The following is a 115,343-nucleotide window of genomic DNA, read 5'->3' on the forward strand; positions in this document are numbered from 1 at the left end:
GTCATGCGGTTGTTGATGGCGCCCTTGCCGGTGATGGTGCCCTTCTTCAGGCCGTTGAAGGCGGTGGCGTCGTCCTTATAGGAGACGATAACCACCTGAGGATCGTTGGTGGCGAATACTTTCTTTGCCTTGCCCTCGTAGAGCTGCTCTTTCTTCTCGTAAGCCATGACGTGACTCTCCTTTATCTTTCTTTTTCTTTATTTACAGTTTATCAGCGATGTGGCGGTCCTTTTCCGCCACTTCTTCCGCCATGCGGGTCTTGAACTGGGCCAGCGTGGCGGACAGCTCCGGGTCGGCCAGGGCCAGCATCTGGGCCGCCAGAATGGCGGCGTTGTCCGCTCCATCCACTGCCACACAGGCTACCGGGATTCCCTTGGGCATCTGCACCATGGACAGCAGGGAATCCAGTCCACCCATCAGGGAGGTTTTGATGGGGACCCCGATGACGGGGAGCGTGGTGTAGGCGGCCAGCACTCCGGCCAGATGGGCGGCCTTGCCCGCGGCGGCGATGATGACGCCAAACCCTTTTTCCGCGGCGTGGGAGGCCAGCTCCTCAGCAGCGGCGGGGGTGCGGTGGGCTGAGATGATCCGTACCTCAGCGGGGATGCCAAAGGATTGCAGACGTTGGATGCAGGGGCGCATGGTCTCCAGATCGGAGTCGGAACCCATAACTACGGCGACCTTCTTGCTCATAAGACCCTCCTGTATACCTAAAAATTTTTCAGGGACGGAAAAAATAAATCAGGGCATCCGGTATACGGATGCCCTGACAGAATCAACCCCTGAGATTGGACAGGTTGGTGCCGTGGATGGACCGCAAGCCAATGCAGAGCCAGTGCAGTGATGACATCCTCGTACCTCCCTGTTTGTATGACCTGTGTAAAATGATATCGGATTTTTTCAAACTTGGCAAGGGTTAAGTAGGAAATTTGTCTGCTTATACAAGTTTGTTGAAAAAAGGCGGGAGTACCTTTGTGGAAGAGGTAGGCCAAACCATCAGCTTCTGCCGTTGACCGCCTGGAAGATCGCCACCGAACGGGGGCCCATGTGCAGTCCGCTGCCGCTGAACAGCGGACTGGCGGCAAAGGGATCTGGATGGGCGGTGTGGAGCACCAGGTTCCAGCGCAGGCCGGAGGGAAGCTCAGGCAGGCCCTGCCAGTGAGACTCCCAGTGGGCATTGACGGCCAGCAGCACCAGGTCGTCGTCGGTGTCGTCCTGATTTCGTCCGGTAAAGAGCACGCCGATCTGCCGGGTCTGTTCATCCATCTTGCCATTCCAGGCCGCGCCGTTGTGGAGGGAGACTGAGGGCCAGCCGCACCGGGCCGGGGCAGTCTCACCCCGGACAATGGGGTGGGCCTTGCGGAAGGCGATCATGCGAGAGACGAAATGAAACAGGTCCTTGTGGCTGTCCAGGCGAGACCAGTCCAGCCAGGAGATCTCGTTATCCTGGCAATAGGAATTATTGTTGCCGAACTGTGTGTTGGCAAATTCGTCTCCCGCCAGAAACATGGGGGTACCCCGGCTGCACAGCAGCACCGCAAAGGCGTTTTTCATCAGCCGGTCCCGGAGGGCCAGGATCTCCGGATCCTCCGTGTCTCCCTCTACGCCGCAGTTCCAGCTGTTGTTGTCATTGGCCCCATCGGTATTGCCCCAGCCGTTGGCCTCATTGTGCTTTTCATCGTAGGAATACAGATCGTATAGGGTAAAGCCGTCGTGACAGGTGAGAAAGTTCACCGAGGCGTTCTGCCGCTGGGAGGGGGGATAGAGATCCGCCGAGCCGGAGATCCTCTGTACCGCCGCCCAGGCCCGGCCGGCGTCCCCCTTCAGGAAACAGCGCAGGTCGTCCCGATATTTTCCGTTCCATTCGGCCCAACGGTTCCAGGAGGGGAAGGAGCCCACCTGATACAGGCCACCGGCATCCCACGCCTCAGCAATCAGCTTGACCCGGCCCAAAATGGGATCGAAGGCCAGACTTTCCAGCAGGGGAGGCTCAGACAGGGGCGCGCCGTCGGTATCCCGGCCCAGAATGGAGGCCAGGTCAAACCGGAACCCATCCACCCGGTACTCCACCACCCAGTACCGCAGACAATCCAGGATAAATTGCCGTACCACCGGATGGTTGCAGTTGAGGGTATTGCCAACACCGGAGAAATTGTAATACTTTCCGTCCGGGGTGAGCATATAGTAGATGTTGTTGTCCAGTCCCTTGAAGGAGAAGAAGGGGCCGTGTTCGTTGCCCTCGGCAGTATGGTTGACCACCACGTCCAGTATAACCTCAATGCCATGTTCGTTCAGCGTGCGGATCAGCCGCTTGAGCTGGGTGCCCTCATGATTGTACTCCGGTGTGGCGGTATAGCTGGTATTTGGGGCAAAGAAGCAAATGGTATTGTATCCCCAATAATTGAGCAGCTGTCGACCGTCTACAATGCGCTCGTCGGCCATCTCATCAAATTCAAAGATGGGCATCAGCTCCACGGTATTGACGCCCAGCTCCAGCAGGTAGGGCAGCTTTTCCAGCATCCCTTCAAAGGTGCCGGGATACTTGACGCCGGAGGAGTCGTGGCGGGTAAAGCCCCGTACGTGGGTCTCGTAGATAATCATATCCCGGAAGGGCAGGTGGGGGTCCCGGAAGGCGCCCCAGTCAAAGATATCCTCTACCACCCGGGCGTGGTAGGAACAGCCGGGGGACTGGTTGCTGCCCCATACGCTCTGACCGGTGACCGCCCGGGCATAGGGGTCCAGCAGGAATTTGGTGCGGTCAAAGATCAGACCCCGGTCAGGGTCGTTGGGGCCGTCCATCCGGTAGGCATATTCAAATTCATAGATATCCAGATCAAAGACGATCATGGAAAAGGTGTTGCCGATGCGGAAGTTGTCCGGAAAGGGAAGCACCGCGAAGGGCTCCTGGTGGGTGCGGTGGAAGAGGCACAGCTCGCAGTAGGTGGCGTTGATGGAGTGAATGGTAAAGCTGACACCGCCAGGTACCACATTGGCGCCGTTGAGCAAAAAGAGACCGGGCCGGACCCGAAATCCGGAGATGATATTGGTGGCGGTCAGCGGCTTGGAAGACAGGGTGGAAGCAGGTTGGGGAACCATGGGAATCGCTCCTTCAGGACGGTGGGCGCTGCAAGAGCTTGCAGCGCCCACCGTTTTTATTTTGCGTAGTAGTTGATCAGGCAGCCAGCCAGCACGATATCCCGCTCTTCACGGGTCATGCCGGGCAGTTTCAGGGTAACGGTGTGCTGTTCGCCATTTTGGAGAAGCACGGCGGGGATCACATCGGCGCCGCTGTCCAAAGCGGTGCGAACGCCGGGGATGTACAGCTGGTCGCCGGGCTGGATGTTCCAGTCCTTCACATCCTCTGCAATGAAGGGAAGCATACCCCAGTTCACTACGTTGGAGCGGTAGCGCTTGGTGGCATACTCGGCGGCCAGGTTGGCCACGCCGCCCAGCACCCGCTGACAGGAAGCGGCTTGCTCCCGTGCGGAGCCGTCGCCGGGCTTGAGGGCCATCACCAGAGAACCCAGTCCGGTGGAGGCGGGATCGTGTCCCATCATGGCCTCCTTTACCTGGGGATCGTCGGGATTGGTGCGGCGCAGCTTCTCCAAGGCCAGCACCGCCTTGGCCCGGGGCACATATTGGGGGTCCTTCCGGCTCAGGGCAAACTCAGACAGCTTGATGGGATTGGAGCGGTAGGAGGAGGTCTCGCCGGAGGGGATCAGCTCGTCGGTAGTAGTCACCGGGTCGTAAATGGCTGAGCACACAGTGAGCAGCAGATTATCGGGCAGAGCCACCTGCTCCGGCCAGTCGGCAATGTTTGGCCCAAAGACCAGTTCCTGGCTGGGGTCGGCTTTGCCTACACCAAAATAGACCCGGGCTTTGTAGGGGGTGTCGTCGTAGGCGAAGGGCTCCACGGCGGGGTCTGCCGGAGGATTGGGCAGTTCGTCTGCGCCGGTGAGCACGCCGCCGTTGAGGGCGGTGGCGGCAATGGACCGGGCATCCATCAGAGCCACATAGGAGACCTGGCCGTCGGAGGGCTTGGACCCCTCCCGGTTGGGGAAGTTGCGGGTGGAATGGCGGATGGAGAAGGCCCCGTTGGCGGGCACGTCTCCCGCGCCGAAGCAGGGACCGCAGAAGCAGGAGCGGATGGAGGTGCCGGCAGCCATAAGGGAGGCGATATACCCTCTGCGGGTGAGCTCCAGATTGACAGGCTGGCTGGTGGGGTAGACCGACAGCCAGAAGGCATCGGAGCCAATGGCGTGACCCTCCAAAACCTGAGCGGCCCGGACGATATTCTGATAGGTGCCGCCGGAACAGCCGGCGATGACCCCCTGGTCCACCACAAACTGGCCGTTATGTACCTTGTCCAGCAGGGAGGCAGGCTTGTTTTTCAGCTTCAGCTGGTGTACGGTGTCCTCATCCACCTGATGGAGCAGATCAGCCATATTCTCCTTGAACTCCTGAATGGTATAGGCGTTGGAGGGGTGGAAGGGCAGGGCGATCATGGGACGGATCTTGTCCAGCTCCACCTGGATAAGTCCGTCATAATAAGCGCCGTCAGCGGGGGCCTGGGGCTTGAACGCATCGCCGCGGCCCAGCACCGCCAGATGATCCTTTAAGGTGTCGTCAGCCACCCATACAGAGGAGAGACAGGTGGTCTCGGTGGTCATGACGTCGATGCCGGAGCGGTAGTCCATAGACAGGTTCTGTACACCGGGGCCAAAGAATTCCATCACAGCATTTTTGACGGTGCCGTCCTTGAAGGTGGAGCGGATGAGCTCCAGAGCCACGTCCTGGGGACCCACGCCGGGGATGGGAGCGCCGGTGAGATAGATGGCAATCACCTTGGGATAGGAGATGTTATAGGTTTTTTTCAGCAGCTGCCGGGCCAGCTCGGGTCCGCCCTCGCCGATGGCCATGGTGCCGTAGGCGCCGTAGCGGGTGTGGGAGTCGGAGCCCAGAATCATCTTGCCGGGGGCGGCATACCGCTCCCGCATATAGGAGTGGATGACGCTCTGGTGGGCGGGGACAAACTCACCGCCGTACTTCTTGGCCGCAGACAGACCGAATACATGGTCGTCCTCGTTGATGGTGCCGCCCACAGCGCACAGGGAGTTGTGGCAGTTGGTGAGCACGTAGGGCAGCGGAAACTCCTTCATGCCGGAGGCCCGGGCGGTCTGAATGATGCCCACATAGGTGATATCGTGAGAAGCCATGGCGTCAAACTGGATGGCCAGACTGTCCATGGAGTCGCCGGTGTTATGGGCCTTCAGAATGGAATAGGCCATGGTGCCCTTCTTTGCTTCCTCCGGACTGGGCAGACCGGCGGCAGGACCGTCCTGCGCGGGCAGGAAGGCGTTATTCTTATAGTACACGCCCTGACGGGTGATGTTCAGCATACGATTCCCTCCGATGCTCTTGAATTATGTTTCATCATACCAATTTTTTCACCGGAGCGCAAGAGATTTGTCCTTCTTTTGGCAAGGGGAGGAAAAAAGAGGAATAAAATTATGTTAACTATTATGGGGGAGAATCCTTGACGGAATGGTAGGAAATAGGGTAGAATATGATAAAAAAGCATAAGATGAGACGAGGGAAATACATGAAAAAACAAATCATGTCGGCCTTGCTGTTGCTGGCGCTGCTGATTGGGGCGTTACCTGGGACGGCAGCGGCCGGAATGGAGCGGATCACAGTCCGATTTTATGATGAGGCAAGCGGCAGCTATGGACAGCCTGTCGTAACCGACCGGGTCAATCTGACACTGGATGGCGCTCCGTTGGTGCCGGAGGATGTGCCGGCTCTGATCCAATATCCGGCAGGCAGCCAAAATGGCCGCACGCTGGTTCCGGTCCGGCTGATCTCCGAGGCGTTGGATGCTACGGTGACCTGGGTGCCTGAAACCAGACAGGTTATCATCCTGCGGGAGGGGAGCACCATTGTGCTGACGTTGGGCTCCGCCACCGCGCTGGTGGATGGCCGGAAGATACAGCTGCCCGACGGTGTACCCGCAGGAGTGGTGAAATGGGAGGGGAAGGAGAGTACCATGGTACCTCTGCGTTTCGTCTCCGAACAACTGGGCGCTGATGTGGAGTGGCTGGGGGAGACCGGTACGGTAGCCATCACCACTCCGGTTCAGCAGCCTGACCCTGTGCAAACCCCCACACCAACTCCAACTCCTACGCCTACGCCAACCCCTACACCAGAGCCAACTCCTGTTCAGCCTTCGGTTGGAGACCTGGGACAAGTAACAGGGTTGTCCTTTGACCAGACCGCCCAGATCCTTACCATTTCTGCGGACCATGCGCCGAATTACCGGATCACAGATCTGGGGGACCGGCTGGTGATCGACCTGCTGGGGGCGGTGTATGCGCCTGCTGTAGGAAATGAGCTGACCATTCCGGTGGAGAGTACAGCCATTGAGACGATACGCTGCTACCAGCATGAGGATAGCTTGGGGTATGGCTATCCCCATACGCTGCGGATTGTGCTGGATCTGGCCGCCGGTGTCAGCTATGCCCAGAACCTCTCGGTGACAGCCGGAGGCAATCAGGTGCGGATCGGTGTGACCCAACAGCCAGAGCAGCCTGATCTGCCTGTGGTGGACCCAGAGAAGATCACCATTGCCATTGATCCCGGTCATGGCGGCAATCAGCCCGGCGCGGTTTATCCAGATGCCTATGGAAATGATGTAAAGGAAAAAGACCTGACGCTTCCCATGTCCCTGATGCTGGCGGATATTTTGGAAGCCCGGGGCTACCATGTGGTGCTTACCCGGACCGGGGACGACTCGATCGGTTTGTCCGAGCGGGCTCAGATCGCCAATGCGGCCCAGGCGGAGCTTTTTGTCAGTATCCATTGCAATGCCCTGGACCGGAACGACTATGAGGGTATTTTCACCTATTATTATCCCAACAGCACCCGAGGCGAGGCCTTGGCCAAGCAGGTACAGGCGGGTGTGGTGACAGCCACCGGTGGAATCGGGCGGGGAACACCCTCTGCCAACTTTCAGGTATTGCGGGAGACCACTATGCCAGCCATTTTGGTGGAGACCGGATTCATGTCCTGTCCGGCAGAGTTGGCGCGGCTGTGTGATGCGAATTACCAACAAAAGCTGGCAATGGGCATTGCAAACGGGATAGATGCCTATTTGAATACCCAGTCATAAATATGAAAATGCGGAGTATGCAGTGAGAGACGCATACTCCGCGTTTTTTGCGGCGAAAAGAGAATTCAGGCGTGATAACCCAGTTCGGCCAGCATACGGGCCAATACCTGCATCCGCTCTCCCAGCAGGTCTCCGTCACGGGCCAGCGCATCCCGAAACAGGGCGATATCCTCATCAATATGGTCGTTTCCGGTGCATACCTCCACCGTCATTGCGTCGCCCTGAAGGCCCACCCGGTCGATCTGCGGGTGGGTAGGATCGTACAGAGTGGGGAAACGGTAGCTCTCCTCCCGGATATAGTGGACGGCCCGACAGGTGAGAATGGCCAGATCCAGCACACGGTGGAGGGGGAGCTCTTCCGACTGGCGGGACCACTTCTCGCCGGTGTGCCGCCATACCTTGGCGGAGATATCCACCCGGCCCCGGTCATTCCACTGAGCAAGCCCCAGACTGAGGCCCTGGGCATCGGTCTGGTAGGCGTTTCGACCGTCAATGTTGCCATAATCCTCCGCCACAAAGACCGGCTTGTGCTTTAGATTGGTTGGAATCTGCATAGGAATACTCCTCTCATTATAAAACTACTAGATTACTAAATTACTAAATGAGTAATGGGAGTATAGCATACAGAAAGACAGACGTCAAGTTGGGTTACTTGCCCGGAAAAGGATATAAAAGGGGTGCCGCAATATGCAGCACCCCTTTTATAGATATGGGTTAATCCTTGTGGTCCTCTACAATCTCGCCGCTGCGGAAGGCCTGGAGCAGATCCATCAGGTCGTCGATCTGTTCCTGGAGCTGGTGGCCCACATCAGTGCCGGCGATCTTCAGACGGGATTCCAACCGTTCAAACACCACCGAGGAGGAGGCGATATCCTGATTTTCTCGGATGGCGTTGGCCCGGCCCACAAAGGGCTCGTGGGACACCAGCCGGAAGCAGGCGGAATTATAGATGAGCGTATAGCCGGCAATGCCGGTGGTCTTTTGGTAGGCTTTGCAGAAGCCGCCGTCAATGACCAGCAGTTTGCCCCCGGCCTTCATGGGGCTTTCGCCCTTTTTGGATTTCACTGGAATATGGCCGTTGATGATGTGACAGTGGGGACCTTCCAGCCCGAACTGCTTGAGCAGGAATTCACATACCGCCGGGTCGTTGTAGAGCTGATAGTAGGCGTTTTTGGGCTCGGTCCAGGTGGACTCGTCCAGGATGAGCCGCCGCTCAAAGGTGGTCATCCGGTCCCGGCCGAAGATGGGGCTGTTGCGGCCTGCCCACAAAAACCACAGAAAGTCCATGCCGAACTCCCGTTCCTCAGTACCTGGCTTGCTGTAGTAGGCCCGGCGGGCGTTGGTGTCGGCGTAGTCCAGGAAAGCCTTGCCCGACAGGGTCTTGCCTCCGATGGTAAAGACCTGGAGCTTGCCATCCTCGGTCATGGGGATGCAGCCGTGGAAGAGCAGGTTGCCATTATAAACCTTGTACAGACTGCCCTTGGAGTAGAGGAACCGGATATGGCGCTGGAGCTTTTCACTATGGAGGAAGGAACTGGTGAGCTGGTTGATGAGTTGATCCTCCTCAGTGGTGAGGGCATAGGGGTCTTTTCGGTCCACGGTGGGGAAGTCCACGTCTTCCAGAGGATAGGTGGTGCCGTTGATGGTGATGCACTTATTCTCATAATCGATCTTGTCCAGCAGAAGCCGGTCAGACATGCCGAAGCATGGGTTGCGCAGGACCTTTTGTCCCTCCAGCTTGAACAGAATAATGGTGATGGCCTTGTGCATCCGGGCGGCCAGCAGCTTGTCCTTTTCCGTATAGTGGGCGGCGTCTTCGTTGGTGAGCTTGACCTCAAAGCGGTGGATATCGCAGTCCTTGTACACCTCGTTGGCAAACACTGACAGGGGGCGCAGGGAGATACCGTAGCCGGTTTCGATGACCTCCAGGTTGTTGTAGCGCAGAGAGTTTGCCAGAACAGTGGCCACCAGGGTACGGGAGCCGGAGGCCGCCCCCATCCACAGTACGTCGTGGTTGCCCCACTGAATGTCCACGCTGTGGTACTCCATCAGGGAGTCCAGAATGATGTCCGCCCGGGGTCCGCGGTCAAAGATATCGCCTACCAGGTGCAGGTGGTCCACAGCCAGACGCTTGATGAGTTCGCACAGCTGTACCAGGAAGTTGGAAGCGCGGTCGATGTCGATGATGGTGGAGATGATATTCTCATAGTAATCCCGCTTATCCGTGTCCTCGTAGTGGGTGTGGATCATTTCATCAATGATATAGGCATACTCCGGAGGCATGGCCTTACGCACCTTAGAACGGGTATACTTGGAGCTTACCAACCGGCACATCTCAATCAGACGGTGGAAGGTGATGCGGTACCACTCCCGCATATCGGGGGTCTCCCGCTCGATCTCCTCCAGCTTCTCTTGAGGATAGTAGATGAGAGTGGCCAGCTGGTCCAGATCGGCTTTGGAAACAGTGGTAGCAAAGAGCGTGTCCAGCTTTTCCCGCACCACGCCGGAGGCCGAATTCAAAATATGCAGGAAGGCCTCATACTCCCCGTGAACGTCAGAGATAAAGTGTTCCGTGCCCTTGGGCAGGTTTTGGATGGCGTGCAGGTTGATGATCTCGGTGCTGGCTGCCTGGACGTTGGGGTATTGCCGGGCCAACATCTTCAGGTAGTGGAGATTTTCCGGACGGTATGCTTTTTTGGTTGTCATGGAGGAGCCTCCTTTTGAATTTGCGAAATGGGAAGTTTACCTTATTATCCCACGTTGAGACTCAGGTTGCAAGTGGAAAACCTGTGAGTAAGGAAGACTTGACGGGAAAATGGGGCGGATTATAATGAGGGTACCAAGCTGTTACTTTGATGACAGAAAGATAGAGAGGAGGAAAGAGCTGTGAGAGAACTAAGACGTTTATTGGCCTATCTGGGTCCCTACCGTTGGGACCTGTTGATGGGCGGCCTGCTGGTGCTGATTGAGACAGCCTTTGAGCTTGTGATTCCGGTGCTGATGGCCGACCTGATTGATGTGGGTGTGGAGAACCAGGACCTGCATTATATTGTAGGGAAGGGAATTCAAATGGGGGTGTGTGCGCTGCTGGCTCTGGTGACCGGTCTGCTGTATGCCCGTTTTGCAGCCCGGGCGGCCTACGGCTGGGGGGCTAATATCCGAGAAGCCCAATACGAGCGGGTCCAGAGCTATGGGTTTTCCAATCTGGATAAATTTGAAAGTTCCTCTCTGGTTACCCGTATGACCACCGATGTGACGGTGCTTCAGAACGCCATCAACGGCGGCTTGCGGCCTTTGGTGCGCAGCCCGGTGATGCTGGTAATGGGCCTTGGTCTGTCCTTCTGGATGAATGCCAGGCTGGCTTTGATTTTTGTGGTGTGCGCTCCCATTCTGGGACTGATCCTCTTTTTTGTGGTGCGTAAGGTGGCCCCCATGTATGGGCGGCTTCAGAAGGCTATGGACCAGCTCAACAATGTGGTGCAGGAGGGTCTCACCGCCATCCGGGCGGTAAAGGCTTTTGTCCGGGGGGAGTACGAGGAGGAGAAGTTCCGCAGCGTCAATGAAGAGCTGATGGAAACCAGCCAGCGTACCTTCCATTTTGCGGTGCTCAATCTACCTGCCTTCCAGTTTACCATGTATACTGCCATTGTCCTGATCCTGTGGTTTGGCGGCGGTATGATTTTAAAGGGGAGTCTTCAGGTGGGAGAGCTCACCGGCTTTCTCAGCTATGTGCTTCAGGTGATGAACTCCTTTATGATGATCTCAAATGTATTTCTGCTGCTTACCCGCTCTCTGGCCAGCGCCCACCGTGTTGCAGAGGTGCTGGATGAGGACCCGGCCCTGACCGACCCGGCGGAGCCGGTGGGGGAGGTGCCAGACGGCAGTGTGGACTTCGAGAAGGTCTCCTTTAAGTACCGTGCCGATGCCAGAGAATATGCCCTGTACGGGGTGGACCTGCACATCAAAGCAGGCCAGACTGTTGGTATTCTTGGGGGTACCGGGTCCGCCAAGACCACCCTGGTCCAGCTTATTCCACGGCTGTACGACGCCACCGATGGGACTGTGAAGGTGGGTGGACATGATGTAAAGGAATATGATCTGGCGACTTTACGAGATGCGGTGGGTATCGTGCTCCAGAAAAATGTTCTTTTCTCCGGCACTGTCCGGGAAAATTTGCAATGGGGAGATTCAAACGCGGATGACGAAACGCTGTGGGCAGCCTGTCGGGCGGCCTGTGCCGATGAGTTTTTGCGGCGGATGCCTGATGGTCTGGATACTGATTTGGGACAGGGGGGCGTCAATGTCTCCGGCGGACAGAAGCAGCGGCTTTGTATTGCACGGGCTCTGCTGAAGCGGCCGAAAATTTTGATCTTTGACGACTCCACCAGTGCGGTGGATACCGCCACCGAGGGTAAGATCCGGGCCGCTCTGGCCAGACTTACTAGGGTGACCAAAATCATCATTGCCCAACGGGTGACCTCGGTGATGTATGCCGATCTTATCGTTATTCTGGAGGACGGAAGGGTTCATGCTGCCGGTACCCATCAGGAGCTGTTGGATCATGATCCTATCTACCAGGAGATCTACGCATCCCAGATGAAAGGAGGGGAGGACCATGGCCAGACAGCTCAGTGCTAAAAAGCCCAGGCATCTGGGCTATACCATCCGCACCCTTATGTCCTATTTGGGACGGCATAAGTTTTTGCTGCTGGTGGTAGCGGTACTGGTGACCATCAGCGCCCTGGCTAACCTGCTGGGTACCTACATGATCCGGCCGGTGGTAAACAATCTGGCTGGTGGCGGAATGGAGGCTTTGCTCCAAGGGGTAGTTCTTACCGCGCTCATCTATCTGGCGGGGGCGCTGGCGGCCTGGGGGTATACCCAGACTATGGTAAAGGCGGCCCAGAAGGTACTCTTTGATATCCGACGGGATCTGTTTGCCCACCTTCAGAAACTGCCCCTGCGCTTTTTCGATACCCGCCGTCATGGCGATGTGATGAGTTACTTTACCAATGATGTGGATACCATTTCCGATGCATTGAATAACAGCTTCGCTATGGTGATCCAGAGCTTTATCCAGGTAGCGGGTACCTTGACCATGCTGTTTATTCTCAATTGGCGGCTGACTTTGGTGGTAACCGTGTGCTATGCGGTCATGTTCCTCTATATTCGCTTCAGCGGGAAGCGGAGCAAGGCCTATTACCGAACGCAGCAGGGTGCGCTGGGCGATTTGGACGGCTATATTGAAGAGATGGTAGCTGGACAGAAGGTGGTCAAGGTATTCAATCATGAGGAGGAGAATCTGCGCCGCTTCCGGGAGAAAAATGAGACTCTCCGTAAGGCGGGGACTGGGGCCCAGGGTTATGCCGCTACCATGGTCCCGGCGGTGGTGAGTATTTCCTATATCAACTATGCCATTGTGGCCGCCCTGGGAGGCTATATGGCTATGGCTGGGATGACCGATGTGGGCAGTCTGGCCAGTTATCTGGTATTTGTCCGACAGGCGGCCATGCCCATCAATCAGTTCACCCAACAGAGTAATTTTTTATTAGCTGCCTTGGCAGGCGCCGAGCGGGTTTTTGAGGCTATGGACCAAACCCCGGAGGTAGACGAGGGTCAGGTAAAACTGGAAAAGCAGGGGGATGGCTGGGTCTGGCGGAAGCCGGATGGTTCAACAGTCCCTCTGCGGGGAGATGTGCGCTTTGAGGGAGTGACCTTTGGATATGATGCAGGTCACCCCATCTTGAAAGAGATCAGTCTCTTTGCCAAACCAGGCCAAAAAATTGCCTTCGTTGGCTCAACCGGTGCGGGCAAAACCACGATTACCAATCTGATCAACCGGTTTTATGATGTTCAAAAGGGTGCGGTGACCTACGATGGCATCGATGTAAAGGAGATTCAAAAGGATGATCTGCGCCGCTCTTTGGGTATGGTGCTTCAGGATACCCACCTCTTCACCGGAACGATCGCGGATAATATCCGTTTTGGAAAACTGGATGCCACCATGGAGGAAGTGGAGTGGGCGGCAAGAATCGCCAACGCCGACTCTTTTATTCGTCGTCTGCCCCAAGGATATGATACGATGGTGACAGCAGATGGGGCCAATCTGTCCCAGGGACAGCGGCAGCTGCTGGCTATTGCCCGGGCGGCGGTGGCCGACCCGCCGGTGCTCATTCTGGATGAAGCTACCTCCTCCATTGATACCCGTACAGAAGCCCTCATTGAAAAAGGCATGGACCAGCTGATGGAGGGGCGGACCGTGTTTGTCATCGCCCACCGGCTGTCCACCGTCCGCAATGCCAACGCCATTATGGTGCTGGAGCATGGGCAAATTGTGGAGCGGGGCAGCAATGAGGATCTGCTGGCCCAGCAGGGGGAATATTATCAGCTTTACCACGGGATATTTGAGCTGAGCTAAAGGGGCATATAAAAAGGACGCCGTACGGCGTCCTTTTTATATGCTATATCAGAACAGATGAATAGTGGTAATCAGGCCGGAGAACACGATGGAAACAGTGGAGCACAGCTTGATCAGAATGTTCAGCGAGGGACCGGAAGTGTCCTTGAAGGGATCGCCTACGGTGTCGCCGATGACGGCGGCCTTGTGGCAGTCGGAGCCCTTGCCGCCGTGGTGACCGGCCTCAATGTACTTCTTGGCGTTGTCCCAGGCACCGCCGGCGTTGGACATGAATACAGCTACCACAAAACCGGTGACAGTGACGCCGCCCAGCAGACCAACAACAGCCTCAGCGCCCAGAATCAGGCCCACTACAACGGGAACCACGATGGCCAGCAGGGAGGGGAGAACCATCTCATGCAGAGCGCCCTTGGTACACAGATCCACACAGGAGGCATAGTCGGGATCGGCCTTGCCCTCCATAATACCGGAGATCTCCCGGAACTGACGGCGGACCTCCACCACGATGGACTGGGCGGCCCGCTGCACGCCGCTCATGGTGAGGGCAGCAAAGATAAAGGTGAGCATGGCGCCCACAAACAGGCCTACCAGTACAGCGGGATTGGTGAGGGACAGGTCCATGGCATGGTCCAGCTTGCCTTTGACCACGTCCACATAGGAAACCAGCAGGGCCAGGGCGGTGAGGGCGGCGGAGCCGATGGCAAAGCCCTTACCGGTGGCGGCGGTGGTATTGCCGAGAGAGTCCAGAGCGTCGGTACGGTTACGAACCTCCTCGCCCAGGCCGCTCATTTCAGCGATGCCGCCGGCGTTGTCAGCCACGGGACCGTAAGCGTCGGTAGCCAGGGTGATGCCCAGGGTGGACAGCATGCCGACAGCGGCGATGCCGATACCATACAGGCCCTTGGAGAACAGCAGGTCATAGTTTTCGCCGCCGGTGGTCAGGGAACCGCCCGCAGCCAGGAAGGAGACGATGATGGCGATGCCGATGATGATGATGGGGGCGGCAGTAGACAGCATACCTAGAGAGATACCGCCGATGATGGTGGTGGCAGCGCCGGTCTCGGTGGAGTCGGCCAGCTTCTGGGTGGGCTTATAGGTGTCAGAGGTGTAGTACTCGGTAAAATAGCCGATGGCACAGCCCGCTACCAGACCGGCCAGAATGGCAATGTAGGGACCCCAGGAGCCCATGATAAAGTAAGTGATGGGAGCGGCGGCAATAGCGGCCAGAATAGCGGCGGTGTAGGTACCCTTCCGCAGGGTAGCCAGCAGGGATTTTTGGGTGGCGTTCTCCTTGGTACGCACCAGGAAGCTGCCCAGCACAGAGCAGATCACGCCCACTACGGCGATGACCAGAGGGAGCAGCATGGCGTTCCAGGTCAGATTGTCGGAGGCATAGGCGGCAGCACCCAGAGCGAAGGTGGCCAGGATGGAGCCCACATAGGACTCGTACAGGTCAGCGCCCATACCGGCCACATCTCCCACGTTGTCGCCTACGTTATCAGCGATGGTGGCGGGGTTGCGGGGATCATCCTCAGGGATACCGGCCTCCACTTTGCCCACTAGGTCAGCGCCTACGTCGGCGGCCTTGGTAAAAATGCCGCCGCCGACACGGCCAAATAGAGCCATGAAGGAGGCGCCCATGCCGAACATGACCATGGTCTGGGCGATCTTGGCGGCCTCAAAATGGGCGATGTACTTGAGCACATGGAACCAGATGGACACGTCCAGCAGGCCCAGGCCGACCACGGTAAAGCCCATCACGGCGCCGGAGGAGAAGGCCACGTTCAAGCCACGGTTCAGACTTTCATGGGCGGCGTTGGCAGTACGGGCGTTGGCAGAGGTGGCGATCTTCATGCCGACAAAACCGGCCAGGCCGGAGTAAATACCACCGGTCAGGAATGCAAAGGGAATAAACCAGTTATCCAGCATATTTCTCCAGGCCAGCAGAAGCAAAATAACGAAGACAATAATAAAGATCTTTGCGACTGTGGTATACTGACGCTTAAGATAGGCGTTAGCGCCTTTGCGAATGGATGCAGCGAGCTTTTGCATCAATTCAGTGCCCTCTGAAAACTTTAGTACCTTTCTTGCTTGTGCTACGGCGAAGATTAGGGCGATAATTGCACCCACTAGACCGAGCCAAAAGAGGTTTTCAATCATCTTATCCAACTCCTTTAGTTCGGAAAGCCATTGCAGCGCAAGGCTTTCCGGTTTTTCAGACATCTTTATAATACCCCAAAACGCATCTGCTTGGCAAGAGTATTCAAAAAAAGAAAGCGTCAAATCCTAGGATTTGACGCTTTGGCTAAAATAGAATGGAGAGTTTAAGAACGCTTCCATGCATTTCCGCTAAAGAGAACCAAAATAGGCAAAATTTCAAGACGGCCAATGATCATACACAAAGAGAGCAGCAGCTTGGAGAAGGGGGAGAAGAAGGCGTAATTGCCCATGGGACCCACCAGCTCCAGGCCGGGGCCAATGTTGCCGATACAGGAGACCACTGCGGTAAAGGTAGTACCGAAGGAGTTATTGTCTACCGATATCAGAAGGGTGGCCCCTAAGGTGATAAATATATAGGCGGCAAAAAATATATGGACGGAACGCAAAGCCGGCTCATCCACTACCCGGCCATCCAGCTTGACCACATTGACCACTCTGGGATGGATCACTTGCTTGATCTCACGCCGGATGCACCGACCCAGCAGAAGGACCCGGGAGCACTTGATGGCGCCGCCAGTGGACCCGGCGCAGGCGCCAACGAACATCAGTAGGACCAGCAATACTCTGGAAAACTCCGGCCACTGGTTAAAGTCCGTGCTGGCAAAGCCGGTGGTAGAAATAATGGAGCCGACTTGGAATGCGGCGTGACGAATGGATTCACCAACGGTTGGATATAGATTCCAGATGTTGAAGGTGATCAGTACAATGCTAGCAAAGACCACAATGAGGAAAAAACGCAGCTCGTCACTCTTCAGGACCTGCTTCACCTTGCCGCACAGCAGTAAGAAATAGAGGGAAAAATTCACAGAGAACAACAACATAAAAATGGTGATGATGATCTCAATGGCCGGGCTATTGTAGGCGGCAATGGAAAGATTGCGGGTGGAGAAGCCGCCGGTACCGGCAGTGGCGAAAGAGTGTACAATGCTGTCATACCAGGGCATTCCGGCGATACGGAGCGCGATAATCTCAATAGCCGTCATACCGCAGTAGATTCCATAAAGGATCTTGGAGGACTGGCTGCTTTTCGGAACCAGCTTACTGACCACCGGACCGGGGCTTTCGGCCTTCATTAAGTGAAGGGTGCGGGAACCCAAACTGGGCAGCAGGGCGATGGTGAGGATCAGTACGCCCATGCCTCCCAACCAGTGAATAAAGGAGCGCCAGAACAGAATGCCCCTGGACAGGGGCTCTACCGCTGTCAGAATGGAGGCGCCGGTTGTGGTAAAGCCGGAGACCGCCTCAAAAAAGCAGTCGATATAAGAGGGAAAGAAGCCGCTGAAGTAAAAGGGAAGCGCGCCGAAAGCGCCCATCAGCAGCCAGATCAGGGCTACAGAGAAAAAACCTTCCCGGGGGAAAAAGTGGTCGTTGCTGTGTAGAAGGGAGAGGGCAAAGCCGATTATCATGACCAAGGGAATGGTAAAGAGGAAGGGTGTAGGGTCCTCCTGGTAGAAAAGGCACACCATAAGGGTAATCAGCATGGATACGGCCTCTACCATCAGGGCCTTACCTGTTACTTTAAAGACCAGTCTGAAATTCATTGCGCCGCCCCCAGATCCAGCAGGGAGTCCTCATAGATATCGTTGAGGTCCAGAATACCGTGGTTGCGGGAGATCAGAATCACCGTATCGCCGGAAGAAATAGAGGAGGAGCCGTCCGGGATAATGATCTGGCCCTTGTGAACCAACACGGCAATCAAAATGCCCTTTTTCAGGCGCAGATCCTTCAAAGGAATCCCCTGATTGCGGGTGGTGTCGTTGGCGATAAATTCCAACGCCTCAGCGTGACCATCGCAAATCTTATACAGCGCGTTCATCACACTGCCTTTGGAGTTCTGCATCCCACGGACCACCTGAAGGATTTGGCTGGCCGTGATGAGCTTGGGAGAGATGATGCTGTCCAATCCGGCGGCGTGAGCGATACCGGTATAGTTTTGCCGGTTGGCCTTGGCTACCACTTTCTTGACACCCTGCTGCATGGCGTAGAGGGAGATAAGGATATTGTCCTCGTCCCGGTCAGTCAGAGCAATGAACGCATCAGACGCGCTGGCGTTTTCCTCCTCCAGCAGCTCCTGGTCGGTGCCGTCTCCTTGAATCACCATGGCGTGGGGGAGAACATTGCTGAGATGGCGGCATCGCTCCGGTTTGCGCTCTACGATTTTCACTCGCATACCCAGTTTAAGTAAAATAGAGGTAAGATAATGGGCGATGCGGCCGCCGCCAATGATAAAGGCAGAGTGCAGCTTTGGTGTGTGTCGCCCCAGAAGACCGAAGAAAGCGGTAAGTCCGGCGGGCTGTCCCACCAGATAGAGCCGGTCACCTACCCTGGGAATAAACGTGCCGTCAGGAATAATGACCTCGCCGTCCTCCCGCTCTGCCGCACACAGGAGCATGGGCAAGTCCCGAATCTTGCTGGTCTGCGCGGACAAAGGCTGATCGGCGATGAAATCGCCCTCCCGGACCCGGAAACCGATCAGTTCCACCCGGCCCCGGCAGAAGGTCTCGATATTGGCGGCGCTTGGGAACCGCAGCAGCCGGGAGATCTCCACGGCGGTGGCGTTTTCCGGATTGATGGCCAAATCAATGCCAAGCTCCTGTTTCATCTGGGCAAGTTCCATGGCGTATTCCACATTGCGCACCCGAGCGATGGTGAACTTGGCGCCAAGCTGCTTGGCCGTCAGGCAGCATACCATGTTGACCTCATCCAAGCCGGTGACTGCGATCAAAACATCCGCAGATGCCACACCAGATTCCCTTAGAGCGGAAATGGACGCGCCGTTGCCCTTGACACACATCACGTCCAGAGACTCCGAAGCCCGGCGCAACGCGTCGTCATTGGTATCAATAATGGTAACATTATGCTCCTCCTGGGAGAGGTGTTCCGCCAGAGTGAAGCCAACATTTCCGTCTCCCACGATGATGATTTTCAAACTGCACTCATCCTTTCGGGATACTACAGTATCCACGTACGATAATGTCTGCCGGTCTTTCAAAGAACAGGTTGTATGATGATACACCCGGCCCCCGAGAAACCAGTTCCTGCATAGGCATTCCAATTGTAACGTTCATCTTAACGCAATCTTTCAGCAGATGCAAGTCCTCTTTCATAAATCTCAGTGTCTTGACAAAAAAGATAGAAGAAACGCCAACAATCCTGCCGGGTCAAATCCGGCAGGATTGTTGGCAAACCAGCAGATTATACGGTCCACTCACCATGGATGATGCCGACTAGATACCAATCGTTTTCCCATACTTCAAAGACCAGTTTGAGGGAACACCAGTCAAACCCCTCCAGTTCGGGATCAATGCCGGGAAAGTGGTATTCCACAAAGCGGCCGTTCGGATAGGCTGCCGCCGCGTTTTCCAACGCGTTGCCGCTGATGAGCACCGTATCAATACCCACTTGAGGGGCCTCGGTATAATCCACATTAAACACATAACGATCAAAATATTCTGTTCCGGTACAGCGGATTGGATTCCCAGAGCCGTCATAAAGTCCCCAGAGATAGACCTGATCATCCGTAGCCAGCTTGGCCACGCTGGCCTGGGTCAGCACGTTGTCGCAGGAAGGGTCTACGGTAGAATAAGGGGTCAGTGTCACACCCCGTTGGGGATGCACCAGTTCAGATAGCGCGGCATAGTCCTCTGCTTTCAGCGCTTCCAGAACCTGACCGGCTCGCTCCAACAAATGGGAATTATCCTCAATATCCAGTGAAGGTTGTAAAGATGCTGTAGCGGCGGCTCGGTTACTTTGTCCGGGTTGAGAGCCGGTGGGGGAGAGGACTGCTTTGCTGGTCTGTGACGAAACAGCGCTATGTCCTACCAGACAGCCCAGTACCAACCCGCATACCAGCGCCAGGGAGGACATCAGAATGGCTTTTTTAATCAGATGTTCCTCCTTTCTATGTGGGTTTGGAAGACAAAAGAAGACGATTGCCTATCACACAACCGGCCTGTGATCTCCTCAACGAAGACCATTGTAAAATAAGAGAATTAAAAAAGCAACAACAAAACGTTACAATTTCATGCTGGATTTGTGCATCTTGTAAACGACAAGAAGAACTGGTATAATGGCACCTGTCAAAAGAACAATGATGGCTTGATTTTAAAAGACCTGGCCTCACGATCCATGTGGTTTTGATGTCTGAGGAGGTAATGACAAATGCATGAACATGAACTGCAATTTCATATTAAATGTAAGGCGGGGGATGTGGGCCGCTACTGCTTTTTGCCCGGAGACCCAGGCCGGTGTGAGAAGATTGCCGCCTACTTTGATAATCCTGTCAAAATCGGGAGCAACCGGGAATATACGATCTATACCGGTACTCTGCTTGGGGAGAAGGTGAGTGTCTGCTCCACCGGTATTGGAGGCCCCTCCGCTGTTATCGCTATGGAAGAGCTTCATAACATCGGAACGGATACCTTTATCCGGGTGGGCACCTGCGGCGGCATTGCCCTGCCTGTGAAGAGCGACGATGTAGTCATCGCTACCGGTGCGGTGCGCCACGAGGGAACCAGCCGGGAGTATGCGCCTATTGAGTTTCCCGCTGTGTCAGATTATGAGGTACAGACCGCCTTGGTCCAGGCGGCCAAAAATCTGGGAAAACCCTGGCATGCCGGTGTGGTCCAGTGCAAGGATTCCTTCTATGGCCAGCACAGCCCCGCACGGATGCCGGTGGCCCAGGAGCTGCTGTACAAATGGGAGGCTTGGAAACGCTTGGGTGTGTTGGCTTCCGAGATGGAATCGGCGGCACTCTTTTGCTGCGCCGCGGCCCTTGGGGTGCGGTGCGGTTCCTGTTTCCATGTGATTTGGAATCAAGAACGGGAAGCCGCCGGGCTGGACCAGACCGAGAGCCATGACCTCTCCGCTGCCCTTGAGGTGGGCATTGAGGCGGTAAAGCTGCTTATTACCGCAGACCGAGAAAAGAACTGAACCAAAAAGCACCGTGAGGCCCGCCGCAAATTGCGGCGGGCCTTGTGCTGTATAAGATACTATTTTAATCTATATAAGACAATGAAGATAAAATAAGCTGTATTTTCTGAACTTGGAAGAGCGTCACAGAATTCCGGTTTTTCTTCAGCCGGGGTTTTGTGAAGGTTGTGCATTGACAACAGTTAGCAGACAAACTAAACTAAATATAGTACAACAAAAGGAGATGACAGAATGCGGCAGGAGCGCCACGTGGGCTATGAGATCAAGGCTCTGTCCAATCTGCTGCGGCGCAAGGTGCTGGAGATGACCGGCTCGACTGACGGAGATGACTTTACCGAAATGCAGGTGAAGTTATTGGGCTTTTTGTGCCACAATCGGGACCAGGAGGTGTGCCAGAAGGATATTGAAGAGGCCTTCTATATCCGGCGGTCCACCGCGTCCCGGCTGCTCAAGCGGCTGGAATCCCAGGGTTTTGTCATCCGGCAGACGGTGGAGCGGGACGCCCGGCTCAAGCGTGTGACCACCACGCCCAAGGCGGATGCACTCTACCAGGACATTATGGAACGGATCAGCAGCGTGGAGAGTCTGCTGACCCGGGGCCTCAGTCAAGCGGAGGTGGAGCAATTTCTCAATACCGTGGAAAAACTGAAGCAAAATCTGATGTAAGCCGCCCGAAGGACGGCTTACAAACATGTCGGGACGGCGAAAGCAGTCTCTGACACAGCAAATCCAAAGGAGGGAACCCTATGAAGAAAAAACGCGGCTTAGTCAGCTGCATTCAGGAGTTCAAGCTGGACACCATCCTTACCCCCATCTTCGTGATCGGTGAAGTGGCCTTTGACGTGCTGATTCCCATGATGACGGGCAAGCTGCTGGATGAGGGTGTCAAGGCGGGCAATATGACCCGCATTTTCCAGTATGGCGTTCTGATTGTGCTCATGGCGCTGATGGCCCTGCTGCTGGGCGCATTGTCCGGCCGCTTTGCCGCCCGGGCGGCCACCGGCTTTTCCCGCAATCTGCGGCGGGAAATGTACCACAGTGTACAGAAGTTTTCTTTTTCCAACATTGATAAATTTTCCACCGGCGGTATCATCACCCGTCTGACCACCGATGTGACCAACGTGCAGATGGCCTTTATGATGATTATCCGCATCGCGGTGCGCTGCCCCATCATGCTGATCTGTGCCTGGGTGCTTACCTTTACCATTAACCCCAAGCTGGCACTGATTTTCCTCATTGTGATTCCGATTCTGGCAGTTGGTCTGCTGCTGATTATGAAGTCGGCCCATCCGCTTTTTGAGCGGGTGTTCAAGAAGTACGACTGGCTGAACAATGTGGTGCAGGAGAATCTGCTGGGTATCCGGGCGGTCAAGTCCTTTGTCCGGGAGGACCATGAGCGGGAGAAGTTTGGCAAGGTGTCCAACGAGATCTACATGGACTTCTCAAAAGCAGAGAAAATCATTGCCTTCAATATGCCTCTGATGCAGATTTGTGTCTACGCCTGTATGCTCACGGTATCCTGGCTGGGTGCAAACCTGGTGGTAGGCGGCGAATTGACCACCGGCCAGCTCACCAGTATGTTCAGCTACATCATGATGATCCTTATGAGCCTGATGATGCTGTCTATGGTGCTGGTCATGATTATTCTGGCCCGAGCTTCCGCCGAGCGTATTGTGGAGCTGCTCAATGAGGAGAGCGATCTGAAAAATGGTCCCAATCCCATTGAGGAAGTGAAGGACGGCTCCGTCGTCTTTGAGAATGTCAGCTTCAGTTACGCGAAGGACCCGACGAAGGAATGTTTGAAGGAAGTCAATCTTACCATCCATTCTGGTGAGACGGTAGGTATCCTGGGTGGTACCGGTACCTCCAAAACCACTCTGGTACAGCTCATTCCCCGTCTATATGACGCCACTGAAGGCCGTGTACTGGTAGGCGGCGTGGATGTGCGGGACTATGATATGGAGGCCCTGCGTGAGCAGGTGGCCATGGTGCTCCAGAAGAACATGCTTTTCTCCGGTACGATTAAGGAGAACCTGCGTTGGGGCAACAAGGATGCCACCGATGAAGAGATGATCCGGGTATGCAAGCTGGCCCAGGCAGATCCCTTTGTCCAGGAGTTCCCAGACAAGTACGATACCCACATTGAGCAGGGAGGCTCCAATGTGTCCGGCGGCCAGAAGCAGCGGTTGTGTATTGCCCGGGCTCTGCTGAAAAAGCCCAAGATCCTGATCCTGGATGACTCCACCTCTGCCGTGGATACCAAGACTGACGCGATGATCCGCAAGGCCTTCCGGGAAGAGATCCCTGATACCACCAAGTTCATCATTGCCCAGCGCATTTCCTCCATTGAGGATGCCGACAAAATCCTGGTAATGGACGGCGGCAGAATCGCTGCCATGGGCACCCATGACGAACTGCTTCAGAGCTGCGAGATCTACCGTGAGATTTATGAGTCCCAGACGAAAGGAGGCGGCGAGGATGAAGCATAATGCGCATCAGAAATCGCCCGTGAAAAGGTCCCATACCGTGCGCCGCCTGATGGGCTATGTACAAAAGGAGTACGGTTTCCGGTTTGTGCTGGTCTTGCTGTGCATTCTGGTCAGCGCCATCGCCTCAGTGGCTGGCTCCCTGTTCCTGGGCTCCCTGATTGACGACTATATCACGCCTCTGCTGGTCATGGACAACCCAGTATTTGACGGATTGCTCCATGCCCTGATCCTGATGGCCTGCCTGTATCTGACCGGCGCGGTGTGCGCCCTGGCCTATAACCGGCTGATGGTCACGATCTCTCAGGGCGTGCAGAAAAAGATCCGTGACGATCTGTTCAGCCACATGCAGTCCCTGCCCATCAAGTATTTTGATACCCATGCCCACGGCGACGTGATGAGCGTGTATACCAACGACGTGGATACCCTGCGCCAGATGTTCTCCCAGAGCATCCCTCAGGTCATCAACTCTCTGATGATGATCGTGGTGGCCTTTGTGGGTATGATCGCCACCAACCTGATGCTTACCGGCGTGGTCATCCTGTGCATCATTGGTATGCTGCTGGTGACCCGCTTCCTGGCTGGCCGCAGCGGCCGCTACTTTATCAGCCAGCAGATCAAACTGGGCGATCTGAACGGCTATATTGAAGAGATGATCAATGGTCAGAAGGTGGTCAAAGTCTTCTGCCATGAGGAGGAGGCCCAGGAGGGCTTTGATAAGGTAAACGACGCTCTCTTTGAGCGTGCGGATAAGGCTAACAAGTATGCCAATATTCTGATGCCTATCCTCATCAACATCGGCAATATCCAGTATGTCATCATCGCCATGGCTGGCGGCGCCCTTGCCCTCAGCGGCATCGGCTCTGGGATCACTCTGGGCATTATCGCCACCTTCTTACAGCTGTCCAAGAGCCTGTCTAACCCCATCAGCCAGATTTCTCAGCAGCTCAACTCAGTGGTCATGGCTCTGGCCGGTGCCCAGCGGATCTTTGATCTGATGGACGAACCCCCCGAGGAGGATCATGGTACCGTTACTCTGGTGAATGTAGCCTACAACAAGGACGGGGAGATGACCGAGACCAACCAGCACACCAACCTGTGGGCCTGGAAGGTTCCCCAGGCAGACGGCAGCTTTACCTATACCAAGCTGACCGGCGATGTGCGCTTTGACCATGTGGACTTTGCCTATGAGGAGGGCAAGACTATCCTCCACGACATCAGCCTCTTTGCCAAGCCCGGCCAGAAGCTGGCTTTCGTGGGCGCTACCGGCGCGGGCAAGACCACCATTACAAACCTGATTAACCGCTTCTACGATATTGCTGACGGTAAGATTCACTACGATGGCATCTCCATCAACGATATTAAGAAGACCGACTTGCGGCGCTCCCTGGGCATTGTGCTTCAGGATACCAACCTGTTTACCGGCACTGTCCGGGAGAATATCCGCTACGGCAATCTGGATGCTACGGATGAGGAAGTGGAGGCCGCCGCCGTGCTGGCTAACGCTGACGACTTCATCCGCCGTCTGCCTCAGGGGTATGACACCATGCTCACCGGTAACGGCGCTAACCTGTCCCAGGGTCAGCGGCAGCTCATCGCGATTGCACGGGCTGCTGTGGCGGATCCCCCGGTGATGATCCTGGATGAGGCCACCTCTTCCATTGATACCCGTACCGAGGCCATTGTCCAGCGGGGCATGGATGCCCTGATGTGTGGGCGTACCGTGTTTGTCATTGCCCACCGGCTGTCCACCGTCCGCAACTCCGACGCCATCATGGTGCTGGATCACGGGCGCATTGTGGAGCGGGGCGACCACCAGGACCTGATCGCCCAGCATGGTCTGTACTATCAACTGTATACCGGCGCATTCGAGCTGGAGTAAGCAAAACGACAGCCGCCTGAGTTCTTGCAAGGACCCAGGCGGCTGTTTTTTCAGTTGAGCAGGAAAATCCCGCACCATCCCGGCAGCGGGGCATAGTATGGAGTGAGACCGGGCCGGACAGCGGGAAGCTCCGCCGCCAGCTCCAGGTTTCTATCTTAAACCGGGAGGTACTTCTCATGATGGGGTGCAATAATGGTTGTGGCTTTGGCTTTGGCGGCGGGAGCTGCTTATGGATCATTCTGATCATCATCCTGCTGTGCTGCTGCTGTGGCGGCGATAACAACGGCTGCGGGAATGGCTGCGGCTGCGGCAATAGCTGCTGCTGAGACTCCATACACAGCATAGAGCCGGGTGGGCGCCTTATTGGCGCCCACCCGGCTGCTCTTTATCTAGCGATGTGATGAGGGACGCAAAACCTCCCAGGTCCAGCGGGTACCCTCCGCCTCTGGAACAGTTGAGTCATCCCACTCGTGGCCGGTCTGCCGCAGAAAGTCGCTGGTCACATTGAAATAACGGTGATGTTCCGGCTCGTCAGTGGCAGGAACATCTACAAAGGAGCCCAGGGGGTCGTCCCAGGTTACATCCACCCCATACCACTCGCCATCCAGCTGGACCAGATTCCAGGCGTGGGTGGTGCTGGTGACGGTGACACAGGGGATATCCAGCAGGTCCATAAAAAGTTGAAAGGTATTGGCGTAGCCCATGCATACCACCTGCCCCTCGATCAACAGACCGTAGGGATGATTTCGGTTGGGCAGGGCCTGGCTTTCGTCATAGGCAGTGTGGTCGATCATCCAGTCATGAATGGCCAGTTCTTGTTCTGCCGGACTCATGTCATCGGTGATGGTCTGGTCCAGCACCTGTTTGCAGGCATCCAGAATGGCGGCATCCTGTTCTGATAAGGAGGATGTATCCCCGGTGCGGTAAGCCTCCACCACCGGGCCGGTGTCGTACCGGGGCAGCTCCAGCGGGGGAGGGGAGTCATCCATTTCCGCCGTCACTGACTGAGAGACGGACTGGACATCCCCCTGGAAGCGGGCCTCAAAGGCGGCCTTGGCTGCCGGTGGGTCAGGGCAGACTGCCAGCAGTAACCAGTGACCCTGCCGAAGCAGAAGAGCATCGTCCAGCATAGCGGCCTCCTCAGGGGCATAGCCGGTAAACTCGGCCTTCCGCCGCTCTACATAGGCACTCAGTCCCTGCTCTGCTGACTGGATGTCAGCCTGGTCTGACAGTTGGATCACCGCCAGTTCGTTGGCCTGAAATCCTTCGGAGTAGGCCACCGACGCATCTATCCAGTCTGAACGCTCCAATCCGTAGGCGGCCAGCAGATAGTCCTCCAGCTCCTTTGAGGTGTCCAGAGCTTCGTCTGCGGACAGGGGGCGCATCCCATCGATAAAATCTTCAGGCTGAGATTCGGCCACAGCATTGCCTAGATCGACGGCGGAAGCGTCGGTAGTAGGCTCCTGGAACGCGCAGCCGACCAGTAGCACGAGGGGGAGGACCAGCAAAAAAAGAAACCGTCTCATGGCGCTACCTCCGGTTCCGGGCGTGCATCGGTCAGAGAGACGGTGACCGAGGCGGTAAACAGGTCGGCCTGGGTCCGAATGGCGAAGCTGCCGCCGCAGGATTCAGTAAAGGTCCGGGCGATGGACAGGCCCAGCCCGCTGCCTCCGTCGGTACGGCTCTGGTCCCCCCGAACAAAGCGTTCAGTGAAATCCACGCCGGGGGGGAGCTCGTCCCGGGAGGTATTCTGTACGGTGGCTACTGCCTTGCCTTGGTCCACGGTCAGGGTCAGATAGACCCGTGAGCCCTCCAATGAATACTTGAGGGCATTGCCGATGAGATTTTGGAACACCCGGTACAGCCGGTCACCATCGGCCAGAATCCACACCGGCCCATCTGGCAGGGTGGGGCGGAGGGTCAGGCTGGAAGCTTGGATATCCTCTTCCAGGTCGGCCAGGGTCTGCCGCAGCAGCTTGGAAAAGTCCAGCGGCCTTACTGTGACGATCAGGTTTCCGGTAGCCGCTTTGCTCACATCGAACACATCCAGTACCATGCTCTGGAGCCGCTGGGCCTTCTGATAGAGTACCTGGATATAGTCCCGCACATGGTCGGGCAGATTTTCCTCCTGCCGCAGCAGCTCGGCATAGCTGATGATAGAGGTGAGAGGGGTCTTTAGGTCGTGGGACACGTTGGTAATGAGCTCCAGCTTGAGACGCTCACTTTTCATCTGGTCCTCCAGGGCAGATTTCAGCCGGGCCTCCATTTGGTCCAGCCCTTCCGCCGCTGCCTGCAGGTCAGGGTCCTCCAACGGGGGAGCGGAAGATATATTCCCCGTCCCGGCGGCTTGGATGCGGACCAGCATAGCATCCATATCGGCGGCGGTCCGGCGGTTTTGCCTCAGCAGCCACAGCTGGGCGGCAATCAAAGCCAATCCCGCAATGGCAAGAATAAATAAGATGAATAGCAGAAAACCGTTGTATAGTGCAGATGGAAGCAGCAGCAGGAAGAGAATCATACAGCACAGGATAAAGGGAAGGGTAGCAACAAACTGGAGAACGGAACGGCGGACGATCCGCTGCCCGGCGGGCCAGCGCAGCTCCTTTCCCTGGTACAGCCGAGCCAGGGCTGCGCACAGACTGTGGAGCCTGATGTTGCCAAAGTTATACCGCAAATCGTTGAGGTAGAGATAGGCCCACCACATTGCAATCGGGATGGACCAATAGGGTAGAAGGGAGTGATGAAACTGATTATAGAGGAAAGCATGACTGGTCAGATAGATTGCCAACAGACACACCAGACTGAAGGGAATCAGCAACAGCAGCTTAACCTCCAGCCAGATCCTTCCGGTGAACCAGGCGATGGCCTGGTCCGCCCGCAGTTTGTGTTTATGCCACAGGATGGACCAGAGCAGCAGAGAGACCCCAAGCGTCAGAGGAATAGCCAGCATCCAGAACAGGATAGAACGGACTCTTTGCTGTGAGGCGGCAACATCGTACAGACCGCTGTCATAGGCCATACTGTACTGAACGATGTCCGCCGGAGTGGCATAGACACAGGGCTCCTTGGCAGCTGCCAGCAGGAGTGTTACATCGGAATAGGAATCGGAAATGGGAACGTTCTGATAGCCAGGCAGCGCCCACAAGCTATTGTCCCGATAGATGCCGTCCCCGTAGATGTTGACATTCCGGCCATCCTTTTGAACGGTGATGGTGTGACCATCAAAGGATAGCAGAAAATTATACCCGTCCGGCAGATTGTCGGAGGTGAGCTCCGGGCAGTTGGTCTGGACCGGCTGTCCCTCTCGTTCAATGCGGTAGAGCAGATTGCGGTCGGTGAGACCCTCAACCTCGGTAAACTCACCGGTGCCCATGCGGGTAAACCAGCCTGTGATGACGCTGCGGAACCGGCTGGTGTCCTGGTAGTCGGACTGAAAGGCGTCTGTCAGCTCTGTCCATCCCAGCTCCCGTACGGCGCAGAAGGCCACCGCTCCGCTGAAAAACAGCAGAGTGATTCCGAGCACAAAGGAAAAAAAGGCTATGGCCGGTTTAATGCTTCTCGATTTTGTATCCAATGCCCCACACCACCTTTAAATATTCCGGCTGTTTTGGATTGAGTTCGATTTTTTCACGAATGCGGCGGATGTGTACCATGACGGTGTTCTCTGCAGAATAGGGCTCCTCGTTCCACACCCGGCGGTAGATCTCCTCGGCAGGAAAGACACGACCCAGGTTGCGCATTAGCAGGTCCACGATTTTCAGCTCTGTGGCGGTGAGCCGCACTGGAACGCCGTCGGCCAGCAAAGTCTTCTGGTCGGGCAGATAGCACAGCCGTCCGGTGACCAACTCGGTTTTCTGACTGGGACCGTTTACATCGCCCAGCTGGGTGTACCGCCGCAGATGGCTGCGCACCCGGGCCACCAACTCCTGGGGGTGGAAGGGCTTGGAGATATAATCATCCGCCCCCATGGAAAGACCCAGGATTTTGTCAGTGTCCTCACTTTTGGCGCTGAGGATGAGAATGGGCAGGTTACGCTGTTCCCGGATCTTGAGTACCGCTGACAGCCCATCCAGCTTGGGCATCATTACATCCATCAAAATGAGCCGCAGGGAGGGCTCCAGGGCCAGTTCCAAGGCCTGAAGCCCGTTGTAGGCCTTCAGTACCCGGTAGCCCTCCTTTTCCAGCAGAATGGAAATGGCCCGGACGATCTCTGCGTCGTCGTCCACCACAAGGATACATTCATTCATGGCAATCGCCTCCATGGGGATAGAATAGCAGCACTTTCTGTCAGACTCCAACAGAAAACTCTGTCACATTTCTTACAATTTTACCATACCACTGGAGCAGCGGGCAATAGGAGGCCCCGGACGGAATCCGTCCGGGGCTTGTGAGCGGTCTATATCAGTTTATCCGGCGAAGATGGTCTCCATCCCCACCTTGACGCAGCCTGGCGGAGCGTATTTCCAATGCTCCAGGCGGCCTTCCTGGATGTAGTAGTGCAGCGGTTGAGGTTGCTCCAAAGGGGGAAGCAGTTCAATGGCCAACAGTTTGATCTTCATTCGCTCCGGCAGGATGGCCTTCAGGTAGACCGATACCCGAGCCCCCTCGGTGAGTCTGGGGTCCCGTTCTGCCAGCCCGGACAGATTGGGGGTGAGTTCCACAAATACGCCGTAGTCCTTGACGCCCCGCACCACCCCGGGCACTGTCATGCCCGGTTGGAAGGGAGCCACATTTTCCGCCCAGGTGCCCAGCAGTTCTTTGTGGGTGAGGTAAATGCGGCCCAGGACCGGGTCCAGGTCCAGCACCACCGCCAGAATTTCCTGACCCACCCGAAAACGGACAGAGGGGTGGGGGATACGGGACACCGAGATGTTTTCCACCCCGATGAGAGAGGGCACGCCGCAGCCAATATCTACAAAGGCTCCAAAGGGGTCCAGATGGGTGACCGAGGCCTGGATGATCTGGCCCGGTTTCCAGTGCTCCAGCATAGCAGTCAGCGCCTGCTGCTGGGCGGCCCGGCGGGAAAGAATCGGGTGCGGCTGTCCGTCCTTCTCTGACAGCCCAGTAACGGTAAAGCAAACCGGTTTGCCCACCCGGGAGAGGATGGCAATATCCCGGGTGACCCCCTCAGCGATGCCAAGCGCAGCCTCCTCCCGGGGAATCACCCCCTGATAGGGGCCCAGAGAGACGATGAGGTCGTGCTCTGGGGTACAAAGCAGAGCGGTTCCTTCCAGGATGGCTTCTGTTTCCATAGCCTGCTTGAGTCCGTCGGCAGAGGCGCAGGCAGCCTGGTTTTCCGGCGTATGGAGCAGCCGCCCCTCGGGCGGAAAACGCTTCGTCAATTTAACCAAATCCTTTCTGCAATGGGGTGATTTTTTTCTTACCAGACAACTATATGCAAAGTAGCGCCTTGAATTGACAGGGGAGAGGCGGGAAATTATAATATACTTTAGACCAATAAAGCGCCTGGAACTTTGGCGCTGGCAGTGAAGGAGGACCGCCATGGATATCCGGGTGGACGACGTTCTGGAGCTGAAGAAAGAGCATCCCTGCGGCAGCCGCCGGTGGCAGGTGCTGCGGGTTGGGATGGATTTCCGCCTGCGCTGTATGGGGTGTGGCCATGAGCTGATGATTCCCCGGAGCAAGGTGGAAAAAAGCATTAAAAAGGTCATTCGGCCGGGGGAGGACAACGCATGAACAAATTTTGGAGCGCGCGGGCCAGGGCACTGACCCCCTATGTTCCGGGGGAGCAGCCCAGGGATCGGAAATTCATCAAGCTAAACACCAATGAAAATCCTTATCCCCCCTCGCCGCTGGCCCTGGCAGCCATTCGGGAGGCGGCCTGCGATACCTTGCGCCTCTATCCAGACCCGGAGTGTACCTCTCTGCGGGAGGTGCTTGGGGCCACCTACGGGCTCAAGCCCACCCAGATCTTTGTGGGCAATGGCTCTGATGAGGTGCTGGCCCTCTGTTTTCAGGCCTTCTTTGACCCGGAGCGCACCATTCTTTTTCCCGATATTACATACAGCTTTTACCCTGTCTTTGCCGATCTGTACGGCCTGAGCTATCGGGAGGTGCCTCTGGATGAGAACTTTGCTGTCCCTCTGGAGCCCTTCCTGGAGGAGAACGGCGGTATTGTCATCGCAAACCCCAACGCCCCCACAGGGCGGGAGCTGTCGCTCTATGGCATCCGCGCCGTGTTGGAGGCTAACCCTGACGCGGTGGTAGTGGTGGACGAAGCCTATGTGGACTTCGGCGCCCGCTCCGCTGTGGAGCTCATCGACCGCTACCCCAATCTGGTGGTGGTGCAGACCATGTCAAAGTCCAGATCCCTGGCAGGGCTGCGGGTAGGCTTTGCCATGGGTCATGAGGATCTGATTGCCGCTCTCAATTGTGTGAAAAATTCCTTCAACTCCTACACCCTGGACCGTCTGGCGCTGGCAGGGGCGGAAGGGGCTCTGCGGGATCGGGACTATCTGCGGGCCACTTCCATGAAGATCAGCAATACCCGAGAGTATGCCGCTGCCCACCTGAAGCAGATGGGCTTCCTGGTTACCGATTCCGCCGCCAACTTCCTCTTTGTGTCCCATCCGGATGTGCCGGCCAAAACGCTGCTGGATGGACTGCGGCAGCGGGGCATCCTGGTCCGCTGGTGGGACAAGCCCCGTATTCGGAACTATCTGCGTATTACTGTAGGTACCGATGAGGAGATGAAGGCGCTGTGTGACGCCATGGCAAAGCTGGTGGAGGAATATGGACATGGATGAGCACCACCTGCATATCCTTTGGACCAATGCAGACCCCACCGTTTTTGATAAGATGGTGCTGATGTACGCTGTCAACAGTCTGATCCATGGCTGGTGGGAGAAAGTGACTGTGATTTTGTGGGGAGATACCGCGGCCCTGGCCGTTCATGATCCATCGGTCAAGGAGCGTATCACCCTGGCCATGGAGCAGGGGGTACAGTTTTCCGCCTGTATTACCTGTGCCCGGGAGCTGGGGGTGGAGGATGCTCTACGGGAGATGGGCCTGGAGGTAATCTCCTGGGGACCACCCCTGACAGAACTGATCAAAAGCCGGACACCCCTTTTGACGGTATAAGCTCAATGTAGATTAAATGGCCCGCCGCAAACTAATTGGTTTGCGGCGGGCCATTTTTTGCTTGTATCCTCAATCTGACTTTTTTTATGAAGACAGGCCGGTATAATGAAGTCTGCACGTCGGCGGGAGGGGGGAGCGGCATGACGGTGGTTTATCTGGATGAATTGTTCCTGCTGAACTTTGTGGTAGACTATTTGCTGCTACTTGCCGCCGGACGTCTGGCGGGGGAAGTGCTCCACCGGGGCAGGCTGGCCTTGGGAGCCGCCTTGGGAGCCGCCTATGCCGGAGCGGTATTTTTGCCAGGGCTGGGTTTTCTGGTTCACCCGTTGTGTAAGGTGGGGGCTGGCGTACTGACGGTACTGGCGGGTTATGGCGGCAGTCGGAGACTGTTAAGGGTGTGTTTGGTGTTCTTTGCTGTCTCTGCTGCCTTTGGAGGTGGTATCTTTGCCCTTCAACTGCTGGGCAACTGCAGCCTGACCCTGTCCAACGGAATACTCTCCTCGCCGCTGGACCTGAAGCTGGTATTACTTTCGGCAGCGGGCTGTTATGGGCTCATCACCCTACTTTTCCACCGGGCTGCTCTCCATAGCCCCAGACGAGAGCTGGCTCCAGCGGTGGTGGAGCTGGGCAGCCGCCGGGTGGTGCTCACCGCTCTGGTAGACACTGGAAATACCCTCGCCGATCCGGTATCCGGAAAGCTGGTGCTGGTGGCGGAAGGATGTAAACTGGAGGGACTTTTTCCACCTGGGACAGCCCCTGGGCAGGCAGAGCTGCGGGACCCGGCCATGGCACTGGAGCGATTGAGCGATGCTGGCTTGCGGTGCAGGCTTCTGCCTTACCAAGCGGTGGGGGTGGAGTGTGGGCTGCTGTTGGCCCTGCGGGCGGACCGGGTACAGGTTGGGGGAGAGGACTATGGTCCTCTGCTGGTGGCCTTGTCTCCTACAGGGCTGACTGACGGGGGCGGCTACTGTGCGCTGATTGGAGCATAAAAGGAGGATGGATATGAAGGGCTGGAAGGCGCGCTGGTATGAGCGTATACAAAAGTTACTTGCCCGGCTGGGATTGCGGCTGCCTGGCAAGATCATGTACATCGGGGGAAGTGATACCCTGCCGCCTCCCTTGTCCCGGGACGAGGAAGCAGAGCTTATCCGCCGCCTGGATCAGGGAGACGAGGAGGTCAAGCCCCAGCTGATTGAACGCAATCTGCGTCTGGTGGTGTATATTGCCCGCCGCTTTGAAAATACCGGGGTAGGTATTGAAGACCTGATTTCCATCGGTACCATTGGACTGATTAAGGCCATTAACACCTATCAGCCCGCCAAAAATATCAAACTGGCCACCTATGCCTCCCGGTGTATCGAAAATGAAATCTTAATGCACCTGCGTAAAATTACCAATCTGAAAAGTGAAGTGTCTTTTGATGAGCCTCTGAATACCGACTGGGACGGCAATGAGCTGTTGCTCTCTGATATTCTTGGTACTGAGAGCGACCTGGTCATGAAGCCTATCGAGGATGATGTGGACCGCAAGCTGCTGTTTGATGCTTTGGATAAGCTGGAAGAGCGGGAGCGGCACATCATCACCCTGCGTTTCGGGCTAGACGGAAAGCCGGAGCGGACCCAGAAGGAGGTAGCCGACAGTTTAGGCATCTCCCAGTCCTATATCTCCCGGCTGGAAAAACGGATCATTGCCCGATTGAAGCGGGAGATTTTGAGGCTGATGTAGGATAAAGCAGGCAGTGGATGCCGCGTTTTGCAACATCCACTGCCTGCTTTTTGATTAGAAGCCCATGGTATCAGCCAGATCGGCCTTCATGTGCTCCATCTTTCGGGTGGCCTTGCGGGCTATGCGGCGCATGTTGGGATTCTGCATCCCCTTTGCGGTTACTGCCATGCCCATAGCGGCGCCGGCCAGGATGCCAAGGCCCATGCCGCCTAAAAAGGTGTGGTTGGTCATTTGCTCAGCTCCCTTCCTTGGATGTCCACATTTATTATTGCCCGGAATGCGGAAAAATCCATTGCTAAAATATGCGATTCAAGTTATAATGAAGAACGAAGAACGGAGTGACTTAAAGGAGGGGACGGGGGATGGACCTGTACCCTTTTTTTCTGTGCAAACGTATGGAAATCTGAAGTCTCAAGGGAGACTATGTGCCAAACGGTAAGGAGTGATCCAATGAAACTGTTGATTCGTCAGGGCCGCCTGGTGGACCCGGTTGGGGGCATTGGCGGCATAATGGACATTCTGATGGAGGACGGCAAGGTAACTGTCATTGGCAGCAACATCAATGAACCAGACGCGGAGGTCATTGAGGCAGCAGGTTTGACCGTATGCGCGGGTCTGGTGGATATGCACGTTCATCTGCGGGAACCAGGCTTTGAGTACAAGGAGACCATTGAGACCGGAGCGGCGGCAGCGGCCCACGGAGGCTTTACCTCCATTGCCTGTATGCCAAACACCCGCCCTACGGTGGACAGCCCGGAGCAGGTGGATTTTGTTCGACAAAAGGCGGCAAAAGCCTGCGGCATCCATGTCTGGCCCATCGGTGCTGTGTCCAAGGGACAGCGGGGACAAGAGCTCACCGACTTTGAGGCTCTGAAGGGGGCTGGGGTGGTGGCCTTGTCTGATGACGGTGTGCCCGTTCAAAATGCCAATCTCATGCGGGACGGTCTGATTATGGCCCACAGGCAGAATCTTACCATTCTCTCCCACTGTGAGGATGCGGATATGGTGAAGAATTATGCAGTAAACGAGGGCAGAGTATCCCGTCAGCTGCGGCTGGATGGCCGGCCTGCCATCGCGGAGGAGCTGATGGTGGCCCGGGACGCCATGCTGGCTGAGGAGACCGGCGCAGCAGTCCATATCTGCCATATCTCAACCGCCAAATCGGTGGCCATTGTCCGGCGGTATAAGCGCAAGGGAGTGCAGATTACCTGTGAGACCTGCCCCCAGTATTTCTCCCTCACCGAGAATGAAATTCTGGCCCAGGGCACCATGGCCCGGGTCAACCCGCCTTTGCGGACCTGGTCTGATGTGGAGGCCATTATTGAGGGACTGAAGGACGGTACCATCGACGCCATTGCCACCGACCATGCGCCGCACTCCGCTGAGGAGAAGGCCAGACCTCTTACCGAGGCCCCTAGCGGCATGGTGGGCCTGGAAACCGCCCTTGGGGTCACGTTGACCTACCTCTACCACACCGGAGAGTTAGCCCTATCCGATATTCTGCGGAAAATGACCATCAATCCTGCCTGCATCCTCCGCCTGCCTACCAAGGGCCGGCTGGCCATCGGGGCGGACGCCGACGTGGTCATTTTTGACCCGGATGAGGTGTGGACGGTGGACCCGGAGCAGTTTGCCTCCAAGGGGCGCAACACCCCCTTTGCCGGCAAGGAGCTGAAGGGAAAGGTAAAGTATACCATTGTGGGCGGTAAGATCGTCTACCGGGATTGCTGAAACGTACATAAGAGAAAAGAGATCATAGAAATAAAGGAGAAGTGAATTATGTCCTTCGATCGTCTGCAGGAAGCCATTATTGCCAAGAAAAATCCCACCGTGGCGGGACTGGATCCCAAGCCGGAGTATGTGCCCGCCCACATCCGTAAGGAATGCTATGACAAGTACGGCGAGACCCTGGAGGGGGCCGCTGAGGCCATTTATCGCTTCAATTGCGGCCTGATGGACGCACTGAAGGACATCGTGCCTGCCGTCAAGCCCCAGTCGGCCTACTATGAGCGCCTGGGCTGGCGGGGTATGGAGGTGCTGGAGCGCACCATCCGCTACGCCAAGGAGCAGGGGCTGTATGTCATTGCCGACATCAAGCGGGGCGACATCGGCTCCACCGCCGAAGCCTACTCCGACGGCTGGCTGGGCAAGACCAAGGTGGGGGAGCAGTCCCTTCCGGTATTTGATGCCGATTGTGTCACCCTGAATGGCTATATGGGGGCTGACAGCGTTAATCCCTTCCTTAAGACCTGTAAGGAGCTGGATAAGTGTGCCTTTATCCTGGCCAAGACCTCCAATCCCGGTTCCGGTGAGCTGCAAAATGTGTCTGCCGGAGAGGGAGACACCGTGTATGGCCTGATGGCTGACCTCATTGAAAAGTGGGGTGCGGGCACCGAGGGCAAGTATGGCTACACCATGGCCGGAGCTGTGGCGGGTGCAACCCACCCCGACGAGCTCAAGCAGATTCGGGCCAGGATGCCCCACACCTTCCTGCTGGTACCCGGCTACGGCGCCCAGGGCGGCACTGCTGAGGACGTACAGTATGCCTTCCAGGATAACGGCCGGGGCGCCATCGTCAACTCCTCCCGTGGCATTATCTGTGCCTGGCAGAAGACCGGCAAGGACGGTATGGACTACCAGGAGGCCGCCCGAAACGCTGCCATCGCCATGCGGGACGATATCTGCCGCTTTACCACCATTGCATAATGGGAGAGCCAATCCATGACCGTACAGGAGAGAGAGAAAACTGTCTGCCGGGAGAATGAAATTAGCAGGTGGAAGATCGGCCAGCACCGGGAATGGGACTGGCGCAAGCTGCTTCAGGAGCAGATCGCCGCGGGACTGGTGGCGGAGGAGTCCTTCCGCTGTCCTACCTGCGGCACCCTGCGCCGTAACCGGTTCTGCCTGGTGTGCGGCAGCAGGATGGACCTGAGAACCATGACCGAGACCGTCCACGGGGACGAGTCCGCCAAATAAGTTGGAAATGAGGGATACCATGCCCATTGAACAGATGTGTACCATTGTGGAGATTGCCAAGCTGAACGAGTATGCCTATTCCTTCACCCTGGAGGTGGGGGAGATGGTGACAAAAGAGGGCCTGCGGGCTGGTCAGTTCCTCCATATCCAGTGCGGTGAAGGCCACCTGCTCCGCCGCCCTATCTCGGTGTGTCTTTGTATGGAGGATGCGCCCCATGATACCGCCCGCATTGTCTTTGAGGTGAGAGGAGAGGGGACCCGTTGGCTGGCTCAGCGCCAGGTAGGTGATAAGCTCAATGTGCTGGGTCCCCTGGGCAACGGCTTCCAGATCACCCCTGAGGACCGGCTGCTGCTGGTGGGGGGGGGTATCGGTGTGCCTCCTCTGCTGGGACAGGCCGCCTATACCGCTAAAAAAGCCACCGCTGTGTTGGGTTTCCGGTCTGCTGACCGGGCTATGCTGGTGGAGGATTACCACGATTACTGTAAAGAAGTTTACCTTTGCAGTGACGATGGTTCTATGGGTCGCCACGGTTTTGTGGATGCCCAGCTGAGGGATATTCTTGAAAAGGATAAAGGCTTTACAGCTATTTTGGTTTGCGGCCCAAAGCCTATGCTGAAGAACGTGGCCAAGGTGGCGGCGGAGTACGGCGTGCCCTGTCAGGTTTCTTTGGAGGAGCGGATGGCCTGCGGTGTGGGGGCCTGTTTGGGGTGTGCTGTCCAGATGGCAGATGGTACCATGAAGCACGTGTGTAAAGATGGCCCTGTCTTTGACGCCAAGGAGGTGGACTGGAATGTCTAAGGTGGATCTGTCCGTCGATCTGGCGGGCGTAAAGATGAAGAACCCCATTGTGGTGGCCTCCGGAACCTTCGGCTTTGGCCGGGAGTATGGCCAGTTCTATAACTTGAATGAGTTGGGAGGCATCTGCTGTAAGGGGTTAACCCTTCACAGGAGAGAAGGCAATCCGCCTCCCCGTATTGCTGAGACTCCCATGGGTATCCTCAACTCGGTTGGCCTTCAGAACCCCGGCGTGGACGCCTTTATCGAGCAGGAGCTGCCTGAACTGAAAAAGCACGATCTGGCTATCATTTCCAACATCTCGGGCAATACCCCCGAGGAGTACGGCGTTATGTGTGAGAAACTTTCCGCCGCCAGGGTGGATATGATTGAGGTCAATATCTCCTGCCCCAATGTGAAAGCGGGAGGGCTGGCTTACGGCACCAAGCCGGAACTGGCCGCCGAGGTCACCAAGGTTGCCAAGGAGCACGCCACCGTTCCCGTGATGGTGAAGCTGTCACCCAATGTTACCGACATTACCGAGATTGCCAAGGCGGTGGCCGATGCCGGAGCGGACGCTCTGTCCCTCATCAACACCCTGCGGGGGATGCGCATTGATATCAACACCCGCCGGCCCATTCTGAAAATGAACACCGGCGGCCTGTCCGGCCCCGCTGTGCTGCCGGTGGCGGTACGGATGGTATGGGAGGTTGCCTCCGCTGTGGACCTGCCCATCCTGGGTATGGGCGGTGTGGCTAAGGGGGAGGACGCGGCCCAGCTGATGCTGGCGGGCGCCTCCACCGTAGCAGTGGGTACCGCCTGTTTTGTCGATCCCTACGCCCCCATCAAGGTGCGGGACGGTCTGGCCCAGATTGCCTCTGCTCAGGGGCTTGACAAGGTATCTGACCTGACAGGTGGCGTGCGCCCCTGGTAAGGCCCGCCAGATTCCAAAAGCAAAGAGAGAGTTGCGTTCTATGACAAAGGTATTTATCATCCGCCATGCCGAGGCGGAGGGAAATTTGTACCGCCGGGTCCACGGATGGTACAATAGTCTCATCACTGACAACGGTTACCGGCAGATTGCCGCTCTGCGGGGCCGGTTTGCGGATACACACATTGACGCGGTGTACTCCAGTGATTTATTCCGCACCATGACAACCGCTCAAGCCATCTATCCAAACCACGGCCTGGAACTTCACACCACCCCCGCTTTGCGGGAGATCCGGGTGGGGATCTGGGAGGACCGGCCCTGGGGAGAGCTGGAGCGGCACGACGCCATGCGGCTTATCCGTTTCAACCACGCCGCCCCTGACTTTCAGGTAGAAGGGGGGGAGACCTTTGCTCAGGTCCAAGCTCGGATGAAGAGTGCGGTACTGGAGATTGCTGCCAGACACCCTGGACAGACAGTGGCCCTCTTTTCTCATGGATCTGCTATCCGCTGCCTTCAGGGAGCTATCCGGGGCATGGGTCCCGGTGAGATGGACAGCCTTGGTCATAGCGACAACACCGGTGTCACCTGTCTGGAGGTGGATGGAGATCAGATCCACATTCTTTTTGAGAACGACAACTCCCATCTGCCGGAGGAGATCTCCACGCTGGCCCGTCAAAAGTGGTGGAAGTCCCGGGAGGGTAGTCTGGCCGACGCCAATATGTGGTTCCGGCCTCTGGACCTGGAGCGGGAAGAAAACCTTTATCTGGAAGCGCGGCATGACGCTTGGATCGACATCCATGGAAACGAAGCCCCCTTTGATGGGGCGGGCTTTTATCAGGGGGCGCTGGACTGCTGGAAGCAGGACAAGGAAAAAGCCTTAACAGTTGCGATGCAGCGGGATGAGGTGGCCGGCGTGCTCCAGTTGGACTTGGGCCGGATGGCAGAAGAGGGAATCGGCTATATTCCCTTTGTGTACATGAGTCCTCAGCATCGAAAAAAGGGCTTGGGGGTGCAGCTCATCGGCCAAGCGGTATCTGTGTTCCGGCCTTTGGGGCGTACCCGCCTGCGGCTGCGCTGCGCGCCGGAAAACGCGATCGCCCAGCGATTTTACAAGAAGTACGGTTTTGAAAAGGTGGGTGAGGAGCACGGCCCGGTGACTCTGGACCTGCTGGAAAAATACATTGGATATGACACCAAGAACGGATAGAGGAAGGCTATGAATGCATTTTTACCCGTCTCCAAGGCGGATATGGAAGCCCGTGGTTGGGACGGGTATGACTTTCTGATTATTACTGGGGATGCCTACGTGGATCATCCCACCTTTGGCTGTGCCATCATCTCCCGGGTGTTGGAGGCAGAGGGGTACCGGGTGGCAATTCTGGCCCAGCCAGATTGGCGCAAGGTAGAAAGCTTTACAGCACTTGGGCGGCCAAGGCTGGGAGTAATGCTCTCCGCCGGTAACTTGGATTCCATGGTGGCCCACTATACGGTGGCAAAAAAGCGGCGGCACGATGATGCCTATTCGCCGGGGAACCAGGCGGGGCTGCGGCCTGACCGGGCTTCTATTGTGTATGCCAACAAGGTACGGGAAGCCTTTGGAGATATCCCTCTGATAATCGGCGGACTGGAGGCATCTCTCCGGCGGTTTGCCCACTATGACTATTGGGAGGACAAGGTGCGCCGGTCGGTTCTGGTAGACAGTCAGGCAGACCTGCTGGTGTATGGTATGGGGGAGACCGCCACCCGGGAAATTGCCGCCCGGCTGGCCTCCGGGACACCGGTGGGAGAGATCACAGATGTAAAGGGAACTGCCTTTCTGGCTAAAAATCCGGCTGCCTGTGTCTATCCAAAGGTGGAGTGCCCCTCTTATGAGGAGGTATGCGCCGACAAGCGGCAGTATGCCGTGGCCAACCAGATCCAGTATGAAGAACATGATCCCATTCGTGGGAAAGCTATCTTGCAGCGCCATGGAGAGCGGCTATTGATCGTCAATCCACCTGCCATGCCGCTGACCACAGCAGAGCTGGATTTTGTGGCGGAGCTGCCCTATGTCCGAGAGCCCCACCCTATGTACGATTGTATGGGTGGTGTGCCCGCCATTGAGGAGGTCCGCTTCTCTGTGGCCCACAATCGGGGATGCTTTGGGGCCTGTAATTTCTGTTCCCTGGCCTTCCACCAGGGACGGATCATCACATCCCGCAGCCATGAGAGCGTCCTCCGGGAAGTGGAAGCTCTCACGCACCACCCCGGCTTTAAGGGCTATATCCATGATGTAGGAGGCCCTACCGCCAACTTCCGCCGCCCGGCCTGTAAAAAGCAGATGAAGGCGGGGCTGTGCCGGGGCAAGGCATGTCTTTCTCCGGAGGCCTGTCCCAATCTGGATGCCGACCACACCGATTACCTGGTGCTGCTGCGGAAGGTGCGGGTGGTACCGGGGGTAAAGAAGGTCTTTATCCGCTCCGGTATCCGCTTTGACTATATGTTGAAGGACAAGAGCGGGGAGTTTTTTGCCGAACTGGTCAAATATCATGTGTCCGGTCAGTTGAAGGTGGCTCCGGAGCACTGTGTCGATTCGGTGCTGGATTATATGGGAAAGCCTCACATTGCGGTATATGAGAAGTTCAAGCGGAAGTATGAGTCTCTGAATCAAAAGTACGGTAAGGAGCAGTATCTGGTGCCCTATCTTATGTCCTCTCACCCTGGCTGCACCCTGGAGGACGCAGTGAAGCTGGCTCAGTGGCTCAACCGAACCGGGCGCCAGCCTGAGCAGGTGCAGGACTTCTATCCCACACCAGGCACCTTGTCCACCTGTATGTACTATACCGGTATTGATCCTCGGACCATGAAGCCCGTGTATGTACCAAAAGATCCCCATGAGAAGGCCATGCAGCGGGCCCTGATGCAGTGGAAGCGCCCTGAAAAACGACCTTTGGTCCGGGAGGCCTTGCACCGCACCCATCGGGAAGATCTGATTGGCTTCGGCAAGGAGTGTCTGCTCCGGCCGGAGAAGTATCATAAACAGCAAGAGGAAGCGAGATCCATACCCCGCAAGAACCGGCGGGAGACCGGGAAAGGAGGAGAGAAGACAACGGGGAAGCAGGTCCGGCCAGTCAGAAAGGCAGGCTGGGCGGTGGCTAAGCCCAAGAAAAATGCCCGTCCGGGCAAGAAGCGGGGAAAATGATCCAAATACGAGAGAGGAGTAGGTGGAATTCATGAAACGTCGCTTATTGTCATTGCTGATCACGTTGCTGCTGGTGGTGGGGCTGGTCCCGGCCGCGGCTGCTGCGCAGTCCGATTTGGTGATTACCATGCGCCTTAACAGCCCTTGGTGTGTCATCGGAGACACTGTGACCCAGATTGACGAGTCCAGCAGTGCTGTGGTGCTGATGGCGGAGAATGGACGCACCATGCTGCCCATTCGTCGGATGATCGAGGCCTTTGGCGGCTCTGTGGAATGGGTGCCGGAGACTAACGGTGTGCGGTGCTCGTTGGACGGTATCTCCGTAGAGTTGGAATATGACTCTACGGTGGCATTGGTCAACGGGGAAGAAGTGTTGATGGATGTGCCTATGCGGGCCAAGAATAACCGCTCCTTTGTGCCGGTGCGTTTTGTCAGTGAAAACCTGGGCCTGAATGTGGAGTGGGAGGGCACCAACCAGATCGTGGTGGTGTCCAACGGGTCCTTGGATCAGAGCAGTCTGACCGCTCTGCCCCAGGTCCAAAAGCTGGTGGAGAAGACCAAACCCAAAGAGAACCCGGTAACCCTGACCAGTAAAAGCTATACGCTGGCCTCTGGTACGGTGAGCGCCAACGTGATCACTGTCAACATGAAAGACCCCAGAGTCAGCGTTAAAGCCGCCCTGAGCAATGGCAAGCTGAACTCGCCTGCCAGTTTCCAGTCCATTGCGTCCGGCTCCGGCGCGGTAGCGGTGGTCAACGCCAACTTTTTCAACAGTAACAACGCCGTTCAGGACCCCATCGGCCACCTGATGGTGAACGGCCAGTTTGCTTATGGCAGCAGCGGCATTTCTTCGCTGGGCATTACCAGCTCCAATGAGATGCGCTATGGTCGCCCGGCCATGTTCTATCGGGTAAAGACGGTAGATGGCGGCACAGCTCAGCAGTGGTCTGGCTTTGAGGTCAATGTGCTCAAGCAGTTTAATAACCAGTCGGTGATTTATACCCCGGCTCGGGGCGCCTCCTTCCCGGTGACCTATCCCGGCGCAGTGCTTATCGTGGAAAACGGGGTAACCACTAACTACCGGTCGGTCAATACCGGCGAGACGGTAACTATCCCGTCCAATGGCTTTGTGCTGTACTCCAGCACCGCCGTTATTTCCACCTCTTACTATCAGCAGCCTGAGATGGGCCGCAAGGTTATGATCGAACCCTATCTCTACACTGCTGATGCGGAAGGTTTTGCCATAGAAGATGTACAGACTATGGTTTCCGGTTCCCCCCGGCTGGTGCAGGATGGGGTGAAATACACCCAGCTGGACCCCAATTTCAGCGAGGCCCGGTTCACTACTATGGTTACGCCACGGACCGCTGTGGGAAGCACGACCGACGGCAAACTGCTTCTGGTCAATGTGAAGGCGGCCAACATGAATCAGATGCGGGATCTGATGCTTGCGCTTGGCTGTGTGGACGCCATCAATCTGGACGGTGGTGCTTCTACCGCTATGTATTATGACGGAAAGGTGCTGGCCAGCCCCGGACGCAATCTGACCTCCACCCTCCAGGTTTTTGTGTCAGACTGAAACATACATACTGCTTTGAAAGGGAACGGCTGCCGAACGGCAGCCGTTCCTCTTTTATTTTGTCGAAATTATGTTTAGCCCTTGACAAAGCAGAACAATAGCGCTATCATACAATACATCAAAAAGATTTGATGTGAGGTGAGCGGTATGGACAGCGTCCACCAGCGCAATGCCAAGGTATTCAAAGCGCTATGTGACCCCAAACGGCTGGCGATCCTGGAGCTGCTGCAAGGTGGGGAGAAGTGTGCTTGTGTGCTGATGGATCAGCTGGAATTGGGGCAGTCGGCAGTATCCTATCATATGAAGATCCTGTGTCAGTCCGGCTTGGTGGACAGTCGGCAGGAGGGAAAGTGGACTCATTACCGGCTTAGCTCAGTTGGATGTGCCAATGCTGTCCGTCTGCTGGAGCAGCTGACCACGCCAAAAGCGTGATGAGCTGCTTTTTTCTGCCAAATACATCAAAAATATTTGATATGAGAGGAGCGATAGAATGGAACAAGTCGCTGCTGGGTGGCAATTTGTCCAAGATCAAATTTTGGGTATAAAATGGCTGGAGGCTTTGATTGGTAAGGGGCTGGAGGCACTGGGGGTGGACTTGACTACTCGTTGGGGCGGCAGTCTGCACTTTTTCTGCTATGATGTGCTCAAGATCACAATTCTGCTGTGTACCCTGATTTTTCTGGTTTCTTACCTGCAAAGCTACTTTCCGCCGGAGCGAAGCCGCCGGATTTTAGGGCGGTTTCATGGAATCTGGGCCAATTTACTCTCTGCGCTGCTGGGTACGGTGACCCCTTTCTGCTCCTGTTCTTCCATTCCGCTGTTTATGGGTTTTACCAGTGCGGGACTGCCGATCGGCGTGACCTTTTCCTTTTTGATCTCGTCTCCTATGGTGGATCTAGGCAGCCTGGTATTGCTGATGAGTATTTTTGGTGCCAAGGTGGCGGTCCTTTATGTGGTGGTAGGTCTGCTCATTGCGGTGGCAGGGGGGACGCTGCTGGAAAAGCTGAGGATGGATCGCTATGTGGAGGACTTTGTACGCCAAGCCACGGTGCTGGAAGAGGAAGGGCACAGCCCTACTCAGCGGGAACGGCTAGGATATGCCAAAGGACAGATGATTGCTACCTTCCGCAAAGTATTTCCCTATGTTCTGCTGGGCGTTGGGGTGGGAGCGGTGATCCACAACTGGCTCCCGAAGCATTGGATCGAAGTGGTCCTGGGAGATGGGAATCCATTGGGTGTGGTGTTGGCTACTTTGGTGGGCGTGCCCATGTACGCCGATATTTTTGGCACCATCCCTATCGCTGAAGCGCTGTTGTCCAAAGGAGCTCAGCTGGGCACTGTTCTGTCCTTTATGATGGCGGTCACTACGTTGAGTCTGCCCTCCCTCATTTTATTGCGTAAGGTGGTAAAGCCAAGACTGCTGGCGGCCTTTCTGATCGTTTGTACAGTGGGGATCATTGTGGTGGGTTATCTGTTCAATCTGTTTCAAAGTGTTATTTTATAAGGAGGAACCAATATGGGACTGTTTCAGAAGAAAAAGTATGTGGAGGAACACGCCGATGCAGCTGTAAAGGTGCTGGGCTCCGGCTGCGCCAAATGTAATGCTCTGGAGGAGGTCACCCGGCAGGCGTTGACTGAACTTGGCATGGAGCCGGTGGTGGGCCATGTTACTGATTTTGCTCAGATTGCCGCTTATGGTGTTATGACCACACCTGCGTTGGTAGTGGATGGCAGGGTGCTGTCCACGGGGCGGACATTGACCAAAGATGAGGCGGTTGCCCTGATCAAACAGGCAAGGGGAATTTAACTTCATTGGATAAGGCCAACCGGCACTTTGATGCCGGTCGGCCTTTTATATTGGCTTGACAACTATAGGCTATCACCGGTATTTTGAACCCGGTGGTAGGGGCGCTGGTCCATAACGCAGGCTCGGTAGCGGTTATCCTCAATTCCGCCCTGTTGCTGAGGTGGCGAAACAGACCGAAATAAAAAGGAAAGCCCCGGATTATGGCCCCTTTGAGCCAAGGTCCGGGGCCTTTAACAAATTTTACAGGATAGAATGGTCAAAATGCGAATAATTTGAAAAACTTTAGCCTAACCTCTATGCAAAAATGGAAAACTATATTAAAATAAGATAGCATGATTTTCCGAAAAAGGGGTTGAACATATGAGTGAACCGCAGTTCAAGCGGATTCTTCTAAAGGTCAGCGGCGAGGCGCTGGCCGGCGAGGCCAGTCGGGGGCTGGACTTCGATGTGATCGGCAGTGTTTGCGACGTCATCAAGAAGTGTGTAGCCGCCGGTGTCCAGGTGGGTATCGTGGTAGGCGGGGGCAACTTCTGGCGGGGCCTGAAGGACGGCGGCGATCGGATGGAGCGTACCCGGGCCGACCACATGGGTATGCTGGCCACCACCATCAACGCGCTGGCTGTGGCCGATATGCTGGAGCAGAAGGGCGTGGACGTACGGGTGCAGACCGCCATTGAGATGCGCTCCATCGCCGAGCCCTACATCCGCTCCAAAGCCATCCGGCACATGGAGAAGGGGAGGGTGGTCATCTTTGGCTGCGGCACTGGCAATCCCTTCTTCTCCACGGATACCGCCGCGGTGCTGCGGGCGGCTGAGATCGACGCCGACGCTATTCTGCTGGCCAAGAATATTGACGGTGTGTACTCCGCAGATCCCAGAAAGGACCCCAATGCGGTGAAGTATGACACCATCACTTATGACGACATACTGGCCCAACATCTGGAGGTAATGGATTCTACCGCCACATCCCTGTCTATGGACAACAAGATCCCGGTGATCTTGTTCGCGCTCAAGGACCCCGAAAACATTCTGCGGGTGGTCATGGGCGAAAAAATCGGAACCATCGTCAAGGAGGAACCGTGAAATGAAAGAACTCAACAAAGAATTTGACGCTAAGATGCAGAAAACCATCGACGTGGTCATGAGCGATTTCGCCAGCGTCCGGGCCGGTCGGGCCAATGCCGCCGTGCTGGATAAGATTACGGTGGACTACTACGGCGCGCCCACCCCCCTGAATCAGGTGGCCTCCATTTCCTCCCCTGATCCCCGCTCTCTGATGATCCAGCCGTGGGACAGCACGCTGCTGAAGGCCATCGAGAAGGCCATCCAGACCTCTGACCTGGGCATCAATCCCCAGAATGACGGCCGGGTGATCCGCCTTTCCTTCCCCCAGCTCACGGAGGAGCGCCGCAGAGAGCTGTCCAAGCAGGTGAAGAAGTATGGCGAAAACGGCAAGGTAGCCATCCGCAACATCCGCCGGGACGCCATGGAGAAGTTCAAAGCCCAGGAGAAGAAGGGCGAGATGACCGAGGACGATCGGAAGGATTATGAGAAGGAACTCCAGGATCTCACCGACAAGCGCTGCAAGGAGATCGACGATCTGACCGCTAAGAAAGAGGCGGAACTGATGGCGGTCTGAGTAAAATGAACATAGACCCGGTGCGGGGCGCCTGACGCGTCCCGCATTGGTGTCGTATAGGCGGGTTTAAGCATGGCATTATTCAAACCAAAGACGGAGCTGGCGGAGGTGGATTTCGACCATTTGCCCCGCCATGTGGCGATTATTATGGATGGAAACGGTCGTTGGGCCAAGCGGCGGGGACTGCCCCGCACTGCAGGCCACGCCGCTGGGGCGGAGACCTTTCGTACCATTGCCACCTATTGCCAGAAAATCGGGCTGGAGTATCTGACCGTGTACGCATTCTCCACGGAAAACTGGAAACGGCCGATGGAGGAGGTCTCCGCCATCATTGGACTGCTGAAAAAGTATTTGCTGGAGTCCATTGAAAAGATGGAGCGGGATAAGATTCGACTGCACTTTTTTGGCGATTTGGAGGCCCTTCCGCCAGAACTGCGGCAGCTTACCGTCCGCACTGACGATATTTCCACCCGATACAATGGAATGCAGGTCAATGTGTGCTTCAACTATGGCGGTCGGGATGAGATTGTCCGGGCGGCCAGGGCCTTTGCGGCAGACTGTCTGGCGGGGAAGAAAGACCCGCAAGCTCTGACGGAAGAGGATTTTTCCGGCTATCTCTATTCCGCCGGGGTGCCCGACCCCGATTTGGTGATCCGGCCCAGCGGAGAGATTCGGATCTCCAACTTCCTGCTATGGCAGTCAGCCTATGCGGAGTTCTACTATACCGATGTATTGTGGCCCGATTTCAGCAAGGAAGAGCTGCACAAGGCGCTTGCGGCCTATCAGAGCCGCTCCCGCCGATTTGGAGGTGTCTGAGTGGGGAAGCGAATCATGGTGGCGGTGATCTTTATCCCGCTGCTTGCCGTGGCAATCTATGGTGTTTCTCCGGTCTATCCGGTGGTTTTGCCCATTTTGGTGGCCGGACTGTCCATGATCGCGGTGCATGAGGTGCTGTGGTCCACTGGTTTTCTGAAGCATACCCGCATCTCTGGCTATTCCCTTGTGCTGGCTGGTCTGGTCCCGTTTTGGGTCTATTACAGCGGGGCGCTGATGCCCGCGTTGTGCGGTATGTTTGTCTATGTGGTGCTTCTGTTTGCGGAGGCTATCGCCAGCCACAAGCGGATTACCCTGGAGAAGATGGGTGGCGCATTTTTCCTCAGCGTCGTTATCCCATTCTTTCTGTCCTCGCTGCTGCGCATCCGTCAGATGGAGCACTGGCAGTTTCTGATTATTCTGCCCTTTCTGGTGGCCTTTCTCAGCGACGCCTTCGCCCTGTTTGCAGGCATGGCCTTCGGCAAGCATAAGCTGGCTCCGGAGCTCTCTCCCAAGAAGACGGTGGAGGGGGCCATTGGCGGCTTTGTGGGGGCCATTGTAAGTGCGGTGGTCTACGGCGTGGTGCTTCAGATGGGCTTCTCTGTTTCGGTCAACTATTTCTATTTGATTGTGTACGGCGCCTTGGGCAGTGTGGTGTCCCAACTGGGCGACCTGTCCTTTTCCTATATCAAGCGGGAATATGGACTTAAGGATTTCGGCAATATCTTTCCCGGACATGGCGGCGTGCTGGACCGTTTTGACAGCGTGATTTTCTGTGCGCCTCTGATTGAGCTGCTGATCCAATTCCTGCCCGCTGTGGGGGGCTGACTATGAGTAATTGCATTTCGTTGCTGGGTTCTACCGGCTCCATCGGGCGGCAGTCACTGGATGTGATTGCCGCCTGTGGCATGACTGTGGCCGCACTGACCGCGAACCGGGACGTGAACCGGATGGAGGAGCAGTGCCGCCGGTTCCGGCCTGCTCTGGCGGTGATGATGGACCCATCCGCTGCCGCTGAGCTGAGGATCAGGCTGGCAGATACACCTGTCCAAGTGGCCCAAGGCCCGGAGGGACTGATAGAGGCCGCTACGATAGAGGCGGCGGACACCGTACTCACTGCTGTGGTGGGCATGGTGGGACTGGTGCCCACTCTGGCCGCAGTGGAGCAGGGCAAACGGATCGCCCTGGCCAACAAGGAAACCCTGGTGTGTGCCGGGGAGCTGGTGATGGATGGGGCGGACCGGTCTGGTGCGGAGATCGTACCGGTGGATTCTGAGCACTCCGCTATTTTCCAATGTCTTCAGGGTAACCAGAACAGGGGGGAGGTCAAGCGCCTGATTTTGACCGCCTCCGGCGGCCCTTTCTGGGGGTGGGAGAAGGAGCGCATTGCCTCCGCCACTATAGAGCAGGCTTTGAACCACCCAAACTGGTCCATGGGGGCTAAGATCACGGTGGATTCGGCCACACTGATGAACAAGGGGCTGGAGTTTATTGAAGCCATGCGGCTTTACCGTATGCCGCCGGAGAAAATCTCCATTGTGGTCCACCGGGAGAGCATTATCCACTCCATGGTGGAATACTGTGATAATGCGGTGCTGGCTCAGATGGGGATTCCTGATATGCGCCTGCCCATTCAATATGCCCTGACCTGGCCTGCCCGTACCCAGGCGGTGGCAAAACCCCTGGATCTGCTGACCTGTCCGCCACTGACATTCCATGCCCCGGACTATGAGGCCTTCCCCTGCCTGTCTCTGGCTCTGGAGGCCGCTAAAACCAGCGGTACCGCCACAGCGGTCCTCAATGGAGCAAATGAGACAGCAGTGGGCCTGTTTCTGGAGGGAAAGATTCCATTTGGAGATATTGCCAAGCGGGTGGAGCGAGCTCTGGCCGGGGTGCCGGTGGTGCAGTCGCCCACTCTGGAAGAAGTGCTGGCGGCGGACCGGGCTGCCCGCGAACTGGCAGGCAAGTAATTTGACTTAGAGGTGCCTATGAGCGTTCTTTCCATTGTACTGACCATCCTGTTTTTCGGATTCCTCATTGCCATCCATGAGTTTGGCCACTTCATTGCTGCCAAATCCTTGGGCGTGAAGGTAAACGAATTTGCCATCGGCATGGGGCCCAAGCTGTTGTCCAAAGAAAAAGGGGAGACGTTGTATACCCTGCGGGCTTTCCCCATCGGCGGCTTCTGTGCGATGGAGGGGGAGGGAGAATCCTCTGACGATCCACGGGCCTTCGGCAATAAGGCGGGATGGAAAAGACTGATTATCCTGGTGGCTGGAGCCTTTATGAACTTTGTAGCCGGTGTGGTGCTCATCCTTATCATCTTTATCGCCGCAGGCAGCCCATCCATGCCGGTGGTCACCGGATTTATGACAGGTGCCGAGGACATTGCTCAGACCGGACTCCAGCCCGGCGACCAGTTTTATACCATCGACGGCCACCGGGTCTATTTTCAGACCGACGCCTTTCTCTTCCTGGAACGAGCCAAAGAACAGGTGGATGTGGTGGTACTGAGAGATGGAGAGAAGGTGGATCTGGGCACTATCAGCCTGCCCTACCGGCTGCTTACCGATGAAAACGGCAATCAGGTGGAAAAGCGGGGAATCTATGTGGGAGAGTTCCGGGAGGACACCCCTCTGACTCTGCTGCAAAATACCTGGTATCAGGCGGTGGACTATGTCCGCATGGTGTGGATGGGACTGGGCGATCTGATTACCGGTGCGGCAGGTCTCAATGAGATGTCCGGCGTCATCGGTATCGTGGCGGTGGCGGGTGATGTGGGTCAGGCCGGCGCGGCGGCGGCAGGCCTGTTTGGCTTGGTCATCAATATTCTGGACTTTACTGCCCTGATTGCCATCAACCTGGCGGTGATGAACCTGCTGCCCATTCCCGCTTTGGATGGGGGACAGATCCTCTTTGTATTTGTAGGCGGGATCTATCGCCTCATTACCCGAAAGAAAATCAACGAGAAGTACCTGGGCTATGTGAATGCCGCCGGCTTCTGCTGCTTGATTGCTTTGATGGTAGTGGTGGCGGTTAACGACGTCATCAAGCTGTTTTAACGGGGAGGAGCACAAATGACAAGACAGATTCTTGTGGGCGGCGTCCCGGTGGGCGGCGGCGCCCCTATTACCATTCAGTCCATGACCAATACCCGCACTGACGATATTACGGCCACAGTGGATCAGATCCACCGGCTGGAGGAGGCGGGCTGCCAGATCATTCGGGTGGCAGTGCCCGACCTGGATGCGGCCAAAGCGGTGGGAGCCATCAAGGCTTGCATCCATATCCCTTTGGTGGTGGACATTCACTTCGACTATAAGCTGGCCCTGGCCTGCGTAGAGGAGGGGTGTGACGCGGTGCGCATCAATCCCGGCAACATTGGGGGAGAGGACCGGGTTCAGGCGGTGGCGGAGGCCTGTAAAGCGAGAAACCTTCCCATCCGCATCGGGGTCAACGGCGGTTCTCTGGAAAAGCCTCTGCTGGCCAAATACGGTGGAGTGACACCGGAGGCCCTGGTGGAGTCGGCCTTTGGCCATATCGCCCTGCTGGAACAGTACGACTTCCACGATATCTGTGTCTCCCTCAAATCCTCCTCAGTGGTCACCACCATGGCGGCCTACCGTTTGATGCGTGAGAAAAGCGATTATCCGCTGCACCTTGGCGTCACGGAGACCGGTACCACCCAGATGGGAACTATCAAGTCGGCCATTGGCATCGGAGGCCTGCTGGCCCTGGGCATTGGCGACACTCTGCGGGTGTCCCTGTCCGCTGACCCGGTGGAGGAGGTGTATGCGGCCCGGGATATCCTCAAGGCTCTGGGTATGGCAGAGAACGAGCCCAATCTGGTATCCTGTCCCACCTGCGGCCGTACCCGCATCGACCTGATTGGTCTGGCCAATCAGGTGGAAGAGCGGTTGAAGGAGGTCCATAAGCCCATTACCGTAGCGGTGATGGGCTGTGTGGTCAACGGTCCCGGCGAGGCGTCCGCAGCAGATGTGGGCATTGCCGGGGGACAGGGGGAGGGACTGCTTTTCCGCAAAGGAGAGATTGTCAAAAAGGTTCCCCAGAAGCAACTGGTAGATGAGCTGTTTGCCCTCATCGACCAACTGTAAAGCAGGAGCGTGTCCTATGCCTGAAGCACAAAAGATCCCATTTCTCAAGCTGTTTTCTGCCTGGCGTCCCAGTGCGGAGCTGATGGCCATGGTCCAGAACTATCAGGTCACCCGTGCGGTCATCGACAAGCACACCCGATCTATCAAGGTCCAGGTGGAGTGCGAAAATCCGCCGACGGAAAAGCTGCGCCGACAGATCGAGCGTAGCCTGGCCCTGACCTATCGGGTGGAGCAGGTAGAACTGGAACTTTCCGTTCCCGTTGAGGAGCAGGCTGCTCCCGCTGCTCCGGCAGTACCTACCACACAGGAGCCCACACCTGCTGCACCAAAAATGCCAGAGCCGCAGGATGAGGCGGCCGCCGCCTTCCGGCGGACGGAGGAGATCCGGCGCAAGGCGCTGGAAGATCTGAAGACCGCCCGGCCCACAGAGAAGAAAGCCTCTAAAGAGAGAAAAGGAAAACTCCTTTACGGCCGTCATGAAATCAAAAAGGAACCTGTTCCTATGAGCAGCCTGGATCTGGACATGGGCACTGTCATTGTGGAGGGTGATGTCTTCGCGGTGGACCATCGGGAACTGAAAAAGCGGGGCGCCTGGGTGGTCTCCTTTGATATGACAGACTATACTGGTTCTGTACGTATCAATAAATTTTTCCCCGGTGATGAGGGAAAACCCTTGGTAGATGGTGTGAAAAAAGGCCAACACCTTTACATTCAAGGTAAACTGAATATTGACCGGTTTACCGGCGATATGGTGCTGGAGCCCTTTGCGGTGATGGAGGGGAAAAAGGAACCCAAAATTGACACCGCGCCTGAGAAACGGGTGGAACTCCACCTTCATACCAATATGTCTGCCATGGATGCCCTCACTGCCGTCGGGTCCAAGATGGATTCCCCCATCGGAGTGGATAAGAATGTAGTGAAGCGGGCAGAGCGGTGGGGCCACCGGGCCATTGCCATCACCGACCATGGCGTGGCCCACTCCTTTCCCAATGCTTGGCACTCCGCTAAAAATATCAAAATCCTTTATGGTGTGGAGGCCTACTTTATCAATGACGTGGACGACCGGGTGGTCATCCACGGAGACAAGGAGCAAGACTTTACACAGGATATCGTCTGTTTTGACATTGAGACCACAGGCCTGGATAAGCGTACCGAGGCCATTACCGAGATTGGTGCGGTGGTGCTGCGGAATGGGGAAGTGGTGGAGCAGTTTTCCACCTTCGCTGATCCAGGCCGCCCGCTGACCACGGAGATCACCAGACTCACCGGTATTACTGACGAGATGTTGAAAGGGGCCCCCTCTCAGAAGGAGGCGGTAAACGCCTTTCTGGACTTTGTAGGGGACCGGCCCCTGGCCGCCCATAACGCGGAGTTTGATATGGGCTTTATTGGGGAAGCCTGCCGCCGTATGGGCCGCCCCTTTGAAAACACCTCGCTGGACAGCCTGATTTTGGCCCAGAATCTGTTGCCCGACCTGGGTAAATACAAGTTGGACATTGTGGCCAATCACCTAAATCTTCCCGCATTCAATCACCACCGGGCCTATGACGATGCGGCAACGGTAGGTTATATGTTGGTGCCATTCTTCCGTATGCTGACGGATATGGGCGTCCACACGCTGCAGCAGATCAACCCGGCCATGTCCAAGCTTCGTTCCGGCGGCAAGGCCAAGCGGCAACCCAAGCATCTGATCGTGCTGGCTAAGAACCAGTTGGGACTGCGCAACCTGTACAAGCTGATCTCTGCCTCCTATCTGGACTATTTCAAGCGCTATCCCATTATGCCTAAAAGTCTTATCAACCAGCACCGGGAGGGCCTTATCATCGGGTCCGCCTGTGAGGCTGGCGAGCTGTTCCAGGCTATTGTGAAACGGAAAGAGTGGGGCGAACTAAAGCGCATCGCCTCCTGGTATGATTTTTTGGAGATTCAGCCCCTGTGCAACAATGCATTTATGCTCCGCAAGGGTATCGCCAGAAGCCAGGAGGAGCTGCGGGACTTTAACCGTACTGTAGTGGCTCTGGGCGAAGCGCTGGACAAGCCGGTGTGTGCTACCGGAGATGTCCACTTCTTGGACCCAGAGGACGAGATCTACCGCCATATTCTGTTGGCCTCCAAGGGATTTGACGATGCCGACTCTCCGCTGCCGCTCTATTTCAAGACCACTCAGGAGATGCTGGACGAGTTTGCCTATCTGGGTAAGGAAAAGGCCTATGAGGTGGTGGTACGCAACACCAATTTGGTGGCTGACTGGTGCGAGGATGTGGTACCGCTGCCCAAGGGGCTGTTTGCCCCTAAGATCGAAAATTCCGCTGAGGAATTGACCCGATTGGTGTGGGACAAAGCAAAAGCCCTTTATGGTGAGGAGCCGCCCCAGATCGTGGTGGACCGGATCAACGCCGAATTGGGAGATATCATTAAGTGTAAATATGACGTTATTTATATGTCGGCCCAGAAGCTGGTACAAGATTCCCTGGACCATGGCTATCTGGTGGGCTCTCGTGGATCGGTGGGGTCCTCTCTGGTAGCCTTCATGTCTGGTATTACCGAGGTAAACTCTCTGCCGCCTCATTACCGCTGCCCCAAGTGCAAACACTCTGACTTTGAGGCGGCCAAGGAGCTTGGCATCGGCTGCGGTGCCGATATGCCTGATGCTTTATGTCCTGTATGCGGCACGCCCTATGCCAAGGACGGCTTCAACATCCCCTTTGAGACCTTCCTGGGCTTCGGCGGCGACAAAGTGCCCGACATCGACCTGAATTTTTCAGGCGAGTATCAGTCCAATGCCCATCGATATACCTTTGAGCTGTTTGGGCAAACCCATGTGTTCCGGGCGGGCACCATTGGTACAGTAAAGGATAAAATTGCCTTTGGATATGTCAAGCACTATTTGGACGACAAGGGAATGACCGGCACACGGGCGGAGGAAAACCGTCTGTCTTTGGGATGCAGCGGCGTCAAGCGCACCACCGGACAGCACCCCGGCGGCATGGTAGTCATTCCACAGAACCGGGAGATCTATGACTTCTGCCCGGTACAACACCCTGCCGACGATCCCAACAGCGATATCATTACCACCCATTTTGAATATCACTCCATGGAGTCCAATCTGCTCAAGCTGGACATGCTGGGACACGATGATCCAACCATGATCCGTATGCTCCAGGATCTGACAGGGGTAGATCCCCAGACGATCCCACTGGACGATAAGGATACCATGAGTATCTTTACCTCCTCCAAGGTGCTGGGATTTGAGGACGATCCCATTCTGGGCCCCACCGGCGCCGTGGCTATTCCAGAGTTCAACACCAAGTTTACACGGGGGATGCTGGTGGATACACAGCCCCACCAGTTCGATATTCTGCTTCGTCTGTCCGGCTTCTCCCATGGAACTGACGTATGGCTGGGTAATGCCCGGGATTTGGTGGTGGATCAGGGTATCCCTGTCGGACAGGCCATCGGCTGCCGCGACGATATCATGATCTTCCTGATCTCCTGCGGTATGCCGGAGAAGCGCTCTTTTAAAATCATGGAGGCGGTGCGAAAGGGAAGAGGTCTGCCCGAGGGAGCAGAGGAGGAGATGAAGGCCGCCGGTGTGCCGGATTGGTATATTGGCTCCTGTAAGAAAATCAAGTATCTGTTCCCCAAGGCACACGCTGTGGCCTACGTTATGATGGCCTTCCGCATCGCCTGGTTCAAGGTCCACCATCCGCTGGCGTTCTATGCGGCCTTCTTTTCCATCCGAGCGAAAGCCTTTGATGCCACCTGTATGTGCATGGGCATGGATGTGTGCAAGGCCAAAATGAAGGAGATCGAGAGCAAGGAGAAACCCACGCCAGTGGAAGAGGATACTCTGGTCACCCTGGAAGTGGTCTATGAGTTTTATCTCCGGGGCTTTTCCTTTGAGCACATGGACCTATACCGCTCTCACGCCATCAATTTCCTGCCCAATATGGAGAAGGGGACCCTGCTGCCTCCCTTTACCTCCATTCCAGGCTTGGGTGAGACGGCGGCTCTGTCCATCATGGAGCAGCGGCAGGGCAAGCAGTTTATCTCGATTGAAGAGTTCTCCGCCGCCTGTCCCAAGGTTTCCAAGACCCACATTGAGCAGCTGAAAGCGGTGGGTGCTCTGGATGGGATGCCGGATACCAGCCAGATTACCCTGTTTGACGGGTTCTAAGGGACATGTGAAGAAAGCCCCTGTTGCCTGCATTTCGCAGACGGCAGGGGTTTTTATCAGGTGCTGCTGAGTAGATTCAGTGGGATTATTGGTCATGGGATCAAAGAAGTTTGACTTTTTTCCAAGATGCCCTTGACAATACAATAAATATCCAGTATATTAACGTGGTAATGTGCTAAAGTAAAGGGAGTGTTCCCATGACGATTATCATCAATACCCCGGAGGGGACCCGGGACCGGCTATTTGCCGAGTGCCAGGAGCGCCGTCAGGTGCAGACAGGGCTGACCCGTTTGTTCCGGCAGAGGGGCTTTTTGGAGGTCTCCACCCCGGAGACGGAATTTTATGATTTGTTTGCCCTGTCGGGCAGCGCCATTCCGCAGGAGCGGATGATTAAGGTGGGGGATCCCAGCGGCAAATTCTGCGTGATGCGGCCAGACTCCACCACCCCAATTGCCAGAGTGGCGGCCACCAAGCTGAAGGCGGTGGCCCTGCCACAGCGTCTTTATTACGACCAGACGGTTTACCGCTCCAATCCCGCCCACAATGGCGGCAGCCGGGAGATCCCTCAGTGCGGGGTGGAGCTCATCGGGGCAAAAGGGAAAAAGGCGGATGTGGAAATCATTGTCACCGCCATTGACGCCTTACGGTGCTGCGGAGCGCCCAAGTTCCATGTGGAGCTGGGACACGCCGGATATTTCCGGGAGCTGGCCGGCCGGCTGGAGCTGGAGAGCGGAAAAGTGGAGGAGATGCGGGGCCTGATCGAGGGCAAGAATTTTACAGCTCTGAAGGATTTCCTGGCCCCCTATGAGGGTAATCCAGCCTGTGCCGCCCTGGAGCAGCTCAGCCGTCTCTTCGGTGGAGTGGAAGTGCTGGCTCAGGCGGAGCGTCTGGCGGGCAAGACCCCGGCAGTGGACTACCTTTCTGAGCTGTATGACGAGCTCTCCGCCGCAGGTTATGGTCAGTACATCCGCTTTGACTTGGGTATGGTTCACCAGATCGACTACTATACCGGCGTAGTATTCCGGGGCTATATGGAGGGGGCGGGAGATGCTGTCCTCTCCGGTGGTCGATACGACAATCTGGTAGGTACCTTCGGCCGGGAGGCCCAGGCCACCGGTTTTGCAGTGGATGTGGATGCGGTGGCCCGCACCTTGCCAGAACTGGCCCTGCCGGTGCTGCGCACGGTGGTTCACTATGAACCGGGCTATCTGGCCCAGGCTCTGGAGGCGGTGGACGGCCGCCCTGCCGGTACCTGTGAGCTCTCTCCCTGCCGTACCTTGGAGTCCAGTCTGAATCTGGCCCGGGATAAAGGGGCCGAGGCGGTGCTGGTCTATGATAAGGACGGAGAAAGGACGGTGCGGGTATGAGTGAACGGCTGAAAATCGCCATCACCAAGGGGCGGCTGCTGGATAAGAGTATGGAGCTTTTTGAGGCAGCGGGACTGGACTGTACTCCGATCCGGGACCCCGGCCGTCGGCTGGTCCACTGTTTGCCCAATTACCCCCTGGATGCGGTGCTGGCCAAAGCTCCAGATGTCATTACCTATGTGGAGCATGGTGTGTGTGACCTGGGTATCGTGGGAAAGGACACCATCCTGGAAAAGGGAGGCTCCTTTTATGAGGTGCTGGACCTGGGCTTCGGCAGGTGCCGGTTCGCCCTTGCGGTACGGCAGGGGAGCGACTTTTATGGTACTTATAAGACCAGGCGTATTGCCTCTAAGTATCCAGAGGTGACCCGCTCCTTCTTTGCCAAGAAAGGCATGGATGTGGATATCATTAAAATTGAGGGCAGTGTGGAGCTGGCTCCTATTTTGAATCTGGCGGATGCCATCGTGGACATCGTAGAGACGGGAGCTACCTTAAAAGCCAACGGTTTGGTACCCATTGAGGATGTGGCGCCGGTGTCCGCCCGGCTTATTGTCAATACCGCCAGTATGAAGCTGTATAAAAAAGAGATTGAAGACTTTATTGCCCGGTGTGAGGGAGAATTGGAGAAACGGAAATGATTCAAATTGTGAAAGCGGACGGTTCCGCCGAGCAAACGGTGATCAGCGCCATGAAGGCCCGGGCGGCTCAGGCCAACCAGGCTATCGACGCCGCTGTGGCCAAGATTATGAATACGGTAAAGGAGGCGGGCTTTGAGGCAGTACGGGAGTACTCGCTCCGCTTTGATAAAGCCGAGCCCCGGGAGATCAGCGGGGAAGAGGTGGAGGCGGCTTATAACCGTTGCCCGCAGCCGCTGATCGCAGCCTTGGAACGTGCGGCCGCCAATATCAGGGACTATAACGAAAAGCTGCTGACTCGCACCTTAGAGTGGACCTCTCCCGATGGGGGCGTAGTGGGCCGCATCGTCCGTGGACTCACTCGGGTGGGCATCTATGTCCCCGGCGGCACGGCGGCCTATCCCAGCAGTGTGTTGATGAATGCAGTGCCTGCCAAAGTAGCGGGGGTGGAGGAGATCGTCATGGTGACGCCTCCTACCGAGAATCTGAATGACGCGGTACTGGCTGCCGCCAAGATCGCCGGGGTGGACCGGGTCATCGCTGTGGGAGGCGCCCAGGCGGTGGCCGCCCTGACTTATGGCGCCGGGTTTATTCCCCAGGTGGATAAGCTGGTGGGTCCAGGCAATGCCTATGTGGCCTCTGCCAAGCGGCAGGCCTACGGGAAGCTGGATATCGACATGGTGGCCGGACCCTCCGAGGTGTTGGTCATTGCCGACGGCAAGGCCAATCCCAAGTTTGTGGCCGCCGACCTGCTGAGCCAGGCCGAGCACGACAAGCTGGCCTCCGCTGTCTTGCTCACTGACTCTTTGGAGTTGGCCCAAGCGGTGGATGCTGAAATTATTCGCCAGACCGGTTACCTCAGCCGCTCCGAGATCATGGAGTGCTCTCTGCGGGACTTCGGCTGTGCCATCGTATGCGGCGATTTGGACGGCTGTGCCGCCCTGGCCAACGAGATCGCTCCAGAACATCTGGAGATTGTGACGGAGGACCCGCGGGCCCTGCTGCCTCAGATCCGCAATGCAGGGGCCGTCTTCCTGGGGGCATGGTCCCCGGAGCCTCTGGGGGACTATCTGGCCGGGCCTGACCACGTGCTGCCCACCAGCGGCACTGCCCGATTCTTCTCGCCCCTCAGTGTGGACAGTTTCCTCAAGACCATGAGTGTGATTCAATATGACCAAGGGAGTCTGGCCCCCATCAAGGACCAGATCATTACCCTGGCGGAGGCCGAGCACCTCACCGCCCATGCCAATTCCATCCGGGTGCGGTTTGAGTAAAGGAGCATAACTATGAGAACAGCCCAACTGACCCGCACTACCAAGGAGACCGACATCAGGCTGTCCCTGTCCCTGGAGGGGGGAGCGGTGGAGATCCATACTGGTATCGGTTTTTTCGACCACATGCTCACCGCCTTTGCCTTTTATGGCGGCCTGGGCCTGGAGCTGACCGTCAAGGGCGACCTGGAAGTAGACGGTCACCACACGGTGGAGGACGTAGGTATCGTTCTGGGACAAGCCATGAAGGAGGCCCTGGGGGATCGAAAGGGAATCCGCCGTTTTGCCTCCGCCTTTATCCCAATGGATGAGGCGCTGTGCTTCACCGCATTGGATTTTTCCAACCGGCCCTTCCTGGTGTTTGACGCGGAAATGCCCCAGCCTATGATTGGCAGCTATGATTCCTGCCTCACCGAGGAGTTCATGAGAGCCTTTTCGGTGAACAGTGGATTAACTTTACATATGAAGTGCCACTATGGAAAGAACGCCCATCACATCACCGAGGCTCTCTTCAAGTCTCTGGGTGTGGCGGTAAAAGAGGCGACGGCGGTCACCGGCACCGGCGTTACCTCCACCAAGGGGGTGCTGTAATGGGCTATACTGCGATTGTGGACTATGGTGTGGGCAACCTCAAGAGTGTGACCAATGCCATGGATTATCTGGGACTAAAGACCCGTATTACCAGCGATTCCAAGGAGCTGGAGTTGGCCGACGCCATCATCCTGCCCGGTGTGGGGGCCTTTCCCGATGCGGCGGACAAACTGCGGGGGACCGGGTTGGACCAGGTGTTGGTAGCCCAGGCAAAACAGAAGCCCATTCTGGGTATTTGTCTGGGTATGCAGTTACTCTTTGACCGGGGAGAAGAGGTGCGAGAGTGTAAAGGATTTAGCCTTGTAAGTGGTTGTGTCCGTAAGATTGAGACAAGCTTGAAATTACCCCACATCGGCTGGAACAGCCTGAGTTTCCCCAATCCGTCCCCCCTGTTTGCTGGGGTGGAGGAGGGTAGTTATGTCTACTTTGTCCACTCCTTTTGTGGTGTGGCGTCTGACCCTGCTGCTGTCATAGCACAGACTGACTATGGTGTGTCGGTGGTGGCGGCGGTACAGAATGGCAATGTATACGGCTGTCAGTTTCACCCGGAGAAGAGCGGCGAGGTTGGTTTGCAAATTTTGCGGAACTTTGGAGGGCTGAATGTATGATCCTGTTTCCGGCCATTGACTTAAAAAATGGTAAGGCTGTTCGGCTTTACAAGGGAGAATTTTCAACGGCTCACCAGGTGGCAGATGACCCGCTGGCCACCGCCCGGGCTTTTTATGCGGCGGGGGCCCGTTACATCCACATGGTGGACTTGGACGGGGCCCGCAGCGGTTCCCGACAAAATGGAGCCATTGTACAAGCGGTAGCAAAAGACTCCGGTCTGAAGGTGGAACTGGGAGGGGGTATCCGCTCTATGGCTGACTTGGAGGACGTCTTTGCTCTGGGTGTGTGGCGTTGTGTCATTGGCTCTGCCGCCGTCAGTGACCCCGACTTTGTACGAGAGGCCGCTGCGAAATATGGTGAGCGCGTTGCTGTAGGCATTGACGCCATGGACGGTATTGTTAAGACATCCGGATGGGAGCGGTCCTCCGGCCTCAATTATCTGGACTTTGCAAAGTCCATGGAAACAATGGGTGTAAAGACGATTATCTTTACGGATATTGCCACAGATGGTATGCTGTCCGGTCCCTCTTTCGACCGGCTGGCGGCCTTACAAAAAACAGTTGCCTGCCGTATCACGGCCTCTGGTGGGGTATCCTCCAATGCGGATTTGGACCAGCTCAACACTATGGGCCTTTATGGAGCGATCATTGGCAAAGCTTATTATGCCGGGACGGTGGACCTAGCGGCAGCGGTAAAGGAGGCGGGGGAGCAGTGTTAGCCAAACGGATCATTCCCTGTATGGACGTGCGGGACGGCCGGGTGGTGAAAGGGGTTAACTTTGTTAACATCCGGGATGCTGGTGATCCAGTGGAGCTGGCTAAATATTATTCCGACCAAGGGGCGGATGAAATTGTCTTTTTGGACATCACCGCTACCAGCGACGCACGAGATACTGTGGCCGATGTGGTGGAGCGCACCGCCGCTCAGGTCTTTGTTCCACTAACGGTAGGGGGCGGCATCCGCACGTTGGAAGATTTTCAGCGACTGTTGCGGGCGGGGGCGGATAAAATCTCAGTCAACTCCGCGGCTGTGGCCCGACCGGAATTGATTTCCGAGGCTGCGGAGCGGTTTGGCTCCCAGTGTGTGGTGCTGGCAGTGGATGCCAGAGCCCGTGGGGACGGCACTTGGGAGGTAGTGGTGGCCGGAGGACGCAAGCCCACCGGTATGGACCTCATTGAGTGGGTCAAAAAAGGGGAGGCCCTGGGGGCGGGGGAAATTCTGCTCACCTCCATGGATGCCGATGGAACCAAGGCGGGCTTTGACCTGGCTATGACAAAAGCGGTTACAGATGCCGTCTCCATCCCGGTTATCGCCTCCGGCGGCTGCGGTTCTCTGGCCCATTTTGCGGAAGTTTTTGAGCAGACCAACTGCGATGCCGCTTTGGCCGCGTCCTTATTCCATTTTGGGGAGTTGACAGTACCCCAGGTCAAGGAGTATCTTGAAAGCAGACAGATCCCAGTGCGATAATCACACAAGGGGGACGAGTGTATGCTGGACGACATTTTTGATCTGTTTTCTGATCTGGTCGGAGAAACCAACGTACATCGGCTGACAGGGCGGAAATCTCCTGCCCAAACGCCGGACCGGAAACCGTCCAAGCCGAGGACTGCTACCAGCCGAGCAACGCCAACTACGTCAGGCGGACAGAACAAGTTGACCGCCAGCAGAGACCGGCGTGGTGGAGAAGATCCCTGGGATTGGAAGGAAAAGAAGCCGCCCTGGGAATTTTGAGGTGAGTATGATGATAGCGCTGGACGATTTGTTCCAAAAGTCTGACCTGATTCCTGTTATTATCCAGGATGCGGAAACAGGCGAGGTCTTAATGCTGGGTTTTACCAAAAAAGAGGCAGTGGAGTTGACCCTAAAAACCAAAACCGCCTGGTTCTGGTCCCGCAGCCGACAGAAGCTGTGGAACAAGGGGGAGAGCTCCGGCCACTTCCTTCACGTGAAGAAGATAGTTACCGACTGCGATACCGATACCCTGCTCTATCTATGTACCCCGGAGGGGCCAACCTGCCACACCGGGGCCAGAAGCTGCTTTTTCAACATGATTTGGGAGGAGAAACCATGAGCGATACCATTTTGCGGGACCTGTATCAGGTGGTGCTGGGCCGTAAGAGCGATCCACAGGAGGGGTCCTATACCTGCTACCTGTTTGACAAGGGCCTGGATAAAATTTTAAAGAAGGTGGGGGAGGAGAGCGCCGAGACCATCATCGCTGCTAAGAACGGTAAGCAGGAGGATACGGTGGGAGAGATCTCCGATCTGATCTATCACCTGATGGTACTCATGGCCGCTCAGGATATCCCTCTGGACGCAGTACTGGCCGAGCTGGAACGCCGCAGCCACAAGATTGGCAACCTGAAACAGATGAAGGTTGTGGACCACGAGACGTAAAGAAAGGTGGAAGATCTTTCTATTATCACAAAGAAGACCTGCCGCAAACACTTGCGGCAGGCCTTCTTTGTATTTGGATCAAAAGGTCTATTCCTTACCATAGGTGATAAACAGGGTGTACAACCGGCTGATGGTATTCCAGCTGTCTTGATCCAATACGCCGGTCTGAGTCCGGCCATCTAGCCGCTGTACCCATCGGATGTTATGTTGAGTGGCAGGATCGTTATAGCCGGTCACCGGGGCGGATTCCAGACCATCCAGCAGCCGAGCCAGTGCCCGGAACATGGACTGCACCAAATAGAGGTGAATACTATCCTGATCTGGTTGGACAGAAAAGTCACAATTGGGGTAGCCACGGCAGGGAATGGGACCATTCAGCCTTGCCCTGGCCTGGAGGTAAAGGGCGGCGATGGCATCCCAGGTGGCTTGATCCACCCGCCCGGTGACTGGGGGAAAGAATTCCCGCTGGAATAGCATCACAGCTTCCAGCGTGCGCTCTCCAAAAACGCCGTCCGGCGTCAGCCGCGGCAGAAAGTCATAGAGAAAGGACAGCTCCCGCAGCATAGTTTGGAGGCTGCGGACAGGCTGACCGATGAGGCGGATTTCCTGTGGAACGATCATGCGGACGCTCCTCTCTGGTCGGCAGAGCCTAAGGTCATAGGCTGGCCGGGATACTGAGTCAGACCGGTGGCCTGGCTTTCAGGCAGGTCAGGACGGAACTCCTCGGGAATTACATTGGTATAGGTTTCCACTGTGTCCACAATGCCGGCGTATAGCCGGTAGAGCGCAATCCAGCTTTGGGGTCCCATAATACCGTCCTGGGGCAGACCGCTCATGCGCTGAAGGGCAATGACAGCGTTTTTGGTGGCGGGTCCATAAATGCCGTCAATTGCCACCCGGGGGATGTTGTCGTAGAACTCAGATACCACCGACAGAACATACTGAACCACCTTTACCGAGTCGCCTCTGGCACCCTCGGACAATACGTTGGGGAAGGGCTGGTCTCCACTGCCGGGATAGTAGGTCTGGCCCTGGCTGATAAGTTCTGCCAGATCCAACACCCCCACATAAAGAAATACCAGCTTATACCAGGTTGAGTTGCCAACAATGCCATCGGGGGTAAGGTCAAAGATTTCCTGGAATTTTTTTACCGCGCCTTCGGTGGCGGAGCCGAAAATACCATCCACCGGATAGACTTTTGGGATGGCGGGATAATCCCTGGAAATGCGGTTGAGCATGACTTGGATGCGCTGGACAGCTTCGCCGCTGTCCCCGCGACGGATGGGGTAGCCAGGATAGGAGTAGCGGATGCCCCGGACCGGAGCATTGGTCACCAGCTCAATATTGTCCCCATAATAGGAGCGAAGAATGGTCATATAGTCTGCGCCGCCCTCTGCCATAGCCTGACTGCCCCACTGGGACAGGCCGTCACAGGTAACAGTGGTGCCATTGCAGAACTTGGCGGCTAGTGGCTCCACAAAGCCAATGCGCCGGATGTAGGAGTTGAACATCTCGTCCACCAACTGGCTGATGTTCTCAAAGATATTGCGGCCTTTGATGAATTTCTGATCATAGGCAGTGCTGGAGGTGATGTTGAAGGGATAACCCCGGCTGGGATAGAACTCCGTATATACCCGGTTTAGGGCAAAGGAGATGATGGCCAGGATGTTGGCCTGGAGGGCGGCGGTCTCCCAGGTCGGATAGATCTCACTGGAGGCCACGTTCTTGACGTACTCTGGAAAGGAGACGGTGACATTTTCCGCGCTGGAGCCGGGAGCGCCCAAATGAACGGTGATGTACTGAGGTATGTAGGGGGTAATGGGTAAAGGTTCTGGCATGGTATCCCTCCTTTACAGATTTTGGGGTGGGACGTTCACGGGAGTTTCCGGCAGCAGAGTAGGGGAGCGCTCCGGCAGTGGAATCACTTCCAGCTCCTGAAGGGTTTGCGTGTCTGGGAAAATCTGAACGTTTTCCACCACCAAAAGCTCATAGCCCGGAGATTCCACCCAGATATCACATACGGCAAAGGGGGCGGTGGTACCGGGAGATTCGCTGGCGGTGGCGTCTGGGGTATTGACCTGGACCGGGGCGGTGCGGCCGTTGGTGTCTGTGACCCGCAGGGCCAAAAGGGTATGGCGGCCTTCGGTCCCCCGTTGGGTAAAAGCTACGGTGGCGCCAACCACCGGAATCTGAGCCCTGGAGGTAAAAACCCGGGTCAGAATGGTTCCTGTTGCGGCCAATCTGCATTCCTCCTTTTCCTTCCACTCTATGCTGATCGGGGCGAAAATGCCCTTCATGTATTCCGATGGGAGAAGTTGCCTTGTTTTACCAGACAGCTCAATTCCACCTTGCGCCGGTTCTGCCACCGTGGTACAATAAATTTTGTATGGAAACAGGAAGGAAACCGACGCTATGCTGATTTTAGGGATCGACCCCGGCTTTGCCATTGTAGGCTTTGGACTGGTGGAGACAGCAGGGGGGAAGCAGCGACTGGTCCAGTGTGGGGCCATCACTACCCCGGCGGGGGAACCTCTGCCCACCCGACTGGTGCAGATCGCCGACGATATGGACTTGTTGCTGGAGCAATTCCGCCCAGATGCTATGGCCATCGAGGAACTTTTCTTTAACAACAATATTACCACCGGCATCGGAGTAGCCCAAGCCCGTGGCGTGTTGCTATTGGCGGCAGAGCGGCGGCAGGTACCCATTTATGAATATTCCCCCAGCCAGGTCAAGCAGGCAGTGGTAGGGTATGGAAAGGCAGAGAAGCGGCAGGTTATGGACATGACAAAACGGCTGCTGGGCCTGAAACATGTCCCCAAACCAGATGACGCCGCCGACGCTGTAGCCATCGCCCTATGCCACGCTCGGTCTTATACCTCCCGTCTCCAGCGGCCTGACGCTGCCCGTCCAGGCAGCGGCCGGTATGCTGTACGCAAGAATTAGGAGTAAACCGCTATGTTTTACTATGTCAAAGGCACTGTGGCCCATACCGCTCCTTATCTGGCAGTTATTGACTGCGGTGGGGTGGGTTACGCCTGCCGTACCACCAATAATACGCTTTCCGCTCTGAAAAAGGGAGAAAGTGCCAAGCTTTATACCCACCTGAACGTCCGGGAAGATGCTATGGAGCTCTACGGCTTTGCCACCGAAAACGAGCTCAACTGCTTCCAGCTTTTGCTCTCGGTATCGGGTGTGGGGCCCAAGGCGGCTTTATCCATTCTGTCTGCCGCCACCCCTGAATCTTTGGCCATGAGTATTATCACCGGAGATGAAAAGGCCCTTACCATAGCCCAGGGCATCGGCAAGAAAATTGCCCAGCGTATCATTCTGGAATTAAAAGATAAGCTGGCCAAAGGCCAGATTTCTCCCAGCGGTGAGAGTTATGGGGGCACTGGCGTGACGGTGATCCCGGAAAATAAGTCCTCTGAGGCCGCCGCCGCCTTGGCGGTGCTGGGGTATTCTCAGGCCGAAATCGGTATGGCCCTCAAAGGCATCGATGTGGACAGTCTGAGCCTGGAGGAGATCATCAAGCAGGCCCTGAAGAAGATGGTAAAAGGGTGAGTCTGTATGCTTGTCCATCGTCTGTCAGCTCACCTCTTATTATAAAAGGAGGTATATCCATGGCCAAATTGGAACGAAACCTGACCGGAAATTTTAATGCCCTGCTGGACTATCTCCACGACGGTATTTTAAACGGCAGCGCCTCGGCCAGCTGGGAGGACAGCAGCGACTATGATGGGGTTGGGTTTCGCTGTGCTGTGCGGGTCTATGAGCGATACAGCATGATGGGCGGCAACCGGGTCAGCCTCAACCTGACACTGGTAGGGGAGGGCAACCGTCTATTCCTGTCCGCCATTACCTCCGGCGGCAGCCAGGCGGTATTTTTTAAGATCAATACCTTTGGAGAAGGGGCTTTTCTGGACTGTGTGGAAGAACTGCTGGACAGGTGGCAGGGCTGATACAGGATTGCGGGCTACAATACCGCCGTCCCGAAGGAAAAGAAGAACTACGACTGGGCGGTCATCTGTGCCAATACAGGAAACCGGTTCCAAAAAGGGAAGTGAAACTTTGAGTATCGCATTTTCTGAAGATGGCTTTGAGACGGAGGAACCCCTGGTGACCACGTCCCTCACCCGGGATGATGAGAGCGAGGGTTCTCTGCGGCCCAAAACCCTAAAGGAATACATCGGTCAGGAGAAAGCCAAGGGTAATCTGGAGGTGTTTATCCAGGCGGCCAAAATGCGCAGCGAGCCGCTGGACCATGTGTTGCTCCATGGCCCCCCTGGCCTGGGAAAAACCACCCTGTCCAACATCATCGCAAACGAGATGGGGGTCAATATCCGCATTACCTCCGGTCCTGCCATTGAAAAGCCGGGAGACTTGGCGGCGTTGCTCACCAACCTGGCGGAAAATGATATCCTGTTTGTAGATGAGATCCACCGGCTCAACCGGTCGGTGGAAGAGATTTTATATCCCGCTATGGAGGACTTTGCCATTGACATTATTATCGGCAAGGGGCCTTCCGCCAACTCCATCCGGCTGGATCTGCCCAAGTTTACCCTGATCGGGGCAACCACCCGGGCGGGCCAGCTGTCCGCCCCTTTGCGGGACCGGTTCGGGGTGACCCTGCGGCTGGAACTGTATACCCCGGAGGAGTTGGCCCTCATTGTTACCCGATCAGCGGGCATTCTGGAGGTTCCCATTGAGGCGGAAGGGGCCATGGAGATCGCTAAGCGCAGTCGTGGCACTCCCCGGATCGCCAACCGGATGCTCCGCCGGGTGCGGGATTTCGCTCAGGTGAAGGCGGGGGGCGTTATCACCCAAGAAGTGGCCGACGCCGCCCTCACCGCTCTGGAGGTAGACCACCTGGGGCTGGATGCTATTGACCGGCGTATGCTGGGCAGCATTATTGAGCACTATGGTGGCGGTCCGGTGGGTTTGGAGACGCTGGCAGCCACCATCAATGAAGAGGCTGTCACGCTGGAGGACGTCTACGAGCCCTATCTGATGCAGATGGGCTTTCTCACCCGCACCCCACGGGGCCGGTGCGTCACCCGGCGGGCCTATGAACACCTGGGTCTGTCTGTACCCGGCGGTGTTGGCATGGAACAGCTAAGCTTTTAACAACGCTTTGACGAGTTCGGTAGAAAGAGGTAATCAATATGGGTAAACTATTTGGAACCGACGGCATCCGGGGTGTGGTCAACGCTGGTTTGGATGCCGAACTGGCCTATCATGTGGGTGCGGCGGCGGCCTATGTGCTGGCCCAGGCAAAAGGGGAGAACCGCCCACGATTCGCTATCGGAAAGGACACCCGCATCTCTTCTGACCTGCTGGAGGGGGCTCTTATCGCCGGTTTGTGCTCCGCTGGGGCTGATGTACTTCACTTGGGGGTGATCCCCACCCCCGGCGTGGCATGGGTGACTGTAGACAGCGGTTGTGACGCAGGCATTGTTATTTCCGCCTCTCACAATCCCTTTGAGCACAATGGTATCAAGATTTTCAACAGTCAGGGCTTCAAGCTATCCGACGAGCTGGAGGGGAAGATCGAAACTATTATTTTAAATAAAACAGCAGTCCCCTGTAAAACCGGCGGTGATATCGGCCGAGTGGTGTACGCCGATCAGAAAGAGAGTCAGGATTACATCGACCATCTGGTATCCACCATTGACTCCAATCTGTCCGGATTGAAGATCCTGGTGGACTGCGCAAACGGTGCAGCCTCCGCCACCGCCGGACGACTATTTGACAGCTTCTCTGATCTGCATACGGATATCATCAATGCCGACCCAGACGGGGTAAACATCAACAGCGGCTGCGGCTCCACCCATCTGGAGGGCCTGAAGGCCATGGTCACGGCGGGGAAGTACGACTTGGGCGTGGCCTTTGACGGCGACGCCGACCGCTGCCTCATGGTGGATGAGACTGGTGAGGAAATCGACGGTGATCAGGTCATCGCCGCCTGCGGACTGGAGCTGCTAAGGAACGGGCAATTACCAGGCAACGCTATTGTGGGTACCGTTATGAGCAACCTGGGGCTGCATATCTTCTGCAAAGAGCATGGTATGGGACTTTTCTGCACCGCTGTGGGGGACCGCAATGTGTTGGAGAAGATGGAAGAGAGCGGCTATGTTTTGGGTGGTGAGCAGTCGGGGCATACCATTTTCCGCAAATATGCCACCACCGGTGATGGCCAGCTCACCGCTTTGCAGTTTTTGTCTCTGCTTCACCACTCCGGCAAGAAGGCCTCGCAGCTGGTGGAGGGATGTAAGCGGTATCCTCAGATCTTGATCAATGTACCGGTAGCTGACAACGCCGCCAAGGAGGCCATTATGAATGACACCGGGGTGATGGCTGCTGTGGCCGAGCAGGAAAAACTGCTGGACGGCACCGGTCGGGTATTGGTGCGTCCCTCCGGCACGGAAGCCCTGGTGCGGGTCATGGTGGAGGCCCAGAGCCAAGCCGATGCAGAGAAAGTTGCACAGCTCTTGGCAAATGTCATAAAAAACCGGTGAGAAAACGGAAATATTTTTGGGAATCACTTGACAAAATCAGGCATCAACGCTTATAATGTGCAAGGAGAAACAGCATGAGAGCTGACCATTTCCAACGGCTGGAGCCAGACGATGAAACGCTATGTACTCTGGCCGCCTCTGGTGACCGTCAGGCTGAGGAAGCTTTGGTGGTGCGCTACAACCGTTTGGTGCGCATCTGCGCACGGCCCTATTTTCTGGCTGGCGGGGACAGCGAAGATCTGATTCAGGAGGGAATGGTAGGGCTGTTGGCAGCCATCCGGGAGTATGATCCGGCCAAGGCGGCCTCCTTCCGCACCTATGCGGAGATATGTATCAAAAACCGGCTGTTCTCCGTTATCAAAGCAGCAGCAAGAGATAAGCACATACCGCTGAACAACTCAGTCTCGTTCGGAACCCCTCTTTTTAGTGGGAACGGCGATCCATTGACCTTCTGCGTGCCTGACGAGCAGGAAACGGACCCGGAGGAGATCCTCCTCAGCCGGGAATCCTTCCGGGAACGTCTGGATACGCTGATTGGTCAGCTGTCCGGGTTCGAGGCAAGCGTACTTCGGTTGTATCTGAACGGTTTGTCCTACTCCGAAATTGCAGCCGAGGTAAACAAGTCCCCCAAATCGGTGGACAACGCTGTGCAACGCATCCGGCGCAAGCTGGCGCAGCAAACATCATCCGGCGATATCAGCCAAAGCTGATCGCAATATTACACTGACCCAGCACATGGATCATCCGGACCTGGGCAAAGAAGCAAAGAGAGGGTAACATCATGTACGAAGACAAGACTCTGGTATGTAAGGAATGTGGCCAGGAGTTCGTGTTCACCGCCGGTGAGCAGGAGTTCTACGCCGAGCGCGGCTTCCAGAACGAGCCCCAGCGCTGCAAGGCTTGCCGTGATGCCCGCAAGGCTGCCTCCCGCGGCCCCCGCGAGTACTTCACCGCTACCTGCGCTGCCTGCGGCGGCGAGGCTAAGGTGCCCTTCGAGCCCAAGTCTGATCGTCCCGTTTACTGCAGCGACTGCTTCGCCCGTATGCGCGGCGAGCAGCACTAATTTGTGCAAAAAGGCCGTCCCCAAGGGGGGACGGCCTTTTTCTGTCTTTTGGGATACCGGCGATAGGTGGATTATAGAATAATACAGATCAGCCCGCCGGAGCCCTCATTGATGATGCGCTGCAATGTCTCCTGGAGCTTGGAGCGGGCATCCTCCGGCATCCGTTTCAGCTTTCCGTTCAGGTCCTCGCTGACCAGCTCATGGAAGGACTTACCGAAAATGTTGGACTGCCAGATGGCCTTGGTGTCCCCCTCAAACTCCTGAAGCAGGAAGTTGACCATTTCCTCGCTCTGCTTTTCGTTCCCCACAATGGGGGAGACTTCGGTCTCGATATCGGCCCGGATCATGTGGATGGAGGGAGCAGAAGCCTTCAGCCGTACCCCATAGCGGCCACCCTGGCGAACAATCTCCGGCTCTTCCAGCACCAGCTCGTCGGTGCCGGGGACCACAATGCCGTAGCCGGTGGCCTTGACCTCCTCCAGCGCCCCCGCCACCTTGTCATACTCAGCCTTGACTCTGGACAAACGGCTGAGCAGCTCCAACAAATCTCCATCGTCATGGATGGTAAAGCCGGACTGTTGGGAGAGGGTGTCGTAAAACAAACTGCGGGGTAGCTCCAAATCAGCGGAAGCCAGACCAGTACCCAGGTTCATAGAGGTGACCTGGGCCCGGCTCACTGTGTCGCAGTCCCCCATGGCCGCCACCGTGCCCTCCACATCCCGGATGCGGCGCATTCCCTTGGCACTTTCCCGAATGGCGGCGTACAGCCCGTGCTTGATGGGATGATCCCAGGGTAGAGCATCCACCCAGGGGGGGAGGAACAGATCCAGCTCCTTTACAGGGAATTCATACAAAACCCCCTTGATGATGCCGGTCACCGCCTCCTCACTCAGCTCCAGACAGTTGACGCAGGTACAGGTCACATCATACCGGCTGGCGATATCCGCCCGGATAGCCTGGGCCCGGTCAGACTGGGGTTGAGCTGAGTTGAGCACAACCAGAAATGGTTTGCCCAACTCTTTCAGCTCGGTGATGACCCGCTCTTCCGCCTCCAGATAGTCCTCCCGGGGAATGTCGGTGATGGTACCGTCGGTGGTGACTACGATGCCAATGGTGGAGTGTTCCGCAATGACCTTCCGGGTACCGATCTCGGCGGCCTCGGTCATGGGAATAGGTTGCGGGAACCAGGGGGTGGTGACCATCCGGGGGGAATCGTCTTCCAGAGAGCCCACTGCCCCCGGTACCAGATAGCCCACACAGTCGATAAGCCGTACCTTGAAAGAGGCGCCGCTGTCCATCACCACCTCCACCGCCTCTTCGGGAACAAATTTGGGCTCGGCGGTCATAATAGTGCGGCCTGAGCCGCTCTGGGGCAATTCATCCTTGGCCCGCTCCCGGCGGTAGACATTTTCAATCCCCGGAATAACCATGGTTTCCATGAACCGCTTGATAAACGTGGATTTTCCAGTCCGCACCGGCCCCACCACGCCGATATAGATATCCCCCTCGGTCCGCAGGGCGATATCCTCATAGAGCTTGCGTTGTTCCACTGGCAATTCCTCCTTCGGCCGCGTCAGCCGGCGTTTTCTCTACATACCTATGGGGATAAGCCGTGGAATATTCATCCTGTGGGGCGGAAGTCAAAAATGGGTCCTGCGGTTATACCCGCAGGACCCATAGAATTTTATAAAGGAAAAAATTATTCTTCCCGGCCCATCAAAATCTTTTCAGCGGTGATAGGCAGAGAACGGACCCGCACGCCGGTGGCGTTATAGATGGCGTGGGCGATGGCGGGGGAGGGAGTGTTGATGACCACCTCGCCGATAGACTTGGCTCCAAAGGGACCGTTTGGCTCGTAGCTCTCTTCAAAGTCCACCCGGATTTCGGGTAAATCTGTGCGGCAGGGGATTTTATAAGTCATAAAGGTGGAGTTGACCATCTGGCCTTTTGGATCATAGTTGATATCCTCCAGCAGAGCCATGCCGATGCCCTGGGCGATGCCACCCTCGGCCTGGACCCGTGCCAGGTTCTTGTTGACCACAGTGCCGCAGTCTACAACACCCACATAGTCCACCACTTTGGCCTCGCCGGTCTCCAGATCCACCTCCACTTGAGCAAAGCCTGCCATAAAGGGCGGGGGAGAGGTAGGGCTGCAATGACTGGCGGTGGCGGTAAGCCACTGGGTTCCCTCGCCCACCACCAAACTCTGGGCCAATTGGTCCAGGGTGATACAATGCTCTGGGTTGGTGCGGTCGTACACATTATCCCCGTCAAACTCCGCCCGCTCGGGGTGGATATTCAGGCGGCGGGCTCCCTCGGCCGCGATCTGCTCGTTAAGCTGGGTACAAGCCTTTACCACGGCAGCTCCGGTAACATAGGTGGTACTGGATGCATAGGAGCCGGTATCAAAGGGGGAGTGGTCGGTGTCCACCCCATCCACAGTGATGCGCTCCATGGGGCAGTTGAGGATTTCGGCAGCCATCTGAGCCAGTATGGTGTCACAGCCGGTGCCCATGTCGGTGGCACCGATCATCAGGGTATAGTAACCGTCGTCGTTGAGCTTGACGGTCACCGAGGCAGTATCCACACCGGAGATACCAGAGCCCTGCATGGTGATGGCCATACCCACCCCACGGACCCGATGGTCGTCCACCCGAACACAGGGGTAATTTTGCTCCCAGCCAATCATCTCCATGCCTCGCTGGATACACTCGGGCAGCTTGGAGCTGGTGAGAGGCTCATTGTAATAGGCAGCCATGTGCTCGCCCACCTGGGGCAGGTTTTTCAGCCGCAGCTGGGCCGGGTCCATGTTCAGTTTGACCGCCAACTCGTTGATAGCTGACTCCATGGCAAAGCAGCCTTGGGTGGCGCCGTACCCTCGGAAGGCACCGGCGGCCATGGTATTGGTGTACACCACCTCCCAGGAGAAGCGGAACGCAGCCTGCCGGGCATAGAGGGGGATGCTCTTGTGGCCCACCAGACCGATGGTGGTGGAGGCGTGCTCCCCGTAGGCCCCGGCGTTGGATAGGGCCTGCATGTCCACTGCCTTGATAGTGCCATCCCTCATAGCCCCCACTTTGACATGGACCCGCATCTGGTGGCGGCTGTTGGATGCCTGGAAGGACTCCTTTCGGGTGTATACAATCTTGGCGGGCTTGCCGGTGCGCAGTGTGACCAGAGCAGGGAAGAGCTCACTGACCAACGTCTGCTTGGCGCCAAAGCCGCCGCCGATGCGGGGCTTTACCACCCGCACCATATTTTTGGGCAGACCGAGCGCCCGGGCGATGGTACGGCGGCAATGGAAGGGCACCTGGGTAGAGGTGACCACGTTGAGCCGCCGGTTGTGGTCCAGATAAGTATAGGTGCGGAAGGTCTCCATCATGGCCTGGGCATTGGCCTTGGTGTAGTAGGTCTGGTCCACCACCACGTCACAAGCTGCCAGGGCCGCCTCCACATCTCCATCAGAATCGCAGCCGCTGGCCACCAGGTTGCGCTTGGGGTCTCCGCCAATATCAAAATGGCGGAAATAGTCCTCCTCAGAGTGGACCACCGAAGGGTTGTCCAAAGCCTGCTCAAAGTCCAGCACCGGGTCCAGCAATTCATATTTCACTTGGATCATCCGCATCGCCTTGGCCACACAGTCCTTGTCCCGGCCTGCTACAATAGCCACCGGGTCCCCCACATAACGGACAGTGCGCTCCAGGATATAGCGGTCATAGGGGGAGGGCTCCGGATAGGACTGCCCCGCCAGGGTGTATCGGATCTGGGGTACATCCTCCCAAGTGAGGATACAGGAGATACCCGCCACCCGGCTGGCGGCATCCTTGCGAATGGATTTGATGCGGGCAAAGGCGTGGGGGCTGCGGAGCACCTGCACCACCAGGCAGTCCCGGGGAACCATGTCCTCGGTGTATACCCCCTTACCGCCGGTAAGCGCTGCGCCATCCAGCTTGGGGACGGCCTGGTTCACATAGTTCAGATTCATACCTGCCCCTCCTTTTCCCAGGGCTTGTCGTGGAGCCAGGCCCGCAGGGCCCGGGTCTGTCCAGCGTAGCCGGAGCAGCGACACAGGTTGCCCGCCAGATAGTGGGCCACTTCTTCCTCAGTGGGATTGGTCAGTTCCCGGCGCATAGCCAGCGCCGCCATAATAAAGCCCGGGCTGCAATAGCCGCACTGTTCCACGCCCTGGGCGGTCATATACCTGCCAAAGGAGGCGGCCTCATCCTTCACACCCTCCAGGGTAGTGACATTCTTGCCGTCGGCCCGGGCGGCAGGGTAAGAGCAGGACAGCACCGGCTTACCCTCTACCCATACAGTACACAGGCCGCAGTTGCTGGTGTCGCACCCCCGCTTTACGCTGACATAGCCGTATTTCCGCAAAAACTCCAGCAGCATCATGTCGTTGGGGATATGCTTATTATACAGCATCCCGTTCACGGTGATCTTGACTTTCATCCCTTGTTCTCCCTCTCTATGCAGGTCTGAGCCGCCCGGCGCACCAGGACGGCGGCCAGCTTCTTTCGGTAGTCCGCCCCAGCCCGCAAATCGGTGCCAAAGGTCAGCTCCGCTCCAGCGGCAACCCCGGCGGCCTCCGGGCCGCGGCCATCATTCAGGCAGCGGGCGGCCTCCTCCGCTTGTACCGCCCGGCCCGGCCGGGCTCCCACGGAGACCTTCCACCGACCGTCCAAACAGCTTACCGCTACCGCCAGAGTAGGAAAGTCGGTGGCAGAGCGGCGGACGCTTTGGTAGGCGGCACGGCGGCCGTCGTCCTTGATGCGTACTTTGAGCAGAATGTCGTCAAAAGCGATGGGGGAGGCCATAAATTCCGCCAGCGGCACCTCGCCTCCGCGGTAGAGCACAACAGAGGCGTCCAGAGCCAGCAGAGCGCAGGTCAGATCGGAAAAGCCGAACCGGGAAAACACGGAACCGCCTACCGTGGCGCAGTTGCGGAAGGGAACCCCTACAATATGAGACACACTTTCCCCCAAAAGGCCGTCAAACCGGGCGGTGACGGCGGGGTGAGTTTCCAGCTGCCGGAGGGTGATGCAGGCCCCCAGTTCCAGGAAGCCATCCTTTACCTCAATCTGGTCCAGGCCAAGCCGGGTCAGGTCAATAGCCCAGCGGATGCGGCGGCGGCCCAGCTTGAGCCAACAGCAGCCCCCCAATACCGCGTTGTTCCGGCAATCCCGGTGGAGCAGCTCGTCGGCCTCTTCCAAAGACTCCGGGAATACATAGCTTTTGATGGTATACAAATTTCTCGTACCTCCCCCACAATGTGCGGGTATTTTTCTTTTTTCGCGTGGAATATTATATCTGCTTTGGAGCAGAAAGTACAGGGCAGAAAGAAAAGATTTCTGAGAAAGTGAAAATTAGCCCTGGGCATCCAAGGGATGCCCAGGGCTGAGAGAGTGTGCGGGGAACGGTTATTTGTCCAGGAAACGCTGGAGAATGACGGCAGCCTCGGCCCGGCTGGCCTGACCGGTGGGGTCCAGCAAATTACCAGTTTTACCGGTAATCAGGCTCTGATTTACAGCCCACCCAAGACCCTCCGCCGCCCAGGCAGAGGTGGAGGCACCGTCGGTAAAGCCGGTAAGCGCGTTAGGAGCGGATACCACTGCTATACCGGCATACGGAGCATAGCGATACAGAATGGTGGCGAACTGCTCCCGGGTGATGCTGTCGTTGGGGCCGAATAGGCCGTTGCCATAGCCGCCCACGATGTTATTGGCAGAGGCCCAGGCCACCCCGTCGGAGTACCACTGACCGGCGGCTACATCGGTGAAAGAGGCGCCGGTACCAGGAGTCTCACCGCTAAGACGGTAGAGGATGGTCACCAGCATCCCACGAGAGAGGGGCATGGTGGGGGAGAAGTTGCTGCCGCCGGTACCCGACATCAGGCCCTGGCCGCTGACATAGGCCACACCTTCCGCCGCCCAGTGGTTGGCGGGCACATCGGCAAAGCTAACGCCAGGCTGGGGTTCTGGCTCGGTGGAGGGCTGGCTGCCCAGCAAGGCCTCCGCGGTGAGGACCTGGTCAGAGAGCATTTTGGCATAAATGGTGTTGGTTACATAGCGGTAGTCGTCCTGCTGATGGGCCCGATTGTTGACCGAGTTGGCAAAGATGGTCAGGTCCATGCTGCCTCTTTGGAGAGAGATGGCCTCTACATAGCCGTCGATGGGAGTGCCGTCCTCATTGAGACAGCAGCCGGCGATGAAGCTATCCTTGGCAGCTGCCTGGATAAGCACCTGGGCGCCCTCAGGCACCTGGGTGATGACGCCACAGCTATAGGTGTAGAGCATGTTATCTCCATCGGCCACATAGCTGGCGGTGACCAGGCTGTCGGTGGGATAGGTAACGGTATGGAGCGCCTCCATGCCCAGAGTGTTATACTGGAGGTCAGGGACCAGGTTGTTGGAGATATAATCCAATGGACTGGAGCCGGTGGCGATGTAGGGAGTACCCGCCTTGACAGCGGACACAGCGGCGGCGCCTTTTTCTCCCTGATCCAGGGCAACGTTGCCCAGAATAATATCAGCCTTGGCCGGGTCGTCGGTGATGGTGAAGCCCAGCTGATCGGCGAAGGCCACCACGTCATAGTTGGAGGTGCCGTTGCTGTACACATTGCGGTAGTTGATATAGCCATATCCCTGGCTGAACCACTTGGAGAAGTATCCTTCGGTCACAGTGTTACCGGAGAAGGGGGCATACCGGCCTGCCAGGAATACGGTTGGCTTGGAGATGGCTCTGGCCTCTGGCATCTCGGTGACCCGGGTAGCGGAGAGGACATACTGCTGAGAAATGGCGGCGTAATCCGCATAGGACAACACGAAGTCACTCTTGTAGGTCCCGGAGGTGACCATGCCCACCGTCTTGCCGCTGTTAAGCAGGGTGTTTACTGCACGGACAGCCTCGTTGCCGCTGTTGGACAGAACCACAAGATCGCCGGAGGTACCGGTGAGCTGAGAGGTACCGGTGACGGTGGTAATGGCGGTCAGCTTACCGGCAAAAGCGCCGGGGGAGGCGATAGCCAGACAGTCAAAGCCACGCATGGCAGGGAAGTTGGATACTGACTCAGAGTACAGATCGGGGAATCCAGAGGCAGAGGCGTCAGCGCCCTCCCACAGTACGGCGTTGGCGTAATTGCGCTTGGCCTGGTGCATATCCACCACCAGGGAGCCCGCCTTGTAGGTGGTACCGTTGACATAGACGTCTTCCGTCAGTTTGGAAAGCTGCACTCCATTGCGCAGCAGGAACCGGCCCATCTCATAGGCGTCGGCCAGGTCCCGCTGGGAGGCGGAGTCTACGGGGATGACGTAGTATTCAGGGAAGTAATTGTTGTTCTGCGCGTAGGGCACCCGCCAGGTATCGCTGTCCAGCTTGTTGTTGTTTACATCCACATACCACTTCTCCATATCCGCCCGGTGGTCCTCATTCTCAATACCACGGCGGAAGAATTCCAGCTGGTTATAGTAGATGTTGTCCTTGTTGTCCATGATATAGTCGATAAGTCCATACATACCATACTCAAACAGGTCGGTAGACGCCTGATTGTTGTAGGGGGTCTCAATCGTGTAGCCCAGAGCCCCACAGTTGAGCATGGCATAACTGGGACCGTAGTTGGTACACAGGTCGTCCCAGGCAGACCAGTGCATGGTAGAGGGATCGTAGTCATCCCGCAAGGGCGTATAGTAGGACCAGAAGAGAGAGTTGGGGTGCTCCTCCTTGGTGGCCGACATGGTGCCCAGAGCGGCGGTACCGAAGGCCTCTGCCCCCAGGGCAAAGTTTTTGACCAACAGGTCGTACTCCAGATTGGGCTCATGGGGTGGCGTACATGGTTCCACCAGGAACTCATCCATATAACCGTGGAGCTCTACAAAGGCTACCGGGTTCCAGTCGTTGATGACCTGGACCAAATTGGTGGTCTCGCTTTGGGTCTGGTTGGAGGCGTCCCGGTTCAGATCGAAACCGTTATCGTTGCGCCGGGCGTTGTAGGTGCGCCCGTCAGGGTTCTCATTGGGGCAAATGACGAAGATGATATCGTCCAGAATATCGTCTACCTTCAGGGTGATATCCCCGCTGATGGTGTACAGCTCACTGGCATCATTGACGCCGGTATTGTTCTGGATCTTGCCGCTGGCATCAGTGGTAAACTTCTGAGAGCCCAGACCAGAGATGCCCAGGTCTACTACATCAGGGGCAAACAGCTTGGAGATATCCACGCTACTGTCCAGGAAACCGGTGAGGGTGTTATAGGTGATGGTTTCCTGAGTAGCTAGGGCCCGCAGCAGGTTGAGCTGGGCATCCACACCAGGGTCCTCGTCAGGGTGTACGTTGTTGAGGAACAGCGGCACCCGATACTCGCCCAACGTGCCGTTATTCAACTTGAGCATCAGGGAGGCTGGATCGGTCTCCGCAATGGCGTTCATCTGCTGGAATGCGTCTACCGAGGCTTTGCTGTCGGACAGGGTGACATAATACTGATCCCGGCCTCCCTCACTCTTGCCGAAGGTAGTGACGGTGAGATAGCGGCCGGGGAGAGCGTCGGCGATAATGTCCTGGATCTTCTCATCTATGTCGTCATAGCGGGTGTAGCTGTCGTATGCGCTTACCGTCATGACGGCGGAGGCCAGGGTGGTCTCCCCATTGCGGACTGAGAAGGTATAGTTCCCAATGAAGCTGGGCCACGCATTGCGTCCACTGGTAGAATCGCCGTTGATGCCCAGGAAGGACGTGGCGGTGAAGGGCAAGGTGACAGTGACCTTACCGCCCTCCTGGCGGGCAGTCACCTCACCCAAGGTAAACAGGGCAGTTCCGCCTTCGCCCCCATTCCATACCTGCCACAGGTCCAGCCGGTCGCCGGTATAATAATAAGGATACAGGGCGGTATTCTGAAATGCCTTGTCTCGGGTCAGATACCACTTCAGCCCTTTGGCCCAGGAGGTGGGATCAGCCCCGTTGAGCTGGGAAGCGTCCACCGTCAGGGTGGCGGCAAAAGCCTGATCCTTGTCTGCCAGGGCCAGCGTGGTGTCCGAAAGGGTAAGGGTAGCCGGTTCGGCGGCAGAGGAGAGGGCGCTCATGGAGAGCAGCATACTCAGTGCCAAAAGCAGGGAGAGAACACGGGCAAGGGATTTGCTCCTTACGTTCATAGTCGATGCCTCCTTCAATGTTGTTGATGGGCAAGGTCCTGCTGGGGCGGGGTACTTTGCAAACACACTACTGCTGCATGGGCGCCTCCTCCTCATTCGTTCAATTGTCAAACGGGGAGACTTCTCCCCAAAAATTATCATATCTTATCCCAAAACTTCCGTCAAGATATCTATTCGGATTTTTTAAAGTCTTCATTTTATTGGGTAGATTGTACAAAACGATGGTGGTCAGCGACTGTCACCGCTGGCCAGATAGGCCTCCAGTCCGGCCCGGTCCAACAGACGCAGGCTCTTGTAGCCGGTTTTAATCCAACCTTTCTTATCAAACTCTCCCAAGACCCGGCTTACTGTCACCCGGCTTACCCCTACCGAGGCGCCAATTTCTTCATGGGTGCAGTGTACTGTATCCTCTGGCCGGGGTAAAAGAGAGAGCAGGTGGCGGGCGATCCGCTTGTCAGCCTGGAGAAATTCGCTGTCCACATGGCCGGACAGCATCCGCACCCGGCGGGCCAGATCCTCCAGCATGGCGATAGCCAGATCGGGATGGGTAGAAAAGACCTGTTCCAGTCGCTGCCGGTTTACCGCCACCAGCTGACATTTGGTTACTGCCATGGCGGAAGACACCCGGGGTTGGCCATCGAAAAAGGCGGCCTCTCCCATCAGCTCTCCAGCGTGGGGGAGGGTGAGGATACGCTCTTCACCTTCTGGAGAGCTGATAAAGCACTTGGCGGTGCCCGATACAATATAATAAAAGCATTCTGCACGGGTGTCCTGAAGATAGATCAGCTCTCCGGGCTCTTTGTGCTGGATGGGCTGGCCATCGGCCAGAGGGGTCCAAATATTGCGCAGCATGGCGGTTACCTCCTTAATAAATAAAAAGCAGAGCGTAGAGGCGTATGTATCCGCCATCTGGTAAGATTGTAGCATGGTTTACATTCTTGCGGCAAGGGGGTATGTTATCTTAATACCAATCAGAAAAAGGAGGCGCCCAAGTATGGGAATGACCATGACCCAAAAGATCCTGGCCCGTCACGCCGGACTGGACCAGGTGGTACCCGGCCAGCTGGTGGAGGCCAAGCTGGACCTGGTGCTGGGCAACGACATCACCGCTCCGGTAGCCATCACCGAGTTCCGCAAGGCGGGACTGACGCAGGTATTTGACAAGGATAAGATCGCCCTGGTGCTGGATCACTCCACCCCCTGTAAGGACATCAAGTCCGCACAGTTATGTGCCCAGGCCCGGGAATTTGCCAAGGAATTCAATATCACCCACTTCTATGATGTGGGATGTATGGGTGTGGAACACGCCCTGCTGCCCGAAAAAGGCCTGACCGCCCCCGGCGAGTGCATGATCGGCGCTGACTCTCACACCTGTACTTATGGTGCAGTGGGTATGTTCTCCACTGGTGTGGGCTCCACCGACATGGCCGCCGGCATGGCTACCGGCCTTGCCTGGTTCAAGGTGCCTGCCGCCATCAAGGTCACCCTGAAGGGCAAACTTCAGCCTTATGTGTCTGGCAAGGATGTGATTCTCCACCTCATCGGTACCATCGGAGTAGATGGGGCGCTGTACAAATCCCTGGAGTTTGCCGGGGAGGGGGTAGGGGAGCTGTCTATGGACGACCGCTTCACTATCGCCAACATGGCCATCGAGGCCGGGGCCAAGAACGGTATCTTCCCGGTGGATGACAAGACCCGGGCCTATCTGGCTGGCCGGGTGACCCGTCCCTGGGAGGCGGTGGAGGCTGACCCCGATGCAGTGTACGAGCAGGAGATCGTCATTGACCTGAATACCCTCCAGCCCACGGTGGCCCTGCCCCATCTGCCCTCCAATACCCGCACCATTGATCAGGTGGAGGGCACCCCCATCCAGCAGGTGGTCATCGGCTCCTGCACCAACGGCCGCCTGGACGATTTGCGGCAGGCCGCAGCGGTGCTCAAGGGCCGCAAGGTGGCCGACGGTGTGCGGTGCATCGTCATCCCCGCTACCCAGCAGATCACCCTGGATGCCATGGCCGAGGGCCTGATCCAGATCTTTATTGAGGCGGGCTGCGCCGTGTCCACCCCCACCTGCGGCCCCTGTCTGGGCGGTCACATGGGCGTTTTGTCCGACCATGAGCGAGCCATCTCCACCACCAACCGCAATTTTGTGGGCCGCATGGGTCCCGTGTCCTCTGAGATCATTCTGGCCAATCCGTCGGTGGCCGCCGCCTCTGCTGTGGCGGGCTGCGTGGCTGACCCGCGCAAGCTGTAAGGGAGGTTTATTGCCATGAAAGTATATAAGTTCGGCGACAATGTGGATACCGACGTCATCATTCCCGCCCGGTATCTCAACGCCCCCGATGAAAAATCCTTGGCCTCCCACTGTATGGAGGACATCGACGCCAGCTTTGCCTCCTCTGTGGAGGCAGGGGACATCATCGTGGCGGGCTCCAACTTCGGCTGCGGCTCCTCCCGGGAGCATGCCCCTCTGTCCATCAAGGCCTGCGGAGTGAAGTGCGTCATTGCCCCCTCTTTTGCCCGTATCTTTTACCGCAACGCCATCAACATCGGCCTACCCATTATGGAGAGCCCCGAGGCGGCCGCCGAGATCCAGGCGGGGGACACGGTGAGTGTGGACTTTGCCACCGGCACCATCACCGACGAGACTCAGGGTAAGACCTGGCAGGCTGCTCCGTTCCCGGCCTTTGTCAACGGCATCATTGAAGCTGGTGGCCTGCTCAATTCTCTAAAGGCGAGAGGTGTGGCGAAATGAATTATAAAATCGCATTGATCCGGGGCGATGGTATCGGCCCCGAGGTGGTCAATGAGGCTGTGAAAGTGCTGGAGGCCGTGGGCAAAAAATTTGGGCATACCTTTACCTATGAAGATGTTCTGTTGGGCGGCTGCGCCACCGACGCGGTGGGGAAGAGCTACCCCGACGGCACTGCGGAGAAGTGCAAGGCCTGCGACGCTGTGCTGCTGGGCGCTGTAGGCGGCCCCAAATGGGGAAGCGACAAGCCCGCTGAGCAGCGGCCTGAGACCGCCCTGCTGGCCATCCGCAAGGATTTAGGCCTGTACGCCAACCTGCGCCCCGCCGCTCTGCGGCCCGCCATGGCCGACGCCTGCCCCCTGAAGAAGGAGACGGCGGAAAAGGGCATTGATCTGATGATGGTACGGGAGCTCACCGGCGGCATCTATTTTGGTCAGCGGGAGAAGTACGACACCCCCGACCGGGGCATGGAGTGCGCCGACCGGATGGCCTACTCCGAGAAGGAGATCGAGCGCATCGGCCGCCGTGCCTTCGAGTTGGCCCGGCTCCGCCGGAAAAAGGTGTCCTCCGTGGACAAAGCCAATGTGCTGGAGACCTCCCGTCTGTGGCGGTCCGTCATGCACCGGCTGGCGGAGGAATATTCTGACGTGGAGTACGAGGACGTGCTGGTGGATAACTGCGCCATGCAGCTGGTGCGGGACCCCGGCCAGTTTGACGTGGTGGTTACGGAAAATATGTTCGGTGATATCCTCTCCGACGAGGCCAGCATGGTTACCGGCTCCATTGGTCTGCTGCCCTCCGCCTCCATCGGAGACACTGCTCCCGGCCTGTATGAGCCCATTCACGGCTCCGCTCCCGATATCGCCGGTCAGGACAAAGCCAACCCCATCGCCACCATCCTGTCGGTGGCCATGATGTTCCGCTACTCCTTCCATCTGGCCGCCGAGGCCGACGCAGTAGAGGCAGCGGTGGACGCGGTACTGGCAGAGGGCTGGCGTACCGCCGATATCGCAGAGCCCGGCGTCACCCCCATCGGCACAAAACAGATGGGGGAGCTGATTTGCTCCAAGATCTGAGCTTCAAGCGTGGAGCTACGGTATTCGGTATTCCCGGAGGCCGTAGCTCCACGTCTTCTGTATCACTCTTTCCTTGACGCTTTGGGACAGAACTGCTAAAATGTCTGGAGAAAAAGTGGAGGGGTGTCCATGATTCTGGCAATAGATGTAGGCAATTCCACCACCACGGTAGGCCTGTTCGACAGGGAGGGGAAACTCCTGTTCCGGGCAACCCTGGAAACCACCCGCAGTAAGACACAGGACCAGTGTGCCATCGATCTGCTTGGGGTGTTTCGGCTCTATGGGGCTGACATCCGGGGGGTGGACGGCTCCATCCTGTCCAGCGTGGTACCCCCTCTGACCGCCATCTTCACTGAGGCCATGACCCGTCTCACCGGGAAAGTCCCTATGGTGGTGGGCCCCGGTATTAAAACCGGTCTCAACATCAAGGCGGAAATCCATAACCAGCTGGGCAGCGACATTGTGGCCTCTTCTGTGGCGGCTATCGCCGCCTACCCAAGTCCTATCGTTATGGTGGACCTGGGCACCGCCACATCCGCCTCCTTAATTATAGGTAGCGTATATGAGGGGTGTGTCATCATGCCGGGACTCACCCTTGCTCTGGAGGCTATGTGGTCCCGAGCCGATGCTCTGCCCCCCATTTCTCTGGAGAGTACCGCTCCGGTGGAGTTGCTGGGCCGCACCACTGAGGAGTCCATGCGCTCCGGTGCTCTCTACGGACACGCCGCCATGCTGGAGGGCATCATTGACCGGATGGAGGGGGCTGCGGGCAGTTCTGTCACTGTGGTGGCCACTGGTGGGGAAGCCCCCCGCATTTTGCGTTACTGTAAACGCACTGTCCACTACGACGCCGACTTGGCCATGCGGGGTCTCTATCTGCTCTACCAGAAGAACACCCGTAAGCCCCGGCGTTCCTGAACTGGTACTCAACGGCGTTGTCCGTGGGTAAATACATGCGCTGCATCCTTTATAAAGAGAGAGGAGCGGCAGCAGGAGGGAAATTTCTATGAGAGCAAGTGAGAAAACAAGACGCCTGACTGGACTAGCCCTGATGACGGCCATTATCGTAGTCCTGCAGGTAGTCGCCAGCTTCGTCAAGTTTGGGCCGTTCCCCATCACCCTGGCCCTGGCCCCCATCATCATCGGGGCGGCTCTGTACGGCCCCAAGGCAGGAGCCTATCTGGGTGGTGTATTCGGCATTGTCGTGTTGCTGGCCTGTATCCTGGGTTGGGACAGCGGCGGCAGCATCCTGTGGAATGCCAACCCCTTTCTCACCGCTGTGATCTGCCTGGGCAAGGGTATTCTGTCCGGTCTGTGTGCCGGTCTGGTCTACCGGGCTGTAGCAGGAAGCGGCAGATCCCATGGAAGAATGTTAGGCGGTTCCATTCTGGCCGGTATTGTGAGCCCGGTGGTCAACACTGGTCTGTTCTGCCTGTGCCTGACACTGCTGTTCCATGACATTCTGCTGTCCTGGGCTGGTGGTACAGAGGTAATCTATTACATCCTGTTCGTCCTCACCGGGATCAACTTCCTGGTGGAGCTGGCCGTCAACCTGGTACTCAGCACCGTTATTGTTCGGGTGGTAGGGGCCAGAATGCACGCATAAGCTGTTTCAGAGACGTCCGCCTGCAAGGTGGGCGCCTCTTTTTGCATTTTTACATGCTTACTCATTCAAAAACCAGGAAGTTTCTGAAATAAGGGCTTGCTTTTTTGCAAGTCAACGCATATAATATGTCAAGAAATTGTGTGACAAGGGAGAGATTCCATTGAAAGAGCTGTCTACCATCGCCCAGGCCGTCCGGGCCTCCACCACCATGGCTATCGACGCCATGTTCAAGCAGATGAAGGCCGACGGCGTGGATGTCATCGGCTTTGGCGCGGGAGAACCCGACTTCGACACCCCTGAGTTCATTAAGGATGCCGGCATTGCCGCCATCCAGAACAACGTGACCCGCTACACCCCCGCCGCCGGTACTGTGGAGCTGCGTCAGGCGGTGTGCGACCGGATGAAGGCGGACTTTGGCCTGGACTACAAGCCTGCCCAGGTGGTGGTGAGCAGCGGCGCCAAGCATTTGGTCTATCTGGCCCTGCGGGCACTGGTAAATCCTGGGGATGAGGTAATCCTGCCCGCGCCCTACTGGGTGAGCTACATTGAGCTGATCCGTATGGTGGGCGGCGTGCCTGTGGTAGTCACTGCCACCGAGGCCGAGCACTTCAAGCTTACCGCAGAAAAACTGGAGAAAGCCATTACCCCCAAGACCAAGGCCATTATGCTCAACAACCCCTCCAACCCCACCGGCATGATGTACAGCAGGGAGGAGCTGGAGGCCCTGGCGGCGGTGTGTGCCAAGGCAGATCTGTATGTTATCTCCGATGAGATCTACGCCTGCCTGGTGTATGATGGCCGCAAGTTCACCAGCTTTGCCTCCCTCAGCGAGGATGCCAAGGAGCGTACCATTCTCATCAACGGTGTGTCCAAGGCCTATGCCATGACTGGCTGGCGCATCGGCTATGCCTGCGCCAATGAGAAGATCGCCAAGGTGATGGCCAACTATGTCAGCCACTCCACCGGCTCTCCCGTAGCTATCTCCCAAAAAGCCTCTGCTGCTGCCCTCAGCGGTCCCCAGGATGAGGTGGAGACCATGCGTCAGGCCTTTGAGGAGCGCCGCAACTACATTGTGGAGCGCATGAACCAGATCCACGGCGTCAGCTGCATTATGCCGGAAGGCGCGTTCTATGTGATGATGAACCTGGAGCAGCTCATCGGCAAGACCATCCACGGGGTGGAGATCACCAACGACGACGTATTTGCCGATGCCTTCCTGAAGTACGGCCTGGTGGCTGTGGTGCCCGGCTCCGGCTTTGGTGCCCCCAACTTCGTTCGTTGGTCTTATGCCACCTCTATGGATAACATCAAAGAGGGCCTGGCCCGTCTGGAGAAATTCCTGGCGGAGTAATCCTTGTTGCTTCAAGGCGCGCCGCAAGCAGAGCAGCTTGCAGCGCGCCTTTTTCTGTTGGACGGAAACCGGCAGCAAAAGCGGTCATGGATTGAATTTTTTACTCAGGTGGGATATAATAACTTTTACTGGACTCCACCGCCGGTTCCATGACTATCCGCAGAACAGCAGACCTTACCGGATGGCTCACGGCTTATCAGGTGTTTGGTTCCATATAAGTTTGTAAAATCATGAGATAGGGAGGAACTGTTATGAAGCGTTCCACCATACAGGAATACCTGGCCAGCCTGCGCGGCAAGCGGGTGGCCGTCATCGGCATCGGTGTCTCCAATACGCCTCTGATCAAAATGCTGCTGCGGGCGGGTATCAAGGTCACCGCCTGCGATAAAAAGCCCATGAGCGCCTTTGCCGGTTTGGCTGAGGAGCTGGAGAGCCTGGGTGCTGTTCTTAAGCTGGGGGAGGACTACCTGGAGGACTTGGACTTTGAGGTCATTTTCCGCACCCCAGGTATGCGGCCAGACCTGCCCCAACTGGTGGCCGCCCTTCAAAAGGGGGCCATCCTTACCTCTGAGATGGAAGTATTTTTCCAGGTCTGCCCCTGCCGCACCATCGCCGTCACTGGCAGTGACGGTAAAACCACCACTACCACCATCATTGCCGAGCTTCTGAAAGCGGCGGGGCAGACAGTGTATGTGGGAGGCAACATCGGCAAACCGCTGCTGCCTGATGTGGACGGCATGGAGCCGGAGGATATCGCGGTATTGGAGCTGTCCTCTTTCCAACTGATGACCATGGACCAGAGCCCTGACATTGCCGTGGTCACCAATCTGGCTCCCAATCACCTGGACGTTCACAAGTCCATGGAGGAGTACATTGAGGCCAAGGAGAACATCTTCCTCCACCAGGAAGAGCAGGATCTGCTGGTTATCAACGCAGACAATCCCTATACCAGAAGCTTTGAGAATATGGCCCCTGGACGGCTGTCTATGTTCAGCCGGGAGGAGGAACCCAAGCGGGGCGCTTTCCTGCGGGATGGGGTGATTTGGGTCCGAAACGAGATGCACGAGCGTCCAGTGCTGCCGGTGGCTGACATTCTGCTCCCCGGTATCCATAATGTAGAAAACTATATGGCCGCCATTGCCGCTCTGGATGGGCTGGTGCCTGACCAGGTAGTGCGGGACTTTGCCCGGAAATTTGCCGGAGTGGAACACCGCATTGAGCTGGTACGTACGCTGAACGGGGTAAAGTATTATAATGACTCTATCGCCTCCAGCCCCTCCCGTACCATCGCCGGCCTGCGTTCCTTCCACCAGAAAGTGATCCTCATCGCCGGCGGCTATGATAAGCACATTCCCTTTGACGTGCTTGGCCCAGAGATCATAGAACATGTAAAGGCATTATTCCTGACAGGAGATACAGCGGGAAAGATCAAGGCTGCGGTGGAGCAATGTCCTGATTATCTCCCCGCCGCTCTGCCCATCGCCATTATCCCTGACTTTGATAAGGCGGTACTGGCCGCCCACCTGACGGCTCAGCCCGGCGATGTGGTGATCCTGTCGCCCGCCTGCGCCTCCTTTGACAAGTTCAAGAATTTTATGGAGCGGGGAGCCGCCTTTAAAAAGATTATTTACAGCTTGGAGTGACAGGCGGCTCTTACAGCCTCCCACCCAATGCATACCCCCTGATAAGGAGGAATCTGAATTTGGATATGAGACAAGTGCTGGAGACGCTGTGCGGCTGTACAGCGCCCTCCGGCTTTGAGGGCCCGGCGGCTGAGGCTGCCAAAGCCCTGCTGGCCCCGCTGGTGGACGAGGTATCCATCGACCGCATGGGTAACCTGATCGGTGTGCACCGCTGCGGCATAGAGGGGGCCAAAACCATCCTGCTGGATGCCCATTTGGATGAGATCGGCCTCATTGTCACCGGGGCGGAGGAGGGGTTTCTCCGTTTTCGCACCATCGGCGGGGTAGACCCCCGGATGCTGCCTGGTCGGGAGGTAACCATCCTGACCACGCCTCCCATCGTTGGCATAGTAGCCAGCCCTACCCCTCAGCAGTCTGATATGGATAAGGCGGTCCCCATCCAGGACTTGGTGATAGATGCCGGCCTGACCCAGGAGCAGGCGGAAGGACTGGTGGGCACTCCTATGGTGTATCGTGGTGCCTGTTTCCCTCTGGGAGAGGACCAGGTGTGCGGCAAGGCTATGGACGACCGTTCCTGTTTTGCCATCCTGCTGCGCTGCCTGGAGCTGCTGAAGGACAAGGAGCTGGATGTGGACGTATACGTCATGGGCTCTACCCGGGAGGAAGTATCCGGGGTGGGGGCTACGGTAGGTACCTGGGCGGTACAGCCGAACTGCTGTATCGCTGTGGACGTGACCCACGGCCGCACCCCCGATGGTCCCGCAGACAAGACCTTTGTTCTTGGGGGTGGCCCCGCCATCGGCGTAGGGCCCAATATGACCCGTTGGATGACCCAGCGGCTGCTGGATAAGGCCAAAGAACGGGAAATTCCCTTCCAGCAGGAGGTCATGTCTGGCCATACTGGTACCAACGGTTGGGAGATGCAGATCAGCCGGGAGGGCGTGGCTACGGCGGTGCTCTCCCTGCCCTTGAAATACATGCACAGCCCCATTGAAGTGCTCTCCCTCACTGACCTGGAGCACACTGCGGCTCTGCTGGCCGCCTTTGTAGAGGAGTTGGGAAAGGAGGGGCCGCTGTGAAAGAACTGCTGAAACGCCTGTGCTCCATTCCCGGCGTGTCCAGCTGGGAGGACCAGGTGCGGGACTGCGTTATGGAGGTGGCAGGGCAGTACGCCACCGAGCTGCGGGTAGACGCCATGGGCAATGTCATCGCCTTCAAAGAGGGTACAAAACCCACCGGCAACAAGCTGTTGCTCACCGCCCACATGGACGAGGTGGGCTTGATGGTGCGCTCCATTACAGATGAGGGCTATCTGAAATTTGATACCGTTGGCTCCATTGACCGGCGGGTATTGCTGGGAAAGCGGGTGTTGGTAGGCTCCAAGCTCATCCCTGCTGTGGTTGGGCTGAAGGCCTACCACCTGGTGAGCCGGGATGAGGAGAAGAATGTCCCCAAGCTGGAGGATTTTTATCTGGATATCGGGGCCAAGAACAAGGAGGAGGCCCAGGCTCTGGTGAACCTGGGAGATATAGCCGCCTTTGACAGCCCTCCGGAGGAACTCGTGCCTAATCTGCTGAAGGGGAGAGCTCTGGACAGCCGGGTGGGCTGTGCGGTTCTGCTGTGGCTCATGCGGGAAAATCTTCCTATGGACTGTACCTTTGTCTTTACCGCACAGAAGGAGGTAGGGGCTCGGGGCGCTTTTGGCGCGGCCTTCTCAGTCAAACCGGAGATCGCTCTGGTGCTGGAGGGAGCCCCCACCTTCGATATAGCCGGAGTTCCCGCCCATAAAAAGAGCTGTGCTCTGGGCAAGGGTGTGGTAATCTCCTTTATGGATAAGGGTATCATTGCTGACCGGGCCCTCTTCGAGATGCTACGCTCCCTGGCAGAGACACAGGGTATCCCCTGGCAGCTGCGGGAAAACACCACCGGCTCAGGGGACGCTATGGCGGTTCAGCGTGCGGCCTCCGGTGTACGGACAGCGTCCATCGCCGTGCCGGTACGCTACTCCCACACGCCTGCCACCCTGGCCAACGCCGCCGATATTGAAGCGGTGTACCAATTGACCCGTGCCTTTATCATCCGCTTGTCCAAGGAGGACTGACCATATATGGATATGTTAGAGATCATGCAGACCCTCAACGCCTGTCACGGCCCCTCAGGAGACGAGAGAGAGGTAGCCGAGGCCATCCGCAAGCTGGCTGCCCCCTATGTGGACGAGATTTCCACCGACACTCTGGGCAGCCTTATCTGCCACAAAAAGGGGAGCGGCCCCCGCATAATGTTTGCCGCCCACATGGATTCCATCGGCTGCATCGTCACCCACATTGACAAAAAGGGTTATCTCCGCTTTGGGCAAATCGGCGGCCTGTCTCCCCATGATCTGCCCGGTACCCCTGTCCGCTTCAAAAACGGCGTTCGTGGCGTCATAGCGGTTCAGGGCAAGGTGGAGCCAAAGGAGTGGAAGCTGGAACACCTTTACATTGATGTGGGCGCAAAGGATGAGGCCGACGCCCACGCCATGGTGCAGGTGGGTGACACCGCTGTATTTGACACCGCCCCCTTTGTCACCGGCAGGAAATTGTTTTCCCCCTATTTGGACGACCGCATCGCCTGTGCCATCCTGCTCTCCAGTCTGGAGCGCATCAAAAAAAGCGACAACGACCTGTACTTTGTCTTTACCGTCCAGGAGGAGGTGGGTCTGCGGGGCGCTCGTACCGCCGCTTATGGTATCGATCCAGACTACGGTATCGCCGTGGACGTGACCGACTCCGACGATATCCCTGACGCTCCCCACGAGTGCTCCAGTGCGGCAGGCAAGGGTGCCGCCATTAAGGTGATGGACAGCTCGGTAATCTGCCACTCGGCAGTGGTGAAAAAGCTGGAGGAATTGGCACAAGCAAGGGATATCCCTTGTCAGCGTGACATCCTCTGCTTTGGTGGGACTGACGCCGGAGCCATCCACCAGACCCGGGCAGGCGTGTATACCGGCGGCATTTCTGTACCCACCCGGTATGTCCATACACCCCTGGAGGTGGCTGACCTGGACGACATTGAGGCTTGCGCCGCACTGGTAGCCGCCTTTGCACAGGCCAAGCTGGACTGAGCTTACAAGGGTTGGAAACAGATCGCCTAAAAAGCTATAAACCATTGATAGAACAGGGTGAAGCAAGCAAAATGACTTTACAGATAAGTGAGAAAGTAACGGCCTTGGCGTCCCAGGCCCAGGCCGATTTGGCGGCGCAGTTTGAACGCATCGACGCCATTGCGGAGGAGAACACCCAGAAGGTGCTGGCCGCTTTCCAAAAACATCGGGTGGCTGAGGCCCACTTTGCTGGTACCACCGGCTATGGCTATGACGATCTGGGCCGGGATACCCTGGATCTGATCTATGCCGATATCTTCCACACTGAGGACGCCCTGGTGCGGGTACAGTTTGTCAATGGTACTCATGCTATCACCTGCGCCCTCTTTGGGGCCTTAAAGCCCGGCGATATTCTGGTGTCCGCCGTTGGGGCCCCCTATGACACCATGCTGGGGGTTATTGGTGTGGTGGATAAGGGACCCGGTTCGCTAAAAAATTACGGAATCAAGTATAGGCAAGTAGAATTACTTGACAATAAGCCGGACCCTGTTGGACTGGCAGAGGCGGTAAAAGACCCCCGAGTGAAGGCGGTGCTGATCCAGCGGTCCCGTGGCTACGCCACCCGAGCGTCCCTGTCGGTGGCGGAGATTGGGGCCTTGGCGAAGGTAGTCAAGGACAACAACCCAGGCGCTGCTGTGCTGGTGGACAACTGCTACGGTGAGTTTGTGGAAACCATAGAGCCCACCCAAGTGGGGGCTGACCTGGTGGTGGGCTCTCTCATCAAAAATCCCGGCGGCGGGCTGGCGCCCACCGGCGGCTACATCGCCGGGCGGCACGATCTGATTGAAGGGGCCGCCATGCGGCTCACTACCCCCGGCATTGGGAAGGAGTGCGGCTCCACCTTTGGGGCCAACCGCAGCCTCTATCAGGGCCTTTTTCTTGCTCCCCACATCACCGCTCAGGCAGTCAAGACCGCTGTCTTTGCCGCCCGTATTATGGAACTTCTGGGCTATCAGGTGGACCCGGCCTCCGATACAGTACGGCATGACATCATCCAGATGGTCCACTTTGGGTCCCCGGAGCCCCTGAAAAAGTTCTGCAAGGGCATCCAGTTCGGCGCGCCGGTGGACTCCTACGTTACACCGGAGCCCTGGGATATGCCGGGGTACGACTGTCAGGTTATCATGGCCGCCGGGGCCTTCATCCAGGGGGCTTCCATCGAACTGTCCTGCGACGCTCCCATGCGGGAGCCATACACCGCCTATTTCCAGGGTGGGCTCACCTATGAGAGCGGCAAGGCCGGCGTCATGCTGGCTGTGGAGGAACTGCTGAAGGCATAGGACGATCCCTTTTATGCATAGCCTGCCCTGTGGGGGTGAGGCAATGAGACGGCCTTTACGCACTTGGCTGTGCCGCCCGTTTCTGCCACGGCAGGGAGGCGGTCTGTTGCTGGCTGCTATCATAGGGACGGCCCTGGCGGTGCTGGTGATCTGGATGGTGGACGCTGCTCTGCGGCCCACTGTCACCACCCTGGCCACCGTCCAGGCGGAGAACAAAATTACCGGCATTGTCAATGATGCGGTAGCTGCCACCTTGGCCGACCAGGGGGTGGCCTATTCTGACCTGGTCACGCTGGAGAAGGACGAGGAAGGGCGGGTGACCCTTTTATCCATAGACTCTGTAAAGCTCAACACCTTGCGAACCAAAATCTTGGAGCAGGTGTTGGAACAGGTAGAGGGGCTGGATGCCCAGGAGTTGGGCGTGTCTCTGGGCAGCCTTACCGGCTTTGCCACTGCCTCCGACTGGGGCCCTATGCTGCCGGTGGGTGTGCTGACTGCAGCAGCTCCCAAAGCGGAATTTTCCAACCGGTTTACCGCTCAAGGTATCAATCAGACCCTGCACCAGATCCTGCTGGATATTCAGGTGGATGTGACCTTGCTCATTCCAGGTGGACGGACCGAAACCAGCGTTACTGCCCAGGTGTGTGTGGCCGAGACCTTGCTGGTGGGGGAGGTTCCCAATTCCTATCTGGAACTGCCCGCTGCCGGTTCGTAAGAAAAGTGTAAGACCCCTGTAAGGTGGCTATAAAAACCCTGTGGTACTATGGGAGCACACCAGAAAAAAGGGGGCGATTCCATGGATACCCTGCTGTGGTACCTGGACATTACACTGGATTATATCAAACAGATGCTGCCCTGTATGGCCATTGGGGCGATTCTCTTCCTGTCCCTGCTGCCCATCCGCCAGAAGAGGCTATACCGCTGCGGACTGCAAAGCGGCCTTCTGCGAGAGATGGGGCTCTTTGTCTTTATCCTGTTCTGTGCCGGTCTGATGGCCCTGACGGTATTTCCCGCTTACTTCTGGACGATGGGTCACTGGCAGGCCGCCTTCCAAGGGCAGGAGGTCTTTTTCCCGCTGACCCCGCTGTCCCAGTCCGTACAGTATATCGGCTGGATACCCACCCTGTTCAGCGGGATGACGCTGGGGGAGTGGGGAGCCTATATGATGCTGGCCAACACCCTTATCTTTCTGCCTGTGGGCTTCTTTCCCAACCTGCTGTGGCGGAGGCCACGGTGGTGGAAAGGGCTGGCGGTTGGCTTCTGCACCTCCTTTGCCATCGAGTTTTTACAGCTTTTTGTCAATCGTGCCACCGATGTGGACGACCTGATCCTCAATACCTTGGGGGCTTTCCTGGGTGGGCTGATTGCCCTGTTACTGGGTAAGCTGGCCCCCAACTGCACCCGAAAATTCCAAGTGGAGGTCCGCCATGGACGAAAAACAGTTGATTCAAAACCTGCGCCGGGAGCTGGAGCAGGCCAACTATGAATACTATGTGCTGGACAACCCCAGCATGTCTGACTACGATTTCGACCACAAGCTGCGTCAGTTGGAGGAGCTGGAGGCCAAGCATCCAGAGCTGATTACACCAGACTCACCCACTCAGCGGGTGGGGGGCAAGGTAGCCGACGGCTTTGCCGAGGTCCATCACCGGGTTCCTCTGGAGAGCTTACAGGACGTATTTTCTGTGGAGGAGCTAAGTGAGTTTGACCAGCGGGTACGGGACGCTCTGCCCGGCGGGGTGGAGTACGATGTAGAGCCCAAGGTGGATGGGCTGTCGGTAGCCCTGGAGTACGAAAACGGCCTTTTTGTCCGCGGAGCCACCCGAGGGGATGGCCAGGTAGGGGAGGATGTGACTGAAAACCTGAAGACCATCCCTTCCATCCCTCTGCGTCTGCCCGATGCTCTGCCCTCCTTTATTGTTCGGGGCGAGGTATTTATGCCCAAGAAGAGCTTTGAGCAGCTCAACGCCGACCGGGAGCTGAAGGGGGAGGCCCTCTTCGCCAACCCCCGCAATGCAGCGGCTGGCTCCCTGCGGCAGCTGGACCCTAAAATTGCCGCCGCCCGCAAGCTGGATATCCGGGTATTCAACGTCCAGTGGGCGGAGGGTAAAACCTTCGCCACCCACACAGAGAGTCTGGAATACCTGCGGGAACAGCGTTTTAAAGTGATTCCCCACTATACCTGCACCACCATTCAGGAGGCGGCGGAGCGTATCGCCACCCTGGGAGACAGTCGGGAGGAATTCCCCTTTGATATCGACGGGGCAGTTGTAAAGGTAAATAACCTTTCAGATAGGGCGGCTCTAGGCTCCACCGCCAAGTTTCCCCGGTGGGCGGCGGCCTACAAGTACCCCCCTGAGCAGAAGGAGAGTGTGGTGGAGGACATTGTGGTCCAGGTGGGACGTACCGGTGTCCTTACTCCTAAAGCCGTTGTAAAGGCAGTTCGCCTTGCGGGCACTACCGTTACCAACGCCACCCTACACAATCAGGATTTCATTACGGAAAAGGATATCCGCATCGGGGACACTGTGCTGGTGCAGAAGGCAGGGGAGATCATTCCTGAAATTGTATCCGTTTTAAAGGAAAAACGGCCGGAGGGCACCACACCCTACCATCTGCCGGACTACTGCCCGGTGTGTGGGGCGCCGGTGGCCCGGGACGAGGACGGAGCCCACATCCGCTGTACCGGGGCAGAGTGTCCCGCCCAGCGGCTGCGGCACATCATCCACTTTGCAAGCCGGGATGCCATGGATATTGAGGGGTTAGGTCCCGCTGTTGTTGAGAGCTTGGTTGGGGCGGGTCTGATCAAGGGCCCTGGAGACCTGTACCGGCTGACGGCAGAACAGGTGGCACCCTTGGAGCGGATGGGCAAGAAGAGCGCGGAAAATCTCATGGCCGCCATTGAGAAATCCAAGTCCGCCGGACTTGGGCGGTTGCTTTTCGCCTTCGGTATCCGACAGGTTGGGCAAAAGGCAGGCAAGGTGTTGGCTGCTCGGTTTGGGACCTTGGACGCCCTGATAGCCGCCACTGAGGAGGAACTGACCTCTGTGCCCGACATCGGGGGTATTACAGCCCACAGCCTGCTGGACTGGTTTGCCAATGACCAGAGCCGCCACCTGATCGACACACTGCGGGAAGCGGGGGTGTCCTTTACCAGCACAGAAGAGCCGGTGGGGGATAAGCTTTCAGGAAAAACCTTTGTACTCACCGGTACTCTGCCCACCATGGACCGGAAGGAGGCCGCTGCTCTCATCGAAGCACAGGGGGGAAAAGTGTCCAGCTCGGTCTCCAAAAAGACCAGCTATGTAGTGGCTGGGGAGGCCGCCGGGTCAAAGCTGCAAAAGGCCAACGACCTTGGTATCCCCGTACTCACTGAAGAAGAGCTGATGGCCCTGCTGAATGCGTAAAAAAGCTCAGACCGGACATGCTTCCGGTCTGAGCCTTTTTTCTGGACTAGAGCTGTTTCATGACCTCCTCCAAGGCTTCAATCACAATCTTCATAGCCTTGACACGGGCATATTTCTTGTCCACCGACTCCAAAATGTGCCAGGGAGCAAAGGTGGTGCTGGTGCGGGCCAGCATCTCATTGACTGCCGTCTCATAAGCATCCCACTTATCCCGGTTGCGCCAGTCCTCCTCAGTGATCTTCCGCTGTTTGGCTGGGTCAGCCTGCCGCTCGTTGAATCGGGTCAGCTGGGTGTCCTTGTCAATCTGCACCCAGAACTTGATTACCACCATACCTTCGTCCGAAAGCTCTTTTTCAAACTCGTTGATCTCATCATAAGCCCGCTGCCAGTCGTCGGTGGTACAAAAGCCCTCCAGCCGCTCCACCATTACCCGGCCATACCAGCTGCGGTCAAAAATGGCGATATGGCCTGTTTTGGGCAGCCGGGTCCAAAATCGCCATAAATAGTGGCGGGCCAGCTCGTCCTTGGTGGGGGCGGCGATGGGGAGGACCTCATACCCCCTGGGGTCCAATGCGGAGGCCAGACGTTTGATGTTGCCCCCCTTGCCGGCAGCATCCCAACCTTCGTATACGATGACCACTGGTATCTTCCTGCGGTAGAGCTCGTTATGAAGATCAGCCAACTTTTTACGGCATTTCTTTAGTTGCTTGCGGTAGTCTTTTTCCGCCAGAGTCTTATCCAGCGCCACCTGAGCCAGAGGCAGGGTAGGGGCCAGAGGCCAATGGTATTCCGGATGCTCCGGTACCGGACAGGCCTCCAGTGCAGCGCAGATCTGGCTGTACACCCAGTCCGCCGCCGCCAGATTGGCCTTGGCTGCGTCTGTGCTGTCAATAATCTTCCAGGGGGCCCATGGCTTGTTGGTGGCGGACAGATAGCGGTCAAAGGCCGCCAGATCCCGGTCGTAGTTTTTATTCTGTCGCCGGTCGGCTTCGTTGACCCGCCAAGCGGTGTCTTTGTCAGCAGCCAGGTGGTCCAGCCGCTCTTTCTGGCACTGTGGGTCGATGTGGAGGAATAGCTTGACCAACAAATACCCGCCTGCGGCTAACTGCCGCTCAAAGATGTTGATGCTCTCCAGCCGTTTTTCGTATTCTTTGTCGGACAGTTCCCCCCGCTGATAGGCCCGCACACTTTCCTCCATCCAGCCGGTGTCCAGAAAAAGCACCTTTCCAGCGGCGGGGATGGGATCAAAATGACGCTTGAGGAAGGGCCAGCGCAGCTCGGTTGGAGTTGGATCGTTGACGGTGAGCACTTTGAAAAACCGAGGGTCCAGCTCCCGGATGAGGGACTGGATAGTACGGCCCTTTCCGGAAGCACTCCAGCCCTCCAACAACACGATCACCGGTAATTTGGCCTGCTCCAGCCGCTGCTGCAAGCCAGCCAACTCCTTCCGGCGGACTTTTAACAGAGCCTTGCACTCCGCCTCTGTTCGGCGCTCGGTATGAAAAGAAAAGTCACTGAGCATGGTCTCTGCCTCCTTAGTATGAGTTCCCCTTCAGTTTACACCTGGAAACTACCTCTGGCAAGCATTCAAACCACAAGATAGGCATTGTATTCTAACGGGAGAAGTTGGCTGTCCCAGGAGGAAATGTCCTTCAGACGTTGACATCCAAGGCAGTTTTGAGTAAACTGAATAGGAAAGATATCCTCTGGAACGAGTGTGATTGAGCATGAGAAAGCAAAAGGTGTCCAGTGCGGTGATCCGGCGGCTGCCCCGATATTACCGTCATCTGACTGACCTGCATCTGACTGGGGTAGAGCGTATTTCATCCAGCGCTTTGGGCCGGTCTATGGGGCTGACCGCCTCCCAGATCCGGCAGGACCTGTCCTGCTTTGGTGAGTTTGGACAACAGGGATATGGCTATAATGTAGAAAAGCTGCGTGGAGAGATTGCAGACATTCTGGGAATGAACCGCGGGCACACGGCTGTGATTCTGGGTGCGGGCAACCTGGGCCGGGCGCTGATGGAAAATTTTCATTTTGAGCGTTCTGGTGTGGCGCTGGCCGCCGCCTTTGACGTGGCCCCTGAGATCGTGGGGCAGGTCCGCTCTGGTGTGCCGGTCTACCATGTGGACAAGCTGGAGGACTATCTGGCCCAAAACCCAGCCAGTATTGGGGTGCTCACTGTGCCGCGCAGTGTGGCAAATGCCACTGCCAGCCGTCTGGTCCGGGCAGGGGTGCGGGGTATCTGGAACTTTACCAACAGCGAGTTGACAGTAGACGCGCCGGGGGTGGTCATTGAAGATGTCCACTTTGCGGACAGCCTTTTGGCTCTTAGTTATATGATTTCGGAGGAAACATGAAAAAAGCAGCGGCACTTTTACTTACCGGTGTTATTTTGGTGAGTTTCGGGGCGGTGGTAGCCGCCAGTAATCAGTCTCTGGTTACAAAAAGTTATGTGGATACGACCTTTACCAATCAGGCTCTGGAGCAGGCAGGCACCCAGGCTGAGTCCCAGATGAGTACAGTCTACAACCAGGCACTGAATGATTTGAACAATAAACACGCCGGTTATCTGGCGCAGGCCGGAACTGGTGGGAATGGCTCAAGCATTACGCCAGGTGAGGATGGGCTCAGTGACCTGCGCTTCAAGAAGGGGGATGTGCTCACCCTGTCCTCCGGGTCCGGGGTGATGCTGCTGGCGGGGAGCGCTGTTGCTTCCGGTGGTATTATGGTAGATACTACAGATGGAGTGACAATGTCCTCGGGCAGTGGACTGACGATTCGCCATCGCTGTCTGGCGGGAGAGAGTATCGCCGTGGCGGTAACGGTGACCTCAGATACCGCTGTTCTTTGCCTGGAGGGGAAGTATACCCTGTCGGAAAGCGGAAACGTGGATTATAACGCCATGGCTGATGGTTTAACCGAGATGGGGCTGCTTCAGGGCACTGGTACTGCCTATGGCTCTGGTTATGAACTGGAGCGGCAGGCCATGCGGGTAGAAGGTATGGTTATGTTTATCCGCCTGATGGGGGAGGAGCAGGCTGCCCTGTCCAGCACAGCGAAAAATCCATTTGTGGACAGTCCCAGCTGGGCCGACCGCTATCTGGCCTATGCCTACGAAAAGGGTTACACCACTGGAGTCGGACAGGATACCTCTGGTAGACTATATTTTGGACCCAATCAGACCATTTCAGTTGGGGAATATATGACCTTTGTCCTTCGTGCTCTGGGCTATTCTGAAAGCGGGACCAATCCCGACTTTTCCTGGCAGACTGCCATGGAGGCTGGGGTAAGGCTGGGTGTGATCCGCCAGAGTGAGCGGACCATGCTGGAGAGAAGCAGTTTCCTTCGGGCTCAGGTGGTTTATCTTTCTGTATGTGCCCTCTCCGCTCCCACCAAGAGCGGCGGAATTTTGCTGAACCAGACAGCCATCAACAGCGGCCTCAATCAGACCGCCATGCAGACGGTTTTGAACCGGATTTCCCCTTTGAGACTGGACTAAAAGCAGAAACGCGAGCCGATCGGCTCGCGTTTCTTTTATATCTTATTTCTTGGATTTCGCATAGCCCGCATGGCGTTGAGGATGGCAATGACTGACACGCCTACATCGGCAAACACGGCCTGCCACAGGTTTGCCTGTCCCAAGGCGCTGAGCACCAAAACAAATAGTTTTACCGCCAGGGCAAACACGATGTTTTGCCGCACAATAGCCAGTGTATGCCGGGCGATAGCAATGGCCTGGGCCAGTTTGGAAGGCTTGTCGTCCATTAAGACGATATCTGCCGCCTCGATGGCGGCATCGGAGCCCAATCCGCCCATGGCGATGCCCACATCTGCCCGGGAGAGAACAGGGGCGTCATTGATACCGTCCCCCACAAAAGCCAGAGCGCCTTTGGGGGAGACTTGCTTCAATAGTCTCTCCACTTGGTCCACCTTGTCGGCGGGGAGGAGCTGCGCGTGTACCTCGTCCAGTCCCAACTGAGCGGCCACCGCTTCGCCCACCGGCTTGGCGTCTCCGGTGAGCATCACTGTTTTGCGGACGCCCGCTGCCTTCAGAGTGGAAATAGCCTCCTTTGCGTCGGGCTTGACCTGGTCGGAAATGACGATGTGGCCCAGATAGACCCCGTCTGCCGCCACATGGACCGTGGTACCAACATGGTGACAAGGGTGCCACGTGACGCCGATCTCCTCCATCAGCTTATCATTGCCTGCACAAATGACCTTGCCGTCCACTATGGCTCTGACACCCCGGCCGGACAACTCTTCCGCCTGAGTTACCCGGCTGCGGTCGGGAAGCTCCCCCCAGGCCTCCAGAAGGGAACGGGAGATGGGGTGGTCGGAAACACACTCCGCCAGGGCTGCCAGTTCCAGCAGATGGCTCTGGTCACAGTGGTCGGGATGGATGGCGGTGACGTTAAAGACCCCCTGGGTCAAGGTACCTGTTTTGTCGAATACAACGATTTCAGCTTTGGCCAGCACCTCCAGATAGTTGCTGCCCTTGACCAGAATTCCATCCCGGGAGGCGCCGCCAATGCCGCCGAAAAAGGAGAGGGGCACTGAGATCACCAGGGCACAGGGACAGGAAACTACCAGGAAATTCAAGGCTCGCTGAATGGAATCCAACCAGCCGATGGCAGTGAAGAGGGGAGGCAGAACAGCCAGCGCTACAGCAGCCAGCACTACCACTGGGGTGTAATACCGGGCAAAGCGGGTGATAAAGTGCTCTGCCTTAGCCTTTTTACTGCTGGAGTTCTCCACCAGATCCAAAATTTTGGATACGGTGGACTCCTGAAAGGCCTTGGTGACCTGGACCTTCAGCAGCCCAGACAGATTGACACAGCCGGAAATCACATCATCGCCAGACTGGACCTGCCGGGGGAGCGACTCGCCGGTGAGGGCGGCGGTATCCAGGGTTGAAGCACCCTCCAGTACTACGCCGTCCAACGGGATGCGCTCTCCCGCCTTAATGACGATGGTGTCTCCCACCGCCACCTCCTCCGGGTCCACCTGCTGCAGCTGTCCGTCCACCTCAATGTTGGCATAGTCGGGGCGGATATCCATCAAAGCGGCGATGGATTTGCGGGACTGGTTGACTGCATAGCTCTGAAAGAGCTCGCCTACCTGATAAAACAGCATGACAAAGACAGCTTCGGGATATTCGCCAATGGCCAGCGCCCCGATGGTAGCCAAAGCCATGAGAAAGTTTTCGTCAAAGATCTGACCATGGGCGATGTTGCGCACAGCCCGCCACAGCACATCCCATCCAATGACGGCGTAAGGAACCAGAAAAACGGCCAGCTTGGCCCAGCCCTCCAGAGGAAGGGCAAGCGCCGCGCCGAAAAGTCCTCCGCTGACCAGGATCCGAATCAGCATCCGGGTCTGCTTTTTGGTCATGATGTATCCCTCCTTGATATACCCCCAGGCGGCCAAGGCTGCCTGGGGGCGTTTGTTACCGCACGATAATGGTACAGTCCGGTTCCACCTTTTTGCACACCTTGACTGCCTGCTGGAGAATGGCATCAAATTTGGCGTCGTCAGCATCCAGGGTGAGCTTTTGGGTCATGAAGCTGACAGTGGCATTGTTGACCCCGTCCAGCTTTTTGATGGCATCTTCCATTTTAGCGGCGCAGTTGGCGCAGTCCAGATCTTGCAGTTTAAATGTCTTTTTCATGGTAAAAACCCCTTTCACTCCGCAATATGCTCCATGCCCTGGCCCAAAATGGTGCGGACATGACCATCCGCCAGGGAGTAGAATACCGTTTTGCCTTCCCGGCGGTATTTGACCAGTTTACTCTGCTTCAGCGCCCGAAGCTGATGGGAGATCGCCGACTGGGTCATGCCCAGCAGCTTTGCGATATCGCACACACACATTTCCGACTCAAAAAGCACATACAGGATCTTGATTCGGGTGGAATCCCCAAAAATCTTGAACAGCTCCGCCAGATCATAGAGGATCTCATCCTCCGGCATGGTGCGCTCCACCTTTTCCACGATTTCCTCGTGAACGTGACTATATTCGCACCGCTCCACACCGTTTTGGTCCGTCATGATAATCACACTCCATATAACATATGAATTATTGTTCATATGTTATTATATACAGTTTTGCGGAGATGTCAAGAGGAAAGCAATATTTTTCTTGCGGTGGTGAGAGAAGGGGGGTATGATAGAGAAAAAGCGATCAGAAGGGAAGGATGACTATGAAGCGGGAGGAAGGACGAGAGGTGGGCCTGCAGGCTTTGGACCAATGCGAATATATGGTGCTGGCTGTGATAGATGAGGAGGGATTGCCCTATTGTATGCCGCTAAACGGGGTTCGGGTAGGGGAAGCAGTTTACTTTCACAGTGCCAAGCGGGGAGAGAAGCTGACTTGCCTACGGTTCCATCCCCAGGTATGTCTCACCGCTGTGGGCAGTCAGCAGGTAGTACAGCAGGCCTATGAAACAGAGTTCACCAGCGCTGTGGCCCGGGGAACTGCCCATGAAGTCACGGACCCTGAAGAGCAGAAGGCAGCCCTGCGGGCAATCTGCCGTAAATACGCGCCAGATTGCCCAGATCGGGTAGAGGAAGTGATAGAGAGGCATCTGTCCAACACTGCAGTGTGGCGTGTGGAGCTGGAGATGGTCAGCGGACGGGAACGTGTGTACACAAAGGGATAAAAATAGGGTGCTGCGCAATGCACATTGCGCGGCACCCTATTTTTATCCGCTGTTAAGACCGTATTTTCCTATCAGCGTACTGCCTTAGAGCGTTTCATTATGATTCAAAGCATCCGCTTCAGATATTGCCCAGTGTAGCTTTCTGGGCAGGCGGCGATTTCTTCCGGCGTGCCGGTGGCTACAATCGTGCCGCCGCCGCTGCCGCCCTCAGGGCCCAGATCAACGACATAATCAGCGGTTTTGATTACGTCCAGATTGTGCTCGATGACCACCACAGTGTTGCCCGCCTCCACCAGCTTTTGTAGGACCTCAATCAGCTTATGGACGTCGGCGGTGTGCAGGCCGGTGGTGGGTTCGTCCAGGATATAAATGGTCTTGCCGGTGGAGCGTTTGGCCAACTCAGTGGCCAGCTTGACCCGTTGGGCCTCGCCGCCGGACAGCTCAGTGGAGGGCTGACCCAGCTTCACATAGCTGAGTCCAACCTCGTAGAGGGTCTGGAGTTTGTTGTACAGCTTGGGCAGGTGCTCGAAGAAGGGGAGGGCTTCCTCCACCGTCATGTCCAGCACCTCATAGATGTTTTTACCCTTGTAGCGCACCTCCAGGGTCTCCCGGTTGTACCGCTTGCCTTTACATACCTCGCAGGGCACATAGATATCGGGGAGAAAGTGCATCTCAATTTTAATAAGACCGTCTCCCTGGCAGGCCTCACAACGGCCGCCTCGGACGTTGAAAGAGAAACGGCCTGGGCCATAACCTCTGGCCTTGGCATCCGGGGTGGAGGCAAACAGGTCCCGGATGTCATTGAAGAGCCCAGTGTAAGTGGCCGGATTGGACCGTGGGGTGCGGCCGATGGGGGACTGGTCGATGGCGATGATCTTATCCAGAAATTCCTCGCCCTCGATGTCCTTGTGCTTACCTGCCCGGGTCTTGGCCCGGTTCAGGTCTGCGGCCAGCCGTTTATAGAGAATCTCGTTGACCAGAGAGGACTTGCCGCTGCCTGATACGCCAGTAACGCAGGTAAAGGTCCCCAGGAGAATGGACACATCAATATTTTGCAGGTTGTTTTCTGCCGCTCCCCGAACGGTGAGAAGATGGCCGTTGCCGGTCCGCCGCTCCGTTGGAACGGGAATCTTCTTTCGGCCTGAAAGGTAATCCCCAGTGACCGAACCGGGAGTATTCATCACTTCTTCCGCGGTACCGCAAGCCACCACTTGACCGCCATGAACGCCGGCACCGGGACCGATATCCACGATATAGTCGGCCTCCCGCATGGTGTCCTCATCATGCTCTACCACCAACAGGGTATTGCCCAGATCCCGCAGGTGTTTCAGAGTGGCCAACAGCTTGTCGTTGTCCCGTTGGTGCAGACCAATGGAGGGCTCGTCCAAAATATAGAGTACCCCCATCAGAGAGGAACCGATCTGGGTGGCCAGCCGGATGCGCTGGCTCTCGCCGCCGGAGAGGGTAGCAGCCGCCCGGCTCAGGGTCAGATATTGCAGTCCGACGCTCTGGAGAAAGCCCAACCGGTTTTTGATCTCCTTTAAAATCCGGTCGGCAATGAGCATTTTCTGAGGGGAGAGCTCCAGCTGATCCACAAATTCCAGTGCCTCGGTCACAGATTTGCGGCAGAAGGCGTCAATGTTGATACCGCCTACAGTGACGGCCAGAGCCTCCTTCCGCAGCCGCTTGCCGCCACAGTCGGGACAGGGCCGCTCACTCATGCAGTCCTCCAGATCCCGGCGCATAGCATCAGACTGGGTTTCCCGGTAGCGGCGCTCCAGATTGTTGATGATACCCTCAAAGGGCTGCATCAGGGTGCCATGGCCGTTTTCCCGCTCATAGGTCAGCTTCAGCTTTTCCCCCTTGGTTCCATAGAGAATGATGTCCAGAATCTCCGGGGGCAGTTCTCCAATAGGCGTGGTCAGCTTGAAGTTGTATTTTTTGGAGAGGGCCTCAAAGTACATCCGGGAGATGGAATCCCCCTTGATGTTGTTCCAGCCGGAGGCGGTGATGGCCCCCTCCAGAATGGACAGCTCCTTGTTAGGGATGATAAGGTCGGGATCTACCTTCAGCTGGGCCCCCAGGCCGGTGCAGGTGGGGCAGGCCCCAAAGGGATTGTTAAAGGAAAACATCCGGGGGGAGAGTTCCTCAATGGAGATGCCGCAGTCCTCACAGGCGTAGTTCTGGGAGAAGAGAATATCCCGGTCCTCGCCTACAATATTGATTACCACCAGACCGCCTGCCAGGTTGGAGGCCACTTCCACCGAGTCGGTGAGACGGCGGGCAATATCCTCCTTAATGACCAACCGGTCCACTACGATTTCGATGTTGTGCTTTTTGTTTTTGTCCAGCTGGATCTCTTCCGTCAAGTCATACAGGGAGCCATCCACCCGGCAGCGTACATAACCCGACTTGCGGGCATCCTCCAACAGCTTTTGGTGGGTGCCCTTTTTGCCACGCACCACTGGGGCCATTACCTGGATGCGGGTGGCCTCGGGCAGCTCCAGCACCTGGTCGATGATCTGGTCAATGGTCTGCTGCTGGATCTCCTTGCCACATTTGGGGCAGTGGGGGGTGCCCACCCGAGCCCACAGCAGACGCAGGTAGTCGTAGATCTCTGTGACGGTACCCACAGTGGACCGGGGATTTTTAGAGGTAGTCTTTTGGTCAATGGAGATGGCAGGGGAGAGGCCGTCGATATAATCCACGTCAGGCTTCTCCATCTGGCCTAAAAACATTCGGGCGTAGGAGGACAGGGACTCCACATAGCGGCGCTGTCCCTCAGCATAGATGGTGTCGAAGGCCAGAGAGGACTTACCGCTGCCCGACAGACCGGTGAGCACCACCAGCTTATCCCGGGGGATATCCACGTCGATATTTTTCAAATTGTTGGCCCGTGCGCCTTTGACGGAAATGTGATCAAGCATAGGTATTGGTCTCCTTTTTTGGGTATCAAGGCAGTTCTTCCAGCCGGGGCGGACGGGCACAGTTCACCAGGTCCTTCCGAACCGCACCCCATTTTTGGTAATTTTCCCGTCCCTGCTTCAGGGTCATACCCCTGTTCTCATCGCTAGGGGTGTCCTCGCCAGGGGCAAATACATCGTTTTCCCAGTAGCAGACTGGACAGATGAAGGCCAGCGCCTCTTCCTGAGGCACAGGAAAGGTGCGGTATCCGCAGCAGGGGCATGGAAATCGGACAGCTGGTTCCGCAAAGGCTAGTGCAGGCTCTTCAAATGGGCAGGAATCCTCTTGGGAGGCATGGGGCAGGTAGAGAAATTTCTTCTTCGGTACCATAGAGTGCCCCTCCTTCAAAGGATCAATAGCCGAACAGCTTTGCTACGTCCTCCAGCATATCCCGGATGGGCAGGTTGTAGGGGCAGCGTCTCTCACAGGCGCCGCACTGGACGCAGGAGCCTGCGTGGTACTGCATGGCATCATACCGGGCCTTGGCCCAGTCGGCCAGGCCGTACTTGCGGGCATAGTTGGCCATCAGGAAACAATTGGGGATGCTGATACCATTAGGACAGGGGGCGCAATAGTTACACCGGCGGCAGAACTGGTTGCCCAACTCCTTACGGATGCGATCACACTGCTCCAGCTCCTCCTGGGTAAGAGGTGAGAAGTGCTCAGCAGCCTCGGCATTGCGGTCGGCCTCCTCGGGGGAACCCATACCAGGGATGGCGATATCGATTACCCCGGAGGCGGCGATAAACCGCAGGGCCAGCTTCCAGTCGTCCAGATTGCCGCCGGCCATGGGCTTCATGGCGATGGTGCCGATGCCCATCTCTCTGGCCTGCTTCAGAACCTCGTGGCCCTGGGTCTCCACAATATTGTAGGGGAACATAATGGTTTCGATCTGATCCCCATGGAGCTCCAGCATTTTTTTCAGTGCGTCGATGTTGTGGGCGGTGACTCCAAGATGACCAATCTTACCGGCGGCTTTGGCCTCCTCCAGAGCCTGCCAGGCTCCACCCTCGCCGAACACCTTGTCGATCTCCTTTTCCGGCAGGTTGTGGATCTGGTAGACGTCGATATGGTCAGTGCGCAGATGTTTCAGGCTGATGTCGATATCCTTGGCCATAGATTCCTTGTCCCGGGCCATGCTTTTGGTGGCCAAAATGAACTTTTCCCGGCGGCCCTCCAGGGCAGCGCCCAGATATTCCTCGGACACCGTGTAACCCCGGGCGGTATCGATGTAGTTCATGCCGTACTGCTCCAGCTTGTCCACGACAGCGCGGGTGTTGGCGGCATCGGAGCGCTGGATGGGAATGCCGCCAAAGGAGACCACAGCGGCCTTAAGACCAGTTTTGCCCAGAGTGACGTAATTCATGACAAAAACCTCGCTTTATAATCGTTATGGATAGATCAGGATCAATCCGGCCATAAAAACGCCGAAGGAAACGGCGGTCAGCCCAATCCAGCCCAAGACACGGGAAACCAGCTCCCAGTCGGAGGGCTCGGCGTCCTCCGGATGCCTGACCCGGAAGAACAGGTGAAGGCGGAACAGGGTGTCGTCGAACCGAATCAGCAGGATAGTGACTCCGGATAGGAAAAGACCCAGAAACCACATCAGGGGGTGGCCCCGGCGGGCATCCGCTTCAGGCAGGTGGGAGAAGCAGAGGAGGGACCTTAGACTAGGCTGGTGGGGGTCCACCACATTGCCGTTTGCGTCATGGTAAACCCCGTTGACCGAATAGGTAGCATAGGAGGTACTGGAATCAAGCTTGCCGTCTTCCCGAATCAACACAAGCAAATCGGAAGTATATCCCCCACGAAAGAGCACGGTGTCTCCCTCCCTGATTTCCACACCGGTAAGATCCAGATCATACCACTCTCCACCGGGAGCGGCGGTGGGGTCCTCTTGGATGGTATAGGGGCCGTAGACCGTGTCCCCCCAGCGGTAGGTGACGGTATCCTTTTCCACGGTGAAGGAAGCGTGCGTTCCTTTCACCGTGGCAGAATATACCGTAGTGTCACCCTCCAAATTGGGGAAGTAGAGGGCGTCTGCGTACTCCACGCCGTACTGGCGGCCAATGAAGAAGTAGAGGACAGAAAATACCACCACTATCACGATCAATAGAATGGGCAGAACTTTCTTCAGGCGGTCATACATAACAGCAACCCTCCTTGTAGGAGGTCACCCCCGGCCCCGCAGTTCGATAATACGGTCACGCAAGACGGCAGCATATTCAAACTCCAACCGCTTGCTGGCCTCCCGCATTTCTTTCTCCAGCTTGGCGATGGCGGCCTCCTTCTCCTTTTTGGACAGAGCTTTCTTGGAATGGGTCAGCTCCTCTTTGCCCTCCGACAGATCAATGACATCCCGTACTGATTTGATGACGGTCTTGGGCACGATGCCATGTTCTTTGTTGAAGGCGTCCTGCTTGGTCCGCCTCCGCTCGGTCTCATCAATGGCCCGGCGCATGGAGGGAGTAATGGTATCAGCGTACATGACCACCAGACCGTCGGCGTTCCGGGCCGCCCGACCGATGGTTTGGATCAGAGAGGTTTCCGAGCGCAGGAAGCCCTCCTTATCGGCGTCCAGAATAGCCACCAGACTGACTTCCGGCAGGTCCAGACCCTCCCGCAGCAGATTGATGCCCACCAACACATCGAAGGTACCCAGCCGCAGATCCCGGATGATCTCCATCCGCTCGATGGTGTCGATATCATGGTGCATATACCGCACCTTGATTCCGGCATTGGTGAGATAGGCAGTCAAGTCTTCCGCCATCTTCTTGGTGAGGGTGGTGACCAGCACCCGCTCCTTTCGGGCAGTACGGTCATTGATCTCGCCAATGAGATCGTCAATCTGACCCTCTACTGGGCGCACCTCAATTTTGGGGTCCAGCAGGCCGGTGGGGCGGATGACCTGCTCCACGATTTGACCGGAGCGCTCCCGCTCGTACTCGCCGGGGGTAGCGGAGACGTATACCACCTGGTTGAGCCGTTTCTGGAACTCCTCAAACTTCAGGGGGCGGTTATCAAAGGCGCAGGGGAGACGGAAGCCGTAGTCCACCAGAGAGGTCTTGCGGGCCCGGTCGCCGTTATACATGGCCCGGACTTGGGGTAGGGTGACGTGGCTCTCATCAATGAAAAGGACGAAATCTTTGGGGAAATAGTCCAGCAGGGTGTGAGGAGGAGACCCGGCAGGGCGGCCCTCAATGACCCGGCTGTAGTTTTCAATGCCGGTGCAATAGCCCAGCTCCTGCATCATCTCTACGTCGTACATGGTGCGCTGTTTGATGCGCTGGGCCTCAATGAGCTTGCCTTCCCGCTCAAAATAGGCTACCCGCTCCTCCAGCTCTTTGTAGATTTCCTGGATGGCGGCGTCCATTTTTTCCTTGGGGGTAACATAGTGGGTGGCAGGCCACACGGGGATGGTATTCAGCCGACGGATGGGAGCGCCTGTGACCACATTGATCTCAGAAATGCGGTCGATTTCGTCCCCAAAAAACTCTACCCGGATGGCGGAATCCTTCCAATAGGCGGGGAAGATCTCCACCGTATCCCCACGTACTCGAAACATATTGCGTTCAAAGGCAATGTCGTTGCGCTCATAGCGAATGGCTACCAGCTTTTTCAGCAGCTCATCCCGTTCCATGGTGGCTCCAACCCGGAGAGAGACCATCATCTTGGCAAAATCCTCCGGTTCGCCCAGACCATAGATGCAGGACACTGAGGATACCACGATCACATCCCGACGTTCCATCAGGGAGGCAGTGGCAGCTAACCGCAGCCGGTCGATCTCCTCATTCACCGCCGAGTCCTTTTCAATAAAGGTGTCAGTATGGGGGATATAGGCCTCCGGCTGATAGTAATCGTAGTAGGAGACAAAATATTCCACCGCGTTGTGGGGGAAGAACTCCTTGAACTCAGCGCACAGCTGGGCCGCCAGGGTCTTGTTGTGGGCCAGTACTAAAGTGGGACGCTGGACCGCCTCAATGACCTTGGCCATGGTGAAGGTCTTGCCCGAGCCGGTGACCCCCAGCAGCGTCTGCTCATCCAGGCCGTTTTCGATGCCCGTCGCCAGAGATGCAATGGCCTCTGGCTGATCGCCGGCAGGGGAGTATTCGCTGACCACTTCAAATTTCGGCATACCATCACCTCGTACATCCATTCTATCAGAACGTAAGTTCTATTGCAACTAAAAATGCGAAAGAATGTTCTATGGTTTGTAAAAGCCGCTGTCCCGAAGAGAGACCATGTCGTCATCCACAAAAATCACATGGTCCACCAGCTCTATCCCCAGTTTGGCCAGAAAAGGGGCCAAACTTTCTGTGGTGGCAATGTCTTCGTCAGAGGGAAGGGCAATACCGGAAACGTGGTTGTGTGCCAGTACCACAGCAGCAGCGTTGAGGGAGAGGGCGGCTTCCGCCAACAGGCGGGGGGTGATATTGACGGAATTCACATTGCCCTCACCCAGCTTGCGGATGCCCAGCACCTTGTGCTTGCCGTCCATGCACAGCAGGTAGAGCAGTTCTCTCTGAGCGCCGAAAAAATAATACCGGAGCTGACTGAAGTAGTCCCTGGAATTACGGGCAATGTCGTCCATCTGAGTGCGGACGGTCAGATAGCGGCCGGACAGCTCTTTGGCCGCTTTAAAGAGAACGGCAGCGTGCTCACCCACACCCTTGACCTTTTGCAGTTCTTCCGGTGAGGCGTCCAGCACCCCGGCCAGAGAGCCAAACCGTTCCAATAGCTCATGGGCCAGGGGATTTGTATCACTGCGTGGGTTGGCATAGAAGAGGAGCAGCTCCAATAGCTTGTGGTCGGGGAAGGAGTCCGGCCGGGCCAGAAATTCGGTTTTCAGACGCTGGCGGTGACCGTCGTGAGTACCCATAGCCGGACTCTCTCCTCTCTTTTACACAAATATAAGGTATCTGATCAGCTTACCGAGCGCCGTACTCCTTCAGATAAGCCTCCATTTTGCCCTTCATCTCATCGTCGATATACACTTTACCGTCGATTTCCTTATTATGAAGGAAGGCGATGATCTCCTTGACAGTGACGATGGGGTAGACAGAAATGCCATAGTCCTCCCGCAGCTCATCCAAAGTGGAGCAGTCCCGGGTGCCGCGCTCCATCCGGTCCACCGACACAATGAGGGCCTTCATATTGACATTGGCCACATGCTTGAACAGCTCAATGGTCTCCCGAACGGCAGTACCAGCGGTGACTACATCCTCCACGATGACCACATCGTCTCCATCCTGGGGCTTGTAGCCCACCATGGAGCCACCCTCGCCGTGGTCCTTGGCCTCCTTGCGGTTGAAGCAGTAGGGCAGGTCCCGGTCGTAGTTGCGGTATAGGGAGGCGGCGGCAGTGACGGCCAGAGGGATACCCTTGTAGGCCGGCCCAAAGAGGCAGGTGACTCCATCAGGCAGATTTTCCTGGATACAGGCGGCATAGTAGTCTCCCAGCTTAGCGGCCTGGGCGCCGGTCTTATAATTGCCGGTATTGATAAAGTAGGGAGTCTTGCGGCCGGACTTGGTGGTGAAATCTCCGAAGGTCAGCACGCCGGAGCGCACCATGAAAGTAATAAATTCTTCCTTGTAGGTCATGTCAAAAAACCTCACTTCCCAAAATAGTCAAAATATTATATCACTTATCACGGAACGGAACAAGGGCTTGTTCCGTCTAAGAAAAAAGCTATTTTATGAAATTTTAATTGGTCTTTTTCCAGTCTGTGTGATACAATACAAAAACAAAATCTGCGAGGTGTTTTTGAGTGGAACTGTTAGAGTGGCTTACGTCCAATGATCTGGGCGAGCTGTTTTTTACCATGTTGGTGTCTATGGTGCCGATTATCGAGCTGCGGGGCGGGGTGCCCTTCGGTACCGCTCTGGGGCTTGCTCCGGGAGCGGCTTTGGTTGCCGCCATCATTGGTAATATGCTGCCCATCCCCTTTATCATCGTCTATATTCGGCGGATCTTTCTGTGGATGCGCCGCAAATCCCCTAAGCTTAACACCTTGGTGGATAAGCTGGAGAAAAAAGCCCATCTGAAGGGACAGAAGGTGACCAAGTACAAATACATTGGTCTGTGGCTTTTTGTGGCCATCCCTCTGCCGGGTACCGGCGCCTGGACCGGCGCGCTGGCCGCCGCCTTTCTTAACATGCCTCTGCGGAAGGCTCTGCCCTCTATTTTCCTGGGTGTGGTCACCGCCGGTCTTATCATGACCTTTGCCACCGGTATTGTGGTATCTACCATCGGCGGCTGAGACCATTTCACTTCTGGGCGCATAGAATGGGCCGGAGGTGAAGGAATTTGGACGGGATTTTACAGGTGGTGCTGACTGTGCTGGCGGCAATCGGCCTGCTGGCTTTAGGCTGGACGGCGTTTGACAGGCTGGCAGCTCCGGCGGACTGGGGCGGACCGGTTTATGCCGTGGTACCAGCGGCGGGAGACGGTACTTATCTGGAACAGAATGTAAAAAGTCTTTTGTGGCTGCGCGGCAAACGAAACAGCCGGTTTACCATTGTTATTGCAGATGACGGTCTGAATCCCGCTGGACGGGCGGTGGCCGCCGCACTGCTCACTGACGCCACCGGTGTGGTAGTCTGTCCAATTGACCGGCTGGGCGAGTATATCAGAGAGAAATAAAGTTCGACAAATCCGCTGATAGATGGTATCATATCCCTGACAGGAAGAGGAGGGGCAGCCATGCAGGAGGCGGAACAGGATTATATGCAGGGCACCGTGTCAGCCGTGATCTACCAGAATGAGGAGAACGGCTACACGGTGCTTCGTCTTGACGTGGGAGACGGAGCACTGGTGACCGTGGTGGGCTGTATGCCTGGGGTGGCTCCCGGAGAAGGCATCTCGGTCCAGGGCAGCTGGACCCGCCACACCTCCTATGGGGAGCAGTTCAAGGCGGAGGCGGTAGAACGGCGTCTGCCTGCGGGAACCAAGGCTATTTATGATTATCTGGCCTCTGGAGCGGTGCGTGGAATCGGCGCCGCCACTGCCCGGCGGATGATTGAGGAATTTGGGGAGGATGCCCTGACGGTACTGGAGGAGCATCCGGAGCAGCTTACCAAAATCAAAGGGATCACCCGTAAGCGGGCCTTGACGATCGGGGAACAGTTCCGGCTTCAAATGGGGATGCGGCGGCTGTTGTCCTTTTTGGGAGAGCATGAGGTACCTCTCCAGCTGGCCATGCCGCTGTACCGCAGGTATGGGGACCGGGCCCTGGAGGTCATACGGGGCAACCCCTATTTAATGGTGGATGAAGAACTGGGAGTAGATTTCTCAACCGCCGATCAGCTGGCCCTGTCCATGGGCATGGAAGGGGATGATCCCCAGCGGGTGGAGGCGGCTCTGCTTTTTGAGCTGACCTACAATCTGAACAATGGCCACGCCTTTCTGCCCCATCGTAAGCTATTGGCTGCCACTTCCCAGCTTATTGGTGTGGAAGGGGAGGTGCTGGAGGACGCACTGGAAACCCTGCTGGAGCGGGGGGAGGCCGTTCAGGAGTTGGTAGCCGGTGAGGAGGCGGTATACCTCCATGGACTGTATGAGGCCGAGCAGTATGTGGCCTGGCGGCTGAGCGAGATGTCCAGAGGAGAATTGACCCTGCCCCATGGACTGGACAGCCTCATCGACCAGATTCAGGCTGACCAGGGTATCGTATACGCGCCCCAGCAGCGGGAGGCGGTGGCGTTGGCGGCCACCAGCCAGGTGATGCTGCTTACCGGCGGTCCAGGCACCGGCAAGACCACCTCACTGCGGGGCGTGTTGGCTCTCTTTGACCAGCTGGGACTGGAGACCGCTCTGGCTGCCCCAACCGGCAGGGCTGCCAAGCGGCTTGGAGATCTGTGCGGGGCGGAGGGGTACACCATCCACCGATTATTGGAGACCCAATATGATCCCCGTTCCGGCCGGTTGATTTTTGCCCACGACGAGAGCGATCCTTTGAAGGCAGACGCAGTCATTGTGGACGAGACCTCCATGGTGGATATTGTGCTGATGCAGGGACTGCTGTCCGCTCTCCGGGAGGACTGCCGCCTGATTTTGGTGGGGGACCCGGACCAGCTGCCCAGCGTGGGGCCGGGCAATCTGTTTTCCGATCTGATCCGCAGCGGAGCCATTCCCATGGTGCGCCTCACTGAGATCTTCCGACAGGCCGCCGAGAGCGCCATTGTCCGCAACGCCCATGGGGTGAATCGGGGAGAAGTCCCCAACCTGCGCGACAACAAGAAGGACTTTTTCTTCCTCCGGCGAAAAGATCCAGCCAGAGCGGCGGAAACCATTGTGGAGCTGATCCAGACCCGTTTGCCCAAAAATATGGGAATCCCCGCCGACCAGATCCAGGTGCTCTCCCCAACCCGCAAGCGGGTGACCGGTACCGCCTCCCTGAACCGGGCCATCCAGGAGGCGGTGAACCCCGCCGGTCCGGACAAGCCGGAACGGCGGTTTGGGGAGTATGTGTTCCGCCAGGGGGACCGGGTCATGCAGGTGCGCAATAACTACGACGTGGTTTGGAAGGACGGTGCCGAAAGCGGTATGGGCATCTTCAATGGGGATATCGGCACCATCCTTCGGGTGGACAACCGGGAGCAGATTGTCACTGTAGATTTTGAGGGCAGGGAAGTGGAGTATACCCCCGATATGCTGGTGGAACTGGAACCGGCCTATGCCATAACTGTCCATAAGGCCCAAGGCAGCGAGTACCGTGCGGTGATTTTGGCGGTCAGCGAGGGAGCGCCCATGCTGCTGACGCGAGGTGTGCTGTATACGGCTATCACCCGAGCCAGAGAGCTGCTGATCCTGGTGGGTGACGAGGAAGTGGTCGCCCGGATGACTGCCAACGATCGCCAGCAGAGGCGGTACTCCGGCCTGCGCTGGCGGCTGGTACAAATGAAAGAGTCCTAGAGAACAGCCTCTGCGGTTAAAATCGGTAAAATAAAAATGGTTCTCTTCCAAAATGGAGGAGAACCATTTTTTGTAAAACCATTTACTTTGTGCCGAAGATCCGGTCTCCGGCATCGCCCAGACCGGGGACAATATAGCCGTGCTCATTGAGCTTTTCGTCCAGAGCGGCACAGTAGATGTCCACGTCGGGATGATCGTGATGGACCCGCTCAATGCCCTCGGGAGCGGCGATGATGTTCATCAGCTTAATGTGCTTGACCTCATAGTTTTTGATGAACTGGATCGCAGCGGAAGCGGAGCCGCCGGTGGCCAGCATGGGATCCAGGATGATAACCTCCCGCTCGGCAATGTCGGTAGGCATCTTGCAGTAATATTCCACCGGCTCCAGCGTGTCAGGGTCCCGATACAGGCCGATATGGCCCACCTTGGCGGAGGGGATCAGGGTCAGGATGCCGTCCACCATGCCCAGACCAGCCCGCAGAACGGGGACAATGGCCAGCTTCTTACCGGCGATGGTCTTGAACTTGCCGGTGGTGATGGGGGTCTTGATCTCCACCTCCTCCATGGGCAGATCCCGGGTGGCTTCATAGCACATGAGGGTGGCGATCTCGGAGACTACCTGACGGAAGTCTTTGACGCCGGTGTTCTCATCCCGAAGGATAGAGAGCTTGTGCTGCAAAAGCGGATGATCAAGAATGTGTACTTTTTCCATATCCATGGCGTGATTCCCCTTTGCTTTCTTCTTTTGCCAGCCGCTCCCGTTCAGCCTGGGAGAGCCGGTGATAGTTGGGTGCCAGACCTGACGCATCAGTGAGCAGGCCCTGCCGAGCCAGCTCCAGGCCGCACCGGGCCACACCCCACGCGCTCTGGAACCGCAGGTGGGGGGGCGCCAGACGGACGTCCAGCCCCAGCTCTTTGAGGGTAGTATAGCATAAAACAGCGCCGTCTCCAACCAGTAATTGTGTTTTTCCACTGATTTTTAATTCAGCGGCCAATTCCTCCAGAGAGATGGCCCGGTCCGGGCACAG

At 56.8% G+C, this 115,343-nt stretch carries 106 protein-coding genes (1 of these 106 running past the window's edge); 69 read left to right on the forward strand and 37 right to left on the reverse strand.

All coding sequences use genetic code 11. The features are described from left to right. From Q0J75_RS01185 to Q0J75_RS01200, 4 genes are all read right to left on the reverse strand, one after another. A partial coding sequence (locus Q0J75_RS01185) for a phosphoribosylaminoimidazolesuccinocarboxamide synthase (protein ID WP_297196143.1) occupies nt 1–167 on the reverse strand: 167 nt, incomplete at its 3' end. Between the two features lie 34 nt (nt 168–201). After that, nucleotides 202–693: a 5-(carboxyamino)imidazole ribonucleotide mutase gene (gene purE / locus Q0J75_RS01190; protein WP_297195954.1), complete on the reverse strand. Its 492-nt coding sequence runs from the start codon at nt 691–693 to the stop codon at nt 202–204. 303 nt (nt 694–996) lie between these two features. Next, a complete protein-coding gene (locus Q0J75_RS01195) occupies nt 997–3,096 on the reverse strand; it encodes a glycogen debranching protein (protein ID WP_297195955.1) in 2,100 nt (699 codons plus the stop codon). Nucleotides 3,097–3,152: 56 nt separating this feature from the next. After that, nucleotides 3,153–5,399 (reverse strand): hydratase, encoded by a 2,247-nt coding sequence (locus tag Q0J75_RS01200; RefSeq protein ID WP_297195956.1) that lies wholly within the window; start codon nt 5,397–5,399, stop codon nt 3,153–3,155. A 203-nt stretch (nt 5,400–5,602) separates the two neighbouring features. Between Q0J75_RS01200 and Q0J75_RS01205 the strand changes: the two genes are divergently transcribed. Then, nucleotides 5,603–7,168, forward strand: coding sequence for an N-acetylmuramoyl-L-alanine amidase family protein (locus Q0J75_RS01205; RefSeq protein WP_297195957.1), 1,566 nt, complete (start codon nt 5,603–5,605; stop codon nt 7,166–7,168). 65 nt (nt 7,169–7,233) lie between these two features. Here the strand turns inward: Q0J75_RS01205 and Q0J75_RS01210 are convergent, their stop codons facing one another. Further along, the gene (locus Q0J75_RS01210) at nt 7,234–7,722 is read right to left on the reverse strand and encodes a DUF6530 family protein (RefSeq protein ID WP_297195958.1); all 489 of its coding nucleotides are present in this window, start codon (nt 7,720–7,722) and stop codon (nt 7,234–7,236) included. 160 nt (nt 7,723–7,882) lie between these two features. Continuing rightward, entirely contained in the window at nt 7,883–9,874 is a 1,992-nt protein-coding gene (locus Q0J75_RS01215) for a fructose-1,6-bisphosphatase (RefSeq protein ID WP_297195959.1), read from the reverse strand. Nucleotides 9,875–10,054: 180 nt separating this feature from the next. Here Q0J75_RS01215 and Q0J75_RS01220 point away from each other — a divergent pair, with 180 nt between their 5' ends. Together Q0J75_RS01220 and Q0J75_RS01225 are read left to right on the forward strand one after the other, a co-directional pair. Beyond that, on the forward strand, nt 10,055–11,806 hold the full coding sequence (locus tag Q0J75_RS01220; protein WP_297195960.1) for an ABC transporter ATP-binding protein: 1,752 nt from the start codon (nt 10,055–10,057) through the stop codon (nt 11,804–11,806). Next, on the forward strand, nt 11,784–13,586 hold the full coding sequence (locus Q0J75_RS01225) for an ABC transporter ATP-binding protein (RefSeq protein ID WP_297195961.1): 1,803 nt from the start codon (nt 11,784–11,786) through the stop codon (nt 13,584–13,586). The genes Q0J75_RS01220 and Q0J75_RS01225 overlap by 23 nt, the downstream gene beginning before the upstream one ends. 48 nt (nt 13,587–13,634) lie before the next feature. On the opposite strand, the gene Q0J75_RS01230 is transcribed toward Q0J75_RS01225, so the two are convergent. The 4 genes from Q0J75_RS01230 to Q0J75_RS01245 form a co-directional block, all read right to left on the reverse strand. After that, nucleotides 13,635–15,746, reverse strand: a complete 2,112-nt coding sequence (locus Q0J75_RS01230) for a sodium-translocating pyrophosphatase (RefSeq protein ID WP_297195962.1) — start codon at nt 15,744–15,746, stop codon at nt 13,635–13,637. 164 nt (nt 15,747–15,910) lie between these two features. Then, nucleotides 15,911–17,347 carry a TrkH family potassium uptake protein gene (locus Q0J75_RS01235; RefSeq protein ID WP_297195963.1) on the reverse strand — a complete coding sequence of 479 codons (1,437 nt, stop codon included), beginning with the start codon at nt 17,345–17,347 and terminating at the stop codon, nt 15,911–15,913. Beyond that, nucleotides 17,344–18,735: a Trk system potassium transporter TrkA gene (trkA, locus tag Q0J75_RS01240; protein WP_297195964.1), complete on the reverse strand. Its 1,392-nt coding sequence runs from the start codon at nt 18,733–18,735 to the stop codon at nt 17,344–17,346. The genes Q0J75_RS01235 and trkA overlap by 4 nt, the downstream gene beginning before the upstream one ends. Before the next feature lie 266 nt (nt 18,736–19,001). After that, the gene (locus tag Q0J75_RS01245; protein ID WP_297195965.1) at nt 19,002–19,493 is read right to left on the reverse strand and encodes a hypothetical protein; all 492 of its coding nucleotides are present in this window, start codon (nt 19,491–19,493) and stop codon (nt 19,002–19,004) included. A 474-nt stretch (nt 19,494–19,967) separates the two neighbouring features. Between Q0J75_RS01245 and udp the strand changes: the two genes are divergently transcribed. The 5 genes from udp to Q0J75_RS01270 all read left to right on the forward strand — a co-directional run bounded on the left by udp (nt 19,968) and on the right by Q0J75_RS01270 (nt 25,432). Beyond that, a complete protein-coding gene (udp, locus tag Q0J75_RS01250; RefSeq protein WP_297195966.1) occupies nt 19,968–20,738 on the forward strand; it encodes a uridine phosphorylase in 771 nt (256 codons plus the stop codon). A 231-nt stretch (nt 20,739–20,969) separates the two neighbouring features. Beyond that, nucleotides 20,970–21,404 carry a MarR family winged helix-turn-helix transcriptional regulator gene (locus tag Q0J75_RS01255; RefSeq protein ID WP_297195967.1) on the forward strand — a complete coding sequence of 145 codons (435 nt, stop codon included), beginning with the start codon at nt 20,970–20,972 and terminating at the stop codon, nt 21,402–21,404. A gap of 80 nt (nt 21,405–21,484) precedes the next feature. Beyond that, entirely contained in the window at nt 21,485–23,227 is a 1,743-nt protein-coding gene (locus tag Q0J75_RS01260) for an ABC transporter ATP-binding protein (protein ID WP_297195968.1), read from the forward strand. Next, nucleotides 23,217–25,106, forward strand: coding sequence for an ABC transporter ATP-binding protein (locus Q0J75_RS01265; RefSeq protein ID WP_297195969.1), 1,890 nt, complete (start codon nt 23,217–23,219; stop codon nt 25,104–25,106). Before Q0J75_RS01260 ends, Q0J75_RS01265 begins: the two co-directional genes overlap by 11 nt. Before the next feature lie 176 nt (nt 25,107–25,282). After that, a complete protein-coding gene (locus Q0J75_RS01270; protein WP_297196154.1) occupies nt 25,283–25,432 on the forward strand; it encodes a hypothetical protein in 150 nt (49 codons plus the stop codon). A 63-nt stretch (nt 25,433–25,495) separates the two neighbouring features. On the opposite strand, the gene Q0J75_RS01275 is transcribed toward Q0J75_RS01270, so the two are convergent. The 4 genes from Q0J75_RS01275 to Q0J75_RS01290 form a co-directional block, all read right to left on the reverse strand. Then, on the reverse strand, nt 25,496–26,632 hold the full coding sequence (locus tag Q0J75_RS01275; RefSeq protein ID WP_297195970.1) for a DUF4358 domain-containing protein: 1,137 nt from the start codon (nt 26,630–26,632) through the stop codon (nt 25,496–25,498). Beyond that, nucleotides 26,629–28,629, reverse strand: coding sequence for a sensor histidine kinase (locus Q0J75_RS01280; RefSeq protein WP_297195971.1), 2,001 nt, complete (start codon nt 28,627–28,629; stop codon nt 26,629–26,631). The genes Q0J75_RS01275 and Q0J75_RS01280 overlap by 4 nt, the downstream gene beginning before the upstream one ends. A 25-nt stretch (nt 28,630–28,654) precedes the next feature. After that, a complete protein-coding gene (locus Q0J75_RS01285) occupies nt 28,655–29,353 on the reverse strand; it encodes a response regulator transcription factor (protein ID WP_297195972.1) in 699 nt (232 codons plus the stop codon). A 159-nt stretch (nt 29,354–29,512) separates the two neighbouring features. Continuing rightward, nucleotides 29,513–30,448, reverse strand: coding sequence for a S1 RNA-binding domain-containing protein (locus Q0J75_RS01290; protein ID WP_297195973.1), 936 nt, complete (start codon nt 30,446–30,448; stop codon nt 29,513–29,515). Nucleotides 30,449–30,608: 160 nt separating this feature from the next. Here Q0J75_RS01290 and Q0J75_RS01295 point away from each other — a divergent pair, with 160 nt between their 5' ends. The 5 genes from Q0J75_RS01295 to sigE all read left to right on the forward strand — a co-directional run bounded on the left by Q0J75_RS01295 (nt 30,609) and on the right by sigE (nt 33,932). After that, complete coding sequence (locus Q0J75_RS01295) at nt 30,609–30,803, forward strand: DUF951 domain-containing protein (protein ID WP_297195974.1); 195 nt, start codon at nt 30,609–30,611, stop codon at nt 30,801–30,803. Then, nucleotides 30,800–31,873, forward strand: a complete 1,074-nt coding sequence (gene hisC, locus Q0J75_RS01300) for a histidinol-phosphate transaminase (RefSeq protein WP_297195975.1) — start codon at nt 30,800–30,802, stop codon at nt 31,871–31,873. Before Q0J75_RS01295 ends, hisC begins: the two co-directional genes overlap by 4 nt. After that, the gene (locus Q0J75_RS01305) at nt 31,866–32,207 is read left to right on the forward strand and encodes a DsrE family protein (RefSeq protein WP_297195976.1); all 342 of its coding nucleotides are present in this window, start codon (nt 31,866–31,868) and stop codon (nt 32,205–32,207) included. Before hisC ends, Q0J75_RS01305 begins: the two co-directional genes overlap by 8 nt. Before the next feature lie 140 nt (nt 32,208–32,347). Next, nucleotides 32,348–33,196, forward strand: a complete 849-nt coding sequence (locus tag Q0J75_RS01310; RefSeq protein WP_297195977.1) for a sigma-E processing peptidase SpoIIGA — start codon at nt 32,348–32,350, stop codon at nt 33,194–33,196. 13 nt (nt 33,197–33,209) lie between these two features. Next, nucleotides 33,210–33,932 (forward strand): RNA polymerase sporulation sigma factor SigE, encoded by a 723-nt coding sequence (gene sigE, locus Q0J75_RS01315; RefSeq protein WP_297195978.1) that lies wholly within the window; start codon nt 33,210–33,212, stop codon nt 33,930–33,932. 54 nt (nt 33,933–33,986) lie between these two features. On the opposite strand, the gene Q0J75_RS01320 is transcribed toward sigE, so the two are convergent. Continuing rightward, nucleotides 33,987–34,163 carry a hypothetical protein gene (locus tag Q0J75_RS01320; protein WP_297195979.1) on the reverse strand — a complete coding sequence of 59 codons (177 nt, stop codon included), beginning with the start codon at nt 34,161–34,163 and terminating at the stop codon, nt 33,987–33,989. A 219-nt stretch (nt 34,164–34,382) separates the two neighbouring features. On the opposite strand from Q0J75_RS01320, the gene Q0J75_RS01325 reads away from it, so the two are divergent. The 29 genes from Q0J75_RS01325 (at nt 34,383) to hisE (ending at nt 62,795) form a co-directional block, all read left to right on the forward strand. After that, on the forward strand, nt 34,383–35,663 hold the full coding sequence (locus Q0J75_RS01325; protein WP_297195980.1) for a dihydroorotase: 1,281 nt from the start codon (nt 34,383–34,385) through the stop codon (nt 35,661–35,663). Between the two features lie 48 nt (nt 35,664–35,711). Next, complete coding sequence (pyrF, locus tag Q0J75_RS01330; RefSeq protein WP_297195981.1) at nt 35,712–36,638, forward strand: orotidine-5'-phosphate decarboxylase; 927 nt, start codon at nt 35,712–35,714, stop codon at nt 36,636–36,638. A 15-nt stretch (nt 36,639–36,653) separates the two neighbouring features. Continuing rightward, nucleotides 36,654–36,908, forward strand: coding sequence for a hypothetical protein (locus tag Q0J75_RS01335; RefSeq protein WP_297195983.1), 255 nt, complete (start codon nt 36,654–36,656; stop codon nt 36,906–36,908). A 19-nt stretch (nt 36,909–36,927) separates the two neighbouring features. Continuing rightward, on the forward strand, nt 36,928–37,707 hold the full coding sequence (locus tag Q0J75_RS01340) for a dihydroorotate dehydrogenase electron transfer subunit (RefSeq protein ID WP_297195985.1): 780 nt from the start codon (nt 36,928–36,930) through the stop codon (nt 37,705–37,707). Next, nucleotides 37,700–38,617, forward strand: coding sequence for a dihydroorotate dehydrogenase (locus Q0J75_RS01345; RefSeq protein WP_297195987.1), 918 nt, complete (start codon nt 37,700–37,702; stop codon nt 38,615–38,617). The genes Q0J75_RS01340 and Q0J75_RS01345 overlap by 8 nt, the downstream gene beginning before the upstream one ends. Before the next feature lie 40 nt (nt 38,618–38,657). Then, nucleotides 38,658–39,821 (forward strand): bifunctional histidine phosphatase family protein/GNAT family N-acetyltransferase, encoded by a 1,164-nt coding sequence (locus Q0J75_RS01350; RefSeq protein WP_297195989.1) that lies wholly within the window; start codon nt 38,658–38,660, stop codon nt 39,819–39,821. Between the two features lie 9 nt (nt 39,822–39,830). Next, nucleotides 39,831–41,795, forward strand: a complete 1,965-nt coding sequence (locus Q0J75_RS01355; RefSeq protein WP_297195991.1) for a YgiQ family radical SAM protein — start codon at nt 39,831–39,833, stop codon at nt 41,793–41,795. A gap of 31 nt (nt 41,796–41,826) precedes the next feature. After that, nucleotides 41,827–43,374 carry a stalk domain-containing protein gene (locus Q0J75_RS01360; RefSeq protein WP_297195993.1) on the forward strand — a complete coding sequence of 516 codons (1,548 nt, stop codon included), beginning with the start codon at nt 41,827–41,829 and terminating at the stop codon, nt 43,372–43,374. Between the two features lie 147 nt (nt 43,375–43,521). After that, the gene (locus Q0J75_RS01365; RefSeq protein ID WP_297195995.1) at nt 43,522–43,806 is read left to right on the forward strand and encodes an ArsR/SmtB family transcription factor; all 285 of its coding nucleotides are present in this window, start codon (nt 43,522–43,524) and stop codon (nt 43,804–43,806) included. Nucleotides 43,807–43,864: 58 nt separating this feature from the next. Then, a complete protein-coding gene (locus tag Q0J75_RS01370; RefSeq protein WP_297195998.1) occupies nt 43,865–44,878 on the forward strand; it encodes a permease in 1,014 nt (337 codons plus the stop codon). Nucleotides 44,879–44,890: 12 nt separating this feature from the next. After that, a complete protein-coding gene (locus tag Q0J75_RS01375) occupies nt 44,891–45,181 on the forward strand; it encodes a thioredoxin family protein (protein WP_297196001.1) in 291 nt (96 codons plus the stop codon). A gap of 360 nt (nt 45,182–45,541) precedes the next feature. Then, the gene (gene pyrH / locus Q0J75_RS01380; protein WP_297196003.1) at nt 45,542–46,264 is read left to right on the forward strand and encodes a UMP kinase; all 723 of its coding nucleotides are present in this window, start codon (nt 45,542–45,544) and stop codon (nt 46,262–46,264) included. Between the two features lies 1 nt (nt 46,265). Continuing rightward, on the forward strand, nt 46,266–46,820 hold the full coding sequence (gene frr / locus Q0J75_RS01385) for a ribosome recycling factor (protein WP_297196005.1): 555 nt from the start codon (nt 46,266–46,268) through the stop codon (nt 46,818–46,820). A gap of 72 nt (nt 46,821–46,892) precedes the next feature. Beyond that, nucleotides 46,893–47,636, forward strand: coding sequence for an isoprenyl transferase (locus Q0J75_RS01390; protein WP_297196007.1), 744 nt, complete (start codon nt 46,893–46,895; stop codon nt 47,634–47,636). Continuing rightward, nucleotides 47,637–48,461, forward strand: coding sequence for a phosphatidate cytidylyltransferase (locus Q0J75_RS01395; RefSeq protein WP_297196009.1), 825 nt, complete (start codon nt 47,637–47,639; stop codon nt 48,459–48,461). Nucleotides 48,462–48,463: 2 nt separating this feature from the next. Then, the gene (locus Q0J75_RS01400; protein ID WP_297196011.1) at nt 48,464–49,603 is read left to right on the forward strand and encodes a 1-deoxy-D-xylulose-5-phosphate reductoisomerase; all 1,140 of its coding nucleotides are present in this window, start codon (nt 48,464–48,466) and stop codon (nt 49,601–49,603) included. Nucleotides 49,604–49,621: 18 nt separating this feature from the next. Next, nucleotides 49,622–50,695, forward strand: coding sequence for a M50 family metallopeptidase (locus Q0J75_RS01405; RefSeq protein WP_297196013.1), 1,074 nt, complete (start codon nt 49,622–49,624; stop codon nt 50,693–50,695). Between the two features lie 15 nt (nt 50,696–50,710). Further along, nucleotides 50,711–51,748: a flavodoxin-dependent (E)-4-hydroxy-3-methylbut-2-enyl-diphosphate synthase gene (ispG, locus tag Q0J75_RS01410; protein ID WP_297196016.1), complete on the forward strand. Its 1,038-nt coding sequence runs from the start codon at nt 50,711–50,713 to the stop codon at nt 51,746–51,748. A 16-nt stretch (nt 51,749–51,764) separates the two neighbouring features. Beyond that, nucleotides 51,765–55,925, forward strand: a complete 4,161-nt coding sequence (locus Q0J75_RS01415; RefSeq protein ID WP_297196018.1) for a PolC-type DNA polymerase III — start codon at nt 51,765–51,767, stop codon at nt 55,923–55,925. Nucleotides 55,926–56,122: 197 nt separating this feature from the next. After that, nucleotides 56,123–57,292 carry an ATP phosphoribosyltransferase regulatory subunit gene (gene hisZ, locus Q0J75_RS01420; protein ID WP_297196020.1) on the forward strand — a complete coding sequence of 390 codons (1,170 nt, stop codon included), beginning with the start codon at nt 56,123–56,125 and terminating at the stop codon, nt 57,290–57,292. Next, complete coding sequence (gene hisG, locus Q0J75_RS01425) at nt 57,289–57,930, forward strand: ATP phosphoribosyltransferase (protein ID WP_297196022.1); 642 nt, start codon at nt 57,289–57,291, stop codon at nt 57,928–57,930. Before hisZ ends, hisG begins: the two co-directional genes overlap by 4 nt. Next, a complete protein-coding gene (hisD, locus tag Q0J75_RS01430; RefSeq protein ID WP_297196024.1) occupies nt 57,927–59,201 on the forward strand; it encodes a histidinol dehydrogenase in 1,275 nt (424 codons plus the stop codon). Before hisG ends, hisD begins: the two co-directional genes overlap by 4 nt. 12 nt (nt 59,202–59,213) lie before the next feature. Further along, nucleotides 59,214–59,789 (forward strand): imidazoleglycerol-phosphate dehydratase HisB, encoded by a 576-nt coding sequence (hisB, locus tag Q0J75_RS01435; RefSeq protein ID WP_297196026.1) that lies wholly within the window; start codon nt 59,214–59,216, stop codon nt 59,787–59,789. Next, the gene (gene hisH, locus Q0J75_RS01440; RefSeq protein WP_297196028.1) at nt 59,789–60,397 is read left to right on the forward strand and encodes an imidazole glycerol phosphate synthase subunit HisH; all 609 of its coding nucleotides are present in this window, start codon (nt 59,789–59,791) and stop codon (nt 60,395–60,397) included. Before hisB ends, hisH begins: the two co-directional genes overlap by 1 nt. Beyond that, nucleotides 60,394–61,116: a 1-(5-phosphoribosyl)-5-[(5-phosphoribosylamino)methylideneamino]imidazole-4-carboxamide isomerase gene (gene hisA / locus Q0J75_RS01445; RefSeq protein ID WP_297196030.1), complete on the forward strand. Its 723-nt coding sequence runs from the start codon at nt 60,394–60,396 to the stop codon at nt 61,114–61,116. The genes hisH and hisA overlap by 4 nt, the downstream gene beginning before the upstream one ends. Further along, nucleotides 61,110–61,865 carry an imidazole glycerol phosphate synthase subunit HisF gene (hisF, locus tag Q0J75_RS01450; RefSeq protein ID WP_297196031.1) on the forward strand — a complete coding sequence of 252 codons (756 nt, stop codon included), beginning with the start codon at nt 61,110–61,112 and terminating at the stop codon, nt 61,863–61,865. The genes hisA and hisF overlap by 7 nt, the downstream gene beginning before the upstream one ends. 21 nt (nt 61,866–61,886) lie before the next feature. Next, the gene (locus tag Q0J75_RS01455) at nt 61,887–62,129 is read left to right on the forward strand and encodes a hypothetical protein (protein ID WP_297196032.1); all 243 of its coding nucleotides are present in this window, start codon (nt 61,887–61,889) and stop codon (nt 62,127–62,129) included. Between the two features lie 10 nt (nt 62,130–62,139). Continuing rightward, on the forward strand, nt 62,140–62,469 hold the full coding sequence (gene hisI / locus Q0J75_RS01460) for a phosphoribosyl-AMP cyclohydrolase (RefSeq protein WP_297196145.1): 330 nt from the start codon (nt 62,140–62,142) through the stop codon (nt 62,467–62,469). Further along, on the forward strand, nt 62,466–62,795 hold the full coding sequence (hisE, locus tag Q0J75_RS01465) for a phosphoribosyl-ATP diphosphatase (RefSeq protein WP_297196033.1): 330 nt from the start codon (nt 62,466–62,468) through the stop codon (nt 62,793–62,795). Before hisI ends, hisE begins: the two co-directional genes overlap by 4 nt. Nucleotides 62,796–62,882: 87 nt before the next feature. Here the strand turns inward: hisE and Q0J75_RS01470 are convergent, their stop codons facing one another. The 3 genes from Q0J75_RS01470 to Q0J75_RS01480 are packed head-to-tail and all read right to left on the reverse strand — an operon-like array spanning nt 62,883 to nt 65,035. Continuing rightward, on the reverse strand, nt 62,883–63,416 hold the full coding sequence (locus Q0J75_RS01470) for a peptidoglycan-binding domain-containing protein (RefSeq protein ID WP_297196036.1): 534 nt from the start codon (nt 63,414–63,416) through the stop codon (nt 62,883–62,885). Then, a complete protein-coding gene (locus Q0J75_RS01475; RefSeq protein WP_297196038.1) occupies nt 63,413–64,633 on the reverse strand; it encodes a peptidoglycan-binding protein in 1,221 nt (406 codons plus the stop codon). Before Q0J75_RS01475 ends, Q0J75_RS01470 begins: the two co-directional genes overlap by 4 nt. A gap of 12 nt (nt 64,634–64,645) precedes the next feature. Beyond that, a complete protein-coding gene (locus Q0J75_RS01480; protein WP_297196040.1) occupies nt 64,646–65,035 on the reverse strand; it encodes a spore cortex-lytic protein in 390 nt (129 codons plus the stop codon). Between the two features lie 172 nt (nt 65,036–65,207). Here Q0J75_RS01480 and ruvC point away from each other — a divergent pair, with 172 nt between their 5' ends. The 7 genes from ruvC to Q0J75_RS01515 all read left to right on the forward strand — a co-directional run bounded on the left by ruvC (nt 65,208) and on the right by Q0J75_RS01515 (nt 70,376). Then, on the forward strand, nt 65,208–65,741 hold the full coding sequence (gene ruvC, locus Q0J75_RS01485) for a crossover junction endodeoxyribonuclease RuvC (RefSeq protein ID WP_297196043.1): 534 nt from the start codon (nt 65,208–65,210) through the stop codon (nt 65,739–65,741). A gap of 12 nt (nt 65,742–65,753) precedes the next feature. Further along, a complete protein-coding gene (gene ruvA, locus Q0J75_RS01490) occupies nt 65,754–66,359 on the forward strand; it encodes a Holliday junction branch migration protein RuvA (protein WP_297196045.1) in 606 nt (201 codons plus the stop codon). Nucleotides 66,360–66,418: 59 nt separating this feature from the next. Next, nucleotides 66,419–66,757 (forward strand): DUF6054 family protein, encoded by a 339-nt coding sequence (locus Q0J75_RS01495; RefSeq protein WP_297196046.1) that lies wholly within the window; start codon nt 66,419–66,421, stop codon nt 66,755–66,757. A 109-nt stretch (nt 66,758–66,866) separates the two neighbouring features. Continuing rightward, complete coding sequence (ruvB, locus tag Q0J75_RS01500; RefSeq protein ID WP_297196047.1) at nt 66,867–67,922, forward strand: Holliday junction branch migration DNA helicase RuvB; 1,056 nt, start codon at nt 66,867–66,869, stop codon at nt 67,920–67,922. A 38-nt stretch (nt 67,923–67,960) separates the two neighbouring features. Continuing rightward, nucleotides 67,961–69,313, forward strand: coding sequence for a phosphoglucosamine mutase (gene glmM / locus Q0J75_RS01505; protein WP_297196048.1), 1,353 nt, complete (start codon nt 67,961–67,963; stop codon nt 69,311–69,313). 74 nt (nt 69,314–69,387) lie between these two features. Then, on the forward strand, nt 69,388–70,023 hold the full coding sequence (locus Q0J75_RS01510) for a sigma-70 family RNA polymerase sigma factor (protein WP_297196050.1): 636 nt from the start codon (nt 69,388–69,390) through the stop codon (nt 70,021–70,023). A 71-nt stretch (nt 70,024–70,094) separates the two neighbouring features. Continuing rightward, nucleotides 70,095–70,376 (forward strand): zinc-ribbon domain containing protein, encoded by a 282-nt coding sequence (locus Q0J75_RS01515; RefSeq protein ID WP_087334122.1) that lies wholly within the window; start codon nt 70,095–70,097, stop codon nt 70,374–70,376. A 71-nt stretch (nt 70,377–70,447) separates the two neighbouring features. On the opposite strand, the gene spoIVA is transcribed toward Q0J75_RS01515, so the two are convergent. The 6 genes from spoIVA to Q0J75_RS01545 form a co-directional block, all read right to left on the reverse strand. Then, nucleotides 70,448–71,926 carry a stage IV sporulation protein A gene (spoIVA, locus tag Q0J75_RS01520; protein WP_297196054.1) on the reverse strand — a complete coding sequence of 493 codons (1,479 nt, stop codon included), beginning with the start codon at nt 71,924–71,926 and terminating at the stop codon, nt 70,448–70,450. A 149-nt stretch (nt 71,927–72,075) separates the two neighbouring features. Further along, nucleotides 72,076–74,355: a xanthine dehydrogenase family protein molybdopterin-binding subunit gene (locus tag Q0J75_RS01525; protein WP_297196148.1), complete on the reverse strand. Its 2,280-nt coding sequence runs from the start codon at nt 74,353–74,355 to the stop codon at nt 72,076–72,078. A 2-nt stretch (nt 74,356–74,357) separates the two neighbouring features. Then, nucleotides 74,358–74,831, reverse strand: coding sequence for a (2Fe-2S)-binding protein (locus tag Q0J75_RS01530; RefSeq protein WP_297196056.1), 474 nt, complete (start codon nt 74,829–74,831; stop codon nt 74,358–74,360). Beyond that, the gene (locus Q0J75_RS01535; protein WP_297196058.1) at nt 74,828–75,628 is read right to left on the reverse strand and encodes an FAD binding domain-containing protein; all 801 of its coding nucleotides are present in this window, start codon (nt 75,626–75,628) and stop codon (nt 74,828–74,830) included. The genes Q0J75_RS01530 and Q0J75_RS01535 overlap by 4 nt, the downstream gene beginning before the upstream one ends. Before the next feature lie 171 nt (nt 75,629–75,799). Beyond that, the gene (locus Q0J75_RS01540; RefSeq protein WP_297196060.1) at nt 75,800–79,522 is read right to left on the reverse strand and encodes an S-layer homology domain-containing protein; all 3,723 of its coding nucleotides are present in this window, start codon (nt 79,520–79,522) and stop codon (nt 75,800–75,802) included. A 228-nt stretch (nt 79,523–79,750) separates the two neighbouring features. Further along, entirely contained in the window at nt 79,751–80,374 is a 624-nt protein-coding gene (locus Q0J75_RS01545; RefSeq protein WP_297196062.1) for a Crp/Fnr family transcriptional regulator, read from the reverse strand. Between the two features lie 142 nt (nt 80,375–80,516). Here Q0J75_RS01545 and leuC point away from each other — a divergent pair, with 142 nt between their 5' ends. The 14 genes from leuC (at nt 80,517) to ligA (ending at nt 95,779) form a co-directional block, all read left to right on the forward strand. After that, the gene (leuC, locus tag Q0J75_RS01550) at nt 80,517–81,776 is read left to right on the forward strand and encodes a 3-isopropylmalate dehydratase large subunit (protein ID WP_297196064.1); all 1,260 of its coding nucleotides are present in this window, start codon (nt 80,517–80,519) and stop codon (nt 81,774–81,776) included. Nucleotides 81,777–81,791: 15 nt separating this feature from the next. Further along, a complete protein-coding gene (locus Q0J75_RS01555; RefSeq protein ID WP_297196066.1) occupies nt 81,792–82,277 on the forward strand; it encodes a 3-isopropylmalate dehydratase small subunit in 486 nt (161 codons plus the stop codon). Continuing rightward, the gene (gene leuB / locus Q0J75_RS01560; RefSeq protein ID WP_297196068.1) at nt 82,274–83,350 is read left to right on the forward strand and encodes a 3-isopropylmalate dehydrogenase; all 1,077 of its coding nucleotides are present in this window, start codon (nt 82,274–82,276) and stop codon (nt 83,348–83,350) included. Before Q0J75_RS01555 ends, leuB begins: the two co-directional genes overlap by 4 nt. Nucleotides 83,351–83,479: 129 nt before the next feature. Then, nucleotides 83,480–84,268 (forward strand): type III pantothenate kinase, encoded by a 789-nt coding sequence (locus Q0J75_RS01565; protein ID WP_297196070.1) that lies wholly within the window; start codon nt 83,480–83,482, stop codon nt 84,266–84,268. An 88-nt stretch (nt 84,269–84,356) separates the two neighbouring features. Next, the gene (locus Q0J75_RS01570) at nt 84,357–84,956 is read left to right on the forward strand and encodes an ECF transporter S component (RefSeq protein ID WP_297196072.1); all 600 of its coding nucleotides are present in this window, start codon (nt 84,357–84,359) and stop codon (nt 84,954–84,956) included. Between the two features lie 160 nt (nt 84,957–85,116). Continuing rightward, nucleotides 85,117–86,307 carry a pyridoxal phosphate-dependent aminotransferase gene (locus tag Q0J75_RS01575; RefSeq protein ID WP_297196074.1) on the forward strand — a complete coding sequence of 397 codons (1,191 nt, stop codon included), beginning with the start codon at nt 85,117–85,119 and terminating at the stop codon, nt 86,305–86,307. Between the two features lie 251 nt (nt 86,308–86,558). After that, entirely contained in the window at nt 86,559–87,950 is a 1,392-nt protein-coding gene (murD, locus tag Q0J75_RS01580; RefSeq protein WP_297196076.1) for a UDP-N-acetylmuramoyl-L-alanine--D-glutamate ligase, read from the forward strand. A gap of 65 nt (nt 87,951–88,015) precedes the next feature. Beyond that, nucleotides 88,016–89,029, forward strand: coding sequence for a M42 family peptidase (locus tag Q0J75_RS01585; RefSeq protein WP_297196150.1), 1,014 nt, complete (start codon nt 88,016–88,018; stop codon nt 89,027–89,029). Next, entirely contained in the window at nt 89,026–90,051 is a 1,026-nt protein-coding gene (locus tag Q0J75_RS01590) for a M42 family metallopeptidase (RefSeq protein WP_297196078.1), read from the forward strand. The genes Q0J75_RS01585 and Q0J75_RS01590 overlap by 4 nt, the downstream gene beginning before the upstream one ends. Nucleotides 90,052–90,057: 6 nt before the next feature. Beyond that, nucleotides 90,058–91,053: a M42 family metallopeptidase gene (locus tag Q0J75_RS01595; protein WP_297196080.1), complete on the forward strand. Its 996-nt coding sequence runs from the start codon at nt 90,058–90,060 to the stop codon at nt 91,051–91,053. 71 nt (nt 91,054–91,124) lie between these two features. Then, nucleotides 91,125–92,372: an aminotransferase class I/II-fold pyridoxal phosphate-dependent enzyme gene (locus Q0J75_RS01600; RefSeq protein ID WP_297196082.1), complete on the forward strand. Its 1,248-nt coding sequence runs from the start codon at nt 91,125–91,127 to the stop codon at nt 92,370–92,372. 106 nt (nt 92,373–92,478) lie between these two features. Next, entirely contained in the window at nt 92,479–93,087 is a 609-nt protein-coding gene (gene yunB / locus Q0J75_RS01605) for a sporulation protein YunB (protein ID WP_297196085.1), read from the forward strand. An 81-nt stretch (nt 93,088–93,168) separates the two neighbouring features. Next, entirely contained in the window at nt 93,169–93,858 is a 690-nt protein-coding gene (locus Q0J75_RS01610) for a VanZ family protein (RefSeq protein WP_297196087.1), read from the forward strand. Next, the gene (ligA, locus tag Q0J75_RS01615) at nt 93,800–95,779 is read left to right on the forward strand and encodes an NAD-dependent DNA ligase LigA (protein ID WP_297196089.1); all 1,980 of its coding nucleotides are present in this window, start codon (nt 93,800–93,802) and stop codon (nt 95,777–95,779) included. Before Q0J75_RS01610 ends, ligA begins: the two co-directional genes overlap by 59 nt. A 46-nt stretch (nt 95,780–95,825) precedes the next feature. Here ligA and pap read toward each other — a convergent pair whose 3' ends face one another. Next, nucleotides 95,826–97,301, reverse strand: a complete 1,476-nt coding sequence (gene pap / locus Q0J75_RS01620) for a polyphosphate:AMP phosphotransferase (RefSeq protein WP_297196091.1) — start codon at nt 97,299–97,301, stop codon at nt 95,826–95,828. Between the two features lie 205 nt (nt 97,302–97,506). On the opposite strand from pap, the gene Q0J75_RS01625 reads away from it, so the two are divergent. Together Q0J75_RS01625 and Q0J75_RS01630 are read left to right on the forward strand one after the other, a co-directional pair. Next, nucleotides 97,507–98,139 (forward strand): redox-sensing transcriptional repressor Rex, encoded by a 633-nt coding sequence (locus Q0J75_RS01625; RefSeq protein ID WP_297196093.1) that lies wholly within the window; start codon nt 97,507–97,509, stop codon nt 98,137–98,139. Then, the gene (locus Q0J75_RS01630; RefSeq protein ID WP_297196096.1) at nt 98,136–99,281 is read left to right on the forward strand and encodes an S-layer homology domain-containing protein; all 1,146 of its coding nucleotides are present in this window, start codon (nt 98,136–98,138) and stop codon (nt 99,279–99,281) included. Before Q0J75_RS01625 ends, Q0J75_RS01630 begins: the two co-directional genes overlap by 4 nt. A gap of 35 nt (nt 99,282–99,316) precedes the next feature. Here Q0J75_RS01630 and Q0J75_RS01635 read toward each other — a convergent pair whose 3' ends face one another. From Q0J75_RS01635 to Q0J75_RS01645, 3 genes are read right to left on the reverse strand one after another with little or no spacing between them, the layout of a single operon-like run. Beyond that, nucleotides 99,317–101,173, reverse strand: coding sequence for a heavy metal translocating P-type ATPase (locus Q0J75_RS01635; RefSeq protein ID WP_297196098.1), 1,857 nt, complete (start codon nt 101,171–101,173; stop codon nt 99,317–99,319). 55 nt (nt 101,174–101,228) lie between these two features. Beyond that, nucleotides 101,229–101,450: a cation transporter gene (locus Q0J75_RS01640; RefSeq protein WP_297196100.1), complete on the reverse strand. Its 222-nt coding sequence runs from the start codon at nt 101,448–101,450 to the stop codon at nt 101,229–101,231. A gap of 14 nt (nt 101,451–101,464) precedes the next feature. After that, entirely contained in the window at nt 101,465–101,827 is a 363-nt protein-coding gene (locus Q0J75_RS01645) for an ArsR/SmtB family transcription factor (protein WP_297196102.1), read from the reverse strand. Between the two features lie 152 nt (nt 101,828–101,979). Between Q0J75_RS01645 and Q0J75_RS01650 the strand changes: the two genes are divergently transcribed. Then, nucleotides 101,980–102,438, forward strand: coding sequence for a pyridoxamine 5'-phosphate oxidase family protein (locus Q0J75_RS01650; RefSeq protein ID WP_297196104.1), 459 nt, complete (start codon nt 101,980–101,982; stop codon nt 102,436–102,438). 104 nt (nt 102,439–102,542) lie between these two features. Here the strand turns inward: Q0J75_RS01650 and uvrA are convergent, their stop codons facing one another. From uvrA to pyrE, 7 genes are all read right to left on the reverse strand, one after another. Beyond that, a complete protein-coding gene (uvrA, locus tag Q0J75_RS01655; protein ID WP_297196106.1) occupies nt 102,543–105,365 on the reverse strand; it encodes an excinuclease ABC subunit UvrA in 2,823 nt (940 codons plus the stop codon). A gap of 25 nt (nt 105,366–105,390) precedes the next feature. Further along, nucleotides 105,391–105,732, reverse strand: coding sequence for a CPCC family cysteine-rich protein (locus Q0J75_RS01660; RefSeq protein WP_297196108.1), 342 nt, complete (start codon nt 105,730–105,732; stop codon nt 105,391–105,393). A gap of 22 nt (nt 105,733–105,754) precedes the next feature. Next, on the reverse strand, nt 105,755–106,768 hold the full coding sequence (locus tag Q0J75_RS01665; RefSeq protein WP_297196111.1) for an aldo/keto reductase: 1,014 nt from the start codon (nt 106,766–106,768) through the stop codon (nt 105,755–105,757). A gap of 24 nt (nt 106,769–106,792) precedes the next feature. Further along, nucleotides 106,793–107,551 (reverse strand): hypothetical protein, encoded by a 759-nt coding sequence (locus tag Q0J75_RS01670; protein ID WP_297196113.1) that lies wholly within the window; start codon nt 107,549–107,551, stop codon nt 106,793–106,795. A 24-nt stretch (nt 107,552–107,575) separates the two neighbouring features. Next, nucleotides 107,576–109,537: an excinuclease ABC subunit UvrB gene (gene uvrB / locus Q0J75_RS01675; protein WP_297196116.1), complete on the reverse strand. Its 1,962-nt coding sequence runs from the start codon at nt 109,535–109,537 to the stop codon at nt 107,576–107,578. 69 nt (nt 109,538–109,606) lie between these two features. Continuing rightward, complete coding sequence (radC, locus tag Q0J75_RS01680; RefSeq protein WP_297196119.1) at nt 109,607–110,281, reverse strand: JAB domain-containing protein; 675 nt, start codon at nt 110,279–110,281, stop codon at nt 109,607–109,609. Between the two features lie 49 nt (nt 110,282–110,330). Then, nucleotides 110,331–111,002 (reverse strand): orotate phosphoribosyltransferase, encoded by a 672-nt coding sequence (gene pyrE / locus Q0J75_RS01685; protein ID WP_297196121.1) that lies wholly within the window; start codon nt 111,000–111,002, stop codon nt 110,331–110,333. Nucleotides 111,003–111,169: 167 nt separating this feature from the next. On the opposite strand from pyrE, the gene Q0J75_RS01690 reads away from it, so the two are divergent. From Q0J75_RS01690 to Q0J75_RS01700, 3 genes are read left to right on the forward strand one after another with little or no spacing between them, the layout of a single operon-like run. Beyond that, nucleotides 111,170–111,661 carry a COG2426 family protein gene (locus Q0J75_RS01690; RefSeq protein ID WP_297196123.1) on the forward strand — a complete coding sequence of 164 codons (492 nt, stop codon included), beginning with the start codon at nt 111,170–111,172 and terminating at the stop codon, nt 111,659–111,661. A gap of 47 nt (nt 111,662–111,708) precedes the next feature. Continuing rightward, nucleotides 111,709–112,044: a hypothetical protein gene (locus Q0J75_RS01695; RefSeq protein WP_297196125.1), complete on the forward strand. Its 336-nt coding sequence runs from the start codon at nt 111,709–111,711 to the stop codon at nt 112,042–112,044. Between the two features lie 60 nt (nt 112,045–112,104). Next, nucleotides 112,105–114,315 carry an SF1B family DNA helicase RecD2 gene (locus Q0J75_RS01700; protein ID WP_297196128.1) on the forward strand — a complete coding sequence of 737 codons (2,211 nt, stop codon included), beginning with the start codon at nt 112,105–112,107 and terminating at the stop codon, nt 114,313–114,315. Between the two features lie 82 nt (nt 114,316–114,397). Here Q0J75_RS01700 and upp read toward each other — a convergent pair whose 3' ends face one another. Together upp and tsaB are read right to left on the reverse strand one after the other, a co-directional pair. Then, the gene (gene upp / locus Q0J75_RS01705) at nt 114,398–115,027 is read right to left on the reverse strand and encodes a uracil phosphoribosyltransferase (RefSeq protein ID WP_297196152.1); all 630 of its coding nucleotides are present in this window, start codon (nt 115,025–115,027) and stop codon (nt 114,398–114,400) included. Further along, nucleotides 115,005–115,343, reverse strand: the final stretch of a protein-coding gene (gene tsaB, locus Q0J75_RS01710; protein WP_297196130.1) for a tRNA (adenosine(37)-N6)-threonylcarbamoyltransferase complex dimerization subunit type 1 TsaB. 405 nt of this gene lie beyond the right edge of the window; only the last 339 of its 744 coding nucleotides appear in the window; its start codon lies beyond the right edge, outside the window; the stop codon is at nt 115,005–115,007. Before tsaB ends, upp begins: the two co-directional genes overlap by 23 nt.

Source organism: uncultured Flavonifractor sp. (genome assembly GCF_944385615.1).
GTDB lineage: Bacteria > Bacillota > Clostridia > Oscillospirales > Oscillospiraceae > Flavonifractor.

Bases quoted from the DNA above. Each gene is read 5' to 3' on its own strand.
- purE (WP_297195954.1), bottom strand. From the start codon at position 693: ATGAGCAAGAAGGTCGCCGTAGTTATGGGTTCCGACTCCGATCTGGAG.
- Q0J75_RS01195 (WP_297195955.1), bottom strand. From the start codon at position 3,096: ATGGTTCCCCAACCTGCTTCCACCCTGTCTTCCAAGCCGCTGACCGCC.
- Q0J75_RS01200 (WP_297195956.1), bottom strand. From the start codon at position 5,399: ATGCTGAACATCACCCGTCAGGGCGTGTACTATAAGAATAACGCCTTC.
- Q0J75_RS01205 (WP_297195957.1), top strand. From the start codon at position 5,603: ATGAAAAAACAAATCATGTCGGCCTTGCTGTTGCTGGCGCTGCTGATT.
- Q0J75_RS01210 (WP_297195958.1), bottom strand. From the start codon at position 7,722: ATGCAGATTCCAACCAATCTAAAGCACAAGCCGGTCTTTGTGGCGGAG.
- Q0J75_RS01215 (WP_297195959.1), bottom strand. From the start codon at position 9,874: ATGACAACCAAAAAAGCATACCGTCCGGAAAATCTCCACTACCTGAAG.
- Q0J75_RS01225 (WP_297195961.1), top strand. From the start codon at position 11,784: ATGGCCAGACAGCTCAGTGCTAAAAAGCCCAGGCATCTGGGCTATACC.
- Q0J75_RS01230 (WP_297195962.1), bottom strand. From the start codon at position 15,746: ATGATTGAAAACCTCTTTTGGCTCGGTCTAGTGGGTGCAATTATCGCC.
- Q0J75_RS01235 (WP_297195963.1), bottom strand. From the start codon at position 17,347: ATGAATTTCAGACTGGTCTTTAAAGTAACAGGTAAGGCCCTGATGGTA.
- udp (WP_297195966.1), top strand. From the start codon at position 19,968: ATGCATGAACATGAACTGCAATTTCATATTAAATGTAAGGCGGGGGAT.
- Q0J75_RS01255 (WP_297195967.1), top strand. From the start codon at position 20,970: ATGCGGCAGGAGCGCCACGTGGGCTATGAGATCAAGGCTCTGTCCAAT.
- Q0J75_RS01260 (WP_297195968.1), top strand. From the start codon at position 21,485: ATGAAGAAAAAACGCGGCTTAGTCAGCTGCATTCAGGAGTTCAAGCTG.
- Q0J75_RS01265 (WP_297195969.1), top strand. From the start codon at position 23,217: ATGAAGCATAATGCGCATCAGAAATCGCCCGTGAAAAGGTCCCATACC.
- Q0J75_RS01270 (WP_297196154.1), top strand. From the start codon at position 25,283: ATGATGGGGTGCAATAATGGTTGTGGCTTTGGCTTTGGCGGCGGGAGC.
- Q0J75_RS01275 (WP_297195970.1), bottom strand. From the start codon at position 26,632: ATGAGACGGTTTCTTTTTTTGCTGGTCCTCCCCCTCGTGCTACTGGTC.
- Q0J75_RS01285 (WP_297195972.1), bottom strand. From the start codon at position 29,353: ATGAATGAATGTATCCTTGTGGTGGACGACGACGCAGAGATCGTCCGG.
- Q0J75_RS01295 (WP_297195974.1), top strand. From the start codon at position 30,609: ATGGATATCCGGGTGGACGACGTTCTGGAGCTGAAGAAAGAGCATCCC.
- hisC (WP_297195975.1), top strand. From the start codon at position 30,800: ATGAACAAATTTTGGAGCGCGCGGGCCAGGGCACTGACCCCCTATGTT.
- Q0J75_RS01305 (WP_297195976.1), top strand. From the start codon at position 31,866: ATGGATGAGCACCACCTGCATATCCTTTGGACCAATGCAGACCCCACC.
- Q0J75_RS01310 (WP_297195977.1), top strand. From the start codon at position 32,348: ATGACGGTGGTTTATCTGGATGAATTGTTCCTGCTGAACTTTGTGGTA.
- sigE (WP_297195978.1), top strand. From the start codon at position 33,210: ATGAAGGGCTGGAAGGCGCGCTGGTATGAGCGTATACAAAAGTTACTT.
- Q0J75_RS01320 (WP_297195979.1), bottom strand. From the start codon at position 34,163: ATGACCAACCACACCTTTTTAGGCGGCATGGGCCTTGGCATCCTGGCC.
- Q0J75_RS01325 (WP_297195980.1), top strand. From the start codon at position 34,383: ATGAAACTGTTGATTCGTCAGGGCCGCCTGGTGGACCCGGTTGGGGGC.
- pyrF (WP_297195981.1), top strand. From the start codon at position 35,712: ATGTCCTTCGATCGTCTGCAGGAAGCCATTATTGCCAAGAAAAATCCC.
- Q0J75_RS01335 (WP_297195983.1), top strand. From the start codon at position 36,654: ATGACCGTACAGGAGAGAGAGAAAACTGTCTGCCGGGAGAATGAAATT.
- Q0J75_RS01340 (WP_297195985.1), top strand. From the start codon at position 36,928: ATGCCCATTGAACAGATGTGTACCATTGTGGAGATTGCCAAGCTGAAC.
- Q0J75_RS01345 (WP_297195987.1), top strand. From the start codon at position 37,700: ATGTCTAAGGTGGATCTGTCCGTCGATCTGGCGGGCGTAAAGATGAAG.
- Q0J75_RS01350 (WP_297195989.1), top strand. From the start codon at position 38,658: ATGACAAAGGTATTTATCATCCGCCATGCCGAGGCGGAGGGAAATTTG.
- Q0J75_RS01355 (WP_297195991.1), top strand. From the start codon at position 39,831: ATGAATGCATTTTTACCCGTCTCCAAGGCGGATATGGAAGCCCGTGGT.
- Q0J75_RS01360 (WP_297195993.1), top strand. From the start codon at position 41,827: ATGAAACGTCGCTTATTGTCATTGCTGATCACGTTGCTGCTGGTGGTG.
- Q0J75_RS01365 (WP_297195995.1), top strand. From the start codon at position 43,522: ATGGACAGCGTCCACCAGCGCAATGCCAAGGTATTCAAAGCGCTATGT.
- Q0J75_RS01370 (WP_297195998.1), top strand. From the start codon at position 43,865: ATGGAACAAGTCGCTGCTGGGTGGCAATTTGTCCAAGATCAAATTTTG.
- Q0J75_RS01375 (WP_297196001.1), top strand. From the start codon at position 44,891: ATGGGACTGTTTCAGAAGAAAAAGTATGTGGAGGAACACGCCGATGCA.
- pyrH (WP_297196003.1), top strand. From the start codon at position 45,542: ATGAGTGAACCGCAGTTCAAGCGGATTCTTCTAAAGGTCAGCGGCGAG.
- frr (WP_297196005.1), top strand. From the start codon at position 46,266: ATGAAAGAACTCAACAAAGAATTTGACGCTAAGATGCAGAAAACCATC.
- Q0J75_RS01390 (WP_297196007.1), top strand. From the start codon at position 46,893: ATGGCATTATTCAAACCAAAGACGGAGCTGGCGGAGGTGGATTTCGAC.
- Q0J75_RS01400 (WP_297196011.1), top strand. From the start codon at position 48,464: ATGAGTAATTGCATTTCGTTGCTGGGTTCTACCGGCTCCATCGGGCGG.
- Q0J75_RS01405 (WP_297196013.1), top strand. From the start codon at position 49,622: ATGAGCGTTCTTTCCATTGTACTGACCATCCTGTTTTTCGGATTCCTC.
- ispG (WP_297196016.1), top strand. From the start codon at position 50,711: ATGACAAGACAGATTCTTGTGGGCGGCGTCCCGGTGGGCGGCGGCGCC.
- Q0J75_RS01415 (WP_297196018.1), top strand. From the start codon at position 51,765: ATGCCTGAAGCACAAAAGATCCCATTTCTCAAGCTGTTTTCTGCCTGG.
- hisZ (WP_297196020.1), top strand. From the start codon at position 56,123: ATGACGATTATCATCAATACCCCGGAGGGGACCCGGGACCGGCTATTT.
- hisG (WP_297196022.1), top strand. From the start codon at position 57,289: ATGAGTGAACGGCTGAAAATCGCCATCACCAAGGGGCGGCTGCTGGAT.
- hisD (WP_297196024.1), top strand. From the start codon at position 57,927: ATGATTCAAATTGTGAAAGCGGACGGTTCCGCCGAGCAAACGGTGATC.
- hisB (WP_297196026.1), top strand. From the start codon at position 59,214: ATGAGAACAGCCCAACTGACCCGCACTACCAAGGAGACCGACATCAGG.
- hisH (WP_297196028.1), top strand. From the start codon at position 59,789: ATGGGCTATACTGCGATTGTGGACTATGGTGTGGGCAACCTCAAGAGT.
- hisA (WP_297196030.1), top strand. From the start codon at position 60,394: ATGATCCTGTTTCCGGCCATTGACTTAAAAAATGGTAAGGCTGTTCGG.
- Q0J75_RS01455 (WP_297196032.1), top strand. From the start codon at position 61,887: ATGCTGGACGACATTTTTGATCTGTTTTCTGATCTGGTCGGAGAAACC.
- hisI (WP_297196145.1), top strand. From the start codon at position 62,140: ATGATAGCGCTGGACGATTTGTTCCAAAAGTCTGACCTGATTCCTGTT.
- hisE (WP_297196033.1), top strand. From the start codon at position 62,466: ATGAGCGATACCATTTTGCGGGACCTGTATCAGGTGGTGCTGGGCCGT.
- Q0J75_RS01470 (WP_297196036.1), bottom strand. From the start codon at position 63,416: ATGATCGTTCCACAGGAAATCCGCCTCATCGGTCAGCCTGTCCGCAGC.
- Q0J75_RS01475 (WP_297196038.1), bottom strand. From the start codon at position 64,633: ATGCCAGAACCTTTACCCATTACCCCCTACATACCTCAGTACATCACC.
- ruvC (WP_297196043.1), top strand. From the start codon at position 65,208: ATGCTGATTTTAGGGATCGACCCCGGCTTTGCCATTGTAGGCTTTGGA.
- ruvA (WP_297196045.1), top strand. From the start codon at position 65,754: ATGTTTTACTATGTCAAAGGCACTGTGGCCCATACCGCTCCTTATCTG.
- Q0J75_RS01495 (WP_297196046.1), top strand. From the start codon at position 66,419: ATGGCCAAATTGGAACGAAACCTGACCGGAAATTTTAATGCCCTGCTG.
- glmM (WP_297196048.1), top strand. From the start codon at position 67,961: ATGGGTAAACTATTTGGAACCGACGGCATCCGGGGTGTGGTCAACGCT.
- Q0J75_RS01510 (WP_297196050.1), top strand. From the start codon at position 69,388: ATGAGAGCTGACCATTTCCAACGGCTGGAGCCAGACGATGAAACGCTA.
- Q0J75_RS01515 (WP_087334122.1), top strand. From the start codon at position 70,095: ATGTACGAAGACAAGACTCTGGTATGTAAGGAATGTGGCCAGGAGTTC.
- Q0J75_RS01530 (WP_297196056.1), bottom strand. From the start codon at position 74,831: ATGAAAGTCAAGATCACCGTGAACGGGATGCTGTATAATAAGCATATC.
- Q0J75_RS01540 (WP_297196060.1), bottom strand. From the start codon at position 79,522: ATGAACGTAAGGAGCAAATCCCTTGCCCGTGTTCTCTCCCTGCTTTTG.
- Q0J75_RS01545 (WP_297196062.1), bottom strand. From the start codon at position 80,374: ATGCTGCGCAATATTTGGACCCCTCTGGCCGATGGCCAGCCCATCCAG.
- leuC (WP_297196064.1), top strand. From the start codon at position 80,517: ATGGGAATGACCATGACCCAAAAGATCCTGGCCCGTCACGCCGGACTG.
- Q0J75_RS01555 (WP_297196066.1), top strand. From the start codon at position 81,792: ATGAAAGTATATAAGTTCGGCGACAATGTGGATACCGACGTCATCATT.
- leuB (WP_297196068.1), top strand. From the start codon at position 82,274: ATGAATTATAAAATCGCATTGATCCGGGGCGATGGTATCGGCCCCGAG.
- Q0J75_RS01565 (WP_297196070.1), top strand. From the start codon at position 83,480: ATGATTCTGGCAATAGATGTAGGCAATTCCACCACCACGGTAGGCCTG.
- Q0J75_RS01570 (WP_297196072.1), top strand. From the start codon at position 84,357: ATGAGAGCAAGTGAGAAAACAAGACGCCTGACTGGACTAGCCCTGATG.
- murD (WP_297196076.1), top strand. From the start codon at position 86,559: ATGAAGCGTTCCACCATACAGGAATACCTGGCCAGCCTGCGCGGCAAG.
- Q0J75_RS01585 (WP_297196150.1), top strand. From the start codon at position 88,016: ATGAGACAAGTGCTGGAGACGCTGTGCGGCTGTACAGCGCCCTCCGGC.
- Q0J75_RS01595 (WP_297196080.1), top strand. From the start codon at position 90,058: ATGGATATGTTAGAGATCATGCAGACCCTCAACGCCTGTCACGGCCCC.
- Q0J75_RS01600 (WP_297196082.1), top strand. From the start codon at position 91,125: ATGACTTTACAGATAAGTGAGAAAGTAACGGCCTTGGCGTCCCAGGCC.
- Q0J75_RS01610 (WP_297196087.1), top strand. From the start codon at position 93,169: ATGGATACCCTGCTGTGGTACCTGGACATTACACTGGATTATATCAAA.
- ligA (WP_297196089.1), top strand. From the start codon at position 93,800: ATGGACGAAAAACAGTTGATTCAAAACCTGCGCCGGGAGCTGGAGCAG.
- pap (WP_297196091.1), bottom strand. From the start codon at position 97,301: ATGCTCAGTGACTTTTCTTTTCATACCGAGCGCCGAACAGAGGCGGAG.
- Q0J75_RS01625 (WP_297196093.1), top strand. From the start codon at position 97,507: ATGAGAAAGCAAAAGGTGTCCAGTGCGGTGATCCGGCGGCTGCCCCGA.
- Q0J75_RS01630 (WP_297196096.1), top strand. From the start codon at position 98,136: ATGAAAAAAGCAGCGGCACTTTTACTTACCGGTGTTATTTTGGTGAGT.
- Q0J75_RS01635 (WP_297196098.1), bottom strand. From the start codon at position 101,173: ATGACCAAAAAGCAGACCCGGATGCTGATTCGGATCCTGGTCAGCGGA.
- Q0J75_RS01640 (WP_297196100.1), bottom strand. From the start codon at position 101,450: ATGAAAAAGACATTTAAACTGCAAGATCTGGACTGCGCCAACTGCGCC.
- Q0J75_RS01645 (WP_297196102.1), bottom strand. From the start codon at position 101,827: ATGACGGACCAAAACGGTGTGGAGCGGTGCGAATATAGTCACGTTCAC.
- Q0J75_RS01650 (WP_297196104.1), top strand. From the start codon at position 101,980: ATGAAGCGGGAGGAAGGACGAGAGGTGGGCCTGCAGGCTTTGGACCAA.
- uvrA (WP_297196106.1), bottom strand. From the start codon at position 105,365: ATGCTTGATCACATTTCCGTCAAAGGCGCACGGGCCAACAATTTGAAA.
- Q0J75_RS01660 (WP_297196108.1), bottom strand. From the start codon at position 105,732: ATGGTACCGAAGAAGAAATTTCTCTACCTGCCCCATGCCTCCCAAGAG.
- Q0J75_RS01665 (WP_297196111.1), bottom strand. From the start codon at position 106,768: ATGAATTACGTCACTCTGGGCAAAACTGGTCTTAAGGCCGCTGTGGTC.
- Q0J75_RS01670 (WP_297196113.1), bottom strand. From the start codon at position 107,551: ATGTATGACCGCCTGAAGAAAGTTCTGCCCATTCTATTGATCGTGATA.
- uvrB (WP_297196116.1), bottom strand. From the start codon at position 109,537: ATGCCGAAATTTGAAGTGGTCAGCGAATACTCCCCTGCCGGCGATCAG.
- radC (WP_297196119.1), bottom strand. From the start codon at position 110,281: ATGGGTACTCACGACGGTCACCGCCAGCGTCTGAAAACCGAATTTCTG.
- pyrE (WP_297196121.1), bottom strand. From the start codon at position 111,002: ATGACCTACAAGGAAGAATTTATTACTTTCATGGTGCGCTCCGGCGTG.
- Q0J75_RS01700 (WP_297196128.1), top strand. From the start codon at position 112,105: ATGCAGGAGGCGGAACAGGATTATATGCAGGGCACCGTGTCAGCCGTG.
- upp (WP_297196152.1), bottom strand. From the start codon at position 115,027: ATGGAAAAAGTACACATTCTTGATCATCCGCTTTTGCAGCACAAGCTC.